Origin of the sequence: Bermanella marisrubri, from assembly GCF_012295615.1 — a bacterium.
Lineage (GTDB): Bacteria > Pseudomonadota > Gammaproteobacteria > Pseudomonadales > Oceanobacteraceae > Bermanella > Bermanella marisrubri.
Genome location: NZ_CP051183.1, coordinates 2416101 through 2531443, shown reverse-complemented (window position 1 = coordinate 2531443; position 115343 = coordinate 2416101). Strand labels below are relative to the sequence as shown.

101 protein-coding genes, 1 tRNA gene and 1 other RNA gene (2 of these 103 cut by a window edge) are annotated in these 115343 nt (G+C 43.6%); 55 read left to right on the top strand and 48 right to left on the bottom strand.

What is annotated here, in order from left to right; all coding sequences use genetic code 11:
* The 5 genes from HF888_RS11715 to HF888_RS11695 all read right to left on the bottom strand — a co-directional run.
* A protein-coding gene (locus tag HF888_RS11715; RefSeq protein WP_007016201.1) for a response regulator crosses the window boundary here: on the bottom strand, window positions 1-2519 show its 5' portion. 172 nt of this gene lie to the left of the window's left edge; 2519 of the gene's 2691 nt are visible here — the first part of the coding sequence; the start codon lies at window positions 2517-2519; its stop codon lies beyond the left edge, outside the window.
* Window positions 2520-2665: 146 nt separating this feature from the next.
* Window positions 2666-3049 carry a glycine cleavage system protein GcvH gene (gene gcvH, locus HF888_RS11710; RefSeq protein WP_007016202.1) on the bottom strand — a complete coding sequence of 128 codons (384 nt, stop codon included), beginning with the start codon at window positions 3047-3049 and terminating at the stop codon, window positions 2666-2668.
* 89 nt (window positions 3050-3138) lie between these two features.
* Window positions 3139-4236, bottom strand: a complete 1098-nt coding sequence (gene gcvT / locus HF888_RS11705) for a glycine cleavage system aminomethyltransferase GcvT (RefSeq protein WP_007016203.1) — start codon at window positions 4234-4236, stop codon at window positions 3139-3141.
* Window positions 4237-4364: 128 nt separating this feature from the next.
* Window positions 4365-5174 carry a hypothetical protein gene (locus tag HF888_RS11700; RefSeq protein WP_007016204.1) on the bottom strand — a complete coding sequence of 270 codons (810 nt, stop codon included), beginning with the start codon at window positions 5172-5174 and terminating at the stop codon, window positions 4365-4367.
* A gap of 240 nt (window positions 5175-5414) precedes the next feature.
* A complete protein-coding gene (locus HF888_RS11695) occupies window positions 5415-6476 on the bottom strand; it encodes a DUF3080 family protein (RefSeq protein WP_007016205.1) in 1062 nt (353 codons plus the stop codon).
* Between HF888_RS11695 and HF888_RS11690 the strand changes: the two genes are divergently transcribed.
* Window positions 6475-7074, top strand: coding sequence for a 2-hydroxychromene-2-carboxylate isomerase (locus HF888_RS11690; RefSeq protein WP_007016206.1), 600 nt, complete (start codon window positions 6475-6477; stop codon window positions 7072-7074). The two genes, HF888_RS11695 and HF888_RS11690, sit on opposite strands and share 2 nt — an antisense overlap.
* Window positions 7075-7116: 42 nt before the next feature.
* Entirely contained in the window at window positions 7117-7752 is a 636-nt protein-coding gene (locus HF888_RS11685; RefSeq protein ID WP_243469348.1) for a class I SAM-dependent methyltransferase, read from the top strand.
* 23 nt (window positions 7753-7775) lie between these two features.
* On the opposite strand, the gene HF888_RS11680 is transcribed toward HF888_RS11685, so the two are convergent.
* Window positions 7776-8141, bottom strand: coding sequence for an Hpt domain-containing protein (locus HF888_RS11680; RefSeq protein WP_007016208.1), 366 nt, complete (start codon window positions 8139-8141; stop codon window positions 7776-7778).
* A 114-nt stretch (window positions 8142-8255) separates the two neighbouring features.
* Between HF888_RS11680 and recC the strand changes: the two genes are divergently transcribed.
* From recC to HF888_RS16775, 6 genes are all read left to right on the top strand, one after another.
* Complete coding sequence (recC, locus tag HF888_RS11675; RefSeq protein WP_007016209.1) at window positions 8256-11561, top strand: exodeoxyribonuclease V subunit gamma; 3306 nt, start codon at window positions 8256-8258, stop codon at window positions 11559-11561.
* Complete coding sequence (gene recB, locus HF888_RS11670; RefSeq protein ID WP_007016210.1) at window positions 11558-15112, top strand: exodeoxyribonuclease V subunit beta; 3555 nt, start codon at window positions 11558-11560, stop codon at window positions 15110-15112. Before recC ends, recB begins: the two co-directional genes overlap by 4 nt.
* Window positions 15105-16967, top strand: coding sequence for an exodeoxyribonuclease V subunit alpha (recD, locus tag HF888_RS11665; RefSeq protein ID WP_007016211.1), 1863 nt, complete (start codon window positions 15105-15107; stop codon window positions 16965-16967). The genes recB and recD overlap by 8 nt, the downstream gene beginning before the upstream one ends.
* A 10-nt stretch (window positions 16968-16977) precedes the next feature.
* Entirely contained in the window at window positions 16978-17598 is a 621-nt protein-coding gene (gene msrA / locus HF888_RS11660; protein WP_007016212.1) for a peptide-methionine (S)-S-oxide reductase MsrA, read from the top strand.
* Between the two features lie 39 nt (window positions 17599-17637).
* Window positions 17638-17859: a DUF2986 domain-containing protein gene (locus tag HF888_RS11655; RefSeq protein WP_007016213.1), complete on the top strand. Its 222-nt coding sequence runs from the start codon at window positions 17638-17640 to the stop codon at window positions 17857-17859.
* A 117-nt stretch (window positions 17860-17976) separates the two neighbouring features.
* Complete coding sequence (locus tag HF888_RS16775; protein ID WP_007016214.1) at window positions 17977-18741, top strand: YehS family protein; 765 nt, start codon at window positions 17977-17979, stop codon at window positions 18739-18741.
* A gap of 45 nt (window positions 18742-18786) precedes the next feature.
* On the opposite strand, the gene HF888_RS11645 is transcribed toward HF888_RS16775, so the two are convergent.
* From HF888_RS11645 to HF888_RS11635, 3 genes are all read right to left on the bottom strand, one after another.
* Window positions 18787-19542 carry a glucosaminidase domain-containing protein gene (locus tag HF888_RS11645; protein WP_007016215.1) on the bottom strand — a complete coding sequence of 252 codons (756 nt, stop codon included), beginning with the start codon at window positions 19540-19542 and terminating at the stop codon, window positions 18787-18789.
* A 10-nt stretch (window positions 19543-19552) separates the two neighbouring features.
* The gene (locus tag HF888_RS11640; protein ID WP_007016216.1) at window positions 19553-20275 is read right to left on the bottom strand and encodes a tRNA1(Val) (adenine(37)-N6)-methyltransferase; all 723 of its coding nucleotides are present in this window, start codon (window positions 20273-20275) and stop codon (window positions 19553-19555) included.
* An 86-nt stretch (window positions 20276-20361) separates the two neighbouring features.
* Window positions 20362-20730, bottom strand: a complete 369-nt coding sequence (locus HF888_RS11635; RefSeq protein ID WP_007016217.1) for a hypothetical protein — start codon at window positions 20728-20730, stop codon at window positions 20362-20364.
* Window positions 20731-20986: 256 nt separating this feature from the next.
* On the opposite strand from HF888_RS11635, the gene HF888_RS11630 reads away from it, so the two are divergent.
* The 5 genes from HF888_RS11630 to HF888_RS11610 all read left to right on the top strand — a co-directional run bounded on the left by HF888_RS11630 (window position 20987) and on the right by HF888_RS11610 (window position 25693).
* Window positions 20987-21766, top strand: a complete 780-nt coding sequence (locus HF888_RS11630; protein WP_007016218.1) for a TatD family hydrolase — start codon at window positions 20987-20989, stop codon at window positions 21764-21766.
* 208 nt (window positions 21767-21974) lie between these two features.
* Window positions 21975-23324, top strand: coding sequence for a DUF1329 domain-containing protein (locus HF888_RS11625; RefSeq protein WP_040297328.1), 1350 nt, complete (start codon window positions 21975-21977; stop codon window positions 23322-23324).
* A gap of 96 nt (window positions 23325-23420) precedes the next feature.
* Window positions 23421-24488, top strand: coding sequence for a murein transglycosylase domain-containing protein (locus HF888_RS11620; RefSeq protein ID WP_040297329.1), 1068 nt, complete (start codon window positions 23421-23423; stop codon window positions 24486-24488).
* Window positions 24488-25132 carry a class I SAM-dependent methyltransferase gene (locus HF888_RS11615; RefSeq protein WP_007016221.1) on the top strand — a complete coding sequence of 215 codons (645 nt, stop codon included), beginning with the start codon at window positions 24488-24490 and terminating at the stop codon, window positions 25130-25132. The genes HF888_RS11620 and HF888_RS11615 overlap by 1 nt, the downstream gene beginning before the upstream one ends.
* 105 nt (window positions 25133-25237) lie before the next feature.
* A complete protein-coding gene (locus tag HF888_RS11610; protein ID WP_007016222.1) occupies window positions 25238-25693 on the top strand; it encodes a hypothetical protein in 456 nt (151 codons plus the stop codon).
* 30 nt (window positions 25694-25723) lie between these two features.
* On the opposite strand, the gene HF888_RS11605 is transcribed toward HF888_RS11610, so the two are convergent.
* The 4 genes from HF888_RS11605 to HF888_RS11590 all read right to left on the bottom strand — a co-directional run bounded on the left by HF888_RS11605 (window position 25724) and on the right by HF888_RS11590 (window position 31028).
* Window positions 25724-26704, bottom strand: a complete 981-nt coding sequence (locus tag HF888_RS11605) for a LysR family transcriptional regulator (protein WP_007016223.1) — start codon at window positions 26702-26704, stop codon at window positions 25724-25726.
* Window positions 26705-26865: 161 nt separating this feature from the next.
* Window positions 26866-28149, bottom strand: coding sequence for an SO2930 family diheme c-type cytochrome (locus HF888_RS11600; protein WP_007016224.1), 1284 nt, complete (start codon window positions 28147-28149; stop codon window positions 26866-26868).
* Window positions 28150-28224: 75 nt separating this feature from the next.
* Complete coding sequence (locus HF888_RS11595) at window positions 28225-29859, bottom strand: parallel beta-helix domain-containing protein (RefSeq protein ID WP_007016225.1); 1635 nt, start codon at window positions 29857-29859, stop codon at window positions 28225-28227.
* Between the two features lie 122 nt (window positions 29860-29981).
* Window positions 29982-31028 (bottom strand): AraC family transcriptional regulator, encoded by a 1047-nt coding sequence (locus tag HF888_RS11590; protein WP_007016226.1) that lies wholly within the window; start codon window positions 31026-31028, stop codon window positions 29982-29984.
* 228 nt (window positions 31029-31256) lie between these two features.
* On the opposite strand from HF888_RS11590, the gene tcdA reads away from it, so the two are divergent.
* Together tcdA and HF888_RS11580 are read left to right on the top strand one after the other, a co-directional pair.
* Complete coding sequence (gene tcdA, locus HF888_RS11585; RefSeq protein WP_007016227.1) at window positions 31257-32036, top strand: tRNA cyclic N6-threonylcarbamoyladenosine(37) synthase TcdA; 780 nt, start codon at window positions 31257-31259, stop codon at window positions 32034-32036.
* A 4-nt stretch (window positions 32037-32040) separates the two neighbouring features.
* Window positions 32041-32748, top strand: a complete 708-nt coding sequence (locus HF888_RS11580; protein WP_168367065.1) for a spermine/spermidine synthase domain-containing protein — start codon at window positions 32041-32043, stop codon at window positions 32746-32748.
* A 52-nt stretch (window positions 32749-32800) separates the two neighbouring features.
* On the opposite strand, the gene HF888_RS11575 is transcribed toward HF888_RS11580, so the two are convergent.
* Window positions 32801-34792, bottom strand: a complete 1992-nt coding sequence (locus HF888_RS11575) for a ribonuclease R family protein (protein WP_168367064.1) — start codon at window positions 34790-34792, stop codon at window positions 32801-32803.
* 32 nt (window positions 34793-34824) lie between these two features.
* Window positions 34825-36591: a hypothetical protein gene (locus HF888_RS11570; RefSeq protein ID WP_007017479.1), complete on the bottom strand. Its 1767-nt coding sequence runs from the start codon at window positions 36589-36591 to the stop codon at window positions 34825-34827.
* Between the two features lie 107 nt (window positions 36592-36698).
* Between HF888_RS11570 and HF888_RS11565 the strand changes: the two genes are divergently transcribed.
* The 3 genes from HF888_RS11565 to HF888_RS11555 all read left to right on the top strand — a co-directional run bounded on the left by HF888_RS11565 (window position 36699) and on the right by HF888_RS11555 (window position 38940).
* On the top strand, window positions 36699-37445 hold the full coding sequence (locus HF888_RS11565) for a HesA/MoeB/ThiF family protein (protein ID WP_007017478.1): 747 nt from the start codon (window positions 36699-36701) through the stop codon (window positions 37443-37445).
* A 78-nt stretch (window positions 37446-37523) separates the two neighbouring features.
* Window positions 37524-38174: a carbonate dehydratase gene (gene can, locus HF888_RS11560; RefSeq protein ID WP_007017477.1), complete on the top strand. Its 651-nt coding sequence runs from the start codon at window positions 37524-37526 to the stop codon at window positions 38172-38174.
* A 118-nt stretch (window positions 38175-38292) separates the two neighbouring features.
* Window positions 38293-38940, top strand: coding sequence for a DsbA family oxidoreductase (locus HF888_RS11555; protein ID WP_040297568.1), 648 nt, complete (start codon window positions 38293-38295; stop codon window positions 38938-38940).
* Window positions 38941-39054: 114 nt separating this feature from the next.
* On the opposite strand, the gene trhA is transcribed toward HF888_RS11555, so the two are convergent.
* Window positions 39055-39699 (bottom strand): PAQR family membrane homeostasis protein TrhA, encoded by a 645-nt coding sequence (gene trhA, locus HF888_RS11550; RefSeq protein ID WP_007017475.1) that lies wholly within the window; start codon window positions 39697-39699, stop codon window positions 39055-39057.
* 101 nt (window positions 39700-39800) lie between these two features.
* On the opposite strand from trhA, the gene mobA reads away from it, so the two are divergent.
* Window positions 39801-40394: a molybdenum cofactor guanylyltransferase MobA gene (mobA, locus tag HF888_RS11545; RefSeq protein WP_007017474.1), complete on the top strand. Its 594-nt coding sequence runs from the start codon at window positions 39801-39803 to the stop codon at window positions 40392-40394.
* Between the two features lie 15 nt (window positions 40395-40409).
* Here the strand turns inward: mobA and HF888_RS11540 are convergent, their stop codons facing one another.
* From HF888_RS11540 to HF888_RS11510, 7 genes are all read right to left on the bottom strand, one after another.
* Window positions 40410-46502, bottom strand: coding sequence for an OmpA family protein (locus HF888_RS11540; protein WP_133308439.1), 6093 nt, complete (start codon window positions 46500-46502; stop codon window positions 40410-40412).
* An 8-nt stretch (window positions 46503-46510) separates the two neighbouring features.
* Entirely contained in the window at window positions 46511-47533 is a 1023-nt protein-coding gene (locus tag HF888_RS11535; protein WP_007017472.1) for a hypothetical protein, read from the bottom strand.
* A gap of 51 nt (window positions 47534-47584) precedes the next feature.
* Window positions 47585-48046 (bottom strand): DUF11 domain-containing protein, encoded by a 462-nt coding sequence (locus HF888_RS11530; RefSeq protein WP_007017471.1) that lies wholly within the window; start codon window positions 48044-48046, stop codon window positions 47585-47587.
* Between the two features lie 11 nt (window positions 48047-48057).
* Window positions 48058-49074 carry a DUF11 domain-containing protein gene (locus tag HF888_RS11525; RefSeq protein WP_007017470.1) on the bottom strand — a complete coding sequence of 339 codons (1017 nt, stop codon included), beginning with the start codon at window positions 49072-49074 and terminating at the stop codon, window positions 48058-48060.
* A gap of 52 nt (window positions 49075-49126) precedes the next feature.
* On the bottom strand, window positions 49127-52354 hold the full coding sequence (locus tag HF888_RS11520) for a hypothetical protein (protein WP_007017469.1): 3228 nt from the start codon (window positions 52352-52354) through the stop codon (window positions 49127-49129).
* A 756-nt stretch (window positions 52355-53110) separates the two neighbouring features.
* Window positions 53111-53187: transfer RNA gene (locus HF888_RS11515), tRNA-Met, on the bottom strand.
* 70 nt (window positions 53188-53257) lie between these two features.
* Complete coding sequence (locus tag HF888_RS11510) at window positions 53258-56008, bottom strand: DUF349 domain-containing protein (protein WP_007017468.1); 2751 nt, start codon at window positions 56006-56008, stop codon at window positions 53258-53260.
* A 187-nt stretch (window positions 56009-56195) separates the two neighbouring features.
* On the opposite strand from HF888_RS11510, the gene HF888_RS11505 reads away from it, so the two are divergent.
* Both HF888_RS11505 and sbcB read left to right on the top strand, forming a co-directional pair.
* Entirely contained in the window at window positions 56196-57221 is a 1026-nt protein-coding gene (locus HF888_RS11505) for an alpha/beta fold hydrolase (RefSeq protein ID WP_083771894.1), read from the top strand.
* A 162-nt stretch (window positions 57222-57383) separates the two neighbouring features.
* Window positions 57384-58820 carry an exodeoxyribonuclease I gene (sbcB, locus tag HF888_RS11500; RefSeq protein ID WP_007017466.1) on the top strand — a complete coding sequence of 479 codons (1437 nt, stop codon included), beginning with the start codon at window positions 57384-57386 and terminating at the stop codon, window positions 58818-58820.
* A gap of 299 nt (window positions 58821-59119) precedes the next feature.
* Here sbcB and HF888_RS11495 read toward each other — a convergent pair whose 3' ends face one another.
* Complete coding sequence (locus HF888_RS11495) at window positions 59120-59737, bottom strand: arylesterase (protein ID WP_040297567.1); 618 nt, start codon at window positions 59735-59737, stop codon at window positions 59120-59122.
* Window positions 59738-59853: 116 nt separating this feature from the next.
* On the opposite strand from HF888_RS11495, the gene HF888_RS11490 reads away from it, so the two are divergent.
* From HF888_RS11490 to HF888_RS11465, 6 genes are all read left to right on the top strand, one after another.
* Window positions 59854-60033, top strand: coding sequence for a hypothetical protein (locus HF888_RS11490; RefSeq protein WP_133308438.1), 180 nt, complete (start codon window positions 59854-59856; stop codon window positions 60031-60033).
* Window positions 60034-60281: 248 nt separating this feature from the next.
* Window positions 60282-60833: a hypothetical protein gene (locus HF888_RS11485; RefSeq protein WP_007017464.1), complete on the top strand. Its 552-nt coding sequence runs from the start codon at window positions 60282-60284 to the stop codon at window positions 60831-60833.
* A 113-nt stretch (window positions 60834-60946) separates the two neighbouring features.
* Window positions 60947-62329, top strand: coding sequence for a DUF6160 family protein (locus HF888_RS11480; protein WP_007017463.1), 1383 nt, complete (start codon window positions 60947-60949; stop codon window positions 62327-62329).
* A gap of 174 nt (window positions 62330-62503) precedes the next feature.
* A complete protein-coding gene (locus tag HF888_RS11475) occupies window positions 62504-63037 on the top strand; it encodes a hypothetical protein (RefSeq protein WP_007017462.1) in 534 nt (177 codons plus the stop codon).
* Window positions 63038-63211: 174 nt separating this feature from the next.
* Window positions 63212-64360, top strand: coding sequence for a hypothetical protein (locus tag HF888_RS11470; RefSeq protein WP_040297566.1), 1149 nt, complete (start codon window positions 63212-63214; stop codon window positions 64358-64360).
* 73 nt (window positions 64361-64433) lie between these two features.
* Window positions 64434-66647, top strand: a complete 2214-nt coding sequence (locus HF888_RS11465) for a YgiQ family radical SAM protein (protein WP_007017460.1) — start codon at window positions 64434-64436, stop codon at window positions 66645-66647.
* Between the two features lie 128 nt (window positions 66648-66775).
* Here HF888_RS11465 and HF888_RS11460 read toward each other — a convergent pair whose 3' ends face one another.
* Complete coding sequence (locus HF888_RS11460; protein ID WP_279383248.1) at window positions 66776-67168, bottom strand: CBS domain-containing protein; 393 nt, start codon at window positions 67166-67168, stop codon at window positions 66776-66778.
* Between the two features lie 107 nt (window positions 67169-67275).
* Between HF888_RS11460 and HF888_RS11455 the strand changes: the two genes are divergently transcribed.
* From HF888_RS11455 to ahpF, 4 genes are all read left to right on the top strand, one after another.
* Window positions 67276-68064, top strand: coding sequence for a MipA/OmpV family protein (locus HF888_RS11455; protein WP_007017458.1), 789 nt, complete (start codon window positions 67276-67278; stop codon window positions 68062-68064).
* 103 nt (window positions 68065-68167) lie between these two features.
* Window positions 68168-69367, top strand: coding sequence for a DesA family fatty acid desaturase (locus HF888_RS11450; RefSeq protein WP_007017457.1), 1200 nt, complete (start codon window positions 68168-68170; stop codon window positions 69365-69367).
* Window positions 69368-69646: 279 nt separating this feature from the next.
* Complete coding sequence (gene ahpC, locus HF888_RS11445; RefSeq protein WP_007017456.1) at window positions 69647-70213, top strand: alkyl hydroperoxide reductase subunit C; 567 nt, start codon at window positions 69647-69649, stop codon at window positions 70211-70213.
* Window positions 70214-70532: 319 nt separating this feature from the next.
* Entirely contained in the window at window positions 70533-72143 is a 1611-nt protein-coding gene (gene ahpF / locus HF888_RS11440) for an alkyl hydroperoxide reductase subunit F (protein WP_007017455.1), read from the top strand.
* Between the two features lie 120 nt (window positions 72144-72263).
* Here ahpF and HF888_RS11435 read toward each other — a convergent pair whose 3' ends face one another.
* Window positions 72264-72836 (bottom strand): GIY-YIG nuclease family protein, encoded by a 573-nt coding sequence (locus tag HF888_RS11435; RefSeq protein ID WP_040297565.1) that lies wholly within the window; start codon window positions 72834-72836, stop codon window positions 72264-72266.
* A 225-nt stretch (window positions 72837-73061) separates the two neighbouring features.
* Here HF888_RS11435 and HF888_RS11430 point away from each other — a divergent pair, with 225 nt between their 5' ends.
* Window positions 73062-73910: a hypothetical protein gene (locus HF888_RS11430; protein WP_007017453.1), complete on the top strand. Its 849-nt coding sequence runs from the start codon at window positions 73062-73064 to the stop codon at window positions 73908-73910.
* Window positions 73861-74214, top strand: a complete 354-nt coding sequence (locus tag HF888_RS11425) for a hypothetical protein (protein WP_165837023.1) — start codon at window positions 73861-73863, stop codon at window positions 74212-74214. The genes HF888_RS11430 and HF888_RS11425 overlap by 50 nt, the downstream gene beginning before the upstream one ends.
* A 29-nt stretch (window positions 74215-74243) precedes the next feature.
* Here HF888_RS11425 and HF888_RS11420 read toward each other — a convergent pair whose 3' ends face one another.
* The gene (locus HF888_RS11420) at window positions 74244-76256 is read right to left on the bottom strand and encodes an acetoacetate--CoA ligase (protein WP_007017452.1); all 2013 of its coding nucleotides are present in this window, start codon (window positions 76254-76256) and stop codon (window positions 74244-74246) included.
* Window positions 76257-76428: 172 nt separating this feature from the next.
* Between HF888_RS11420 and HF888_RS11415 the strand changes: the two genes are divergently transcribed.
* The 3 genes from HF888_RS11415 to HF888_RS11405 all read left to right on the top strand — a co-directional run bounded on the left by HF888_RS11415 (window position 76429) and on the right by HF888_RS11405 (window position 78363).
* A complete protein-coding gene (locus HF888_RS11415) occupies window positions 76429-77286 on the top strand; it encodes a beta-keto acid cleavage family enzyme (RefSeq protein ID WP_007017451.1) in 858 nt (285 codons plus the stop codon).
* A 77-nt stretch (window positions 77287-77363) separates the two neighbouring features.
* On the top strand, window positions 77364-77660 hold the full coding sequence (locus HF888_RS11410; protein WP_007017450.1) for a DUF6482 family protein: 297 nt from the start codon (window positions 77364-77366) through the stop codon (window positions 77658-77660).
* 133 nt (window positions 77661-77793) lie between these two features.
* Entirely contained in the window at window positions 77794-78363 is a 570-nt protein-coding gene (locus tag HF888_RS11405) for an NnrU family protein (RefSeq protein WP_083771893.1), read from the top strand.
* A gap of 104 nt (window positions 78364-78467) precedes the next feature.
* Here HF888_RS11405 and HF888_RS11400 read toward each other — a convergent pair whose 3' ends face one another.
* The gene (locus tag HF888_RS11400; protein WP_007017448.1) at window positions 78468-80234 is read right to left on the bottom strand and encodes an alkaline phosphatase D family protein; all 1767 of its coding nucleotides are present in this window, start codon (window positions 80232-80234) and stop codon (window positions 78468-78470) included.
* A gap of 541 nt (window positions 80235-80775) precedes the next feature.
* On the opposite strand from HF888_RS11400, the gene HF888_RS11395 reads away from it, so the two are divergent.
* From HF888_RS11395 to HF888_RS11385, 3 genes are all read left to right on the top strand, one after another.
* Window positions 80776-81366, top strand: a complete 591-nt coding sequence (locus HF888_RS11395; protein ID WP_007017447.1) for a hypothetical protein — start codon at window positions 80776-80778, stop codon at window positions 81364-81366.
* 43 nt (window positions 81367-81409) lie between these two features.
* Window positions 81410-82099, top strand: a complete 690-nt coding sequence (locus HF888_RS11390) for a hypothetical protein (RefSeq protein ID WP_133308436.1) — start codon at window positions 81410-81412, stop codon at window positions 82097-82099.
* Between the two features lie 140 nt (window positions 82100-82239).
* Complete coding sequence (locus HF888_RS11385; RefSeq protein ID WP_007017445.1) at window positions 82240-82593, top strand: DUF1428 domain-containing protein; 354 nt, start codon at window positions 82240-82242, stop codon at window positions 82591-82593.
* Between the two features lie 90 nt (window positions 82594-82683).
* On the opposite strand, the gene HF888_RS11380 is transcribed toward HF888_RS11385, so the two are convergent.
* The 6 genes from HF888_RS11380 to HF888_RS11355 form a co-directional block, all read right to left on the bottom strand.
* A complete protein-coding gene (locus tag HF888_RS11380) occupies window positions 82684-83160 on the bottom strand; it encodes a protein disulfide oxidoreductase (protein WP_165837022.1) in 477 nt (158 codons plus the stop codon).
* A 51-nt stretch (window positions 83161-83211) separates the two neighbouring features.
* Entirely contained in the window at window positions 83212-83520 is a 309-nt protein-coding gene (locus HF888_RS11375; protein WP_007017443.1) for a rhodanese-like domain-containing protein, read from the bottom strand.
* A 127-nt stretch (window positions 83521-83647) separates the two neighbouring features.
* Window positions 83648-86410 carry an insulinase family protein gene (locus HF888_RS11370; protein WP_007017442.1) on the bottom strand — a complete coding sequence of 921 codons (2763 nt, stop codon included), beginning with the start codon at window positions 86408-86410 and terminating at the stop codon, window positions 83648-83650.
* A 26-nt stretch (window positions 86411-86436) separates the two neighbouring features.
* The gene (locus HF888_RS11365) at window positions 86437-86709 is read right to left on the bottom strand and encodes a hypothetical protein (protein ID WP_007017441.1); all 273 of its coding nucleotides are present in this window, start codon (window positions 86707-86709) and stop codon (window positions 86437-86439) included.
* 79 nt (window positions 86710-86788) lie between these two features.
* A complete protein-coding gene (locus tag HF888_RS11360; RefSeq protein ID WP_007017440.1) occupies window positions 86789-87673 on the bottom strand; it encodes a diguanylate cyclase in 885 nt (294 codons plus the stop codon).
* A 126-nt stretch (window positions 87674-87799) separates the two neighbouring features.
* Window positions 87800-88174 (bottom strand): hypothetical protein, encoded by a 375-nt coding sequence (locus HF888_RS11355; RefSeq protein WP_007017439.1) that lies wholly within the window; start codon window positions 88172-88174, stop codon window positions 87800-87802.
* A gap of 97 nt (window positions 88175-88271) precedes the next feature.
* Between HF888_RS11355 and HF888_RS11350 the strand changes: the two genes are divergently transcribed.
* From HF888_RS11350 to HF888_RS11340, 3 genes are read left to right on the top strand one after another with little or no spacing between them, the layout of a single operon-like run.
* Window positions 88272-88751, top strand: a complete 480-nt coding sequence (locus HF888_RS11350) for an SEL1-like repeat protein (RefSeq protein WP_133308435.1) — start codon at window positions 88272-88274, stop codon at window positions 88749-88751.
* Between the two features lie 5 nt (window positions 88752-88756).
* Window positions 88757-89872, top strand: a complete 1116-nt coding sequence (locus HF888_RS11345) for a 1-acyl-sn-glycerol-3-phosphate acyltransferase (protein WP_040297563.1) — start codon at window positions 88757-88759, stop codon at window positions 89870-89872.
* 1 nt (window position 89873) lies between these two features.
* Window positions 89874-90119: a hypothetical protein gene (locus HF888_RS11340; protein ID WP_007017436.1), complete on the top strand. Its 246-nt coding sequence runs from the start codon at window positions 89874-89876 to the stop codon at window positions 90117-90119.
* Here HF888_RS11340 and HF888_RS11335 read toward each other — a convergent pair.
* Entirely contained in the window at window positions 90116-90907 is a 792-nt protein-coding gene (locus HF888_RS11335; RefSeq protein WP_007017435.1) for a response regulator transcription factor, read from the bottom strand. The genes HF888_RS11340 and HF888_RS11335 overlap by 4 nt on opposite strands.
* Window positions 90908-91021: 114 nt before the next feature.
* On the opposite strand from HF888_RS11335, the gene HF888_RS11330 reads away from it, so the two are divergent.
* Together HF888_RS11330 and HF888_RS11325 are read left to right on the top strand one after the other, a co-directional pair.
* Complete coding sequence (locus HF888_RS11330; protein WP_007017434.1) at window positions 91022-91885, top strand: cation diffusion facilitator family transporter; 864 nt, start codon at window positions 91022-91024, stop codon at window positions 91883-91885.
* 9 nt (window positions 91886-91894) lie between these two features.
* Window positions 91895-92947: a hypothetical protein gene (locus tag HF888_RS11325; RefSeq protein WP_007017433.1), complete on the top strand. Its 1053-nt coding sequence runs from the start codon at window positions 91895-91897 to the stop codon at window positions 92945-92947.
* On the opposite strand, the gene HF888_RS11320 is transcribed toward HF888_RS11325, so the two are convergent.
* The 5 genes from HF888_RS11320 to HF888_RS11300 all read right to left on the bottom strand — a co-directional run bounded on the left by HF888_RS11320 (window position 92925) and on the right by HF888_RS11300 (window position 98052).
* Window positions 92925-93827: an acyltransferase gene (locus tag HF888_RS11320; RefSeq protein WP_007017432.1), complete on the bottom strand. Its 903-nt coding sequence runs from the start codon at window positions 93825-93827 to the stop codon at window positions 92925-92927. The genes HF888_RS11325 and HF888_RS11320 overlap by 23 nt on opposite strands.
* A gap of 94 nt (window positions 93828-93921) precedes the next feature.
* Window positions 93922-96054, bottom strand: a complete 2133-nt coding sequence (pta, locus tag HF888_RS11315) for a phosphate acetyltransferase (protein ID WP_007017431.1) — start codon at window positions 96052-96054, stop codon at window positions 93922-93924.
* 3 nt (window positions 96055-96057) lie between these two features.
* Window positions 96058-97266, bottom strand: coding sequence for an acetate/propionate family kinase (locus tag HF888_RS11310; protein WP_007017430.1), 1209 nt, complete (start codon window positions 97264-97266; stop codon window positions 96058-96060).
* Window positions 97267-97292: 26 nt separating this feature from the next.
* Window positions 97293-97649 (bottom strand): hypothetical protein, encoded by a 357-nt coding sequence (locus tag HF888_RS11305; RefSeq protein WP_007017429.1) that lies wholly within the window; start codon window positions 97647-97649, stop codon window positions 97293-97295.
* Window positions 97650-97713: 64 nt separating this feature from the next.
* A complete protein-coding gene (locus HF888_RS11300) occupies window positions 97714-98052 on the bottom strand; it encodes a translation initiation factor (RefSeq protein ID WP_007017428.1) in 339 nt (112 codons plus the stop codon).
* 312 nt (window positions 98053-98364) lie between these two features.
* On the opposite strand from HF888_RS11300, the gene HF888_RS11295 reads away from it, so the two are divergent.
* The gene (locus HF888_RS11295; RefSeq protein ID WP_007017427.1) at window positions 98365-99237 is read left to right on the top strand and encodes a GGDEF domain-containing protein; all 873 of its coding nucleotides are present in this window, start codon (window positions 98365-98367) and stop codon (window positions 99235-99237) included.
* Here HF888_RS11295 and HF888_RS11290 read toward each other — a convergent pair.
* From HF888_RS11290 to HF888_RS11275, 4 genes are all read right to left on the bottom strand, one after another.
* A complete protein-coding gene (locus tag HF888_RS11290) occupies window positions 99234-99554 on the bottom strand; it encodes a hypothetical protein (RefSeq protein WP_007017426.1) in 321 nt (106 codons plus the stop codon). The genes HF888_RS11295 and HF888_RS11290 overlap by 4 nt on opposite strands.
* A 110-nt stretch (window positions 99555-99664) precedes the next feature.
* On the bottom strand, window positions 99665-100150 hold the full coding sequence (locus HF888_RS11285; protein WP_007017425.1) for a DUF4442 domain-containing protein: 486 nt from the start codon (window positions 100148-100150) through the stop codon (window positions 99665-99667).
* A gap of 29 nt (window positions 100151-100179) precedes the next feature.
* Window positions 100180-101013: a lysophospholipid acyltransferase family protein gene (locus HF888_RS11280; protein WP_007017424.1), complete on the bottom strand. Its 834-nt coding sequence runs from the start codon at window positions 101011-101013 to the stop codon at window positions 100180-100182.
* Window positions 101014-101028: 15 nt separating this feature from the next.
* Window positions 101029-101763 (bottom strand): GNAT family N-acetyltransferase, encoded by a 735-nt coding sequence (locus HF888_RS11275; protein WP_007017423.1) that lies wholly within the window; start codon window positions 101761-101763, stop codon window positions 101029-101031.
* Between the two features lie 142 nt (window positions 101764-101905).
* On the opposite strand from HF888_RS11275, the gene HF888_RS11270 reads away from it, so the two are divergent.
* On the top strand, window positions 101906-102535 hold the full coding sequence (locus HF888_RS11270) for a hypothetical protein (protein WP_007017422.1): 630 nt from the start codon (window positions 101906-101908) through the stop codon (window positions 102533-102535).
* Between the two features lie 27 nt (window positions 102536-102562).
* Here HF888_RS11270 and HF888_RS11265 read toward each other — a convergent pair whose 3' ends face one another.
* Both HF888_RS11265 and HF888_RS11260 read right to left on the bottom strand, forming a co-directional pair.
* The gene (locus HF888_RS11265) at window positions 102563-103879 is read right to left on the bottom strand and encodes a 3-oxoacyl-ACP reductase (RefSeq protein ID WP_007017421.1); all 1317 of its coding nucleotides are present in this window, start codon (window positions 103877-103879) and stop codon (window positions 102563-102565) included.
* 56 nt (window positions 103880-103935) lie between these two features.
* Entirely contained in the window at window positions 103936-104340 is a 405-nt protein-coding gene (locus HF888_RS11260; RefSeq protein ID WP_007017420.1) for an MAPEG family protein, read from the bottom strand.
* A 170-nt stretch (window positions 104341-104510) separates the two neighbouring features.
* Here HF888_RS11260 and HF888_RS11255 point away from each other — a divergent pair, with 170 nt between their 5' ends.
* Entirely contained in the window at window positions 104511-107252 is a 2742-nt protein-coding gene (locus tag HF888_RS11255; protein ID WP_007017419.1) for a GGDEF and EAL domain-containing protein, read from the top strand.
* Window positions 107253-107318: 66 nt separating this feature from the next.
* On the opposite strand, the gene HF888_RS11250 is transcribed toward HF888_RS11255, so the two are convergent.
* Together HF888_RS11250 and gloB are read right to left on the bottom strand one after the other, a co-directional pair.
* Window positions 107319-108287 (bottom strand): class 1 fructose-bisphosphatase, encoded by a 969-nt coding sequence (locus tag HF888_RS11250; protein ID WP_007017418.1) that lies wholly within the window; start codon window positions 108285-108287, stop codon window positions 107319-107321.
* A 377-nt stretch (window positions 108288-108664) separates the two neighbouring features.
* Window positions 108665-109459 carry a hydroxyacylglutathione hydrolase gene (gloB, locus tag HF888_RS11245; RefSeq protein ID WP_007017417.1) on the bottom strand — a complete coding sequence of 265 codons (795 nt, stop codon included), beginning with the start codon at window positions 109457-109459 and terminating at the stop codon, window positions 108665-108667.
* Window positions 109460-109641: 182 nt separating this feature from the next.
* Between gloB and ffs the strand changes: the two genes are divergently transcribed.
* The 8 genes from ffs to HF888_RS11205 form a co-directional block, all read left to right on the top strand.
* An RNA gene (ffs, locus tag HF888_RS11240) (signal recognition particle sRNA small type) lies at window positions 109642-109738 on the top strand.
* Between the two features lie 90 nt (window positions 109739-109828).
* Window positions 109829-111805, top strand: coding sequence for a DNA polymerase III subunit gamma/tau (gene dnaX, locus HF888_RS11235; protein WP_007017416.1), 1977 nt, complete (start codon window positions 109829-109831; stop codon window positions 111803-111805).
* Window positions 111806-111833: 28 nt separating this feature from the next.
* On the top strand, window positions 111834-112160 hold the full coding sequence (locus tag HF888_RS11230; RefSeq protein ID WP_007017415.1) for a YbaB/EbfC family nucleoid-associated protein: 327 nt from the start codon (window positions 111834-111836) through the stop codon (window positions 112158-112160).
* Between the two features lie 9 nt (window positions 112161-112169).
* Window positions 112170-112769, top strand: a complete 600-nt coding sequence (gene recR, locus HF888_RS11225; RefSeq protein WP_007017414.1) for a recombination mediator RecR — start codon at window positions 112170-112172, stop codon at window positions 112767-112769.
* 51 nt (window positions 112770-112820) lie between these two features.
* Complete coding sequence (gene rnd / locus HF888_RS11220) at window positions 112821-113969, top strand: ribonuclease D (RefSeq protein ID WP_007017413.1); 1149 nt, start codon at window positions 112821-112823, stop codon at window positions 113967-113969.
* Window positions 113970-113979: 10 nt separating this feature from the next.
* On the top strand, window positions 113980-114279 hold the full coding sequence (locus HF888_RS11215; RefSeq protein WP_007017412.1) for a YcgL domain-containing protein: 300 nt from the start codon (window positions 113980-113982) through the stop codon (window positions 114277-114279).
* Between the two features lie 448 nt (window positions 114280-114727).
* Complete coding sequence (locus HF888_RS11210; RefSeq protein WP_007017410.1) at window positions 114728-115174, top strand: YcgN family cysteine cluster protein; 447 nt, start codon at window positions 114728-114730, stop codon at window positions 115172-115174.
* A protein-coding gene (locus tag HF888_RS11205; protein ID WP_007017409.1) for a hypothetical protein crosses the window boundary here: on the top strand, window positions 115175-115343 show its start. 194 nt of this gene lie beyond the right edge of the window; the window shows 169 of its 363 coding nt (coding positions 1-169); its start codon is at window positions 115175-115177; the stop codon falls past the right edge of the window. It begins immediately after the preceding gene.

The window sequence follows — 115343 nt, the reverse complement described above, 5'->3', positions numbered from 1 at the left end:
TTACGGATGGCTCGGCTAGCCTCATAGCCATCCATTACAGGCATTTGGCAATCCATAAATATCAATGAATAGCCTTTACTTCTGTGTTCCTGTAAGCGTGAAATAGCTTCTTGCCCATTTTGGGCAATATCCACAATCAACCCCAACTCCTCTAGGGTATCTTGTGCAACCAACTGATTAATGGGGTTATCTTCTACCAAGAGTACATGTTTATGTTTAGCAGAGGCTAAGCCAAGTCGTACCTCGGCGTCACTGGTGGCAGGCTCTTTTTGTAAACTGCTTAGGTAATCATGGGTGAGCAAGGGGCTGGCTTGCTGTAGCGCTTCACCGTCATCACCAATTACGTTCAAGATCATAAAAAGATCGTCGGTCGTAACGGGTTTAGAGAAATAGCCACAGAAGCCCATTTTGGCAATGGCTTTATGATCACTATTCAGCAGCATGGATGTCATCAGGACAAGCCTAACTCCTTTGTAGCGCGGATCGGCCTGAATCTTTTGTCCTAATTCTGTGCCGGATGTATGGGGCATTTGCATATCTAGTAGCGCTACATCAAAGGCTTGCTTTTTTTCAGTGAAGTGACTATCCATCACCTTCCAAGCCATCTCAGCTGAGTCGGCTTGTACCACCGACGCTCCCCAAGTGGTTAGTTGTTGGCTCAGTACCTCTCTATTTATTTTGTTATCGTCGACCACTAATATGGACAGCTGGCTGATGTCATAATTAGGAGCGATGATACGAGAACGTTCTGATTTTTTTACGAATAGATGGCCATAAAATTCACTGCCTATATTCATTTTACTTTTTACTCGAATTTGACCATCCATGGCTTCGCAAAGCTTTTTAACGATAGCCAAGCCTAATCCTGTTCCGCCGTATTCTCTTGTTGTCGATGAATCGGCCTGAGAAAAAGCATCAAATAATTTTTTTTGTTGGCCTTGGGTGATACCAATTCCAGAATCCTTTACGCTGAAATTTACCTGCCATTGATCTAGTGAATATTCTTGTAGTGAAACTCTGATTAATACTTCACCCTGATGAGTGAATTTTATAGCGTTACTGATTAGGTTGGTGATGATTTGTCTTATGCGACTTGGGTCACCTTTGACCATATCCTGATGTACTTCAACGGTATCCAGTACAAGCTCAATATTCTTACTTTCTGCTAGTTGAGATAGTGCTTCTGTTAGTTCACCTAATAAACTTCTAAGATTAAAATCGATTTCTTCCAAGATGAGTCTATCTGCTTCTATTTTTGAAAAGTCGAGAATGTCATTAATCAAAACAAGTAATGATTTTGAACTCGATAAAGCGATGTTAACTCTTTGTGCTTGTAGGGTTGTTAGTTCAGTATTTTTTAAGAGTTCCAGCATACCCATGATACCGTTCATAGGCGTGCGGATTTCGTGACTCATACTGGCGAGGAAGTCTCCTTTTACGCGTGCTGCATGTTCCGCCGCCATTCGTGCATCTATCAATGCTTGTTCTTGCTGTTGCTGTGCTGATATATCCTGATTTGTACCGACAATGGCAGTGGCGTTGCCGTCTACGTCGTATTCTATGATGGCATCAGCTTTGATGGTTTTAATTTCACTATCATCGGTTTGAATACGAAACTGTGTGTGGAACGGTGTTTGTTGATTGACGGCTTGATAAAACAAATCCATAACTCGCGATTTGTCTAAGGGATGCAAGCGTGCTTTGAACGTTGCCAATGCTTCGTCCGCGTTTGCTGGTTTTCCGGCGTTAAAAATACGCCACATGGTTTTATCCCATGTTAATTTCCCGTTGCTAAGTTGATATTCCCATATGCCCAATTTTGCACTATCGGCTGCTAATTGGATTCTATGTTGCTTTTGTTTTTCTTGTAGAAGACTATTTTTAATTAATTGCAATGACGGTTTTAAAATAAACATCCCAATAAGCACTAGGGCCGCCAACATTAAAAACCAGAGTGACAATTGTAAATTTTTCAGTACAGTTACCTTTTGCTCTGCATTATATTCGTATGCTGTGACTACACCGTCTAAACGCTCCAATAGCTGATCGCTATGGTCAGTTGATAATATGGATAAATTCTCAGATATTGGAAATTGGTCTCTACTGAGCCCAGAGAGATATTTTGCTTCATCGGTAAAGCGAATCACGAGCTCGTTTAGGCTCGGTTTTTCGCCACCAAAGTACATGGACTTTATGTTTTCGTTTTGTGTAAGTTTGATAAGTGCTTGATGGTTTTCAAGCATTAGATGGGCGCTAACGCGAAGGACTTCCGCGTTTGCCTTCACAGCTGCTTCTGAATTTGTTAGCGTGAAATGTTTTTGTGCGTATAGGGCGATGCGTTGCGATAACATCCGTTGGCGCCCAGCCATATTGATAAGTTGACTGTCAGCTTCTTGCTCTTGTATTGCAGATTGAGTTGTCCAATAGGAAAGTGTGCTAATAAAGGCGATGAGCACAATCGCGGAAATATAGCTCCACAGGGTGCGGCGAATGATGTGTTGGAGCTGGTTCAATGACATAGTGAAATGGCGAAATTATTGACACTTTTCACTAAGTCTAGCAGGGAAAATCGAATGTACCTTAATTAGCTATATACACAAAAAAGGCCCATTTACCGAAGGTAATGGACCTTTTCTAAAGCGGTTACGAGTGAGCCATTAAGCTATTACTGGCACTCAGCTTCGTACTGTTCAGCACTTAGTAGAGCATCCATTTCACTCGGTTCACTGAGTTTTACTTTGAAGAACCAAGCTCCGTCGTAAGGTTCTTCGTTCACTTTTTCAGGTTCGTCCGCTAGACCTTCGTTTACTGCGATGACTTCACCTGATACTGGAGCATAGATATCGCTGGCGGCTTTTACAGATTCTACAACGGCAATCGCGTCTTCTTTATTGATCTCTACACCTTCTTCAGGAAGCTCAACGAATACTACATCGCCTAGTTGCTCTTGGGCAAAATCAGTAACGCCAACAGTAACCACGCCATCGCCCTCATCGCGGATCCACTCGTGCGAAGAAACGTATTTTAGATTCGCAGGTACTTGTGCCATGTTTAAATCCTTAATAATCAATCGTTGTGTTTAGTGCTAGTTTAACGCGAATTAGAATGAAGCGCTAAACCTCAGTTGCAAAATACTGCTTAAACGGGTTTGTAAACTTTTTCGCCATTGCGCACAAATGGTACGCTAACCATGCGTACAGGCACCGCTTTGCCTCGCATATCAACCGCGCACTCTGTGCCTGTATCGCGCGGAACTCGAGCTAACGCAATAGACTGCTGCAGTGTCGGGCTGAACGTGCCAGAGGTGATTTCGCCAGTCTTGTCGCTACCTGTGAAAATAACTTTTTGATGGCTACGCATTACGCCACGGGTTTCCAGTACTAAACCAACAAGCTTGTACTCGATACCGGCTTCTTTTTCGGCCAGCAATGCCTTTTTACCGATAAATTCGCGGTCGTCTTTTAAGGCTAGAGTCCAACCCATAGCGGCTTGCCAAGGCGAAACAGTTTCGTCCATGTCATTACCATATAGATTCATGCCTGCTTCTAAGCGCAAGGTATCGCGGGCGCCCAAGCCTGCAGGCTTCACGTCTGCTTCTAAAAGCGCATTCCAGAACGCTACTGCTTCGTCGGCAGGAACCATGATTTCAAGACCATCTTCACCGGTGTAACCCGTGCGGCCGATGAACCAATCACCACAAGGCAGGCCTTGGAATACTGCCAACTGTTCAATTACAGCGGCGACTTTTTCTGAAGCTGCCTGCTTTGCTTTCTCGATCGCATTGGGACCTTGTACAGCGATCATGGCTAATTCTGGTTGCTCTGATAGGGCAACATTGAATTTATGGCTGTGTTTTTCCATCCAAGCCAAATCTTTTTCACGTGTAGCGCAGTTCACTACCAAGCGGTAACCACCAAGATGCTCAGCCTTATAGACGATGAGGTCATCAATGACACCGCCTTGCTCATTGAGCATTCCTGTATATAGCGCCTTACCTTCGGTTTTGAGTTTGGCTACATCGTTCGCCAGTAGATATTGCAAATAAGCAGTCGCATCACTGCCTGTGATGTCAACCACTGTCATGTGACTCACGTCGAACATGCCTGCATCTTCGCGAACAGCGTTATGCTCTTGGATCTGTGAACCATAGTGGATTGGCATATCCCAGCCACCAAAGTCGACGATTTTGCCTTGAGCATCGATGTGCGCTTGATATAACGGCGTTTTGTGGCCCATGAATTGGCTCCAATTGCTTGTCGTTGTTTATAGGTTGTGTCAAAAAAGGGGAGGTATTATACCTAGGCCAGCGAAAAGCGAAAATGCGGAGTTTTCAAGCCTAGGTGAGAAATTTGCGAGAAGGTTGATTATTCATGCCAGCGACCTACACCGCGGTCTATAAATTCAGTGGTATAACCGGGGGTACCGCTTGGAGAAAAGGTATTGTCAGTGGGCAAATTCATGAAGAAACCTTGTGTGGCAGATTGATCGCTACCACCTGCTAGGCGCCAGTTCTTGCTTGCAAGTGTTTGGAATGACATGAAGAAGTCATTGGCAGCCGTGCCACTGCCGTCAGGATTGGCTATGGATAAACTTTGCAAGCTGGCCAAGCTCATGCAATCGAGTCCGCTATTACAGTCGGTGCTATTGGTGCCTAAGTGCGTGCCGCGATTACTCACCGAGGTGCCGGTTCCGAAACCATTGTGTAGATAGGTTTGCGTCCCACGCATGTTGATGTTGCCGCTAAAACGACTGAGGTCCATCTGAATAATGCCCTGGGCTTCTTCAAAGCCCATGCGGAAGCCGACAATATTATTGTTGGTATCGGTAGCCCATTCGATATAAGGGTTGGTGCCCACGAATGGAACGATTTCTTGGTTGGTGATGTCGACATACCCCAGTGAAAAATCGCTGGCGCCAATATCTGCAGAGCCAACGCCATTGATGCCGCCATTACCCAAAGTAAGCTCATCTGCGTTTGCTTGTATTTTCACCGTCTGCCCGAAGGTGATGCGGCTAATTTGGTGGCCATCTGTATCATCGAAACTGTTCATTTCGATATAGGCTTGGCCCACCATTTCATCAAGAGCGTCGTCCGTCATCGGCTCAAGACTGGCGTGCGAAAGGCTTACAGAGCCCATTAGCAGTGCTGTTAGGAGATTATATTTATCCATCATAGTGGGAGCTTTTTATTATTGTTTCCCTGTATTTTTCGACTTATCTTGCATGCGCTCTTTGTGTCGCTTGCTTGGCCGATCGACTATGCGATCCAGTGCCTTGGCCAAAATAAGTCAGAGGCGCCAGATTAGCGAAATGTAACAGTTTGTCAAAGGCTATATTTGGCAAAAGCCGGATTTAATTAGGCTTCTAGTACGTTTGTTAGTTTGTTTTTATTCGTGTGTGATACTCACGTACCATTATGTGCTTTGGATATCTTGTGAAGACTTAGGCATCGCGCGACACTGACCTAAATGGTCTTGCCATGCTTGTACATGCTGCTGCCATTGGTAATTGAACTCAGTCCATGGGCTATTTTTTGCAGTGAAAACTCGCTCGTAAAAATGAGTCATCGGCGGGTGGTTGTTACTCACAAGGACTAATTGTGATTGATATGACTCACCAAATCGCTTCAGCTGACTGATCCAGGGCTGTATTTGCTGTGCGAAGTATTTGCGAAAAACATTCATCATTATGCGACTTTTCGGAGTCGACTTACCTGCGGGGCAAAGTGTCTTCGCATTGTTCATAGCGTCACTAAGGTTTCTCAACCAGGCATTAGCAAGTGTTAGCTGTGCCAACCAGTTACCGGGTATGCGGCCTTCGGCCAATCGTTTGAGCTGCTCTTCAAGTTTTGAGACATCAGTATTGCTTTGATCATTCGACAAGCTGGCAAAGTAATCTAGCGTTTGAATGCCACTTGCGGGGAAGCCCTGAGTAATTGGCCAGCTTGAAAGAGCATGGTGGCTTTTACGCCATTCGTCATGAAATAGGGCATTCTGTCTGTAGTTTGGCTCGTGGGTTTGATAATAGGCCATGGCTTGCTTCAAAGCGGCTTGTGTTTCTTCATCCATATCTGCTTGTGCCAGGCAGGCCTTGGCCTGAGGTATGAAACGACGAGTGTAGATATACACCTGACTAGGTGGCATAACTTTTCCTAAAGGGCCATTGCGCTTTGCGACCAAGGTGTTGATTTCACAGTCATAGAGCTTGATGAGTTGCCACAAGCTTATGTCAGGAGGTGTTAGTGTTTGCTGCAATTGGCGTTTAGGGGGGAGTTTAGGCCAAGTTAGCGTGCCCAGATTTACCGCTTCAATGTCTTGGGAGAATACATTCGATAAGCGCATTTGGTAGTCTTGCCAAAGGTCCTGAGCCGTTGGCTGGCCGCAGCCATTTAGAAGGATTGGCAAGAGTAGACTTGCGATTATGTGCAATCCGTAGTTAGCTATGGCTTTCAATTTAAATGGTACATGTTTCATCATGGCGCAACTTGGCTTTTATTTCGACTTTGTCAGCCCCTATAGCTATTTAGCACAAACGCAAATACGCAAGCTAAATATCGACGCTGATTATACAATTGATTATCAGCCTGTCTTGTTGGGGGTCTTGCACGAATCGCAAGGCATCAAATCCCCTGCGTTTGTTCCAGCTAAAGCTCAATGGATCTTCCGTGACTGTCACTTATGGGCAAATCATTATGGGGTTCCGTTACAGTGGAATTCTCAATTTCCGTTTAACACGTTATTTCTTTTGCGCGTTGTGCTTTGGATGAAAGAAAATCATGCCGATAAAGTAGCTGACTTCATTCATGGCACCTTTGACGCGCTTTGGCAGCAGGGGCTGAACCCTAAAGACGAAAATGCTATTCGCTCCCACATTGAATCATACGGTGTAGATGTGGATGCGGTTCAAGCGGGCACTCAAGAACCTCACATTAAACAAGCGTTGAAGGATCAATTAAATGTAGCCAAAAAATTGGGCATGTTCGGTTTACCTGCTTTCACGGTAGGTGAAGAGGTGTTCTTTGGGCAAGACCGTCTTATGTTTGTTGAGAATGCACTCGAGAAGCAAGCTTCGTAATTCATGCCGCACTGCCCACTTTGCTCATCTGCGGACGTCAGTTTGTTTCATGAAGATGCGAACAAACGCATTCAGCGTCCGTATTATCAATGCCTGCAATGCCAATTGGTTTTTGTGCCAGAGTCATTTTTTTTGAGCCAGTCAGCCGAAAAAGCCGAATATGATTTGCATCGAAATCACGATAATGACTCGGGTTATCGACAATTTCTCAAGCGTTTCTCTGATCCTTATGAAGAACGCCTTCGACAAAGCTTTAAGCATGATTCTGCTGAGCCATTATCGTTATTAGAGTTTGGTTGTGGTCCTGGCCCTGTGCTCGCACACATGTTAGAAGCCTCAGGTCATCATGTTACACTTTATGATGCGTTCTATTATCCTAATCTGAGTGTTCTGGCAGATACTGACTATCATGGTATTAGTGCCACTGAAGTTATTGAACATCTACATGCACCAAAGGATGTATTCGAATTGTGGTTAGGCTGCTTAAAACCGAGGGGGATATTGGGTGTGATGACCAAACTGGTGAAAGATCGAGCAGCTTTTGCGCAATGGCACTATAAAAACGACCCCACACACGTTTGTTTTTTTAGCGAAGCTACATTTGCGTATTTAGCTGATCAGTATGGTTTGCACTACGAGCAGGTTGATCGGGATGTGGCCATTTTTTGTAAGTTTTAGCATCGATTGTTGAGCTTTATTCATTATTCTGCGGGCAAGTTTTTTACAGTCTCTACGGATTCTAACAGCTGTGCCATGGCACCGGGCATTTGATCCAATTCCTCAGCGACGTCATGATTTTCTTGTTTCAACTTGGCATCCAAAGCAACGCAAAGCTGATATAGGTCCGTTGCAGCAATGTTGCCAGTCACGCCTTTTAAAGCATGATTTATTTCGTAGACGCTGGTCCAATCTTGGTTATTGGCAGCGGCACGAATGTGTTCTGCATCTTGCGCGTGGCCGTCCATGAACATACCCATGAGTCGTAGGTATAGGTTTTTTTTACCACCGAGTTGCGTTAGGGCTTGATTGATATCGAGACCTGGAAGTTGTGATGGCCAATCAGACATACTTGGGGTCCTAGTTAATACGATCCTATGAATAATAAGTTTGGTTCACATTGGGATGAAGTCAAAGACTAATTCAGGTTAAATAGTGCTACTCGCTCAATATCTTGTGTTTTTATGCTAAATGTTTACCAATCAAACCGTATGGAGGGTTTGCTCGGCCAATTGATCAAATTGGTTTTGCAATCTGACTCATCACCTTTGCAGCCCAAGACCATAGTGGTGGAAAACCCAGGATTGGCTCATTGGTTGAAAATGCAGTTAGCCCAAACCTTGGGGATTGCCGCTAATATCCAGTTCCCTATGCCGTCTCGCTTTTTTTGGCAGCTGCAACGTGATCTTGTGTCTGATAGTCAGGAGGCATGGCAGACTGAATCCATTTTCAACAAAGACCCTTTGACGTGGTTTGTTTTCGACGTATTGAGTGAATCGCAAATACTGCAACGCCCTGGGTTTGAATTGCTGGCGGATTACGTTAAGGATTCAGACGACGAATCTTTGCGTCTATATCAGTTGTCTACTCGTATTGCCGATATATACGATCAATATCTAGTATATCGTCCCGATTGGATCAAAAGTTGGGAGCAGCAGACGTTTGCAATTGACGGGCAACCATTGGAGGAAGCTCGATGGCAGGCAGAGTTATGGCAAATTTTGAGACAAGAAGCGATATCCAGAGGCTTCCCTTTACATCATAGAGCCAGCTTAACTGAAGATTTTTTACATTTGCTGCAAACCGCAGAATCTATCGAGTCTCTACCCAAGGATGTCATCTTCTTTGGCTTCTCGACGCTCCCAAAAAATCAAATTGAAAGTCTCGCATTGTTATCGTCGCATTGCGATGTGCACTTGCTAACGCCAAACCCTAGTCAAACGTATTGGGGTGATATTTTGGATGAGCGCTTACAGGCACGCTTGCGATTGCGTGGAAAGTCAGTGCCTATGGCCGACTCAGGCAATGCACTACTAGCGTCGCTAGGGCGAATGGGTCAAGAATATCAACGTCTGTTATTAGATCTTGATGTTTATGAAGAGCATGATTTGTTTGTAGACGCGGACGATCAAAGTTTGCTTGGACGCATTCAGAATCAGATTCTGCATTTGCAGCAATCGTCATCTCAACCTGAACATATAGAGCCAAATGATGACAGCATTAAAATAGTAGGCTGTCATAGTGCCATGCGAGAAGTGGAAGTATTGCATGATCACCTACTCGATCTTTTGCAGCAGTCGGATGTAGACCCGCAAGATATAGTCGTGATGATTCCTGATGTTGCTCGGTACGCTCCCTATATTGATGCGGTATTTCAGGGCGGTGTAGACAACCGTCAGGGAGATCGAGTACGCATTCCTTATTCCATTTCGGATCGGCCGATTCAGGAAGAGCATCCACTGATTAATGGTTTTATTCAGCTATTGAATATGCCAAAAAGTCGCATGTCTTATAGTGAAGTGATTGCGCTTCTGGAAATTCCAGCGGTATACCGAAAGTTTGATTTAGATGAAAAGCAACTTCATCAAGTGAAACAGTGGCTAGAACTAGCAGCTATTCGTTGGGGATATGATGAAACGCATCGAAGTAAGCAAGGATTACCTAAGTGGCAGCAAAATACTTGGCTACATGGTTTTCAGCGGTTGCTGATGGGATATGCATTTAGCGAGCGCTTGGCACCAAACGACGAACTTCCTTTTGATATTTCTCCCGTGGAAAATGTAGAAGGGTTAGAGGCGGCCAGCCTTGGTCCGGTTATGAACTTTGTTAATGAACTGTATGAGTTCGTATTGGCTACGGAAAATTTACATTCTTGTACTGAATGGCGGTATTTTCTACAAGATAGTTTGCAAAGGTTTTTTGATGTAACTACAGAAGAGCAGCCCGTACTTGAGCAAATTCATCAAGTTTTAGAAAACTGGTTGCAAACCAGTCAATACGTTAATTTTTCTCATGACATACCATTCTCTGTTGTTTATCAGGGGGTACAGCAAGGACTGCAAAAAAATAATGGCTCGCAACACTTCATGATCGGGCGGGTTAACTTTTGTACCCTTTTGCCTATGCGTAGCATTCCATTTAAATACGTTGCCGTTTTAGGATTGAATGACCAAGAATATCCTCGCACTGTACCAGGCAATAGTTTGGATCTAATGCGCTTTAATCGGCGTGTCGGTGATCGAAATCGCCGAGATGAAGACCGCTATTTATTTTTGGAAGCAATCTTATCTGCAAGACAAGGGCTTTGGCTTAGTTATCGTAGCTTAGACCAAAAGCAAAACACGCCAATGACACCTTCTGTCGTATTGGCCGAATTTATGGATTATCTTGATATCAATTTTTTCTCAGGTGAGAGTGCAGCCAGTCAAATATTATTTACTCAGCATCCATTGCAGGCATTTAATCGTCAATATTTCATAGCAGGTAGCAAACTACATTCATATCAAACCAATTGGTTTAAATCGATTTATCAATTGCAAAGCGATGCGAATCAAACGTTTCAAGAGGAAAAAGGGAAATCCTCAGTTCCTGTTTTATCGCAACCTAACGGCATTAACATGTTAGAGGTTGGGTTGAGTACATTGGTTCGGTTTTTCCAATTGCCAGCTAGGGCGTTCTTGAATCAGCAGTTGAATATTCAATTTCATAATCTTGCAGATATGCATGAGGATGAAGAGCCATTTGAGCTTTCAGGGTTAGATAGATACGCGGCAAAAGATTACATATTGCAGCAAACGATTCAAGGTAGATCGATCGACCCACGACGCTTGCAGCCATGGTTACCGTTTGGAAAAATTGGTGAGCGTCATTGGCAACGGACAAGACAGTCGGTTGAAGACGTATTAGCTGAAGCTACCTCTATGGGCTTGGAAAATAAAGAGGGACCACTAGAAATTAACTTGGCATGTGAGTATCAAAATGGTCAAAATACTTCATTAGTCGGCTGGATAAACGAAGTGTATCAAGGGCGACTAGTATTGTTGAAGGTGGCAAAATTTCAAGCGAAGCACCTTATTGAACTATTAATCGAAAGTGCAGCATTAAATGCGCAGGGTTATAACTATAGCGGATGCCTTGTTACTCAGGATATCCGTATCAATGTAAAGCCCATGTCAGCAAGTGAAGCAAAGTCATATCTAAATAAACTCTTATCTTATTATTTCTCTCATCAAAATCAGCCTTTAAACTTTATGCCAGAGACCGCTTGGGCACTTTATAATCCAACTACGAAGCAAGATTTACGATCACAAAAAGCATTGCAGCGTTTTGTTGAGGTCAATGATTACAGTTATTATGATCCCGAGCGCTTAGATCCTCATTATCACCGCTGCTTCGGTAATGTGAGTATATTACCAGAGCAACTGATTGAGGTAGCACATGATTTATTTGAGCCCTTTGTAGGTGGCGATAAATTGGAGGTATCGCAATGAGTCCACAAAAGCTCAGTTTACTAGATGCGCCTCTCAAAGGTATTTCCTTAATTGAAGCCAGTGCAGGTACGGGTAAAACCTTTACCATTGCCGCATTGTATCTTCGCTTAGTGTTAGGTCATGGATGTAACCCAATAAGTCCAGAGAATATTTTAGTTGTTACCTTTACGAAAGCTGCAACGGAAGAGTTAAGAGGACGTATTCGGAATCGATTGCGTCAAGCTTATAATGCAATTCAAACTCAAGACGAGTCCTTGGATCCTTTTGTCTTTTCTCTACTTAAAGAGCTTGATCACACTAGTGCGCTTGAGCGATTAAAGGATGCAGTACAAATTATGGATATCGCTGCTATCTATACCATTCATGGTTTTGCTCAAAAGGTGTTGTCTCAGTATAGCGTGGAGAGTCACGTAGACGATGAGTTTGAATTGATCCTTGATCAGCAAGAAATTGAGATGACAGCCGTTAATGATGTCTGGCGAAAGTTTGTATATCCATTGTCAGAAGCTGAGTTAGATATCGTACTCGACGCATGGGGCAGTCCGAGTGTGCTATTAAGGGATGTAAGTACACTTGTACGGCGCGATGTAGAGTTTAAAGATAGCAATATAAAAAACTTACAGGATATCGATGTCGCACATAAGCGTTTCAAAGATGCTTTCGATAAATTTTGTCAGGATTGGCAAGATCAAGGCCAAGCATTCTTTAATGCTATTTATGATAATGAATATGCGAGTAAGTCTTTCACAAATCACTTGAGTCGCAGAAAGCAGCACTTGGATGACTTCACCTCTGGAGCGTATGTAAAAGACATTGAAAAATACATTGGCTACTTTACTGAATCGGGTATCAAGAAGTCCGTAACTAAGAAAGGTGAGCCCACCGATCATGAGATGATATTGTCTTTCACTAAAATGCACGCTGCACTTCTTCAATGGCAAGAGCAAAAACAGCAAGCCACTTTACTATGGAAGATACGATTCACTGAAGCTATTCGTACTCGATTAGATGAACTGAAACAAGCGCAGTCGGTTTTATGCGCAGACGATTTGCTGAAACAGGTTTTACGCTCTTTGGGCAGCAGTGAAAGCTTGTGTACGTTGTTGTGTCAACAGTTTCCGATGGCTATGGTCGATGAGTTTCAAGATACAGATAGCACCCAATATCGAGTTTTTTCAAAGTTATATTCAGAGACACCTGAGGAAACGGGATTTTTTATGATCGGCGATCCCAAACAAGCCATCTATAAATTCCGAGGTGCTGACGTTTTTACTTATATACAGGCAAAAACTGAGGTAGAGCGGGAATTCAGCTTACAGGATAATTATCGATCTTCTCCAAGTCTCGTGTCCGCCGTGAATGCACTTTTTCAATGTCATGATCGACCATTCATATTTGACGATAGTATCCCGTTCTATCCTGTTGGAGCGGCTTCAAAGTCCCAGCTAATTCAATCAAGAGATATTGATAACAGTGCATGTGTCTTTCAAACCTTTGATATCGACTCTGACTCTGGAATCGAAGATATCCGTACTGAAGTGGCGCATGGTGTGGCGGAACAAGTAAGTGTGCTATTGAGTTCTGGTTTAGAGCAATCGACAAAAGTTTTCGATTCTGATCTCGATGATTACCGAGATATTAGTAGTCGCGATATTGCAATCCTAGTGCGTAGTGCCCATCAAGCAAGGTTGGTGAAACAGGCATTGGATGAGCGCGGTGTGGCAGCCGTATTTAAAGGTCAAGAGAGTCTTTATAACAGTGCTGAAGCGTTAGCAGTATATGAATTATTGAATAGTTTGCATTCTTTGAGTGAGCAGTCTTACCGCAATGCATTGGCCAATCCTGTGTGGATGCTAAGCCTAGATCAGTTGGCCACGCATCTTCAGCATGAAGTCTGTTGGGAAGAAGAGCTTGAATTAATGTACGAATGCAAGCGGATTTGGATAAAGCAGGGCATCATGCCCATGTTAATGCATTGGTTACATAGTCGAGGGTTGCCGCAACAATGGTTTGCATTGACAGACGGTGAGCGAAGAATTACCAATTATTTGCACATGGCTGAATTGCTGCAAGAACAAGCTTCTCGTTTACAAGGTATGCAGGGATTGCTGACTTGGTTTGAGCATAAATTGCAAAACACTTATCAAAGCGAAGAAGCGCAACTACGTTTAGAAAGTGATGAAAATCTAGTGAGCATAGTGACGGTTCACAGCTCAAAGGGGCTGGAGTATCCGGTGGTATTCTTGCCCTATGCATGGTCCATGAGCAAGCAAGTTGACGTGATATATTTTGATGAGATAACTCAATCCCTATGCTGCGACCTTGAGGATGTGCATAAGGATGTACGCTTAAAAGAACAGTTGGCTGAAGAAGTACGTTTATTATACGTAGGTGTAACTCGTGCCTCTAGTCAGCTGTATGTAACTGTACCGACACACTGTGATAACAAAAAAATAAATAGTACCTTATTAGCGAGTCCCTTGTTCCATGTGTTATGCGGCAGTAATGAAAATAAAGTAGAAGCCGCGCCTGCAGATCAGTTAGCAAACGCAATTAGCACGTTAGAAAAAAAATCAGAACAGGGGGTTTTTGCCCAACAGGTGCTTCCCTATGAATTGACAAGTTTTAAAGCACCGGATCCTGAAGGTGATTGGCAAACCACTCAGTTTGAAGGAAAAATCAAACAGCCATGGTTTATGTCGAGCTTCTCATCTTTAGTTCGTGGTTTACATGTACCTCATCACCAGAGATTTAATTTTGATGAAATCGATGATGATTTAATCATTCCTGAAGTGCCTCTGGATAAAGATATATTAAATCCGTTTACTTTTCCTAAAGGTGCTCATGCCGGTAACTTTTTACATAACCTATTTGAAGATATCGATTTTACACGACCTATGATCGATCAGGTTTCTACGGTGCAAGAACTGTTAATGCGCTATGGCTTTGAAGAAAAGTGGTTAGAAACGGTACTTGAGTGGAGCCAAAAAATTCTGCATGCACCTTTGCAGGACCAAACCTTAGATAAACCGATTTCTTTGTCCGATCTTCAACCTGATCAAAAAAGTGTAGAAATGGAATTCTATTTCCCAGTAAATGGTTTGTCTTGTTCTAAGTTTAATGCATTGCTGCGGAAGTACCCTGTGTTGGGCACGGTGCAACAAGTACAGGATTTGGATTTTGATTTTCTTCAGGGCATGCTAAAAGGCTTTATTGACCTCACTTTTGAGTGCCAAGGCCGCTACTATGTATTGGATTACAAGTCTAATTTTTTGGGGGATGAATTAACTCACTACCATCGAAATGCTATGACACAAGCAATGGCAGAACATCGATATGATGTACAGCTCGTTTTATACACCTTGGCGCTTCATCGATTATTAAAGCTAACCCTGCCAAATTATAATTATGATGAGCACATGGGTGGTGGGTTTTATTTATTTTTAAGAGGGATATCTGGTGAGTCTCAGTATGGTCAATTTTATCATAAGCCTAATAGACTCCTAATAGAGGCTTTAGATGCAATGATTTCAGGAGATAATCATGACTGAATATCAACTGAATCGATTTTTAGAACAACATGGTCAGGCGTTTCGCGAGATAGATAAGCAATTTGCAAAGTTCTGCCTAGATTTAAGCAAAGATGATCACCTCGCTATTATTGCGCTGCTAGTCAGTGATCAACTAGGGCAGGGTAATGTGTGTTTTGATATCTCGCAGCCCCATTCAATTTTAAGTGAGTCAGAGCTGAGCGAATTATGCCACTTGGCAAAGCAAGCTAATAGCAATGACCAAAATTTCCCCCTTGTATTTGAAGGCTCGCGTATATACTTGCAGCGCTATCATCAATACGAGTGTTTCGTAGAGCAGGCCATTCGGTCTCGCTGCCAGCAATATGAGAATGATCTTGAAGTCGACAGCCTCCTCAACATGATAAATAACTTGTTTCCGCCAAATTATTCAAAACAAGAAATTGATTGGCAAAAAGTTGCTGTAAGTGTCGCAGTGCAAAGTGCTTTTACGGTAATCAGCGGTGGACCAGGTACTGGTAAAACCACCACAGTAATCAAATTATTAGCTTTGTTAATTGAGCAATACAAAGTGAAGGGTCGTCAACCAATCATAAGACTGGCCGCCCCCACAGGAAAAGCAGCCATGCGTTTGACTGAATCTATTGGGCAAGCAAAACATCGATTGCAAGTGGATGAGCATGTTAAAGACGCCATTCCTGAAGAAGCGTCCACCTTACATCGTTTGCTAAAGCGCAACCGAGAGGGAGACTTTTATTTTAATCAAATGAATCCTCTACATTTAGATATCTTGGTTGTGGATGAGGCTTCCATGATCGATCTACCGATGATGGCAAAATTATTAGCGGCGTTGCCAAAACATGGTCAACTGGTTTTGTTGGGCGACAAGGATCAGTTGTCGTCGGTAGAGGCGGGCAGTGTATTGGCTGATATTTGTGATAGCGGCACGCGGCATGGCTTCAGTGAATCACAACTAAAATTAATCAATCAATTGACGGATATTCCTTTAGATCAACTTAAGCAAAATGTTGCGGAGTTGCATGGCGCTGAGATTCGTAACCATGTATGCCATTTGCGCAAGAGCCACCGATTCTCTGATCACAGTGGTATTGCAGCATTGGCCCGTGCCGCTAATAACGGTGATGTGAATCGATGGCAGCAGATTTTCGAAGGCGATTTTTCTGATCTTAACTTTTTCGATTTAACAGAAAGCAATAGACAAACGCTGATTCTACAAAGTGCTAAACTATATTCAGAATATCAGAACCTTATTGCGAGTGACGATAACTCTGATGCAGTAGCAAGGAGAGTTCACGAGGTCTTTAATCGATATCGTATATTGTGTGCCGTGAAAGAGGGAGAGCTGGGAGTTGCTGGAATCAATCAGTCGTTAGAGCAGGCTTTGGGATATCAGGAGACTTGGTATGCTGGGCGTCCCATTATGATCCAACAAAACGACTATGGTTTGAATTTGTATAACGGTGATGTGGGTATTGTTTTACCCCGTTTGATTGACGGTAAAACACAACTAAGGGCTGCGTTCCTGAACGCAGATAGTGAGATTCGTTGGTTGCAGCCTGCTCGACTACCTCAGCATGAAACGGTTTACGCGATGACCGTACATAAAAGCCAAGGCAGCGAGTTTGAGCATTGTGCCCTGGTCTTACCAGAATATCCGGCCCCCGTGTTAACTAAAGAGTTACTCTATACCGGAATCACACGTGCCAAGGCTCGTTTAACCCTACTTGCTCGTGATAAACTGATCGCTTATACCTTACGTAATCAAGTACAAAGAGCCAGTGGCTTGCGAGATCGTCTGTGGACGGTAGAAAAAGCCGAGTTTTCACCCGAAACGGGACAGTTTTCGTTGTTTTAAGAGGTGCCCAATGGGTAAGCAAGATATGATCAGTCGTGAGCAGGCGTTGCCTGGTCGCGAAGAGAAGATGCCAGTTGTTAATAAGCATCAAGTATTCGGTCGTAGTATGGTAGGCCCTTGGCCTACACATGCAAAAAAAGCCTATTTTGCAATGGGCTGTTTTTGGGGGGCTGAGCGTCTATTTTGGCAACAAGAAGGGGTTTACTGTACAGCTGTCGGCTATATGGGAGGTTATACTCCTAACCCGACCTACCAAGAGGTATGCAGCGGGGACACGGGTCATACTGAAACTGTAATGGTGGTTTACAACCAAGAGGTTACGGATTATTGGACTCTGCTTGAGTCGTTTTGGGAAAATCATGATCCGACTCAGGGTATGCGCCAAGGCAATGATACAGGAACACAATATCGATCTGCTATTTTTTGGGAGGATGATATGCAGAAGGTATTGGCAGAGCGAAGCCGAAATCTGTATCAAGATGAACTGAAGAAAGCGGGTATTGGTGAGATTACTACTGAAATTAATAAGGCTCGTGAGTTTTATTTTGCCGAGGATGAACACCAACAATATTTGCATAAAGTACCCAATGGTTATTGTGGACTGAAGGGTACAGGCGTCACCTGCGTTTAAGTAACTCTGCAAATAAGCCGCCTTTTGCCGCTTATTTGCATGGCTTTTTTGCAATGGCATCTTGTTAATGATGTCTTGTTGTTTGAGATTGCAATGAATCGAAGAAAGAAAATCTACAGCAAATTGTCTGCTAAAGCGAAAAAGGCAAATTTGAGGGCTAATCCCAAGAATAAGCCTAAATACATATCTAAAGCAGAGCGAGCAAAGCTTGAATCTTTGGATGACGAGGACGAACAACGACCAGATATAGCAATTCAGTAGATGGCTGCCATACAGTAAAGCCGTCTTTGGAATCTCTTTTTAGATCGATTCATTTTTAAAGCCCTTTCACACTTCTGAAGTCCTGTAGAATCAGACTTTTTTCGAATTGAGAACTCCGTGACCAATAACTACATTCTGCGTCGTTTACGCTATACATTTAATTATTCAGATCAAAACTTAGTCGACATTTGTGCAAGTGTGAAGTTTGCTGTTACTAAGGATCTTGTAAAAACTTGGCTAAAAAAGGATGACGATCCTGATTATGTACGTTGCTCCGACCATGAAATGGCTCAATTTTTAAATGGACTCATCATCACGCGTCGTGGAACTCAAGACGGTAAAATACCGAGAGCCGAGTACCAGTTAAACAATAACATCATCTTAAGAAAGCTAAAAATTGCTTTGAATTACAGAGATGATGATATTTTATCAATGCTCTCGCTAGCGCGATTTCCGGTGGGTAGAGCAGAATTAAGTGCTTTGTTCCGTAAACCAGAGCACAGACATTATCGACAGTGCCAAGATCAATTGTTACGTAATTTTTTGCAAGGTCTGCAATTACATTGTGGAAAGCAATCTACCGCCGAGCCTCAATCAAAATATCAAGCTTTAAAGGCCACTGCTGAGAATCGTAGAGAAAATGATTCAAGCAATGATAAGAAGAGCAAACCATTTTCGAAGAAAAAGAGCAGTGTCAAAAAAGTGGTTTATCAGAATCCCAAAAAAACCGCTCGCAGTGATAGGAATAACGAAAGTCAAAAGAGAAAAACTATTTCATTGAGTAAGTCGCAATCAGGTGATGAGAAAGTAGAGGAAAGAAGGCTTTCTGGTAGCGCTACTAACGAATCTATTTGGGGTAAGAAAACGGCGGTTAATGGTTGATTTAGCCATACTCAATAAGAGTATGGCCCGTCAGTGTAGTCGAGATTAATCATATTGACCAAGTCGATTCTGTTTAATCATGGCGCGAATCTCTTTGATGTATTCCTCGCGACGTGTGCTGTACTTAATGAGCCCAGCTGCGAGTTTGTATCCACTGATTTTTTCGTTGTTTTTGCGCATGTTTGAGCGCTGTATGCGAAGATCTTTGTAGGAAAATTGCGAGTTTAAATTGCGCATGTAGCTCTCGATTGACTCTTGTACGTCGTCAAATTTTGCAACTTCGTGACGGCCATTATCATTGCGGTTTTTGGGAATTAAACCGCAACCCTCTACATAACACCATTGGCCGAACAAGTTGTTACCTTTGCGTGCAAAACGGGATGTTCCCCAAGCAGACTCATTTGCTGCCTGTGCTAAAACCATTGACGGAGGTAGCACGTCAATGCGGCGTTTCAGAACGGTAAATAATTGCTCTGAGTTCTCATAATCATCAACTTCATATTTTTCAGCTAGCTCATTTAATCGCTGCTCTTGGTCATCACTAAGGTTTGAAAGATCTAATTCAAGTAGCCAGCGCCGTTCTTCAAGAATATTTTCATTGGCAACTTTTACTCGTGGTAGTAAGAAGTTAAAGAAATCCTGCTTTTTCTTTTGCACATTTTCATATTGACGAAAGTCAGGCATGGTTTCGACTTCGAATTTATATTTTTTCTCGGTATTTGTCGGGAATAAATACCCCGCAGTGAATGAAGAGATCAAAATGATCGTAAGCAGTGCGATTGAAGTATTTGAATTGGTCATTAAAATATCCTTATAGTTTCAAATAGTACGGCTTTAGCAATTCGATGAATTTTTCATCATACCCACTATTGTTATGAATACAAATGTGATCCTCTTTTACGTCCTGATCGTCATTGTTAGATCGCTTTTTCTCAAAAGTAAGACAAACAAATACGCGATGGGGAGGCTTTGTGGTTTTGCTACGAACATAGACGACTGTGTGAACCGTAAGATCTGTTTTTTCTAGGCATGCTTCCAGCGCATGTAGTTCACTTCGAGGTAGCAAAAGCCACGCTTCGCCATTTGGATGCAAATGACGTTGAATTGAACCAACTAGCTCTGAAAAAGGCAGGTGATTATTATGGCGTGCCATGGCCTTTTGTTTATTCGGGTTCGCTAAATGAGCCGTAAAAAAAGGCGGATTACTGACGATTAAATCAGAACGACGAGTGTCGCGCCACTGGCGAATATCGGCTTGAAGGACACGGACTCGGTTAGAAAATGGGCTGGCTTCAATGTTCGTATGTGCGTCTCTACATGCATCGCTGTCCAGTTCGATTCCTGTGATGTGTGCGTCAAATGCTTGCGCAAGCATTAACCCCAAAACACCAGTGCCCATACCCAGGTCTAAAACATATTCAGGAGCGGAAGACTCTCTTGCTATATAAGCAGCGAACAAACAGGCGTCTAAGGTGACTTTCATTGCGCTGTTGGTTTGTACGATAGAGAACTGTTTAAAATGGAATTGAGACATGATTAACTCTAAATAGAACGTTGTGGATTAAAGCACATTCTGCAAAGAGTCGTAAGCCAATCCGTGGCTTGCGGTTGATCCATGTGTTATGCAACGTGATGGTTAAGTTCTTCAGGGTGTAATATATACAATACCCAAGCTATTGCAGTGGCATAGCATAAATTGGTAGCAAGTTCGCTATGAGGATCTTCTAAGAAAGCCCGTTGAGAGGCTAAACCCCTTACGCGACTAGCCAGATCTGGGTGGAAGGCTAAGTACTTGTCCCAAACTAATTGATGGGTGGCGATATCAATTTGATATGGACCCAATCCTTTGCCTGAACCTTGCTCAATACGTTTTTGCTTTTGTCGCACGATCGCTACGAGGATGTTTTCTGCGGCGACACCGGATTTGTCCAAGTAGTCTAATGTTGGATGGATGATTTGCTCACGCAATTCTTGATTACTTAAATCCACGGTTTACCTCCCGGCTCCAATGGATGCACTGCTGTGTCAAAAAGTGGCAGTTTCATGGCTTTATATACTATGAAGCAAAATGCTTGCCCAAACTGACAAAACCTCGCTCAATCACCACTTTTTATACGTAGGTAATCAAGTATTGGTCTATGGTTTATATCGGCTAAATAACGCTGAGCTTGAGATAGTCTTTTTCAAACATTTGCTTATGTCTGATTTATGTTAGTGTGGCCTTACTATTACCTGAGGTGCAGTTATGGCGTGGATAGACAGCCATTGTCACATTGATTTCCCTGAGTTATCTCCCGTGGAGACGCTGTTACAAGATTTAAAGCAAGCGCATTGTGATGCTGTTTTGCTACCGTCTGTGGCAAATAGTAATCTCAATAGGGTTGTCGATATTGCCCGCAAGGCTCAGGCAGATGGCAATTCCGCCAAAGTGTACTTCGCATTAGGTCTGCATCCTTATTTTCATGAGCAACATTCAGATCAACATTTAGAGCGACTCACGTCTGCTATAGATGAACATAAGCCTCAAGCGGTCGGTGAAGTTGGTATTGATTATTTGTTACCCGAGGAAACAAGGGAACGTCAGTGGCAACTACTGAACGCTCAGCTTGATATAGCTATTGATAAGGGTTTGCCGGTGGTTATACATTGCCGCAAAGCCCATGATCTGCTGAGTAAGCTGTTGAAGCAAAAGCACTTCACCAATGGCGGAATCATTCATGCTTTCAGTGGTAGTGTTGTGCAGGCCCAACGCTATTTGGATTTGGGGTTTGTCTTGGGTTTAGGTGGTGCTTTGACATACCCGAGGGCAAAAGCCATGCAAAAAATGGTGAGAAGCCTGCCAGATCATGCTTATGTGTTAGAAACGGACAGCCCTGACATGCCGCCCGCCTTCGCACCCAGTCAAATTAATACGCCTCTCAATGTTCCTAAAATCGCGGAACACATCGCAGACCTGCGTTTACAGCCGGTGCAGCGAGTCTATGCTGATAGTAGCGCGAATTTTTACCGTGCTTTAAAGCTCTAAAACGTGCGCCATATTGAACAGTGTGTTCCATAATATGTGCAATACGTCTAATCCTTATGGACGATTTGTGCTACACTGCGCGCCGTTTAAACAGCTGATTGTAGAACAAATGTTCTGATTTTGCTCAATCACAATCGTGCATCGAACCTAAAAGAATAATAGTTCGTGCTGCTTTAAAGTAGCAGTTAACAGATCATAGGAGTGCTAAGTGAAATACTTGCTCAATACTGTCCTGATAATCGCCACCATGACGTCGGGCTTGGCGATGGCAAAGGTGAGTCCGCAAGAGGCGGCTCGACTGGGAAAAGATTTAACGCCAATGGGGGCAGAAAAAGCAGGTAATGCTAGCGGTAGCATTCCAGCGTGGACGGGTGGCATTACTCAACCAGTTAAAGGTTATGAAGAAGGTGAATTTCATCCTGATCCATATGCCACTGATCGTGTTAGACACGAAATCACGTTAGCTAATTACAAGCAATTTGAGCAGTACCTGACTCCTGGTCAAATCGCCTTACTGAAGAAATACCCCACTTACAGTATCCGCGTATATCCGAGCCGCCGCAGTGCCGCCTATCCGAAATTTGTGTACGATGCAGTGAAAAAGAATGCAGTGACCGCAGAGCTTCAGCCTTATGGTACTGGTGTTCGCAATACGATTATGGCGAGCCCATTTCCTATTCCCTCAGATGGTGCTGAAGTTCTTTGGAACCATACTTTGCGTTATCGCGGTTTAAGCTGGGAATATACATCGTCTACGTTAAATACAACGTCTGGCGGTGATAAGTCGATCACGACTCGCGAATATCAGTATTATTTTGCTTACAGTGAGCCTGGCATTACTCTGCCAGAAATCGACAACAAGATTTTCTATCTAAAACGAAAAACCTTATCTCCTGCGCGCATGTCAGGACAGATGACACTGGTTCATGAAACCTTGGATCAGATTCGCAGTCCTCGTAAATCTTGGATCTATATGCCAGGTCAACGTCGCGTGCGTCGTACTCCAGACCTCGCTTATGATACGGCAGATATCGACAGTAACGGTGTGCGTACTATCGACCAAGTTGATATGTTCAACGGCGCGCCAAACCTTTACGACTGGAAGCTAATTGGTAAACAGGAAAAATATATTCCTTACAATGCTTACCAAGTTCACCAAGGTGACTTAGAGATCGATGATATTGCAGGCACAAAACACATTAACCCACAATTGCTGCGATACGAACCTCACCGTGTTTGGGTTGTTGAAGCAACATTGCGCCTGGGCATGAGCCATTTGTATGCCAAGCGTCGCTATTATTTTGACGAAGATACATGGCAAATCGTATTAGCAGAAGAATATGGTGAAGACGGTAAACTATTACAAGTAACCGAAGCCCATACCATCAACTATTATCAAGTACCTATGGTCTACAGTACTCTAGAAGTGACCTATGATCTTGTGCAAGATCGCTATTTCGCTGAAGGCCTAGATAACGAGCGTGATCCGATTGATATGAACGTTGAGTTTAATCGTCGTGAATTTACTTCGTCTGCGTTACGTCGTGAAGCACGCTAAATAGTTCCCCTTTAGGGTTGCTGACTTGATTGGCAACCCTAGTTTTCTTGCTTAGCCTTAGGCAAAATAACCCTATCGTTCTTTAGGGTTGCATCATTGAAATATCTTACGCTTTTAGTAGTCGCGCTTGTTTTCATAATGTCGGTGCGTGCCAGTGTTTTGCCTGATAACTTTGCCCATCTGCCAGATGATGTTCAGGCAGTGCTGTTGGAATATGCGTTCTTTAGTGAACAAGTTAGCCAGCAGTGGGGTGAACAAGCCAGTTTTTCCTCGCAAAAAGCCTATGTTAAGTACTTAGATGATTACCTTAGTCGAAGTCGAGTAGACTTCGAATCCGGTATTGTACGTGTTGAAACACTCGCCAATAGTGAACCGTTAAAGCAACTTAAAAGTGCTATCGTTACGACATTGCTCACGCCAAATGACCCCAACGGTGTCGATATTTATTCGGCTAGTAAAGTGAAAGGCGACGGCAAACCTTTTCTACTGGGGCAGGTTTTAGACCATCAAGGACAGGCCATTGCTTATGAGTGGCGAGCCAAACAATATGCGGATCACTTAATCGCTACTCGACTGCAAACAACTGAAACTCAACAAGGAAAGAAATTTTGGGTTCAAATGGAATTGGTAGATGATCATAATCAAGTAGCAGCGAACACAGTCAAGCATTGGGTGCAAACCTACAGCGATCGGTTTAATCTGCCAGAGAGTTTGATCTTAGGCATCATTGAAACTGAAAGCTCGTTTAATCCTTTTGCTGTGAGTCATGCTAACGCCTATGGTTTGATGCAAATTATTCCGTCCACCGCTGGTCGTGATGTATTTGAAAAGGTGTTGAACAAAACGGGACAACCAAGTCGTCAGTTTTTGTTTAATAGTCAAAACAATATATTAGTGGGCAGTGCTTATTTAAAAATACTACGCGATCGTTATTTGTCTAAAATTGAGCACCCAACGAGTCAGCTTTATTGCATCATCAGTGCGTACAACAGCGGCGCTGGTAATGTTTTTAAAACCTTTGCGGATTCGCCAAGACGAGCTATTTACGAGATTAATCAATTAAGCCCCGAAGCGGTTCTATGGAAACTACGCAAGCATCAGCCTAGTCTTGAAGCCAGACGCTATATTGAAAAAGTTTTAGCTCATCAGAAAAAGTATTCTTAATGTCTTTCAAATCACTTAATCAACAAGTTTCCACTTTATTTAATAGTCACCTTGAACAGACTCTGCTTGATGAGTTGGCGCTATCTTTATATTTGTTAGACTCAAAAACAGAATTGGCGAGTTTTGATAGTCATAAAATTGAAGAAATTTGGTCAAACATGCCTTATTGGGCATTCGTCTGGTCTAGCGGTTACGCTCTTGCTTCTTACGTTCTTCAAAACCCTGCATTGGTGAAAGGGAAATGTATTGCGGATTTTGGAGCGGGGAGTGGACTTGTTGCGTTAGCGGCTCTTAAAGCTGGGGCTTCACGTGCAATAGCCATTGATCTAGACCAACAGTCATTAAGAGCTTGCCAGCTAAATGCTGGGTTAAACGGACTTGAAATCACTGTAGCGGATGGCATAGATAAAGCCAATGAGGCTGAGTTACTGCTTGTGGGGGATGTTTTATACGATCCTAGGAATCATGATTTGGCTCATGACTTATTTCAGCAGGAAAGAGCGCTTATTTGGGCTGAGAGCAGAGCGCAAACCCGACTAGCTAAATATACGCCGCAAGCGCGACTAGAAGGGCGCACTGTACCAAATTTAGGCGGCTTTGATGAACACAAAGATATTTTTATCTATCATCACCAAGTCACTTAACGGCTTAACTTTGTTGATGATCTATTGATTCAGCGTATTGATGCTGTAGGGTCTATACTTAGTTTTATTTCGCGCACAAGCTCTAGATTAAGCTGGGAGTCACGAATGCACTACAAGACCGTAAAAGATGTGATTGATTATAGTCGTAAGCTTCACCATCAGATGAGCGAATTCTATCACAACCTAGGCCTGAAGCAGGAGCAAATCCGCGTGGGGATGCTCTTGGAGTATCTTAAGCGTCATGAGCTGCATTTGGAGCACGTTCTAGATCAATTTGAGAGAGATAAATCGCAGAAGGTGCTGGACAGCTGGTTTTCATATGCACCTGAGCAAAATCTTACAGAGGCGCTCGCTGACATTGAGATTCATCAAAATATGAGTGCCGATGAGGTAGTCATCATGGCGCTGCAATTAGATGATTATTTCATATCGCTATACGAGGGTATGGTAGAAAGTGCTAACTCACCGACTGTGAAATCGGTTTTTCAAAATTTGTTGGAAATGGAGCAGCAGGAAAAAATACGAACCGCCCGAACCGCTTTAGAATTAAGAGATATGTGACCCTTTCTATTATTGAACACACAAGAGGCTCTACAGAGCCTCTTGTTCTAAGTATTCCCGTAATTGCTTAGCTTGCTGCTCTTGGCTTAAATGAGCACATTTTTCCATCAGTGCATGCATCTTGTTTGTTTTTTCCATGAAGAAGTCAATGAATGCACGCACTTTTTTTGCCTGATGGCGACCGCTAGGGAATACTAGTTGTAGCGGTTCTTGCTTAATTTTCCAATTGGCCAATAAAATCTGTAGTTCGCCACGTAACAGTTGTTCATATGCAAAGAAGGCTGCTGTAACGGATAAGCCTTGGCTTGCTGTCAGGTGATGTATTGCTACTTCTTGATGGTTAACCATAACAGAGCAATCGGGTTCAATTTCTACCGTTTCTCCGGTTTCAGGATGAGTAAATTCGGTATTGTGTCGATGACCATGACGACTGCCAATAATTACCCAGGGCACCTCTCGTAGTTGTTCTGGATGATTGAAAGGACCATAACGCTTTACAAAATCAGGACTTGCGCATAACACAGGAGACGTTTCGTCGAACTTTCTAGCGATTAAGCTAGAGTCCTCAAGTTCTCCAATGGCAAAGCCGATATCAAAACCATCGCGCACAAGATGAACATCACCATCGCTGAATACTAATTCTACTTCCACTTCTGGGTAATGTGATTTAAATTCTGCCATCCAACGTCCCATAGCACTAAATGCAAAGCTCACAGGCGCACAAATGCGTAGGTGGCCAGAGGGCTTTTGACTACGATCGCTGATGCGTGAATGTATATCACTAATTTCTTCGAATAGTGGTTTGTATTCTTGGTAGTATTCTAAACCAATATCGGTTGGTCTCACTTCTCGGGTAGTGCGTTCTAACAGGCGGGCATTAAGCTTGTCCTCAAGGTCGGTAATCATGCGACTGACTCGAGATTTAGGAATACCTAATTGTCGAGCGGCGCCAGTGAAGCTACCTTCTTTGACCACTGCAATAAAGACGGACATTTGGTTTAAATCAAGCATACCTAACCAATACTTTTCCTTGTGTCGAGCAGATTATGATGGGATAAATTGTGCAAAAAGGCCAGTAGCAAATGTCACAAACATAGGCTTATTAAGATCAGGTGTTTTGATGTAAGGTGGAACCCGATCAAGGCGATGATCGGGTAGAATAAGACTGAGGGCTACAGGTCCAGTCCGCATTCGTTTTTGGTCATGTCGTTTATCCAAGCTTTTACTAACTCGACACCTTCGCTATGAATGGTATCTCTTCCGAGTTCAGGCATCATATTTCCACCTAGGATATTCATTCGATAGGGTAGGAAAGACCTGTCGGCGTAACCAGGGATCACGTCAAGAGGGTACCCTTCTGCGCCTGAGGCTACAGCCTTTTTACAAACACCAAAGGAGGTTGGATCAGTATCAAAGTTGCGGTTAAATTCAACGCGCAAGCCACTATCTCCAGCAGGACCCGAGTAGTTCGTTTCTAAGGTAAGACCCGTTCGGTGACAATGCGCGCAATTAATATCGAGATAACTGCGAGCCGCTAGGTCTAACTCTTCAGATGTTAAGCTACTAATCTGAGTGTTGTCGTCAAAAGTGGCTGCTTTTTCTATTGTACTGGTATCATTAGGAACGCCCGTTAAGATACCGGCCTCTTGCCATTTGGTCAGCTGATTCTTTATCTCGCCACTACCATAGTTGTAGTCCCAATTTAAAAAACGAGCTTTCGGACCAATAGGTTTAAAAATAGACTCCCGATTATCGCTTGAATCTTGGCGAACTGGGCTAATGACATGACAATTAGTGCATTCATTTTTCGTTGGTACACCATAGTTAAAGCTCAGTGTTTGCCCGTTATGTGTTGTCGTAGCGGGAATAGTAGCGCCATAACTTAAGTATTGTGCATTACTTTCACTTGACCAATAGTAAGGGATTGCCTCCCAGCCATTTGCGCGATGAATGAGTAGTCGTGTTTCAATAACATGCTCGTTACCAAGTCGATCATTGGTATTCTCTGGTACAGCAAAGGTTTTCACTAATACAGTGCCAACAGGGAATTCCATGACCTCATGTTCAGTATATTGGGCTGCTTCACCTTCAGGAACAAAGACGAAACGGTATTTGCTGGAATAATCGGTAAAAAGTTGTGTATTTAGTGAGTAAGGAATCCCTGGTTCTTGTGGATCTTGAGTCGGATCATTTGGATTGATAAAAAGATTGTAGTCGGAGAGCTTATGGCAATTTGCTTCTAACAGCGCGTCCCAGTTAACGTCATTGGTTTGAGACGTGCATATAGCAGGGTTGTCACCAGTGACAACAACGTCTTGATAGCCGATACGCCAACTAGCATCAGGTTGATCTGCCGAATTATCTTTATCAGCACCACCGCCGCAAGCACTTAACAGAGAACTAACAACGATAACTGATAACAAAGCTTTAAGCTTGGTGTGATGCAATTGCTTCATGTGATAAACCTTGTCGAGAATAATCTAATTGTTGAAGTAAAGGGTGCCCGATTAGGCACCCTAGGAACAATGAAACTACAGGTTACAACTATCTGAATTTTCATCGTCACCACCTGCACCACAACCATAGGTAACGCCATTAATGGTTGCTATAGACGGATTTAAACGAGTGGGTGAAGTAGAGCACTTCAATAGAGTGTTGCTATCCGAGCCCAATTCGCCTACACGAAGGGTTGGAACAGGTTTATCATTTTCATCAAAGTTCACTGGATTATTTTCGGCATCTAACTCTGTAGGATTGAGCCCGTATACAGAACCAATATTAAGGGTTGAGCCATTGTCGTTTTGATCCACACTGTGTTCGACACACATAGTATCTGTGAAGGTGCCAGGGTTAAGCCCCATATCAGTCAACGCGCCAGCTTCAGTTAGAAGTTGACCAATACCATCGTAAATAATGGCTGGATGAGTTACTGCTTTTCCTGCTGAATTTTGACCAGCGAGATAACCAAGAGATACTTCAGCCAGCAATGACGTTTCAGGATCTAAATCAGGGTCACTCGCATTATTTTTATAGTTATTTTCATGGATATATATATTGTTGGTGATTGGCGTCCAGCCGTTCATGATTGTAGCGCCATAATTTGCACCATAGCTTTCAATATCTTCGTCAATTAAAAAGAAGCTTGTTAGAGCAATGGCTTGAGTATCGTTATCATCAAATTGATTACTATAAAACTCCACTCCATCTGATGCTAGAACCAATGCCCCAGTTCCCTTAGGGATGTAGCCTACGAAACCGGAACCATAATTGGGTAAATTGTTATCGTAGCTGTGATTGTTAAAGATACGTACGTTGCTACCGAATGCTTTATCTAGTCCTGGCAGATCAAAAATTAAAATGCCTCCTGTATTGTCAAAGGTTACGTTCTCATAGACGTCGGCGTTTGAGGAGTTTTCAATTTCGATACCAGCAATATTGTGTTCGGCGACGTTATTACGCACAACGATATTGTCCGATTGACCCACATAGATACCTGCGTCCACAGAGCCTTTAGAGTAGCTGTTTTCAACTAATACATTCTGCGAGCCTACGGGGTACAATCCGTAGATGCCATTGGCACCACTTTCTTCAGACTCAGCGTTTAATGGTGTTTCCCAAATAGCAGAAACGTAGTTGAAATGAATACCATTTACTTGGTCCACTTTGATACCATTTTTGGCTGCTTCATAAACGGAAAAGTCACGCAATACGAAGTTGGTGCCACCGGTAATCTTTATGCCGTCATCCGCAGAGGAGTCAGAGAAATCTAGTTTGGTTTGGTCGATACCGTAACCCACTAGAGTTAATCCTGATTGCGAAGAGCTAATTGCAAGTGACTTGTTTACTTTAAAAGTACCTTTAGGGAGAACGATTACCGAATTTTGGCTTGCGTCATTAACCGCAGCTGATAGTTTGTTGGTAATATCCTCACCACTTGTTGCGTCAATTACAATGGCATCGTTCGGGAACGTATAACCTGAAGCACTACATTCGTTGGCTTCAAAACAAGTTGAATCTGTTATTTTTGTTAGTGCTACTACTGATGCATTTGAGTTTGCAGCCATAGACATAGTAACAGGTGAATTTTTACTATCACTTCCGCATGCAGCAAGTGTTAAGCCCGCTGCAACGGCAGTGGCAAGTTTTATTGTTTTTATCGTCTTCATGTTGACCCTCTGATTCTACGATTACTCGTGATCAATAGAATAGAGTGGGTCAGGAAAGGAGAGTGAGGTGATATTTGGCCGTTTTGTCGTTTATGACCGAATATCACCTGCCTTATTCAAAGCTATATGTAATGTTTTCGATAGTAGCTGGGTGTTTGTCCAACCCACTTTTTAAAGGCGTGACGGAAATTGGTTACATCGCTAAAACCAATCAAATTGCTGATATCTTCTATAGCAATATCGGTTTTACTAAGATACTCGATGGACAAGTGGCAGCGCACTTTATTTAATATTTTTTGGTAACTTGTACCCACGTTTGCAAGCTGACGTCGCAGTGTACGGGAGCTTACATTAAATGCGCTGGCCAACATCTCAATATCGGGGTAATCCCCCGCGCAACTAATCAAAATCTGTTGAATTTCATTTACTAAAGAGTCTTTTTGTTTGAGATCTTCCATGAGTTCATTGCAATACGGGAGATAATTTTTCATATCTTCATTATGGCTAACTAGCTTAGTCCGTTTTAAATCGTTTTTATCTATGCTCCATCCATTATGGTCAGCATTAAACTCTATTGGGCAGCCGTAAATAGTTTCATAGACTGCGCGGTTATCCTCGTCACTAAACGTGAAAAATACTTCTTGGTAGTGCAAATCATCGCCGAAAATTTTGCGGCCTAGATGCAGTTTTGCACTGTTTGATAAGGCGATAAAAAAACTAAGAGTATCAGCATCAAGATTTTGGATATTGAGAAGTTTACATTTTAGATAATCTGAATGACTGAGCGTCACGCGCTTCAGTAAATTGCCTAGTAATGAATGGTATTGGTCGGTCAGTGCCAAGGCATGTCCTAGGTTCTGACTGGATGCAATCGCATACCCAAATACACCGAGGTCTTCAACCGAATAGCTTTGACCGATACGAGCAGCAAGTACGGGGCCATAATGCTTAGCACAGTAGTGGAATCCATCTAGCACTTTGTAAGCGGGAATAAAATCTTGCTTGAGTTCATCCTCAGATATTTGGATTTGGTCAAGTAGCTTTGCTCCTGCTTGCCAATCTGTGTCATCTAAAAAGCGTACAATATTGCGTAGTTCATAAGCGGGGTAAGGCTGATCCCCTAGAATGGATAACTTAACATCATTGCCTGATGGCATTTGTTTGATCATGTTCACGGTGCATACCCACCACAGATGGTTTGTGGATTATGTTTTTGTTGTTGGGCCGAAATGCACATATTAAAGAATGAACCACGGTTCGCAATTAATTTTGGTGCATTTGTACCCATCATGTCGATATTGGCCATTATCCACATTATTTCAGTGAATTCTGTTTACATATTCAGGTAATTTGTAAACAAATGTTATACTCGTAAGCTCAACGCAATAGGTGAATTTGTGAGTTATCAGGATCGTTTTTCAGGCATTGCGCGCCTATATGGCGTGAACGCAGTCAGTGTATTCAAGCAATCGCGTATCGCCGTTATTGGCATTGGCGGTGTGGGATCGTGGGTGGCTGAGGCACTTGCACGTTCGGGTTTTGAGCATATTAAATTAATCGATCTTGACGACATCTGCGTGACCAATACCAATCGCCAGATACACACGTTGACGTCCACTGTGGGACAATTGAAGGTGGATGCGATGGCAGAACGTTTGCGAGGCATTAATCCCGATATACACGTAGAAGCGGTCATGAGTTTTTTGACACAAAACAACCATAACGAACTGCTGTCTGGTGTTGACTTTGTTGTAGATGCCATTGATTCAGTTAAGGTAAAAGCGTCTTTAATCGCATATTGTAAGCGTAACAAGATGCCTATCGTGACCACAGGAGCAGCGGGTGGTCAGCTTGACCCGACCCAGATTTCGGTAGCCGACATCAACAAGACCTATAATGATCCTCTAGCCAAAAAAGTACGCAGCTTATTACGTCGAGAATATGGTTTTTCTCGTAATCAAAAACGCACTTACGGCATTCCGTGTGTATATTCGACTGAGCAACTTAAATATCCGCAACCTGATGGAAGTGTTTGCCAGCAAAAGAGCTTCGACGACGGTGCTGTGAGGCTTGATTGTTCCGGTGGTTTTGGTGCTTCTACTATGGTTACAGCTACTTTTGGCTTTGTTGCGGCAGCGGAAGTGGCAAAGCGTTTAGCGAAAAAAGCAGAAGCATAAGCCTGTGGCGGTTATTTATCAGAAGCATACTGCGGATTGTCATTATGAAGTGCGTACTGCAGGCTCTAGTATTCGTTTGTATTCCAACTCGGTTTTGCATACCCAATATAATCCCAATCAGGTGATCTCTGGTGCTATTTGGGATTTGCTGGTGTTGCCTGCATTTTTCAAAGCATCCTCACCACGTAAAGTATTATTGCTGGGCCTAGGGGGGGGAGCGCTGGTGAAAATGATTCAGTATTTTTTCCCAAAGGCCCAGATCGACTGTGTTGAATTAGATCCCCAGCATATCTACATTGCGAAACGGTTTTTCAAGATTAGTGGTGTGACTATTCATCAAGGTGATGCTTATGAATTTTTGAAAAAGAACCGCAAGAAATTTGATTGGGTGATAGATGATGTGTTCGGACATCTTGATGGGAATCCATTAAGACAAACATCATTAAACGATACACTTTATACACGCGCTTTAACGTATGATGGTTTGCTCAGTATTAATATTATTGATGACGTAGAAGGCCATTCATCACTTAAGAAACAATTCAAACAAGGATATCGTTTGCGTCATCCACTATATGAAAATGAAGTGTGCGTGTATTCAGATGAATTACTAAGCAGAGAAGCTTTTGATGTGAATTTACAGCAGCACAAGCTACTGGATCAGCGTTATAAGACGTGTCGACTACAATTTGATCTTGCTAAATTGAAATAGCAGCCATGCATTTTCATTATGTACAGCTGCCATTTCTAATTATAAGACTAGGTTAAACGATGGCTAGTTCTAGTTTACGATCAACTAAATCTGCTTTTTTAACCTCGACTTTTACTTTTTGATCTAACGTAAAGGTCTGCTTCTCACCCTCAAACATGAGATAAGTACGATTAAAACTCAGAGCTTTGTTTTTGCGCAAATCAATGAAACCATCTAGGCCAAGTTCAGTAATCGTGACGGTTAAGCCACCAGGGTTGATTTGTGAAATAACACCATCGAATTGGTTTTCTTTTAGCTTGTCCAAATATTGAAGTTTCAACCAATGTTCTGCCAAGTTAACAGCACGACGGCCAGTGACCAATGCATCTTGCAACAAGGCAATGGTTTCATCATTTATCTCTAGCTGCTTTTGCTCTGACAAGTGGGCTTTAATAATACGGTGGATTAATAAATCACTGTATTTACGGATGGGTGAGGTGAATGTTGTATAGCATTCGAAGCCCATTCCCATATGGGGTTTGGCTTCCAGGCTGTATTCACTGCGGGAGAGAAAACGACTTAATAAAGTTTTAATCGGTTCATCAAATTCTTTAGCATCAACAGCACGAATAAGTGATTTATAACCTTCCAGTTCAGCAAAGTTGCCCTCAAATCCTATCTCTTTATCTTGCACAATTTGTTTGATGTCGCCGATACGCTCAGTGCGAAAACCGGGATGATCGACAAAAATACCTATGCCTATTTCTTTAAGAAATTGAGCGCAGCTTTTGTTGGCTGCTAGCATGGCTTCTTCTACCAGTTTTTGTGCAGTATTGCGTTCAGTACGAACGATGCTTTGTAGTTTGCCATTGTCACCGACGGTTAAATAATAGTCGTCACGATCTTCCATAATTAGATTGTTGCGAATACGACCTTGATGAAGCGCTTGCGTGGTCTCATGGAGTATTAGCAAACTATCTTGTAGCTCGGCTTTGACAGCGTCTTTCTCACCTTCTAAAAATTCAGTTACTTGGTTATAACTCAATTTTGCATGGGATGTTACTGTGGCTTCTTTGAATTCGTAATGGTTAAGCTCACCATCTGTGCCAATGCTTAAGACACACACTAGAGCTAGGCGTTTTTCGCCCTCCAAAAGTGAGCATAGGCCATTGGACAACTCTTGCGGTAACATCGCTAGGCTGCGACCCGGAAAATAAAGAGAATTGCCACGACTGCGTGCTTCGCGATCGAGACTGGTGTTCGGTCCAAACCAAGCACTTGGATCAGCGATGGCTACATGAAGTCGATAGCCATCTTCGGTTTTCTCTGCGTAAAGCGCATCGTCCATATCCCGAGTATGTTCGCTATCGATCGTCACAAAAGCATGATCACTTAGGTCGACTCGGCCCTCGCTTAATGCTGGGATACGATCTTCACCAAGGATAGCTAACTCGGACGAAATGATATCTGGCCATTCGTGGGATAGATTGAATTTGGTAATGGCGTATTGGCGTTCAAATCCGGGCTCTGAAAGTTGCCCTAGGTTTTTCAATATTTTAGCCTGAGGTTTACCCTTGGGATATGGGTGACGCGTTACTTCGCATTGCAGCCAGTCGTTTTCGTTCACGTCTTTGCAGGCTTCTGGTGGGATATAAATCCAGTTGTTCAGTTGATGTATATCTGGTACCACAAACTGAGCTTTACCGCGTTTGACGAAATAGCCGCAGAAGGATTTGAAGTAGGATTTGATTAATTTTTCGACAATGGCTTGTGTCTTGCCTTTGTCATCTTCTTTGGTGGAGAAACGTATCTCGTCCCCGGGGAACACTTTTGCCATCTCATCGGGTGGTAAAAAGAAGGATTCTCCCTGCTCATTACTCACAAAACCAAATCTTCCGGCACTGCCTCGTACAGTCCCTTCTTGCAAATTGGCTTCTTGATCGGTTTTTATCTGTGTTTTTAGGCTTTTCAGTTGCGCTAGGCTATCGGAATTCAGCATTGGGCTATGATCAATAAAAAATAAGAGCGATAGTAACACTTTGCCGCGATGCAAACGAGGGCGCATTTGGGCAAATTCCATAGCAATTGGTCGGGGGTTTAGGGCTCAGGAGGGCTAATTTCGATCTGCTGTAGTACTTGCAAACCCTGTAAGTCGTCGGTGATCAAGGTTTCGTTTCCAGCAGTGTCTAGGATTACGGTTCTTAGTTGTGTGTTGGTTCGAGAGCTACCTGTGAAAGTAACACTGTCACCAGCTAGCATATGTATGGTATCGAAATTGGGGAGCCAATCGGCAAAGTCAAAACTCAGCGTTTCATAGCTGACAGGGTTGGTATTGGGGGAAAGTCGCTTAATGGTAAGCTCACTGGCCTCATTGTAGCCAATGCAGTATAGGTCGCCGTCCAGAAACTGACTTTTTCGTAGACCTCGAGTATCACCACTGGGTAAGCCGGGTATAAACGGAAGAGGAGTTTGTACGTTTAAGTATCCGCTGTTTTCAAAGGCCTCAATCGTCTGGCAGCGCGTATTGACGATATATGGCGTTGCATAGTCGTAAGGCGCGATGGACCGGCTATTTAGAGGTAGGTTGAGCCCTTCCATAGTGGTGTCGAAAGCGGCGTAGGCCTTGCGCAAGACGTTTCCATTGCAGGAGAAAAAAAGTTCGCTGATGGCATTGCCGCTTACCTCGAATACCGCTTCTTCACCCTGTCGGTTTTCTGCTACCATCAAAGTGGTTTTAGGCGCAATTAGCACAGTGCTGACACGTCCCGTAATCGTAGGGCAGTCAGGCTGCACCACGCGGTAACTGTTGTCACCACCATCCGCGTTGCGATAGATAAGCGTACCATCACTGAGAGCAACAAATTGACCTAGATCGGGACGATCATCGTCCAGATTCACTTTTATCAGCTCATACGTACTGGTTTCCTCCAGCGCCATTCGATAAAGAGCCGTGGGTGTCCTTCCCTCATTTTGTCTATCTTCTTCAGCGCTGTCCTCTTCGCTAGAGGTTTCTTGTTCGCGCTCTGGAAGAGGGACAACATCGACACAAGTCTGGTTGTCAGTTTCACTGGCGGAATCGAGCGCTTCGGTTGTTTCTTCTTCAGTTGTTGTGTCTTCGGCGGCCTCGTCACCAGTGGTTTCGTCGCTGTTTTCTTCATTAGATATGGTGCCAGGACAGGGAACGCCATTGTGGTGATCAATCAACTCGTATTTTGGGTTGTAGTCGGTATCCATCATGCCAAGTGCATCGTAATCGACACTAATGACATACAGATCACTGGTAAAATTCCAACGGTTGTCTGGTGGAAAAAAATCACGACCGGGGTCCGATAAAAAGCTGCGCCCACTATTGCCCGACGTATTCAGCCCAACAGGTGCAGCAACGACGCTGCCATTGTCGAGGCTGATGAGTAAATTGTGGTAGTCATTCTCTTCATTGCCGTCGAAATCTCGGGAAAATAAGCTTAGCAAAATGTATTGCTCATTCATCACCATCACATCGAGAGGAATAACATGTTCTTCGGTCACGAAGCTAAGGTTACCCGTTAGATCAATGGCAGCATTGTCAGCATCCCTAAGAACGACTTCGCTGATCTCATTATTTTCATCTATTTGATAAAGACGTTGACTGAACTGTTCACTTGCTGCCGAACCCGGATCGGTGCTGATGGGCTTTTTAGCAATGATGAATCCAGTGTAATTATCCGAAACATCTAATGAGCTCACTGGTGGTGTAGGCAGATCTGGTAAATTGAGTTGTGGCGCAGGGCTTTCGGTTCCGCCGCCTCCGCCACCACCGCAGCCTATCAGAATGCCACTAAATAACATGAGATAAAAAAAGGTGATGCAATTTTTTGCCATCATAAATATACGCAATAGACCCCAATACTAAGGTTATCGACCAAATACGAAATAAATAAAGTATAGTAGGTGTTTGCCAATACATTAGAGTCAATGAACACGAGCACGTAATGCAAGATCAGCAATTAGAGCGCTATAGCCGTCATATACTGCTACCCGAAATGGATTATGATGGGCAGCAAAAACTACTCAATGCCAGTGTGGTTGTATTGGGTCTAGGGGGGTTAGGCAGTAGTGCTGCGTATTATTTAGCTGCTAGTGGAATTGGACACATTACGCTTGTTGATGATGACAGCGTTGAGATCAGTAATCTTCAGCGACAAATTGTTCACAACGAACATAATCTTGGCATGAACAAAGCTGAGTCGGCTGCAAAAACACTGTCGACTCTCAATTCTACAATCAAAATTGACATAGTGAGTAGTCGCTTACCCGAGACTGATTTAGCGGATTTATTTAATCGCAATGACGTAGTGTTGGACTGCTGTGATAATAGCGCCAGTCGAATGCGGCACAATCGCCTTTGCATCATGCAAGGCACGCCACTGGCCTCCGGTGCAGCGGTCGGCTTAAATGGCCAGTTTATGTTCGTGGATCCGAAGCAAGATGATAGCCCGTGTTATGCTTGCATATATCCAGAGATAGACGATAGTCGTTTTAATTGCAGTGAATCAGGGATTCTGGCACCAGTGGTCGGAATGGTAGGAATGATGCAAGCTCTTGAAACAATTAAGTATCTATCCGAGATTGGTAAACCCAATTATGGAAAGTTATGGACCTTAAATGGCTTCGACAGTAGTTGGCGAACATTTCAAGTTCGAAAAAACCCACAATGTAATGTGTGCGGCAGCGCCTAAGCACCATTGGCTGAAAACAAGGTTTATATCGTGTACAAAGAGTTATAAGACTCTATCAATATGAGAAAGTGATGTTTTATGGATAATGAAAGCCGTTCTCTTCAGGACTTAATTGAAAATAATCGCGCTTGGTCGGATAAAATCTCTGAGCAAGATCCGGAGTTTTTTCCGACACTGGCTAAACAGCAAGCGCCTGACTATTTATGGATCGGCTGTAGTGATAGTCGTGTGCCCGCTAATGAAATAGTAGGCTTACTTCCAGGTGAATTGTTCGTCCATCGTAATGTAGCAAATATGGTAGTACATACCGATATGAACTTATTGTCTGTATTACAGTTTGCGGTAGAGGTCTTAAAAGTTAAGCATGTGATCGTAGTGGGCCATTATGGGTGTGGTGGTGTAAAGGCGGCTATGGAAAATAAGAAGCTTGGCTTAATCGATAATTGGTTATTAGAAATTCGAGATTTATACCATCAGAAGCAAGCTATGTTTAAGGGACTGGAAAGTGAAGAAGAGCGTGTGAATTTGCTGTGTGAACTCAATGTAGTGCGTCAAGTATATAATCTATGTCATACCAATATTGTGCAGGAAGCTTGGGCACGGGGGCAAAAGCTGGCGGTACACGGATGGGTATATGGTTTGGACGACGGTAAGATCAACAACTTGAATGTGACTGTTAACGACAATAGCCAGATCAATGATGTCTATCGTTTGGATATTAAAGAGTAATTGTTATCGACCATTTAATCCGAATAAGTCATATACAAACAGTGTTCCATAAGTTTCACTAGTCAGCACGCGGTAAATGTTTTTCAATGAGCCTACATATTCCTATGTGGGCTTTTTTATGTCTAAGATTCAAATCGATATTGTCAGTGATGTGGTCTGTCCTTGGTGTGCAATTGGTTATGGTAATTTACAGCAAGCAATCGATGAACTGACAGATCTGGATGTAGCCGTTGAGTGGCACCCATTCCAGTTAAATCCCCAAATGGCCTCAGAGGGGGAGGATATCAATGAGCACCTTGCTAGCAAATACGGCTTGACTGAGCAACAATTGGCTGAGAATAAAAGTCGTATTCAAGAAATGGGACAACTTGCTGGCATTGAAATAAACTTCGATGCGCGCTCTCGTATTTATAACACCTTTCAGTGCCATATGTTATTGGATTGGGCAAAAGAGCAAGGCAAACAGACAGCATTGAAACTGGCGTTATTTGATGCGTATTTCACGCAGGGCTTAGATGTTGCCAGTGTTGATACGTTAAAGCAGGTTTGCGAATCAATTGGTCTAGATGTCGATGAGGTGGACGCTGTGCTGGCGGATAGTGAACGCAAAACTAAAGTGGAAAGTGAGGAAGAGCATTTCAAATCTCTCGGGATTCAATCAGTACCTGCCTTCATCGTAAATCAAAAATATTTGATTAGCGGAGGTCAGCCCAAGCAACAATTTGTTGAGGCATTGACAGAAATTGCAAAAAAAGAGGCGTCATAAGAACGCACATATACCATTGATTTAAAAAGATTGCTGTATCAATCAAAAATTGTCATCCCCGACGCGCGAAGCGCTTTGATCGGGGATCCATTTCTCAATTGTGTAGACTTCTGGTTATAGAAAAACACCCACACTGACAAAGTGACAAGCGGCTCCGCCTAAAACGAAAACATGCCATAAATCGTGAAAATCAAAATGACGACTGAAGTTAGGCCATTTCGTTGCATAAATCACAGCACCAACTGAATAGCTAATGCCACCAGCAATCAACCAATTGATGGCACCATCGCTTAAATGTTCTTTCAGTGGTGCGTAGATAAATAAGCAAATCCAACCCATGGCTAAATACAACACGGTGCTTAACCAGCGGGGGGCGTGTAACCAAAATATCTTTTTCAGAATACCGGCCAACGCAATACCCCAAACGATGCCAAACATCCACCAAGCTTGCGCGCCATCCAAACCAATTAATAGATAGGGGGTATAAGAGCCCGCGATCATCACATAAATAGCCATGTGATCAATGCGTTTCAATGCTCGGATGGTATCTTCTTTAACATCTAATAAGTGATAAATCGCACTGGAAGCAAACATAAAAAACATGCTGATACCAAAAACGAGATAGCCCGCCAAATACAACGCAAAGTTCTCATCCGGTAAGTTTGCCAGCATGTAGGGCAGGCCTACAGCAATGGCGAGAATCGCTCCCACAAGATGGCTCAAGCCGGAGAATGGTTCCCTCATATGACGATGTAACATTTTAGTAAACACTTGTTAGCTGAATTTAGGTCACAATAACGCTTTATTGAAGTCAGTGTCAACCGAAGGCAAAATGAAATTTTTAGTGGCGGAATAGAAATATGCTGAAAGTCACAGCAGTCATTCTAGCGGGCGGGCAAAGCAGTCGAATGGGGCACGATAAAGGCCTAATGGAATTACAGGGAAAGCCTTTGATTAACCATGTCGCTCAGGCACTGCAGAAAACAGATGAGTTATTGGTCAATTCAGAAAATCTAGAATACGCAGCGTTAGGATTCACTCTGATAGAGGACTTGAATACTCCAGATGTACCAGCGCAATCGGGACCACTACTTGGCGTGTTTAGCGGCTTAAAGCAAGCAGAAAACGATTGGGTATTATTTTCACCGTGCGATACGCCACTTATCCCGAATGATTATGCGACGCGTATGTCCCAGTTTGCCAGTGATCGATTGACTAAGGCTTGTGTGGCGTATGATGGTGATCGACAGCAGAATTTGCACGTCTTATTGCACAAAAGCCTTGCCGATAGTTTGCAAATGTATTTGTTAAGTGGTCGTCGTAAAACCTATGAGTGGCTTGCAAGTGTGGCGGTAGATCGAGTGGATTTTAGCGCAGAGGCTAAACTGTTTCGTAATATTAATACGCCAATGGATTTACAACTACTTAGTAACGAGTTGTCGACTAAACAGTAAAGTTCAGCAAAGGCGTTATTCGAAGTAGGCTTTCAACGCACGCATACTGTCTTGATCGGCTTTGATGCGCAATTTCAGGTAAATACCCTGTGCACTGTAGTCGGCACCACTGAAATCAGAATCGGTAAATCCAGAAAGATTATAACCAAGGCTCACCCAAGTGTTCACTCGCGGAATGAATCCAATGCTCAAGCCTGTTCGATATTGTACATCATCTAGCTCGTAATCATTCAGGCGTTGTCCATGCAAACCCCAATCCCAACGCGGAGTTATATGATGGCGTAACTCCAATCCGATTAAATCGATAAAGCCACTATAGTTATTACCCAATAAAGTTTCTTCAACATATTTGAATCCATATTGGCTACTGATTTGGGTTTTATTCCAACGCATATTGAGGTGGGTGTTATTAACAATACGTTCGCTAATTAATTCATCGTTATTGCCTGTAATCGATTCTTCGATCAGACGACTTTGGTTTAGCCATGCCAGCCCAAAGCCCATTGGACGCAGACCAATGTTGAACTCAATTTGCTTGAATTCGGTTTCAGTACTTTCGCCTTCATCTAAACGATACTCGCCGTTGATGCCCATGGATAAACCCATGGCCACAGGACGATATAAACCAGTCAAAATATTCCACTTATCGCTGTCAGTGGCTTCGCGATATTCGAAGCGGTTGGTCCACTGCCAAGTTGGACTGCGGTAACCCCAGCCTAATGAGATGGCGTAAAAATCTTCGCTATTGCTGATGATCGAACTTTGCTGTGAGCCACTACCTAACACATTATTGTTCAATAGACTGCTTTGCTCTACAACGCTGTTTTCTAAATCGCGACTTTGATCAAAGCCGAAGCTTATTTGCCAGTGTTCGTCTAAATTAATATCTTGATTCAAACCATGCACTGCAAATAGACGGCTGCCATCTTTACTGTATTGGCGCTCTACACTATTACTGACTTGCATACCTTGCCATGGCGTTGCTCGCAAACCAGCAACACTTCGTTTAGGAGCATCGCTCTCGAAACCTGTCTCATGAGTGGCAAATAGTGTTACGTATTCGTTGATTCGATAGTCTGAACCCAAACGAATAAGATCATAAACATCGTCATTGCGTTTCACATTGATTTCGGCATCTGTATTCAATAACCAATCGCCATTCGCAAGAGAAAAACTATGACCTGCCAACAACTGTTGAGTAGATTGACTTTCAGCATTGGCTTGGTTTTCGTTAACGCGAGCCCCAAAATGATATCGACCCAAGTCGTATTCACGATTGAGTTTTACCTCTGCCAGTGTTTGGCGTAGATCATTCCCTAGTGATTTCTGATCAGATACGAGCACATCTATATAATGCTGAGAAGTTAAATAGTAAGTGCCTTCGATACCTAGTTTTTCTGTTCCGCTTTCACTTTCATTTAACTGGCCAAGGCCATAACCGGCTTCTTCTCGGCGAACATAAGCTTTGCTTTGTAATTGATCACCGCGGTAATCAAGTTCCAAATAGTGTGCTTTAGCATCTGATGCTTCTGCACTATCAGACTCTTGTCTAGTATTGGCTGTCTCCGCTTTTATTTCTAGCTGGTCATTAATTTGAAGACGCATATCCAATGCCGATAGCGTTTTCTTCTCGGTACCCAGTTCTTCTTGAATAAGGCTAGCGCCCACTTCTACGCGCTTATCCAGAACATGTACGGCTGCTCGACCACCAAAAGTAATATCATCACTGCTACTATTCTCTGTCTCATAGCGCGCAATAATGTAGCGCGGATTAAAGCTTTCATCCGTACTTTGGATAGGGTTTTTAAAGAATATCGTTCCATCGATATAATCAATACTATAATCCGCATCCTTAACCAATTCTATTTCGCTTAAGATGACCTCACTTCGGAATCGGTCACGGACTTGAATACTTATGGTTTCGCTGTTGGTTATGATGTCGCTATTGCTTAGCTGATACAGACCACTCGTGCCGTCGCCTTGGATTTCATCTCGCACAAAGCGCTGAGCGGATTCCGTAGCAAATGCATTTAAACTAACTAGGTCGCCTTGATAAACTGTTTGAATACCATGGAACTTACGTAAATATTGCGCTAGCTCAGTTTCATTTAAGTCAGTGTTAAAATCACCAAATACGGTATAGAAACGACGCTTCTCCACACGTAGATACAACTTGCCTTCCATAGATGCATCTAGCTTCTGTTCGCTATTATCTCCATAAAGGGTGTAGTATTTGTTTGGATCTAACAAACGCTCAAACGGTGTGGTTTTTCCTTTAGCGCTATCGTAAGCCGCAGTGATTAACCAATCGCCGGCAACTTGACCTTTGGCAAATAAAGCCAAGCGACCGTCGGTATAGAACTCGTCTTCAACATCTTGATTCTTGGCGTTTTGAATATGGCCGCTGATGTCGTTATAACCAATCGTACCCTCACCAAGAGCAATCAACATCCAATCTCGATTTTGTGGACTCAACCAAACTCGAACTTCTTCTACTCGACCATTGGCAAGAGGGAAGGTGATTAAAGCTTCTCCTGCTTGTGTTGTAGGCTCTAAAGTAATGTAGGCAATGCCGTCATCACTGATTTCATAATTGGGTTTGAAGTCTTGACGATTGATTTGGGTTTGCTTTCTATTTGGATCTAACGCTTGGTAGGGTGCAGCTACATTGAATTCCCCTTGTAAACCATCTCGCACTGGATAACCATCTTTGTCAAATAGTTTCACTGCAACTACAGGAGCAACAACACCGTCTGCTACAGCTTTGGTTTTTTCTTCGACAAGTTCAACACGGGTTGGGCTACCAGCATAATGCAATTGGTACTTTTTACGTTCTAAAATATTTCCTTGATCATCAACTAACGAGGCAATAAAGACGTTATTACCTTCTTTTAAATCTACGCCGCTCCATAAACTAATAGCGCTTTGATTTGGTTTGTATGTCTCTTTTTTCACAAAATTTAATTGGCTAACAGGCTCGCCGTTTAGGCGCAATTGAATTTTATGCTTAAGCGGGTGTTTGATGGCAACTTTAGTAGAAGGTATGTTCGGTAAATAACCTTTACCGGGCCACAACCACTCAAACTCATTGTTCGACTGTGCCAAATAGGCTTTATCAAACTCAGGCATTTGTACTTCGGTTTTAACAGGGCCAGAGGCCGTTGCTTCAAGAGGGAAGTCAAAGCCACCTGGGGCGATGCCCAGGGTTGCAACCATTTGATCGCCGCTATCGGCCTTGGCTAGCTTTAGACCATCACGGGCTGCAAGAATATTTACTTCGACACGGCGGTTTAAGGCTCTACTCTGTTCGTTGCCATTGTTTGTCACAGGGCGTTGTGAGCCATAGCCCGAAATAGTTACTTGTTCAGGGCCTAATTCCAGTTCGCGCATTAGGTAATCTGCAGCACTTCGGGCGCGAGCCAATGACAGCTCATAGTTGTTATTGAATATATGACGACTACGTTTAGCGATTGGTACATTGTCGGTATGTCCCGCGACCTCAATTCTTAAGTCTTCTAATCCACGCAGTTGCTCAAGTACCGACTTCATAGCGTTTATATCAGCCTGAGATAGGTCACGACTAAACGAACTAAATTTTGGAGCTTCTTCTGGCTTGTGCACTTCTTTGTTTTCGGGCACCAATGAAAGAAGGGCAGAAGTAATCGCAACGGGTGTACGTTGATTTGCCTCGCTAGGGCTGTCAAACATAGCGACACTTCGCGTACTTAATTCGCCCGCTTTTGCTTGTTCAGTAATCCACGCTTCAAACTCTAATAAATGCCCCCAATCTTCACCTGGATCATTCAAGCTAAACAATAGGGTTTGCTCATCGTACTTTTTAGGAGCTTGTATCGTGTTCCCATCCAAAGTAGCACTACCTGTTTTGTAGCTTACACCCGGTGGCAACATGATGAGTGAGCGTAAGTCTTTTAATTTTACCCCCGTACCAGTCAAGTCTACTCGATAAACAATTTTCTGATTTAGCGCCAACGCGATATCTTTTGCGTTTGACTTATCTCGCTCCGTGACGGGTTCAATACGGCTACTTAATCGTTGAGTGACTTGACCTTTACTAGGTGGCTTGAGTTTAACGACAAAGTCAGTACGCCAAAAACTACCTGGCTGTAAATCTACAAATTGGCTGTATTCCCGGCCCGCATGCTGCCCATAGTTTTCACAGGCCATCAAGTCTAAGTATTTTGGTAGTGTATCCGTGTCCAGTTGCACAACATGAGTGCCAGGCTTTTGATCTTCGATGTGCCAAAAGCCATCTTCATCGGTCACAACGTAAGTGCCGTTTTCCAAATAGATACGAACGTCGCTTAGGCCTTCGTCTGCTACTTGTTGTTCACCATTACAGCTACCAATGTAAACTCGGCCAAATAGGCGAGTGGAGTTGGCAAATAAGTCTTCTTGGATTTCTATGGCGGCTTTTGTCGTATTGCTTTCCAACACGCCTTCGTTTGCGATGTCCTCTTGGTCAATCAGCCATGCAGAGTTTATGGCAGTGCCCACAGGAGTATTCACACTTATACGCGTCAAATATTGTAGTGTTAGGCTTTCTTCAACTGCTAGGTCACCGATATTGAATGATAGTAATTGACCGTCTGCACTAATGGTTGGATCTACTAATTGATTCCCATTGAGTTGTGCACTTCCTGCCACATAGCGGAACCCCTGTGGTAATCGATCCTCAATTTTAATGTTAGTACCTGGAATTTCCGTGTTTTCAATTTGAATTCGATAGGCAACTAACTCACCAATGCCAGCGCTATTTTTATTGGCCGTTTTCGTTAACAAAACGGTGTTATCTTTAGGATCAAGTGGAACATCCATACGGAACGTTATGCCAGAGTTAAAAGCGAGAGCTCGACTACCTTGTTCATCAAAATTGAATGGACCATTGGTTAGCGCGTTAATGTCCGCAAGAGACTTTTGTGTTGAGATAGGGTAGTCGTAGTAGGGGCTTTCACCGATTTGAATACGGTAATCGCCCGCATCAACGACTGGGAAAGCAAAACCACCGTAAGGGAATTGGTAAACATTGCCTTTGCTATCCGTCACACTGCCACCTGTGGTAACCGTACTAGGGAATATGCCGCCTTCATCACTTAATATGTTGGCTGGTAAATTGGTATCAGCATCAATTAAAGTCACTTCAATGCCATTTACATATTCACCTGTATCAGCATTCACCACATAGCTGTTCGGGTCAAATAAGGCTCCAGCACGAACCAAGTCTTGCTCATCGAATTGATCTTGGTAGCTTGCTTGTAAACTGCTCTCACTTTTAACACTTAACTGACAATCAAAATGTGTAGGTGCTACATCTGCAATATCAACGCTCTGAACATAACCTGTAAACAAACCAGTGTTGTTACCCGTTTCGGTCAATTCAATAGTTTCTTTATCTAAACCGTTTTCCGACAATAGTGTAACCACGATGTTTTCTATCGCATTGGGATCAAGGTTTTGGTCTTGGTCATTTAAGTGGGTGAAAATGGTATCACCCACTTTAAAGTATTCGTCGCTGCGCAAGTTAATCGCGCCTGGCAATGTAAGTGTGTTCCCCTGATAACTTTGAGGGGCCGCTTGAGCCACCAAAGAGTTCGTAGTTTCGTCTGTTGCGCATCGCCCTGTGGAAACAGGGAAGGTACCGCTCAACGCCTGACCGTTTGAACTCGCAATGGTGCGACTTTGTACTGAAGACGGTGAGCTAGTTGTTAAACTATTGCCTGATGCATTTTGTGCTGTTTGAAACTGAGCATCAAAATCCAAACTATTATGCATCAAAGTGATAACAGCTGGAGATCTGGCCGGTGTTTGCGTACTGGTCGTGTAGAAACGATCAGTGGCACTAACTTGCATAGCTTGAGAATTGAAGCTGTAGTTTGCGTAAGCGGTATTTTCAATCAGGGTATTGGCTGGCGTATTTGCTTGAGTATTCAAACTTAACAAAGACGCACACAAAGCAATGGCAAAAACACCGCTCTTTTTCAAAAAAGATGCAGTGCTTTTGGCTTTGCTTTGAATATGAAAAACAGGCGCACACGCACCTGTGCGGGCTAGGCCCGCAAAGGTTTGTGTGTGCTGTTTAATGAAATGCAAAGTTTTCACTACTGAATAGTCACTTCGAAGGATACTGTAACTTGTTCACCGGAAGTAATATCAGGTAATGAAATATTCACAATACCATCGGTAGTACCATCATTTACGACGGTATAATCGGTATTTACAGTTAGTGCAGTATCAGAATTGTCTAGAACAGTAATATTGGCGATCGAACTCTGATCGAATTCCGTTTTAGCGCTCAGATCATCGATGAAACTCACACCTTGAGCATCCTCGCTACCAGTGTTTTCAATTACAACTTTATATTCAACTGTCGCGCCAGGTATCGCGTAGTTTGTTGTAAAGGTTTCGTTATTTGAGTCTGTGATCGTGCTGTTTAAGACGGTTACCGTTTTTGTGCCTGTCAGTTCAGGAGCGCTCACAGTAACATCAGATTGTCTAGCGAAGCCACCATCACGATCGGTACCGCCAGCCAAAGTAAGGCCGTTATCAGCGACACTCTCTGCATAAACGATAAAGATTTGGCCAGTTAGGTTGGCATTTTTATCCCCTGTTGGGATTGACAGAGCAGTTCCTGCCGCGTCTGCAACAGCCTTTGCGGCTACCTCAAAAGACGCTGTAGAGCCGTCTGCCGCGTTATCAGGTATTGCAACGTCAATGTAAAAACTTACAGCTGGATCATCTTTTAGAATAGATAATACATTGTCAGTTATTGGGCTGTTATCACTAGTTAAATAAAACTGAGGTGAGGTAGCAGTGCTTTGCAGTTGGAAAAAGGTATCCGCGTTTCCTTGGTTGCTTAAAGAGAAAGTTAAGCGCTGCGTAGAGCCTGCTGCAGCTGATAGAGATGCACCAGAATTGTCAGTTAAGGTTAAATCAATTTTTCTATCTACTTCAAATTCAGCAACGTCACTTGAGTTATTAACCGTTGACGAATTCACCGTATAGGAAAGCGTAGCGGTATTAGAAATTGGAGTACCTGCTTCTGTACCAACTGCCATTACCTGACCACTTAAGCCAAAAGCGGCTCCTGCGATCAAGGTAGTTAGAGTTTTGTTTAATTTCATGGGTGTTTCTCCTTAGAAATTGTTCGTTTGAGTTGTTTTGCAAAAATCGGTTTATTTCACCTGTACAACGTATTGCACAGAGCCTGATTCCCCAGAGGGTAATGCGGTAGTCAAAGTCCAGCGAACGTTTGTGTAGTCTTTCGCTTGGGCTTGGATTTGTTGTCCATTTTTCTCAATAAATAGTTGCTCGGGTTTTGCGAAACTATCGCCACCATTTACTGAGAAAACAATATTGGTATTGGCACCGCGAGCACTGCCGTCAACATAAACTGTGTTGTCCGGAACAGGGTTGTTAAGTACGATGTTATCGGCTGCCTCGCTGCCTGTATTTTCAAAGCGAATGCGGTAGCCTACTTTGTCACCAGGAACGATATTATCAGGTGCAATCCATTCCACTTTACTGATGCCATTATCCTGCTGTACTTCAACCACTTCGAACATTTCTGTTTCTAGCTCAACTTGAGCAATGGCTATACTTGGTAATAGTGCTACGAGTGCTAAAACTCTCTTCATTCTGAAAACTCCTACTGAATGATGGATGTAAAAGTAATGACAGTGTCCGGGTCACCAGCATCAATATCACCGACATTGACGGTGATCTCGTTGGTAGTGACGTTATATTCCACACCATCAGAATTACTTGCTGAGCCTGTGGTAGGATTGCCATTAACCATAATGATGCCGCCAGAAGGGTCGGTGTAATCTTTCAATCGCAATTGGCTCGGCAACGGGTCAACTATTTCAACGCCATACGCAGTCCCTGAGCCTGTGACCGATACTGTAATGGTGTAGTCAACTTCCGCACCAGGGATAGGTTGAGTACCTGTGCCACTCCCCAGACCATCATTGATACTTGATGTCTTGGTAATTTGTACATTCAGGTCGCTAACAATGAACTTATTGCTAATCTGCTCGAGGTTCTCACCACTGATTGCTTCAGTACCGCTATCTCCACCGGATACTACCGCACCGATCGTTGGATTATTCTGATTAGCATCAGCAAAAGTTTTGGAAAGGGCAGACAATAAAATAGCTGCTTCGTCACCATCGGCTAAACCACCGGGAATATTGCCAGTGACCCAAAATACAATGTCATCGTCAGGTGCAATAACAGGCGGGTTATTCGCATCATACACACTATCTAAAGACGTATTGAGCACACCATCGCCATCATCGATGTAGATATTGGTCAAGGTTGCGTCAAAATCATCACCAGAAGTAGGCTGAGAGGTATTTAGAATAAACGCTTCGTTACCGTTACCATTATTGGTTAAACGGAACTTCATTTCTGCTTCTGTTTCTGGAGTAGTGACCGCCACATCACCAGAGTCTAAGCTTGTCAATGTTGACAAGATAAGCTCCTGTACGATTATTTCATTTGAGGTTGCGGTGACAGATCGAGTAGAACCTCCACTTGTTGTAGAGTAGGTTACCGTTGCCGTGTTTTGAATCGGCGTGCCCGCGCTCGTACCGCCAGCTAGCGCGAGTCCTGAATTTAGAACTATGCCTAAACCCGCGACCATGGTTAGCAACTTATTCATTGTGCTGCTCCTGTTTTAACATAATTATTATCCTTCAAAATTTGTACCTAACCTACTGCAACCTAATTTGGTACTTAAAATTGAAACTTGGCTCAGTGGAACCATTTTTATTAGCGTTTCGTAATTCGCCACTGGGTGAAATTCGAATAAAGCGAATGTTGCTATCGTATCCATCACCTTCGTCGGATGGCTCGTAACTAAAATCTGACCCGTCTACTGAAAACGCAATATCATCAGAAAGGTTTGTAATACTATTGAAATCATAAGTCAGACCACTTTCATTTGGTGTTGCACCATCTTCAAAGCAGATTGGCCCAAGACCTGAACCAGGCCCTCGATTACTGCAACTTAACTGGCCTATAAAAAGGTCGGCATTCTGCGGAATTTCGTCTTGTAACACAATCGAATTTGCATCGCTTTTACCTCGACCGGTGTTAATGGCGGAAATGGTGTATTGAATCTCTGCTCCGGGTATTGCTTTCGGTTTATTTCCAGCTGAGAGAGGGCCATTAATCGGGTCATTGATGACTTCAATAGTTTTGCTTAAATTTACATTTGGTTGGAATGGTAAAACCATAAAGTTGCTGCTACGAGCATGGCTAACATCGCCTTCAATGCCCTCATTGGCAATTACCGAAATATTCCAGTTTCCTAATGTTTCGTCTTCCTCAGCAAGTGTAATAATGGTTTCAAAAGTCTTTGTTGCAGTAGTGTTGTCTGCAATTTTATCGTCGATTTCTACCATGGCTTGGTTAGAAATACTCGCGTTGTTAACGGTAATGAATACTGACGAAATATCGAACGCTCCGAATGGGTCAGAAACGGTAGCACGTACACTGAGTTGGGTATCGGGTTGAGAGCTTGTGGTGAGTTGAGCTCCGCTATCGTCAATACCGTCATTATCGTTATCTTGAAAAGGTTCAGACCAGACTTCAATGCTATCAACGTTAATTACGGTTTGAGCATTTAAAATGAGGGCGCTATAGCCATCGGCCAAAGCTGTACTACTGATTGCTTCTCGAACTTTTATTGAAATTGCTCCTGGGTCGTAGCTGTAAAAAAAATTACGAAAAGTATTAGAATTATTTGTAATGGTTAGCAACAGATTCTGACCACTGGATAGTTGAGCAGACTGAGAGCCTAAACTATTTTCGAGTAAAGAGCTTTGAAGTGTAAAGTTGGTATTGTTTGGGGAAACTGTTAGGGCTCTTTGTGCTAATACATTTCCGTTTGAATCGGACAAGGTTAAAAGTAAGTTGTATTCAGCCTGATAGCTTGTTTGAGTTCCAGAAAAGTTTCCTGTTCTTATCCCATTACCTTTTAAATTTACTTCTAGCAATGCATCATCAAGAGAAAACGTTAAGTCATCTTGCAGAGCAGGGGTTAATTCCCATGTTTGACTCAAGCCTCTCGCTATATCAACCGTTCCATTGAGATTACTAGGCCGTTCACGGGACATGGTTGAATTATTATTAAGATACAGCTGTTTATTGCCACTGGCCGGCAGGGTACCGTCACTGACAATTAATTCATTGGAGGTAATTGTCCATGATTGATTGTTATCATTGACAATAGCGGTTAATGAGTAAACATTGTCAGGCTCAATTGCCGGGTCGGTATTCAGTGTAAGCGTAATATTGGGATTCTCATTGGCAGAAAAATTAATATTCGAAATGATGATTTGGCCGGTACCGTTTGCACCGCCATCAGGAATGGTCGTTACGTTAGAACCTGTTGGAGTGTTATCGACTGAAAAGCTCTCAATATCGCTTGGTATATCGATAATGATTGAAGCATCGCTAGTGTCGAGCAACCTGCCATTGCTCAAAGTTATTTCTGTACTGATTGAGTCACTAGCCAAAAATAAACCAGCGTTGTCGTCTGTTAATAAAATTGCACTGTTGTTGTAGTCAAGCGCGCCTATAGTTTTTGATAGGCTACCACTGTTATTTGACTGTCGATTATCAAATAGTTCTGGAGAATTGGCCAAGTCATGGTCAATCGACGCGGAGAAACTTGCGTTTACTACCCCGCCAGATGTGTCTACATTTGATGCGTCTAAATTAATGGATAGGTCGATTGAAGAATTGGCTGCAAAAGTAGTTGTTTTTTCACATGTAACTAAATTTGAAGTGGCTGCGCAATTAAAGCCAGAAGGAGCTGGGCCTGCATAGGATGTATTTGGTGGTAATTGCAATTCAAAGCGAGTATCTAGTGCATTGATGTTTGATGGACCATTGTTTGTCAACCGGAATGAAAGAGTTTGCGGTATGTTTTTATCCCAAACAGTATTATCGGTAAATAGAGCTTCCAGTTGCAAATCAGCAACCGGTATGTTGCTGACAGAAATTATTTCAGAAGATAAAATCACAAGATCTTGTCCGGAAGAATAACGTGTGATGACTTGCTCATCTCCAGGTGTTAAGTACGCACCGATGTCATACGCATCAACGTCCAAGCCATACGTATTGCTGCCACCTTGAACATTTGAATAAGAGTTAAATTGATTGCCAGACGGGTTGTTTGAATCAAACAGCAATGCTCCCTCAAATTCCAGATTCTCTCCACCTGCATTCAGGTTGTCATCACCCTCCCAAGTGATATGAGCATGTTTTCCTGTAGGTTTTTCAGGTAGCTTAAAGTTACTTGGTATTAACGTAAGTGGTGGCGTCGACCCCGAGAACGCTTGAAAGCCTTCGTATACGTTTACGACACGAAACTCTTCCGCCGGTGTTTCATAAATAATCGCAATGGCCCATGCCCCTAGAACGGTTTCAGTGTCGCAGTAGTTATCGTCATCTTCGATAGATAGATTTCGTAGCGTATAGGATCGGTTTGGATTATTGATGTTTGAAGTTATGTCAGCACTTCCACCAAAGAATCGACGATTGGAATCAAGCTCATACGTGTGGCGACTAGAAAAGTCTGCAGAAACAGTTTGGCCATTTAATGTGACCTGATAGTCCGGCGCTCCAGATCCTGCCCAAAATAGGTATGCCGCAATGACATTTGCTCCACTTGGGACATCACCGATGGAAGCGCTTGCAGAGGAATTGGTAAAACATGCGCCATTACCAGTGTTGTTGGAACGTGGCCGAAACGATGCTCCTGTAACAGTGAAGGAAAGGTTGCCCGCGAAGCTTTGTTTAAGAGAAATAGGTGTCTCAGCAAGCGCTTGCTTGGTAAAAATTGCAAGAACGACAAAACACAGACAATACCAAGCAAATTGTTGGCTCTGTGTGGCACCCTTATTCCCAATTGTTACTACACGACTTTCCAAAGATAGACCGCACGTAAGTTTATGTTTTAGTTATGTAACCGCATGTTATTTGCGGTCGACGGGTTAGTCAATAATGTGACTTAGTTCACGCTTGCTGACTGTTATTGCAGGATAAGTGCCTGTTTTTGTTGAGTAATTAGTCAATTACAAGTGATTAGCGCTTAGTGGCACAAAACGCCCTATATTGTTCCATTTAGTTAGTCCTTTTGTATTGGATTGCGCTATATGTAAGGTTGAGGAGACAATGGGGCTGATCCCCTAGATTTGCTGGATTATGATTTTTCATCGGTCGCAATTTAGCTCTTCTTTATGGAACAGACTGTTTCCTTATGAGCTATAAAAAAACGACTAAATTTTGGCTTTTTGTATCTAAATGAGCGTTAGGAGTTGAATGCTATTGGGTTGTTGTCGTTTTATTATACCGTTATCTAAACGTCACTCCTAAATAAGTAAAAGTTATAAAAACAACGTTATTCGTGAAGGGTTCTGAAGCTCCTGCTTTTGGGTAAGAATAGGTAAGGTTGAGGAAGTGAGAGTTTTATAGGTTTTTATGTTTGGTTGCGGGGGACAATGATTCTTGAGAGCGAACCGTACGACATAGTCGTCAGAAACAAAAAAGGCCTAGTTAAAAACTAAGCCTTTGAATTCTTACGTCTGGTTGCGGGGGCCCAAGATTCTTGATAGTGAACCGTACAACCTAGTCGTCGGAAACAAAAAAGGCCCAGTTTTCACTGAGCCTTTATAAATTCTTACGTCTGGTTGCGGGGGCCGGATTTGAACCGACGACCTTCGGGTTATGAGCCCGACGAGCTACCAGGCTGCTCCACCCCGCGTCGACGTGCTGCGCATATTACGGATTTAGACATTACGTGTCAAACCTTTATTTGAAAAAACTCAATAAATTCAATCAACAAGCGCTGTCGTGGCGTTTTTTGTCTTTGGTTTAACCGCATCAATCAGAGTATTCCAGAAACGTTCTCGATATTGGCTATCCTGTTCGGGAACAGCACTGAGCCATTGAGTAGCGAGATCAATAATCTGATCGTTGCGGCTATTGGCTCCTTGGCCGATGCTCTCTTGTAAGCGTTTCACTTGTGCTGCCATGCGCAACGCTTGCTCTTCGCTTGGACTTTCTTTGCCTAGCGTGATGTCTAACTCAATGCAAAGAGCTTGCTGTGTTTCTTCTGAGAGCGTCTCATTTGATTCAATGGCTTGAACTGCTACGCGCTTAATCGGCTGCAGAGACTTATCCAAATTCAATTTGCTAACGGCTTCAGAATGCTCGTTCGCAGTAGTCATGTGTTCAGCTAAATCAGCGATGCTTTGCCATTGGCTAAACAATGCCTGCTGCTTTTGTAGCTGGTGTTGTTGTTTCACCGAGTCTGCAAGTTTGTCGAGTTTACCTTCGATTCCTGCTCGCACTTTATTGGGGATGTTTAGGTTGCGAATATCTTGGCGAATTTGCTGGATACCATTGAGATTTCCACGGCCTTCATGTACTTCCTGCGCCACGCCGTCGACTAAGGCGTTGGCTTCGGATATTTCTGCCTGAATGGCCTGCTTGTGCTGCTCGTTGGCTTGCTTGCGACGATCAAAAAGTTTATCGCATTCCGCTCTAAAGGCTTTCCATAGAGTATTTTCTTTGCGTCCTGCATTACCTATGTGCTTCCACTGCTCTTGAATTTCTTTGCATTGCTCAATGGCGTCGTTTAAATCGTCATGGGAGAGCAATTCAGATACTTGTTTAATGAGTGTCTGTTTTTCATCAGCAATATTTTGATAGTGCTCATCAACTTTCTTTTCAATTGCCTTCACTGCATTGTAAAAGCGGTTCTGTAGTGGTTTGTGATCGCTCTGTTCAACAGGAGCAAATCGCTTGTATTCTTGCTTTGCTTTGCCGATTAATTCAACGATGGCTTTAAAGTCAGAATGAATCCAATCGTTTTGCTCAAAGAATTGCTCAAGCTGTAGGCATATCTCTTGGCGCGCTTGCTTATTGGCTTGTTTATGTTCTGCTTGCTGAGCAAAGTACTCATTACATACTACAAAAGCTGTTTCTTTAGCTTGTTTGAATTTCGGCCAGTGTTGTTTTTGCTGCGCTTGAGTACTCGCTTTAGCAACTGCTTTCCATTCTTCTTGCAATAGTTGAATTTGTTCTAGTTGTGTTTTGCCATCTAGAGGATTGTCTGCAAGCTGTTGCATGGTTTCACACAAAGCCTCTAGTTTGGGCGCTGAAGCAAAGCCTTTCCAGTCGTTCAGGTCAAAAAGCGTTTGCTGTAGTGCTTTGAATTGCCCATAGAGGTTTTTATGTTGTTGCACATCAACTTGAGAGAAAAGGCTTTTTAAATGCTTTTGATGCTGCTCAGCTTGTTTGGCTTGACCATCGTCCAATGCGGTTTCGAATGATGCAAGTTCTTTGCGGATCTGCTTTAGCGTATTGGCTTCTTTATCTTTACGGGCTTGAAGTTCTTCTTTCAGTTTAGCTTCTCGATCAAGTCTTTTTTGAACGCTGTTTGGCGATGGAAACTCAGAAGGCCAATTGATTTTCTTAATCTGATTTTGAGTCTCTTTTAGATCTTTTTTCAAATCGCCAACCGTAAGCTCACTGCCACCACTAGAGGGAGCCGTGTGATCAAGTTTTTGTTGCACGGTAAGGCTTTGCTCTAGGTTCAGTAATGGCTTATAAAAATCGGTTAGATCTGCTTTTAGCCCGGTTAGTTTATTTTTGTTCGATAATACAATGGCTTCATTGATGTCTTTCGTAAGTTGTTGCAGAGCATCAAGACTTGGAACTCGACCTGCTTTGGCTTCCGCATAAGTAGAGTGCGCGACTTCTAATGTGCGCTGTACTTGATTTTGTGCCTGCTTTAATTGAGCGGCTTTCTCATCCAGCTTGGCTTGCTCTTCTTCGTTTTGATGCAGAATTGCTTCACATTGCTGTAATGCATCTGCATATTCTTTGGCATATCGTTGCTTGTCTTCAGGGAGAGCTTCCCACTCTTGCTTAATTAGATTTAGTTTGCCTGTGAATAAAGGATCAAATGCTTGTTGAGCAAGTTGATTGGCTTGCTGTAATAGATGTTGAATGTCGTTTTGAATTTGCGCTCTGTATTTGTCTTGGTCTTGCTGAGCTTGGATTTTATCTTTCGCTAATCGAACCAGGGTTTTGTCTTTACCTTTAAAGTCTCTTTCAATGGATTTTAGCAAGCTTAAGGCGTGGATATTTTCGATCGCTAAGTGACGCGCTTTTGCACTTGGACTATTTTGGATTAATTGAAAAAGCTGTTGCTCGTCACCAATGCTTTTAATCGCTGCTTGGGCGAGATTGCCATCAAAGCTTTGACCAGCGATTAATGTAAGCAATTCTGGTTTCAGAATTGATAGCTCGGTCTCGTTTGGTAGGTGTTTTGAGATGCGCTCAAAGATGATTTGGGCGGTTTCTTTCTCGGCAGCAAATTGATTGTAAAGGGTCGACAATGTATCCAATGACTCAATATAGGAGATGGCAGTCTTACGCACTCGAATATCAGTGTCTTCAGAAGCGATGGATTGTAGCGTTTCTTGATCTAGGGATTGATCGATCGCACCCAAACGAACTTCCGGATCTTTATGTTGCCACTTCGCGGAGAATAACTGCTTAAAAAAACCGGCCATGGTGTCAATGCCTATTATAATTCTGTGGATATTGAGTGGGGGCCTATTCTACTCGCCATCATCGTTAGAGCAAGCCAAAATGTATGCAGCACAGGCGTACAAATATTAAACAAAATTGATCGTAACCCTAGCAATTTCCTGAGTGTTATAAGACAATCCAACACAAAATTAAAACAATAATAATGCTATGACACTGAATTCTCTCCGACTCATTTCTATTGCCTCGCTGATACTGTGGCTTTCCGGTTGTACCGCCATGGGAACCGCCACTCTGCCTTACGATCAGTTGGCGAAAAAATATACGAATTCCGAAAGCCAGTACATCGAGGTTAATGGCCTCACTATTCATTATCGAGACGAGGGAAGTGGCCCTCCTTTGTTGCTGCTTCATGGTGTGGCGAGTTCACTCCACACTTGGGATGCATGGACTAATCAGCTTAAAAACAAATATCGAGTGATTCGTATTGATATGCCTGGCTTTGGTTTAACGGGCCCGGACTCGGTGTCCGATGCACAAACCCCTGAGTATATGAACCGAGTGATCAATGGTTTGGTTGACCAGTTAGGTATTCAGAGATTCTTCCTTGTGGGGAGTTCTTTGGGTGGCTATTTTGCCTGGAATTACGCCGCTGCTTATCCGGAACGTCTATACAAAATGGCTTTGTTGAGCCCTGTTGGTTACCCACAAGATATGCCGTTTTGGCTGGGTTTTGCTTCTTTTCCCGGTCTGCACTGGATAACTCCGACTATGATGCCGCGTTTCCTAGTGCATTGGACAGCTGAAAGCGCTTATGCGGATGAAGACAAGCTTGATGAGTCAGTAAAGCAGCGCTATTTTGATTTTACTCAACGTCGTGGCAATAGGGAGTCCTACGTTCAGCACTTTTTGCAGTTTCGTGAGCTAGCCCATGGTGAGGATAAGCCCCAAAAAGTGAAGGATGTTTTAACGCCTACTTTATTAATGTGGGGCGCACAAGATGACTGGATTCCATTGGATGTCATGCGCGAATTTTATCGAGATCTTTCTTACAGTGATTACATTGTTTATGAAGGAGTGGGGCATTTGCCTATGGAAGAACTACCTTTACAAACTGCGCGGGACGTGGATCACTTCTTTATGGATGAGCTGCGCAAAGTGGACAATCATCCGCAAGAAACGGCCATCAAATATTACGATAAAGATCTTATATCCACTCAAGCATCATCGAATTAAGGTTTGTCCCTCTCGTTGTTTTACGTCGATCAGGGTTGCTTTATTTTGTGAATTGCTCGCAATTTATACTGTGAGCAATCCGCTTAGCTATCTCTTCTGTGATAATATATCGCCAAATTTTCTATGAAGCGCATATGTCGCTAGTTCATTAGGTGTTTTTGCATGTCTGCAACCGAGTCAATCTATTGGTACGATTTTGAAACCTTTGGGGCTAGTCCTATTTGGGATCGACCAGCCCAGTTTGCTGGTGTTCGTACAGATTTGGATCTTAATATTATTGCAGAGCCCGACATGTTTTATTGTCGTCAAGCAGATGATTATTTGCCTCATCCTATCGCCTGCATGATTACAGGGATCAGTCCGCAAACATGCCAAGATAAGGGTTTGCCTGAAGCCGAATTTATAAAGCGCATTCATGATTTATTTATGCAACCGCAAACCTGTGTGGCAGGTTATAACAGTATTCGTTTTGACGACGAGGTAACTCGCAATACGCTGTATCGCAACTTTTTTGATCCTTATCAGCGAGAATGGCAAAACGGCAATAGTCGATGGGATATTCTCGATATGATGCGCTGTGCTTATTCGCTGCGCCCAGATGGTATCGAGTGGCCGAAAGGTGAAGACGGCAAAGTCAGTTTTAAGCTTGAGAATTTAAGTGCCGCCAATGGCATTATTCATGAAAACGCTCACGATGCATTGAGTGATGTTTACGCCACGATTGGTCTAGCCAAGTTAGTAAAAGAAAAACAGCCCAAGCTCTACCAGTATTTATTCGAATTGCGTCGAAAAGAGGCGGTTGCTCCTTTATTGGACGTGGTGAATAAGCGTCCAGTGCTGCACATTTCGGGGATGTTCCCTGTAGAAAAAGGCTGTGCGGCGGTAATGGTGCCGTTGGCGATGGAGCCTAAAAATAAAAATGCCATCATTTGCTTTGACCTAATGTCTGATCCTACTCCTCTGTTCGAATTAACGGCAGAGCAAATTCAAGCACGTTTATATACCCCAAAGGCTGAATTAGAAGCACAAGGTATAGAGCGATTGCCGCTGAAAAGTATTCATATCAATAAATGCCCCGTGGTATTGCCCGCAAAAATGGTTCAGCCTGAAATTGCGAAAAAGTGGGGGCTTAGTGGTGATCAGATTCGTTCAAATTTGGCGAAAATAAAAAACGGTCCAGACCTGACAGAAAAGTTGCAAAACGTCATGTCTCGTGATTTTGAGGCTCACAGTGATCCTGATGCCATGATTTATAGTGGAGGGTTCTTTGGTCCAACTGATAAGCAAGCCATGGAAACCATTCGCCAATCACACCCAGAAGCCCTGGATGACTTGAATATCAGTTTCCAGGATCGTCGCTTAGAGGAAATGCTATTTCGTTATCGAGCTCGTAATTACCCTGAGACCCTGACTGGGGATGAATTTGAGCAATGGGAAACCTTCCGCAAACAACGCTTATTAGGACCAACAAACGGATCGTATTTGAACTACGAGCTATTCGCTAAAGCACTGCAAGAGGCGGCGCAAACCGCACCTGAGAGTCAATATCCATTATTGCAAGACCTGCAGATGTATGCGGAAAGCATATATCCTTATTAGTTGTGAGTTGTGAGTTGTGAGTTGTGAGTTGTGAGTTGTGAGTTGTGAGTTGTGAGTTGTGAGTTGTGAGTTGTGAGTTGTGAGTTGTGAGTTGTGAGTGCTCAATGATGTGTCTTGAACTTTGGAAGTCAAGCAAAATCGTCATTCTCTGGCGTCGCGAAGCGACAGACCGGAGAACCCATCACTCATAACTCAACATTCATCATTTACAACTAAAGAGGCGTCAAGTCGGGCATGACGGTTTTATAGGTCGTCATTCTCAACTTGATGGAGAATCCATCCAATAAATAGCGAAAGCCTTAAAGTAACGCCTCAATTTCAGGCCACAAATAATCAAGAATAACCGGCTGAGCAATCGCATTCGGATGCAATCCATCATCCTGTACATATTTATCTTTGTTGTTCATTAATGGTTTGAGCATAAATGGAATAAACGCGACGCCTTGCTGTTCGGCTACATCAGCAAAGGCTTGCTTAAACATTTGCCCATATCGAGGGCCGTAATTGGTAGGCACTTGAATGCCAAGCAGTAGTACTTTAGCGCCGGCTAGCTGACTTTTATCGATCATTGAATTCAAGTTACTTTTCATCGCACTAATGGAAAGACCGCGCAAACCATCATTGGCACCCAGCTCTAATATCACCAATTTAGGTGAGGTGAGTGATAGTAGCTCATCGATCTGGCGAAGGCCCTCGCTGGTGGTTTGTCCGCTAATGCTGGCGTTGTGGACTTTGTAGTTTTGATCCTCTGTTTCTAGCTTACTATCAAGCAACTTGGGCCAACTTTCTTGAACCTTGATTCCATAGCCTGCACTCAAGCTATCCCCAAGTACAAGAATCTTATCGCTAGCGGACCAAACCGTGGCGCTAGCGAGAAAAAACAGCGTCATCAATAGTGTCGATCTAAATATTTTCATATTTGTTGAGAATGCCTTTATTACAATGAGTCTGATTCATAGGATTGATCTTATCATAGCAACAAACCCTAACATGTTGCTTTGAACAACTTTTCAGTACCTTTTGATGTGACTGTTTGATCAAAGTTGCAAATGAAGAGAGTTCGGTAGTAGAAATTTTTACTGTTGATGGCGCATTGGTAACAGGTGTTACCGCCAGTGTTCCTATATCACACACATTGCCGGATAAAATTCAGTTTGCATGTAAAAACAATACTTATGTACCAATAAGAAATGAATCGGATTTCACTCTTTAATTTCTTTTGACTATATATTTTTTAGTTTTTAACTCTTAAAGATATATAAGGTTGTACGATTGTACTTATTTTATCGTGATTGCAGTTCATTAGGGCAGTAAAAGAACAAATGATGTCATCCTTAGGAATGAAATTGTTATCAAATGTAAATTCTATGGAACTCACCAGTGGGCAGACCTAAATGGGTGGTTTACGATGCTTTCCACGTTTTACATTAATAATAAAAAAAGAAACGAGCAGTCCTTTATATGAAATTACTTAGTCTTTCTCTAGCAGTGTTAATCAGTTTGTCGGCTTCATTTGTTGTTGCTGAGGAAAAGAAGGATGTTGACCTAAAAGCGAAGATTGATGGTGTACAACAGCAGCTAGATGAATTGATTGATCAAGGCGGTAAGTATGCATATATCCAGATCGCTAGAAAGAATGGCTTATCCCCATTTGCAATAGCGGTTGATAAGGTAGGCAGCACCGTACTTTTAGAAGTACCCCAGTCTGAAAAGGATGCCACAATCAAAGATAAAGTTCTTGAATTGAGACGATTATTAAAAATGACAGCCGATTCAGGAACTATGAAAGCAGGCGCTTTATTTGTTCAAGGACAAGTTCCTCATAAGGGTAAGACCGTTAATGGGGTCGCTATAGAGCTAGAACATGAGCTGGGTATGTCTGTTTTGCGCTTTTCTCCATATGAGATAGATAGGGAAAACAAAAAAATTCAGTTCAAGCAGCCTGTCGATAAAATTAAGCCTGTGGTCTTTTTTAAAGACGTTCAGGAAAAGCAGAAGAATAAAAACTCGTAGTAAAACCCAGAATTGATGTTGACTGCCATGGATGTAGTCGCTCAATAGAGGACGCGCATTCCCGTTTTCGGATAAATGTGAAGACTCAAAATAACAATAAATAGGAGACAACTATGAAAGGCCTTAAGAAACTTGCTCTAGCTACTGCAGTAGCGGCAGCTCCTTTCGCCCAAGCTGAAATGACGGCTTTGGACGATTCAGCTCTTGGTCAAATGACTGGTCAAGCGGGTATTACCATTGATGTTGATCTACAGATGACAATCGATGCAATTAAATACGTAGACAACGACGGTAACGTTAAACTGCGTGAAGCCCAAGGTGGGGCAGGCACTGGTAGCTATGATGCAGCTGGTAACAATGTAGGTGCTGGTAACGGTGACTATGACATTTATGGTACTCAAGGTGCGATTACCATGAAGGGTCTAACGATGAACAACGATGGTGGCACTGCGACTATTCGTGGTGTGACTATTGATGCTGACGGTCAAGACGGCCTAGTAATCGGTCTAAACCAAATCGGTGATACTGCTGGTAATGGTATCGACATTACCGTAGATGCAATAATGATTAACGCAGGTAATGCAAATCTAGCGATGCAGCAAGCCGGTATTACACAAGCTCCGGTTGTTGCAGCTACTGGCGCTTTTGCTTCTAATACAACTGTTCAAGGTGATTTGGCTACTTTCTTCGGTGATCCAGCTAAAGGCAATTGGACAGAGCTTACTGACGCAGAAAAAGCAGCGTTTGCTCAAGCTGTTTCTGATAACCCAGCCTCTGTAGATGCACAAACTGCTACTCTTCTAGCTGATTTACAAACTGCACGTGCTAACTATGCTGGTCAGGCGATCGCAGTTGGTGCAGGCGACGGAAACGTGGGTGGATTCGTAATCGAAGACTTCCGTAACTACATTCAAGATGACCTAGTTAACAAATACAACGGCGTATTTGATATGGCTCTACAAGACAGCACCGGTGCAATCACTGGTGATGTAGCAGCAGGCGGTAGCGCAGGTCGTTTCGTTCGCGGTGAAATTGTAATCAATGGTACTGGTAATTCAGTTCTAGGTACCGGTGGTCTAAATATTTCTGGTGAATTCGGTGGCGCGATGGACAAAATCGCATGGGTTGATGGCTACGGAGCCAATGTAGATGGTTCTTCGGATGGTCTAAACGACGCTGGTGAGTTCGGTGTTAAAGACTTCGGTATGTTCCATGGTATCGACACTACTGGCGATGGTATCTCTGATACAATCGAGGGGATGCACTTCACTGTAAACATCGACGTTGTGGACCATGAGTCTTGGAACAATGCGACTCCTGGCTCTAGCGATGTTGCAGCACTACGTATCGCTGACATGTCTTTCGAAGGTACAATCATGATGGGTGATATCTACCTAGGTTCTTCTACAGCTACTACAGCTGATCAGTCTCTAGGTTCTGTACTGGTTAAAGACATCGACATGACTGGTACTTCTGTATACGTTTACGGTCACTAATCCTGACGTAAAGTTATACTTGTAAAAGAAAGACCCAGCTTCGGCTACCCAGCCTAGCTGGGTTTTTTTGTGCTCAGATCATTTGTGAGTGAACTGTACATATTGAGTAATGAGCATTCGTTGATTATTGTTAAACAACGGATTTTGATTGATAAAGCGCAAGGGACATAAAATATGCTGAACAGTAAACGACTATTTTCGCTATTTGTTTTACTGGCTTGTGTTGGTTTAAATTCACAGGCTGAGCTGGCCGAACTACAAGATGCTGAAATGGCCTTCCATGTTGCTCGTATGTCTCATCCTGAAATGACAGCTGAAACCAATACCCCCTTGTACACTTCAAATAACTTGGCTCGGAATAACCAAACCAGTGCAGCATTATCAGGGGCACCAGCATTAGGGCCGCTTAGTAACACATCACAACCTAGTTCATCTGGTATTACCATGGATATTGATTTGCAGTTGCATATTGATGAAATCCGCTGGGTTGATGTAGACGGTGCTGGCATTAATGGTACGCAAGGCGGCATTACATTAAAGGGCATATCTGTCGGTCACTTAGATGACATGAACAACCCGCAACCCGCTCCGATTCGTGGTATCACTATTGATGTTGATGGTAATCAAGGCTTGCGCATGGGAATCAATCAGATCGGTGATACTCAGGGCAATGGCATTGACGTCAACATTGACAGCATTCAGTTTTAACACTCAACTGTCAAACTCTAGTTCCTAATTACCATCCGCTATATCTAAAACTTGTTAAGAGCGAATCGCTCTTTCGCTTTCGAATTACTTTCTGAAATTCCATCTAGGCTTGAAATAAGAAAGCGCATTCTTGGATGAGTGCGCTGATGTTTCTAGCCAGTTGTAGGTGGTTGTATGATCAGGAAGTTCATCACCTTGGTTTTACCAAGTTTCCTTACGTTATTCTCTTTTTCACCGTCCTATGCGGGATTAACTCCAATCTCAGACCTTGAGCTCGCGCAAATGCATGGACAGTTTTCTCCGTCTCCAGTCACTCGAAATACTGATGCTGCCAATCCACAAAGTGAATCCGTTGGCTTTGGCTTGGACCCAAACAGTTTGAATTTAACCGAGGGCATTGAACTCAATTTAGAAATCCAAGTGAGTCTGGATATGACGTATGTCGACCCAGATGGTCTATCTGGTAATGAAGCGGATTCAGGTATCTTAGAATTGAATGGTATCCAAATCGGAAGTAAAGAATCACCCATTGATGTCAACAATGTACGAAATGAAAACCTTTTTGAGCCGAATGAATTGGCCCTGGTGCAGAATCTGTTTATTGATGTGGATCCAGTACAAGGCATGTTCATTACCATTGAAGAAATTGGTGATGATCAGGGCAATGGCATTGATATTGGTATCCAAGATATTTTTCTTGGAACGCGTGAAAAAAGTGCCGGCGGTTTGCTGATTGAGGATATATCCAACTTTGTTCGTGATGACAAATTAGCACAGCACAACCAGTTGTTTTCTATGGGCTTGCAAACATTAGATGATGGTAAGAATACAGAGCTGGGGAATTGGATCGAATTTCGCTCCCAGGTTTTAACAGAAGAAGTGGGGAATACCACCTCCGTCAGTGTGCCGGACTTGGGATCGCTGAATGAAAACTTACCCGGATTTGGTGCTAATACCACTATTGATGCGAGTTTTGCGTTGTATATCGACAAATTTGCATGGATCGATAGTGACGAGCAGGGTGTGAACCGAGAGTTTGGTTTGGCGGCCATAATGATTTATGACGGCTTAGATACCAATGGCGATGGGATCGATGATACCGTTGGTCCAGCGAAGCTTTCAGAGATGAAAATAGAAACTGTTGACCATGTGAGTTACGACGGTCGCAATGTGCAAGCGCTGTATATTGAAAACTTGGACTTTAAGGCAGATATTTCCATTGCCAGTATTTATGTGGGTGATCCAGTGACAGGGAGTTTGGGTGCCTTACAGATTCAAGGCATTGATACCGCAGGCACTTCTGTATGGATTTATGAGCACTAGTAATTAGACTTTTGCCAATCTCTATCCTTAAACGTACAATTGGCGCCATCTTAACCAGTAGTATCCAAAATCTATGACGTCAGCTGCCTCAGCCGCACGCCCATCCGGCAAATTTGTTCAAAACATTACTCGCTATGAGCCTTATCGCAAAGATCTCAAGCCTGCGCCATTTTTGCCCATGTCTCGTAAAGAAATGGACGAGTTGGGCTGGGATAGCTGTGATGTGATTGTGGTATGTGGCGATGCCTATGTGGATCATCCAAGTTTCGGTATGGCGGTCATTGGTCGCACGTTAGAGGCCCAAGGATTTCGAGTAGGGCTGATCTGCCAGCCAGATTGGACCGATATTGAAAGCTTTAAGGTCTTGGGCAAGCCTAACCTGTTTTTTGGCGTCAGCGCTGGCAATATGGATAGCATGATTAATCGCTATACCGCTGACAAGCGAGTACGCCACGATGATGCCTATACGCCAGGTAATGTGGGGGGGAAACGCCCAGATCGAGCGGTAACGGTTTACACGCAAAAGCTGCGCGAAGCCTATAAAAAAGAAGTGCCTATCGTTATTGGTGGCATTGAAGCCAGCTTGCGTCGCTTAAGTCATTACGACTATTGGCAAGATCGAATTCGCGGCAGTGTATTACTGGATAGCACAGCTGACATGCTTTTCTTCGGTAATGCTGAGCGAGCCTTAATTGAAGTAGCGCATCGTCTAGCAGATGGCGAAAACATCCATGAGATCACTGATGTTCGCGGTACCGGGTTTTTACGCAAGCAGATGCCTGAGGATTGGACAGAAATTGATAGTACCCATTTAGATCAACCGGGTCCGGTTAAAAAACATAAAAATCCATATGAAGTGATCGATGAAGACGCTAAAGCACAAGAGCAGGCGTTGAAGGCAGAGGGCGCACAAGTGGTTAACATTGTGCCCCATACGCAAATGCGTCAGACCGATCCTAACTCATCCTACATTCGCTTACCGAATTTAAAAGAAATCAAAGGCGACCCTGCACTATACGCCCATATGGATCGAGTATTTCACAAAGAGACCAATCCAGGTAATGCACGAGCCTTGGTACAGGCGCACGGTCGAGACCAAGTATGGATGAATCCGCCGCCAATTCCACTAGAAACCGACGAACTGGATTGGGCTTTTGAACATAATTATAAGCGTGTTCCACATCCTGTTTATGGCGATGCCAAAATTCCAGCTTATGACATGATTCGTTTTAGTGTGAATATCATGCGCGGCTGTTTTGGTGGTTGTACGTTCTGCAGTATTACTGAGCATGAAGGGCGTATTATTCAAAGTCGTTCGGAAGAATCCATTCTTAAAGAAATTGAAAACATTCGAGATTTAACTCCGGGCTTCACTGGTACGATTAGTGATTTGGGTGGCCCCACAGCGAACATGTATCAACTTACTTGTAAGTCCAAAGCGATTGAAGAAAATTGCCGTCGCCCTAGTTGTGTTTATCCCACAATTTGCAGCAACTTAAATACGGACCATAGTCCGACTACGCAACTCTATCGAAAAGCCCGCGATATTAAAGGAGTTAAACGTGTAGCAGTGGCTTCTGGCTTGCGCTATGACTTGGCGGTAGAAGATCCAGAATACGTGAAAGAACTTGTGACGCATCATGTTGGCGGTTATTTGAAAATTGCGCCTGAGCATAGTGAGGAAGGCCCGCTTACTAAGATGATGAAGCCAGGAATGGGGACTTACTATCGTTTTAAAGAAATGTTCGAGCGCTTCTCAAAAGAAGCAGGTAAAAAACAGTATTTGATTCCTTATTTTATCAGTGCGCATCCTGGCAGTACCGATAAAGACATGATGAACTTAGCCCTCTGGTTAAAAGAAAACAATTTTAAAGTGGATCAAGTCCAGAACTTTTATCCAAGTCCTATGGCGACCGCTACAACCATGTATGCCACAGAACGTAACCCTCTTAAACCTGTCAAAGAAAAAAATACGGACTTTGTTTTTACCGCCAAGAATAAAGAGCAGCGCGCTCTGCACAAAGCATTGTTACGTTATCACGATCCTGATGGCTGGCCTTTAATTCGCAAAGCGCTAAAGAAAATGGGCAAGGCGCACTTAATTGGTCGTGGCCCTAAACACTTGGTGCCGCCTGAGTCAGGTCGCGAAAAAGATGCCCGTCGTCAGGGTAAGAAATACGTACCCGAAAAAACCTTTGCGGCGGGTAAAAAGTTTCATGCGAAAACTCAACACAATGGTTTGCCGAAAAACCCGCGTAATAAACCTAAATCGAAAAAACGCTCTTAACGATTGTGTGATGGGAAAGTTATTCGCTTATTGACGATTAACCCGTTAAAAATATAAAGATAATGTCTATTCTCGCGAGTGAAATATTACCTATCCCAATTAAGCGTTAGAATCGGTGTTATTAAACTTTACCCCTGAAGCGCCTCAATGGTTTTCATAATATCCCGCCAACTAATAATGCCTGCTATGGTCATATCTTCATTGACGATGGGGATACAAGAAATACTACGCTGATTGAAAAGTTTTACCGCATCCAAAACCGTATTGTCTGGTGATAGTGTATGAAGCTTAGTACTCATGATGGTTTTGACTCGGGTATTCAAGCTATCGGTATCAGCTTTACTTTGCGTGGCCGATCCCAAGTTAGGGCTAACTGCTTTTAAGTAATCTCGATCACTTAGAACACCGACCAGAATGTTATTTTCGGTCACGAGCAAGTGGTGGAAGCGGGTGTTATCAAACACCATTTTTACTTCCCAAAGCGAGGCCTCATGGTCAACTGTGACCACTCTATCCTGCATTATGCTATTGATTTTCATAGTGAGACAATTTCGCAATATTAAACGTATAGGCTTAGTATAGAAGACATCTGATTTTAGGCATGCAACCCAGTCCATTAAGGTAATTCATGAGAATTTTATTCGTTACATCGTTATTTTTTATTTTCATGGGCATTGCTCGTGCTGAATTAGAGGTGGGAGTCGGTCTTAGCGCTGTGCACGTGCCGCACTATATCGGTAGCGATGAGTCAGAAGAATACTTTGTGCCGTTTCCTTACCTTAGATATCGCAGTGAAAAACTGACCATTGACCGAAACCTGATTCAAGGGAATATGTGGCGTTCTGGCAACTGGAGCCTTGAATTGAGCTTTGGCGGTGCCGTAAAGGTGGACAGTGACGATAGCCAAGCGCGTCAGGGCATGGAGGATTTGGACTTTATCATCGAAGCTGGCCCTGCATTGCATTATTACTTCTTGGGTGACCGAACAAAGAACAACGCCTTGTTTCTCGAACTACCTGTGCGTCTGGCTACCAGTACGGACTTTACGCAAGCCCAGTATCGCGGTTTCACCTTCAATCCGCGAGTTATGTGGCGTCGCGCCTATTTCATGAATGGCTACGAGGTGCGTCCACAGTTGTCCGTTGGCTTGCGCTCTGGGGATGATCAATACCACGAGTACATTTATGGCGTGAAACGCGAGTTCGAGACCACTGAGCGCCCAGAGTACCAAGCGCGAAACGGCTTTGGCGGGTATCAGATTGGCTACAGTACCGCTGTCTTGTCGCGAGGTTGGCTAGTGGCGGGCTTTTTCCGCTATGTGAATATTTCAGGCGCCAGCTACGAAGACAGTCCGCTGGTCTCCACAAAACACAACTTCACGGGTGGATTCGCCGTTGCTTACCTTTTTCAAGACTGATCTTACAAATAGAATATAAATTAGTCGGTGAGAAGCTGGGTATTTATCGCCATAATGTGTACACTCGTTCACTGTAATACATACCTTAGCTAGAGAAGATTGAATGACCCTTCTAGATTTTTTCGCCAACGGCTTGTCACAAGCCTCTGGCTGGCAAATACTCGGTTACACACTACTAACCACGCATATTTCTATCGTGGCGGTAACCGTTTACTTACACCGTGCAATGGCTCATAGAGCTATGGATATGCACCCCGCGTTAGCGCATTTCTTCCGATTCTGGGCTTGGCTGACCACTGCCACAATCACTAAAGAGTGGGTCAGTGTACACCGTAAGCATCACGCCAAATGTGAAACCGAAGATGATCCTCACTCTCCAGTAGTTAAGGGCTTGAAAACGGTATTGTTAACGGGCGCCGAATTGTACAAGAAAGAAGCCTCTAACGAAGAAACCACAAATCGCTATGGCAAAGGCTGTCCAGATGATTGGTTGGAAAATAACCTATATCAAAAATATAAGTTTCTTGGCATATTTACGTTATTGGCCATTAATATCGCGCTATTCGGTGCTATCGGTATCACTGTCTGGGCGATTCAAATGCTGTGGATGCCTTTCCACGCTGCAGGCGTGATCAATGGCTTAGGTCACTGGTTTGGCTACCGCAATTTTGAATGTTCTGATGCGGCGACGAATATCAGCCCTATTGGTATTTGGATTGGTGGTGAGGAGTTACACAATAACCACCATACTTATCCAAATTCGGCCAAATTGTCCGTTAAACCTTGGGAATTCGATATTGGTTGGGGCTATATTCGAGTGTTTGAAAAGCTAGGTCTTGTAAAGAATGTGCGCCGTGGACCGGTTGTACACGTGGACAAGAGCAAGCTTATGCTCGATAAAGACTCGGTATTGGCCGCTGCTAATAACCGCTTCCAGATCATGGCTAAATACCGCAAGCGTGTAATTAAGCCCGTGGTTGCCGAGCAACGTCAAGCAGCCTGTGAAACCACACAGCCACTTATGAAGCGCGCAAAGAAACTACTCACTCGTGAGCAATCATTACTTTCAGCCAAGCATCAGCAGCAATTGCAGACCTTGCTTGAGCACAATGAAATGATGGAAAAACTCTACGAAATGAAAGAGCAGCTCCAGCAAGTATGGAAAAAGCGTACTTCTAATAGTGAAGAACTGATTAAAGCCATGGAAGACTGGTGCAAGCGCGCTGAAGAGTCTGGTATTCAAGCGCTACAGGACTTCGCAGATAGCCTCAAGTACTACAGCACAGGCAAAGCGGCACGTTAATATCTCAATATATCCCCGATCTTCAAGTCATTCCCGACTTGATCGGGGATCCATCTAATTTCAAGCAAAACCGATAAATGGATCCTCAATCGAGTTGAGGATGACGAAAATGGGCTTTTTGCCGGAAACCCAAGTCAATAGCTAAAACCTATCACCTAGATAAACACTATCAATTTCTATTATTTATCACTGATCTCTATTATGAATCCATGAATTCGAGGCAAGAATTCAAAAACGATTTTTAAACCCTAAATTCATTTAAATTAGTTAGGAGATAGGATGACTACTCTAGTTAACACTGAGATCAAACCTTTTAACGCAACTGCATTTAAACAAGGCGAGTTCGTCGAAATTTCTGATGCGGACGTAAAAGGCAAATGGGCGGTATTTTTCTTCTACCCAGCAGACTTCACTTTCGTATGCCCAACCGAGCTAGGCGACGTTGCAGACAAATATGAAGAGCTACAAAAGCTAGGCGTAGAAGTGTTCTCAGTATCAACTGATACTCACTTCACTCACAAAGCATGGCACGACAGCTCTGAAACCATCGGTAAGATCAATTACTACATGGTAGGCGACCAAACTGGCACCATCACTAACAACTTCGGTGTAATGCGTGAAGGTCAAGGTCTAGCAGATCGTGCAACTTTCCTAGTGGATCCAGATGGTGTTATCCAAGCAATGGAAATCACCGCTGAAGGTATTGGCCGTGATGCTGACGACCTACTACGTAAAGTGAAAGCAGCTCAGTACGTTCGCAACAACCCAGGCGAAGTATGTCCTGCGAAGTGGAAAGAAGGTGATGAGACGTTGGCTCCTTCTCTAGATCTTGTAGGTAAGATCTAATTTAGAGCTAGCCTACTTGATCTGGCGTTGTTAAATCTTGGCTCAAAATGTTCATGTATGACTTATACACTGCGCTTTTTCGCCAAGATTTGCCTAGCCAGATCATCGACGCAAACGCTCTAAAGTGTCCAAGAAAATTCGCTGGCGCTCTTTTACGTCAAAAAAGCGTTAGTTCGAGAGAGTGGAGCTAGGTCCACTCTCTTCCAAAAATTAAAGCATTAACCCCTAATTTATTTAGCAATTAGTAAATTGATTCGAAGTAGTAATTTTTTATTTAACAGAACGAACAAATTTTAGGCATTAAACATAAGGTATCACCATGTTAGATGATTCAATGAAGCAGCAGTTAAAAGCGTACTTAGAAAACTTGAAAACCGAAGTACAGCTGGTTCTTAGCCTTGATGAGAGTGATACCGCAAGTAAATTGAAAGCATTGGCTAACGATATTGCGGCTCTCAGCGACAAGGTTTCGGTACAAGAAGACGATAACGCATCCAACCGCAAGCCAATGATGCAAGTCGTTAACCCTGAAAAACAAAGCAAGCTAGGTTTTGCTGGTGTGCCAATGGGACATGAGTTTACGTCTCTGGTTTTGGCATTGTTGCATAGCGGCGGACACCCAATGAAGCTTGAGCAAGAGGTGATTGATCAGGTAGCCGCGATTGATAAAAAACTGGACTTCGAAGTCTTCATTTCGTTGTCTTGTCAAAACTGTCCTGACGTCGTGCAAGCATTGAACATGATGTCGGTGATAAACCCAAATATTACAGCCACGATGATCGACGGTTCTGCTTTCCAAGAAGAAGTAGAAGCGAAAAACATCATGGCGGTGCCAAGTGTCTTCTTAAATGGTGAGTTATTTTCATCCGGCCGTATGTCTTTAAATGACATTCTGAAGAAGGTAGACACAGGTGCGTCACAGCGTGAAGCGAAAGCCATCAGCGAGAAAGCCCCGTATGACGTACTTGTCATTGGTGGCGGTCCTGCTGGCGCGTCCGCGGCCATTTACGCAGCACGTAAAGGTATTCGCACTGGTCTAGTCGCCGAACGTTTTGGCGGCCAAGTGATGGACACCATGGCCATTGAAAACTTCATTTCTGTGAAAGCAACCGAAGGCCCAAAATTGGTACACGGTCTAGAAGAGCACGTTAAAGATTACGACGTGGATATCATGGCCGAACAAAAAGTGGATGCGGTGGTACCTGCTGATGAAACAGAAGATGGATATATCCATGTGATTTTGGAAAACGGTGCGCGTTTGAAAGCACGCAGTACCATAGTGACCACGGGCGCACGCTGGAGAGAGATGAATGTGCCAGGTGAGCAAGAGTACCGCAACAAAGGCGTCGCTTACTGCCCACACTGTGATGGTCCATTATTTAAAGGCAAGAAAACAGCTGTAATCGGTGGTGGTAACTCTGGTATTGAAGCGGCTATCGATTTAGCGGGTATCGTTGAGCATGTTACTGTGTTGGAATTCGCCGATACCTTGCGTGCAGACCAAGTTTTGATTGATAAAGCCAATAGCTTGCCTAACGTTGAGATCATTAAGATGGCTCAAACCACTGAGGTGGAAGGCGATGGTACGCGAGTTACCGGTCTTAACTATAAAGACCGTGAAAGCGGTGAAATCAAGCATGTAGAAGTAGCGGGTATCTTCGTTCAGATTGGTCTGGTGCCAAACAGCGAGTTCTTGAAAACCAGTGGTATTGAACTGAGCGACCGTGGCGAAATTGTCATCGGTGACCGCGGTGAAACATCGAAACCCGGTATTTTCGCCGCAGGTGATGTGACCACAGTGCCTTATAAGCAAATCATTATTGCTATGGGTGAAGGTTCAAGAGCCAGCTTAGGTGCATTCGATTACTTGATCCGTAATCCTGCACCAAGCAAAGCAAGTTCTGAAACCGAGCTGAAGGAATCAGCTTAACTTGCCTCGTATTCAGCACCCTTGGGGCTGAAAGCCCTTGGCTCACTGACATCCCTACAGTGAGCCTGCTGACCTTAGGACCATGGATGGTTTTTTTTACTTCTTTAATTGAACGTCAGACTAGCGCTTACGCAAGGACGAACCGCGAGAATCAAGGCGTGCCAAAATAGCCGCCATTTCGTCAGCTTGTTCCATAATTTGTTTTGATTTTTTTGACTCACGCTCTGCTTTTTCTTGAGCAATCTTTTCTTTAATCAATTTTTCTTTTTTAGCATTGGTGCGACCAGTTGGTAATTTCTCTTTTTTAATGGCTGGTGCCGCGACCTTGCTGGTATTTAATTGCGTACGCTTTTCGCTCTCCGCTTTCGCTTTTTTGATGGTGCTGCGCAGAGGGGCGGCTGTAGCGATACTGGTTTTACCCAGAGTGGTTTTCACGCCAACTAAGCTTTTGCCATTGTAGGTTTCCATGGCTTCATCAAATAGATCACGCAACATTTCTCTATCGTCGGCAACATCAAAGTCTTCAACGGTAAAGTTTTGAACACCAAAGTCATCTAAGTCTTTGTAGAATTGATGTTTAATGCCAAGGGCCATGGCTTCTTGATATTGTTGAAAGCGTTCATCACTGCTGTCCTTACAGGTACCTACCCACACTTCTTCGGTAACATTATTGGTGATTGTAAAAACCAGCATATTTTCCTCTATACAACGTTTAAAAGAGATTGATTTTTGATCAATTAATTGAGTTGGAGCTGAGTTGGTAAACTCGAAAAAGGGGCGCATTGTAATGATGAAAAAGAAAAATAATAGGCTTGATTTTTACTTTATTTTTCTAGACATAAATCGCCAATAAAATCTTAAAAGTGAACTATGCTAATAATAGAATTACAGCGGGTTTTCTGATAGAGGAAGTGAATAGTGGCATTCCGAAAATGGCTTTTTATTGTGCTGGTTTTCACCGTAACGGCGTGCTCCAGTCTAGATCCAAAGTATGGACAGGTTCGCTACGACTATGCCATTGCAAGTGAATATGAGCTGTCCCCACAGCATCGATTTGTTGCCATGATGTTGGAGTACCCGAATGGCAATCAGCAGTGGTGGCCAAAGCAGAAGCTAGAGTCGTTGGCATTAAAATGGACGCAATCTCCTAAGCAAGCCGATGTTGTTCTTTATGTAAGATTGTCTAGTCCACACTTGGTAGAGCGACCAGCAGGCTGGCGCAAAACCGTCACCTATAACGATGCAGGGGTTGGAGAGGTCAATCGAGAGTCCGTTCAACGGGGCTACATTCGTACTCACTATGTTGTCGAGCTAGTGGACAAACGGTTAGATACACTGATTCAAAGCTACCGCTTAGCTCATAATTTCGCTATCGAAGCGCCATTTGATTCAGATAAACAACAGCGTACACAGCTTTTGAGACAGGCTTTTAATACGAATAAGCCTGAGGCATTGAAAGACTTTATGAACAACTTAAATGCGCATTTGGAAAGTCGCTACTTAAAACCCGTGTGCTACACCTTTGCTCATAAGGATTATCGACTGGTACAAACCCTCGAACAGGAGGCCTCGTTCAGCCAGGCATTTGAAGTACTCAAGGGGAATTCTAAAGCAGCGGCTAAGCAAGCCTTAGATATTTACAACCGAGCCATTAAGCCGTACCAAGAGCAAGAAGGAGAGGATGCGAAGAGAATTCGAGTTTGGCTAGATGATGGTATTGGCGCAGCTACGGATATTATGGATACGCCCCACAAGGATCGCTATTAGAAATGTCATTCCCGATTTAATCTGGAATCCATCTAATGAAAGCAAAACCGATACATGGATCCTCAATCAAGTTGAGGATGACGAAAACAATGTCATTCCCGATTTAATCTGGAATCCACTTAATTTAAGCAAAACCGATGCATGGATCCTCAATCAAGTTGAGGATGACGAAAACAATGTCATTCCCGACTTGATCGGGAATCCATCTAATGTAAGCAAAACCGATACATGGATCCTCAATCAAGTTGAGGATGACAGAAATACAATGTATTTCCGAACAAAAACCTCGTCATTCCCGACTTGATCGGGAATCCATCCAATTCAAGTAAATGATCAGTCAGCTAATTCTGGTAGATCCTTAAACAACTCTAACGCTTCCGGGTTTTTCAACGCATCCGTATTTTTAACGTCGCGGCCATGAATCACCTCGCGTACGGCCACTTCAACAATTTTACCACTGAGTGTGCGCGGAATATCTTCCACTTGTGCAATCACTGAGGGAACATGGCGCGGAGTGGTGTTTTCACGGATAGTTTTACGAATAAGCGCTTGTAGCTCGTCATCCAGTGTTAAGCCGTCTCGCAAAACCACAAATAAAACGACGCGCACATCATCGGACCCCGCAGGCCATTCCTGACCCACCGCAATACTTTCTACCACGTCATCAATCTTTTCTACTTGCCGATAGATTTCAGCGGTACCGATGCGAACTCCACCAGGGTTTAGCACGGCATCGCTGCGGCCATGAATGATCAAGCTGCGATAAGATTTGCCGGTGTCCTCGTGCTCAAGCAGTTCGGCAAAATCGCCATGTGCCCAAGTATTATCAAAGCGCTCAAAATAACTACTAAGGTATTTTTTATTATCGGTGTCGCCATAAAAGCCAATGGGCATAGAGGGGAACGGCTTTTCACACACCAGTTCACCACGTTCACTGGAGTTACTCTCTAGCGGCTTTCCTGCTTCGTCGTACACATTCACAGCCATGCCTAAACCAAGGCATTGTAGCTCACCCTCATAAACCGGAAGAATCGGACATCCGAGCGTAAAACACGATACGATATCGGTACCACCTGCGATGCTACTTAAACACAAGTCTGATTTAATATGTTCATAAACAAACTGAAAGCCTTCATTGGCCAATGGCGAGCCGGTACTTAACAGAGCTTTCAAGTTGGATAAATCGTGATGCTCTTGCGGATGATAATGAGCTTTTTCTAACGCACTAATGTATTTAGCACTGGTGCCAAAAACGCTTAGGTTCTCCGTCTCTGCCATGTTCCACAAACCTTCTGGTCCTGGATAGAATGGCGAACCATCATAGATAACAAGTTTGGCGCCGGTAGTGAGCGTGCTGACCATCCAGTTCCACATCATCCAGCCGCAGGTGGTGTAATAAAAGACACTATCTTCATCGCTGATATCCGTATGCAAAACCAATTCTTTGTAGTGCTGCAATAGCGTACCTCCCGCGCCATGAACGATACACTTGGGCACACCTGTGGTACCGGAGCTATAGAGAATATAAAGTGGATGATCAAAAGGCAGCTGTGCAAACTCAATGGTTTCCGATCTATTGCTCAAGCAATCAGACCAAAGGTCTACACTAGAAAAAGCGGTTAAGTCGTTATTGATATTAGGCGTGGTAGAAGTATAAGGAATCACCACGAGTTTTTTGATGCTGGGTAAGTGCGGCAAAATACCATTTAGTTTTTGCAAACTATTTAAGGTCCTGCCGCCGTAAAAATACCCGTCAGTGGTAATCAAAATGGTTGGTTCTATTTGGCCAAAGCGATCAAGCACCCCTTGTAAACCAAAATCCGGGCTGCAGCTGGACCAAGTGGCGCCAAGGCTGGTTGCGGCCAGCATAGCAATGATGGTCTCAGGTACATTGGGCATAAATCCCGCAATGCGATCGCCTGGTTTAACACCTTGCTGCTTCAAATAATGCGCAAACTTAGCAACCTGCAAATAAAGCTCACGGTAGCTGAGTTCTTGTTGTTTGCCGCGTTCGTCATAAGCGATGATGGCAGGACGATCGTCGCGATATTTTAAAAGGTTTTGCGCGAAGTTAAGTTTGGCGCCCTGAAACCAAATGGCTCCGGGCATTTGCTCGCCATTTTTAAGAATCTGCTTGGGTTCTGCGCTGGCCGTGAAGCTGCCGAAATCCCATAAATACTTCCAAAACAGATGCGGCAAGCGCACAGAGAAATCGTAAAGTTCTGGGTAGGAATTAAGCTGATGCCCATCCTGGTTCATGAAATCCATGAAACCCATGATTTGGCTTTGCTGGATTCTTTGCTCAGAGGGAGCCCACATTGTCTTCGCTGTTGCTTGCTTAGCCATATCGCCCTTGTGATTATTATTCTCGAAGTGAATCTATTAGCTGAAAGCCGTTTTATAGCATGCAGCTGAATTGACAGATAGTGTACAAAAGGACGAAACACAAACCAAGCGCTTGCTTGGTTTTATTTTGTCAGGTATGGTGTTGAAAAAATAACGCCAAATTGGAGGATTTATGTCCGACAAAGTAGTGATTACCTGTGCTCTTACAGGAGTTTTGACTAATCCACAGCAGCATCCGGTCCCTGTGACGGCCAAGCAAATGGCACAGTCGGCTAAAGAGGCCTATGACGCAGGTGCGTCCTGTATGCACATCCATTTCCGTCAACAACAAGAGGGCAAGGGGCATCTACCTAGTTGGGATCCGGATGTGGCTTTGGAAATCAGTGATGCTATTCGCGAAGCCTGCCCCGGCGTCATTATCAACTATACAACGGGCACCATCGGTCGCGATCAAAAAGGCCCTATTGAATGCATTCGCAAGGGCAAACCTGAGATCGCAGCTTGTAATGCGGGTTCTCTGAATTATCTAAAAGCGCGTTCAAATGGCACATGGGCATGGCCACCTATGTTGTTTGAAAATACAGTAGATAAAATCAAAGAAATGCTCGAGGTGTGCAAAGAGACCGGCGCTCGTCCAGAGTTCGAATGTTTCGATATGGGGATTGTTCGCAGTGTGGGCATGTACCAAGAAGTAGGTATGTGGGATAAAAAACTGGATTACAATCTCGTCATGGGGGTGAACTCGGGCATGCCTGCTGATCCTGATCTATTACCAATTCTTCTTAAATACTTGAAACCGGGTAGTCATTGGCAAGCAACGGTGATTGGGCGCGAAGAAGTCTGGCAAGTACATAAAAAAGTGGCTGAGCTGGGTGGTAATTTGCGTACCGGTCTTGAAGATACCTTCTATTTGCCCGGTGGTGAAAAGGCCACAAGCAATGGCCAGCTCATAGAGGCCATGGCAAAAGTTGCGAAAGACGCCGGTCGCCAAGTGGCTACACCTCAGGAAGCTCGCGAAATATTTTTATAAATATAAATTTTTATTTTATGTAATCTATTCAGGTTGCACCTCCGTAGATAATTCAAAGACTGCGTGAGGTAGCAACCATGAAAATGACCCTCCATGAAATCCAAGCCTTGGATTACCCCGTAGATAAGCTCATGTTAGTGAGTATTTGTGGTACGGCTTATCAAGTTTTTGCTGAAGACCAAGGTGTTCACTTTGCTATATATGACGACAATGGCGACGTTTTGAAAAGCAAAAATCTAGAGTCGGCGAAAGACCTTATTAAAGATTTGAAATGTAAGCGAAGCGTGCTTTATCAGCAGCTTCCTTATGACGAAGCCTGCGTATCCAATGGCGAAATGAGCCCAGCTATGGAGATTCCCTTGGGTTTGCATTAAATGTGTTGCTTGCAACACGCCAATAGTTTGATCCTTTCATAGTATCACTTCCCTTAACCCGCATAGATCCCTTCCTATGCGGGTCTTTTTTGTTAGACTCAAGCCTTACCATAAACAAAAATAATAGAGGTAGATGATGGAGTTACTTGTAGCAGGTTTAATATTATTCTTTGGTACGCATTTGATCCCCAGTATTCCGGGCATGAAATCTGCCTTAACGAACATAGTTGGAGTGAAAGGGTATCGACCTGTATTCGCATTGCTTTCTTTGGCAGGTTTAGTACTGATTGTATTGGGGTATCAAGAACGTCCGACACAAATTTTACATAAATGGTATGCGCCTCATTGGGCTCGCCATTTGATGATGTTGGCCATGCTGGTGGCTTTCATTTTATTGCCTGCGGCTCATATGAAAACCAATATTAAGCGCTATACCCGTCACCCAATGCTTTGGGGGATCGCTATTTGGTCGGGTATGCATTTATGGTTGAACGGTGATCATGCATCGATCTTATTATTTGGTAGTTTTTTAGCCTACAGTTTGTTTGCTATGTTCATTGGCAATGTACGTGGCGCTAAAAAGCAAACCAAGAAAGTGCCGTTTAAGAATGACATAATTGTCGTGGTCGCCGGTGGCGTTGCTTATATCGCAGTTGCGTTCTCGCATCAGTGGATTGCAGGTGTGTCCATCATGGGTGGCTAACCTCACGACTCAAGTGCCGTTGTCCCATTTAGTTGATCCTCTGGACCATTCGCTTAGCGAATGCCAGAGGATAACCTTTTACAAACAGTCTATATGGAATAGTGTTACTGATCTTCCAACCAAGCCCAGCCAGTTTCTTTGCGCTGCTGCTTCACAATACGGCGGTCAGGATTCTCACGGTTTACATTTTTATCCACGCTATAGGCCGTCCACTCACAATAGTCGCGATTAAATTCCACCGTGCTATAACCGTTTTGAGAAGAGTTAAAATATTTAATATGCGGGTTATTCAAGCGAATAGCACCTTCACTCAATATACGTAGAATTTCTTCCCCGTGTTCTGTTTTCTGAGCTTGCTTGCCAATCATCTCAAATAAGTTTGCGGAGCTAATAGAAGGCGTCATAAATTCTACACCAGCAATGTTTGGCCACCAGAAGTTGGTTAAATGACCATAGTCGTATTTGATGTAAGAGCTGATATAGGTGTGCAGGTCACCGGTTAAGACAACAAAGTTATCCAGGTTAGCTTCTTTCACCGCTTCCATTAAGCGATCACGTTCTTTGATATAGCCATCCCAAGCGTCAACATTAATGTAAGCCAGTGGTTGGCCTAGTAAAGATGCGGTCAAGCGACCTAAATACGTTTGGTTGCCAATGACCGTCCACTTAGTAGAGCTATCTTTTAAACCTTGCTTTAACCAATTAAACTGGGTTTCACCCATCATGGTTTGGCCTTCGTCATTCATGCCATTACAGCCAATGGGAATGTAGCGTGAGAAAATATCATTTTCGCCACATGGATGCGGTGAACGATAAGTACGAGTATCTAGCATAAAGAGTTCGAACAAATCACCAAACTTAAAGTTACGGTAAATGCGAGTGTAGTCGTGAGGGTGCGTTGCGTTTTCATTAATAGCAACTCGGGTCGGTGTGTATTCTACCCAGGCTTTTTGACTATCTAATTTTAATTGCTTCAGTGCCTGCGCGTCATTACCTAATTCAGTAGTAAGTGGGTGATCGGGCGCACCTAGGGTATCGCGCTCATAATCCCAATAAGCGTCATTTGCTGTTTCATGATCGTCTGTTGTAATGATCCAAGTATGTACTTCCATTGCAAGTTGCAAATTCAAATCGCTACGATATGTTTTGTATAAATGGCGATAATCGTTGGTATCAAAAGCAACGATGCCACCGCTTGGTAAAATAATTTCACGATCTGCAAACGGTAAACTCTGGAAGCGTGGATCACCAGCGGTTTCATAAATGAAGTCACCTAAGTGCACAACAAAATCAACGGCATCATCCTGCGCAACATAATTTAACGCACCATAATAACCATTGGTGTAGTCCTGACACGTTAGCACTGCAATTTTTAATTTTTCTAAATAGCTATCTTCCAATGGCAAGGTCTTGCAGCGACCAATGCGAGAACTAATACCCTTATAATAAAAGCGATAGTAGTAGCGTTGGTTTGCATCAAGTTGACCGTCTAAATCGATTTTTACTGTAAAGTCATTATGTGCGCCGATGTTTTCCGCACCAACGGTGCCTTGAAGAATAATTACTTGAGCTTGAGGGTCTTTACATACTTGGAAAATTAAATCTTCAGAAGCATCAAAATATTGTGGGTTAATATGCGTCCATAGCATGACGCCTGAAGCAGTAGGGTCCCCCGAAGTTACAGACATATCAAATATCATACGTGCGCTAGCTTCATCAATCGCGCTGTTGTCTGGTAGCGCAGTGCCAGCTGTACCGGGATCAAAGTCAAAACTGCCCGCTTGGGCTTTCTGACTGGTAATCACGTATGGGGTTGCGAGAGTTGCAGCGGTTACCCCTAAGAACTTACGACGGTCCATTTTCATGCTCATTGTGAGTGCCTTTTTAATTATGTGTGAGAATGGTTTAAGCGTTTATGGCAGCGCCATTGAAACCGCTTAATATTTCAACAATGAGAAAAAAATGTGACAACGATGATATGAAGCCAATTTGGCGCAGCTTGATAAAGCTTTGGCTTAAAATGTGAGGAGTGGCCAAATGTGACACTTGGAGTAACATTGGTAAGTGACGTCTGTCAGTCAATCAATCACTCAGTAACACCGGTCGTACTGGCTAGTTGGCGACAGATAGAAATAAGGCGCACAGAAAATAGGTATATACTGGCGATCCGCAAAAAATCCATGCACACTCAAGGTCGTATCAACTTAAGCGCTGTGTATAACGTATATCGTTGTACTGGAGTAAACGAGCATGGATATTATTGTCGATAGGCTAGAAATGGAATTTTCTGTAAAAGCTATTCCTCTAGAATAGTTAGCCACGATTGTGCCAAATCTTTATGGTATTAAATATGCGTATCGTAATTTGTAACATATTATTTTTGTGAATCACTAATAGGAAAACTGTCTGGCTATGACTGAAATAGATTGGGTAATAACCAAAGATGTAATTTCAATTATTGGAACAATCTCAGCTATTGTTATTGGTGTTGTAGGCTTAACGACATGGAGAAGGCAGCTGCGTGGGACTAATGAATATGAACTAGCAAAAAAGGCGGTCATGGGGGCCTATGAAGTTCAACAGGCGATCCAGTCAGTTAGAGACCCATTACTATATCTAAGTACAGAGGAAGTTGAGGCTGGTAGGAAATTGGAAGAGGAACAAAGGATTTATGATAAAAGGATGAAACTACTCTTTTCGAAATGGGCTGAATTGCAAGCCATTAGATTAGAGTGCAAAGTAATATGGTCGAGCGATGGTCACGATTGTTTTGATAATGTCAGAAAATGTATTGGTGAGTTAAAAGGTGCCATTTGGCTTCATTTTTGGATGAAAGGGGCGTATGCAGGACCTGGTGTAGAAGTCGACAATAGCCCGGATAGACGAAAGAAAAATGACAAAATTGTATACTTTGTATCTGATGATGATGATTTTAGTAAAAAGCTTTACGAGGCTATAAAAGAAGTTGAAGATTTCTTTACACCCAAAGTAAGAAGCAAATAAAAATGACAAAGTCATGTAAACAATGCCAAGCGGTAAAAGTAGTATGAAAATTTACAAAATTCTTTTTACACTTCTATTCTTGATAGTCACTTTCAGTGTGAAAGCGGAAGAGGCTCGCTATTCTCAAGAGCAGTTGATTAATGCTTGTAATTACCTTGGTGGATTCTGTGAAATAGCAAAGAACAAGTGTCGAAGTGAAAAATCACGAAATCTAGAAAAATGTCTAGTAGATTTCGCTATAGAAGTAATGAACCGCCAAAGAATCCCTCAAGATCCTGCAGATTTACGCAATCAAAAATATGCACAGATAGCATGTGAGAAATTAGGGGATGAATGTGATTTTATTAAATTAGAATGCCTCGCTGGAGGTGGCTTATTTAATGCCTGTATTGCTATGTCTTATTTTTCAATAGAGGTTTCTAAAGAGCTGTGCGGAGTGATGGGCTACAAAGCGTGCCTTGATCGTGATCGAGATTTCGGTGTTAAAGTAATTCATGAGCTAACAATACCCAATATAGGTAAGCCGATTAGACAAACGATGTTGAATGAATGTAATGATGCCGGTAATTACAAGGTGAAATCCATGGAACTTAAAAAATTTTACTATGGTTACATGAAGAACCTTCAATATCTAAAAGAGCCAATTCGTCTTAGTGACGAAGATGATTACGAGCACAAGATTCAAGAAGAGTATTACAATTGTATGAAAGCAGTGCTTGAAAAAGCTTCTTAAAAGAAACAATCAAGTTCGCTAGTTAGCTGCTAGGAAAAATTAATTTGCCATGCATTTAAAGTAGATCTAGATTTGGTTAGAAGAGCTGGCTTAGCATAAAATTTCGCAGTACATAAAAACCACTAATCGAGGGAATGAGCATGTCATACGTAGATTGTTTTGTAGCAGCCGTACCAAGTGAAAATAAGGAAAAGTATATTGAGCACGCTAAAATTGCTTCTGAGCTTTTCAAAGAATATGGTGCGTTAGAAGTCGTCGAGAATTGGGGCGATGATGTTCCTGAGGGTGAAGTGACGTCACTTCCCTTAGCGGTAAAAGCCCAAGAAAACGAAGTGGTTGTCTTTTCGTGGGTAGTTTGGCCGTCAAAGGAAATTCGAGATGCGGGGTGGGGGGCAATGATGGAAGATCCAAGAATGTCACCAGATAATAACCCAATGCCCTTTGATGGTAAGCGACTAATTTATGGTGGTTTTAATACGGTATTAAAAGTCTAGGGGTTTTAGGTTTTTTGCTTGTCCACCTGCATAACCTCTACGAGTCAATACGGACACTGGTTGGATCCCTTCAATCAATGTCCGAGCTATTCACAAACTTGCCCACCAAAGCTTCAACGCCATTCCCCAATAGGTACTGAGCCCCGAGCTTAACGTTGATATTTCTCCACCGGGTTTGATATAAGCCATGCTCGGTGTGACATGCACACCCCATTGCTGACTAATCACACCATTTGGATCATTAATAGTGGTGAAAGTGTAGCCTTCGGTTTGTAAATAACCCAGAACACGTTCGGCTGTGCCTGACTTTAAGGCGATAGTGATGACTTCATATTTTTCGGGATCGAAGCGTTCATGAATTTTTTGTATGGCAGGTGAGGTGATATCACAAATTCCGCACCATTCGCCCCAAAAATAGAGTAAAACGGTTTTATCTTTTACTCTATTTTGTAGGTCGATATGTTGTCCATTAATGGCATGACTCTGCAATGGGAGTATAGACTGTGACGGCATATCTCGTTGTTGATAAAAAGATATGCTACCAGCGACGACAATAAACGCTAGCAAAGTGAATCCGTGGGATCGCCAATTTTGTTTTTTAAGCCATGCGAGCATGTATTAGCGTTTGACCCATTCTTTGGCGTCTTCGAGCCCACCAATATTTTCTACATTGTTATAGCCCAGGGCATTTAGGGTTTTTACTGCTTTGCCCGCTCGGTTGCCGCTGCGGCAGTAGACTTTAATTTCTTGGTCTTTGTCTTTAGGTAGCTTGGCTTGTTGGCTTTCGATCTGATCATGAGGAATTAATACAGCGCTGTAGGCATGGCCCTGTTCAAACTCTTGCGGAGTACGCACATCCAATAAAAACGTATCGGCGAATAGTGCTGAAGAGAATAGAAGGGTCGCGATGATTAATAGGATCTTCATGATATGACTCCAATATTAGGTTATTCTAATATAATAATCAGGGAGTTTAGAAATACAAGCTGTTATTAATAAAAAAGCGCCCAATTGAGCGCTTTTTTATTATAACTTCTAATTGGTGTGATGAGGGCTACTTTGGATCATAGGTGAGCAGCAATGAGCGCTGGGCTTCACCGATCATATGACTATTATAGTATTCCTCGATGTCCGACTTATCTAAGTCTTCAATGTAGTCCGCTAACGCCTGTTTGGTGTTGAATTCTAAATTACCCTCGTCCAAATCAGACCATAGCTCAGACGCTTTGTCCTTTAGGTTGGTCGGTTTCTTCAGCAGGTTGTTAATTAGCCCTTGCTTGTGAGATTCAAAGTCTTCTTCAGTCATGTTGGCTATTTCGGCTTGCTGGCGCTCTAAGAAGCCTAGCGTCTCCTGATATAGCAAGCTAGATGAAGCCCCTGGACTTTGCACTAGGAATAACAGACCGCCTTGCTGTAGCAAAGGATATGGCGTGGCAAAAACGATGTAGCCGTATTTTTTCTGGGTGCGCATGTATGTGTAGTAAGGCGCTTTTAGTATTTGTCCAACCAAACCGATTTTTGCGCGCTCTTTCAGTGAGTCGCTTTCTGCTTGAATGTAGAGATTCATGGCAGTGTCAGTATGTTGAGCATCTATGATTTCTTTCTCCGTGCCGCCATTGAGCTGTCGTATGCTTTTGTGGGCAACTTGCAACGATTCTGCATTGTCCAACAGGGCATCTTGCACTAGCTCAACACTGTCCTGTAATTGGCTTTGCGTGATATTGCCGTAACCCAAAACGCTTACTTGCATTTGTTGCAAGTATTGTTCTGTTAAGTTCAGCAGATCCTCATAGCTTGCTTGTTCAATTGCTTTTGCTAATGCGCGTTCATCATAGCTGGGTATTAGTAAGCTAGTATTGAGCTGCGCGATGGCGCGTTTATAAGGCTTTGCTTTAAGCGTATTTTGATAATCGCGAATCAGTCTTTCTTGTACGTCCTTCCACTGCGTTTCTTCTGGCTGATAGGTTTGTAGGGCTTCGAGAACCTTGCTTAATACTTTGTCTTGTTTGTCGCGGTAGCCATATAGACGAATACTTAATCCGCGCATGTGAGTGTATAGTTGGTATTCCTGTCCGGCTAAGAGTGCAGGATAGCTAAAGCTATTTAAGTGGCGGTTGAGCAGTTCGACCCAAGCTTCAACCAGTACTTGGTTTTTGGCGCTTTGCTTAGGTAAGTTTGAGCGTAAAGCAATATAAAGTGCGCTTTGTGGGTTGTTAAATTGTGTATCTGCTAGGTGCCAAGCATCTATTTTTTCTTGCTCGATGATGGCGCTGGGTTTGGTTTTATTTGCCGCTTCGATTAAACCCAAATCCTCAGGAATGAATGGATTAGGCTCTGGAATTGCAAGACTCTCAACTGGCTCGCTTGTTTGCCATTTGTCTAAATCAGATTTAGCTATTTCGGCAACACTATACGGTGTTTGATACCAGGGATCTTTTCGCTCGCCAGTAATTTCTGGTGTGATCAGCGTTCGGATAGTATTACTAGGTATCATTTTGCTTAATGCTTTTTTGATAAGCTCGGCGTTAAAAGCGCGCCAAACATATGGCCCCTGTAGTATGTCTTCGACCGGGTACTCATGCATGTTCATACTTAAAGTTTGCACAAGGCTAGATGGGGAACGGCCCTCTGCGAACGTGAAATGAATATCACCAAGTTGCTGGTTTTCTTCAAAGATCCATTTTTGAATGCCTTCATTCTCAACAAGGCGAATATAAGCAAATAACTGCTCAGTAATGAAATCAAGTTCGGTTAAACCTTTTGGTGTGAGGCTAATGCTGACTTGGAAAACGCTGTTGTTTTTAATTCGTGCTTGCAAGCCAGCGCTGAGGCCATCTGCTAGTCCTTTGGCCTTAAGCATAGCAAGCAAGCTGCCTTCACCTTCATGTCCTAAGAGATGGCCAATGTAGGATGTTGGTTTGCTTTGATATTGATTAAAACCATCACCTAGTTCGAAACTAAAGTTCAACTCATACAGTGTTTTGTGTGCCTGAATACGTAGGTCTAGCGCTGTCTCTTCGAATATTGTTTGCGGGTAATCAGGAACACTTGCTTTGTTGTTTTCTATAGGCGAAAAGAACTTTTTGCTCCATTCATCGAGCGTATTTAATGGCTGAGGCCCATACACAACAAGTGTCATTAAGTTCGCGCTGTAATAGCGTTCATAAAAATCAAGTAATTGATCACGGATTTTATTGTCATGGCCTTTGTCACTTAGTGTTTCCAATGATCCCACTGCAAATGCACTGGCTGGGTGTTCTGGATTGGTGATTTGTTTGTAAACGCTATAAACACGGCGACCATCGTCTAAAATCTTAGCCTTGTATTCGCTGTGTACGGCCTCTTTTTCACGTTGTACATATTCCTCGGTGAATAACGGCTCGTAGAAAAAGCGACTAAAGCGATCGAGAGCGCCTTCTAAATGACCTGCGTTGATTTGGAAGAAGTAGTTGGTGTGTTCACTAGCAGTGAACGCATTGTGAGTACCGCCATGTTGACTAAGGAAAGCTTGGTACTCGCCTGCATCTGGGTATTTCTTTGTACCAAGAAATAGCATGTGTTCTAAGAAGTGAGCTAGCCCTTGTCTATCTTTCGGGTTCTGTAAACTTCCCACGTTGACGTCTAAGCTGGCTGCACCATGGTCTGCATTTGCATCGCTAATAAGTAAAACGGGTAAACCATTTTCTAGTGTTGTATAGCGATATTGTTTTTCGTCCATTGGGCTGGAAACCGGTTGCGTATCAAATGCGCCACGGAAAAAACTGAATCCGATGGCAAGCACGATCGCTAAGAAAAACGTACGGTTGCGGGTCAACATGCTTACTCCTTAGTAATTGTCATTATTTAATGCTTCTTTGAATCGGCTTGTAAGCTCGACTTGGCAATATCTTGCATGTCTTCAATAGAAAGTTCGCCACTATTGGAAAGTTGTTCCAACACCTCTCTAAAGCGTTGGTTTTGTTCCACCAGTTGTGCGTATTCCGTCTGAAATGCTTGATCAATGGCCTGATAAACCAGATCAGTGGTCATGCTATTGACCTGTCCGCTTTCTGCTTGTTCCCGAAGTGCTTTAATCGTTGCTTTGGCAATGCGATTGTATATTTGTTGCTTATTCACAGTGAACGACCTAATGCCTGTAATGGTGTTGGCTTAGTGTAGCGGATTTTTGCTCAGCGCTATAGTCAGGAAGGGAGGTTTAGTCGAGGCTTTCTGTGCGATTACGGCCATTTTGTTTAGCTTGATACAACGCATCATCAGCACGCTTTAGCATGTCTTCCAACGTCGTATTTTCGTTGGCGCTCGATACGCCCAAACTAATAGTGACGTGTAGCGGACCTTTCTCGGTATTAAACGATAATTCTTCGACCTTTTTACGTGTACGTTCTGCAACCAATAGGGCACCTTCGGTATCCGTATCCGGCAAGCAAATCACAAATTCTTCTCCGCCAAATCGACAACACAGATCGACTTTGCGGAAGGTTTCTTTAAATAGTTTGGCTAAACCCTCGAGCACATCATCACCGACTAAATGACCGTATTCGTCATTCACCTTTTTGAAATGATCGATATCAAGAATGATGAAGCTGGCATCGGTCTCATTGCGCTGTACACGCTCAAGTTCTCGTTGAGCTTGTTCAAAAAAGAAACGACGGTTGTACAAGCCAGTAAGAGGGTCCGTGGTAGCCCATTTTTCCATCAAGTCGAGACGCTCTTTTTCTCTTAGCGCACTGCGTACACGTGCGAGCAAAACGGAGAGGGAATAGGGCTTAATGACGTAATCAACGGCGCCTAAGTCTAGCCCATCGACGACGTTTTGATCATCACCGTTTGCGGTAACCAATATGACTGGAAGGTCTTTAATTTGCTCATCTTGTTTGATTTTTCTGAGCACCTCAAGGCCACTCATTTTCGGCATTTCTACATCTAATAAAACAAGATCTATGTCATCGTGGGATTGCAATAGATCAAGGGCTTGGGGGCCATTGGTCGCTTCAATGACACTATAGTCTTGGTCTTCTAAGTGGGAACCAAGTAAAACCAAATTGGATGCGACATCATCGACGATGAGAATGTGCGTCATTAAACGACCTAATAATCCTTAAAAGCCTTTAATAACTATAGTTGAGAGTTTACAGAGTTGTAGCCAAGCTGCTGAGAGTTGGCTCAATAGAGCCAACCAGCGGGAGAATAAGGTGAAAAGTGCGGGTTAAAGCAAAGGGCCAAAAGGTAGATATTTATTTTCGCTGTGCTCTTTTACCCACTTAACCAGCTCACGATTGATGCCGCAGGTCTTCTTGTAGTGTTTAAACAGCGGAATAACCGGAGAGCCTTCTCCTAGGTCCCAATTTTGCTCTTTTTCTAAAAGCGTGAACCAGCGAATCAGTGCAATTAGCTCAGCTTCCCCTAGGTTTTCTGCTGCCTTAGACCAGATTTCTTTTTTGCCTTGGATAAATGGCTGAATCCAATCTAATTCTGAGGTAAGGTTGGTCTTCTCCTCGTGGGCGAAATCCGTCATTTTCTTTAGGTCAGAGGCCGTTATGTCGGTTGCGGGTTGGATCGGTTGCCAAGAATCAACGCTCACGTTGGGCTCCTGTTAGTCATGGGTATTTAGCGATATTGTCCCACACGCTTGAATGGGAATGAAGTATCGTAAAACCAGAATTTTTGTGGGTATATACGTGAAAAAGCTAGGCGATTTATTACTGGCTCGATGTTTTTATTTTATTGGCCGCCTGTTATTCAAGACCGGTCTTGCCGGCTGGTCAGAGAAGATCCATCATTTTAGTATGCGACAACTGCAGCGCAGTGCTGATTTGGGGTTCCAGCCAGCACTGCTCTTGTTTGGACAAATATTAAGTTATCGTGGCGTAACCCCTATGAATAAACGTCGTGGCATAGAGTATTTAGCGACGTTAGCCGAGCAATCAGTTCAAGCGCAGTTTATGTTGGCCGAACAATTAGTACACAACAAGGAGGTGATTATTCCTAACCACAACCCCCTTAGTTTGTACCAAGCAGCTGCGGAGCAAGGACATGCCATGGCGGCACTGCGTTTAAGTCAAGCTTATAAAGATGGAAAATGGGGAGCGCAGCAAGATTTACAGTTGGCGCAGACTTGGTCTGAGCGGTTTCATCAGCATAGCCGGTTACAAGATTAAGGATTATGACGTTCATGTTTGATGACATTCGAGCATATAGTGACCATGAAGTCAGTGATGTTCTTAAATCGCTGATCAATGACGTTGAGTTTATCGATTTTATTGCAAAGCAGCGTTATCCAAAGCTTTCACGATATTTACCACGTTGGACACAAAAGCGGATTCATACTGGCTTATCCAGTAAATTTCAAAAAATTCACAGTATTGATGATTGGCAGCAGCAATTAGCACCACACGTTAAAAGCTTGCTGGAAACTACGATTAGTGAATTGCGTATTACCGGGCTTGAATCTTTGGATAAAGCGCAAACCTATTTGTTTATGAGTAATCATCGTGATATCGCCATGGATCCATTATTGGTTAACTACGCGCTACTACAAAGTGGCCATGCGACAAGCAAAGTAGCGATTGGCGATAATTTGCTTGGCCGCGAATTTGTGGCTCACATCATGAGACTCAATAAGAGTTTTATTGTTAAGCGGTCTTTGAATGGCGTTCGAGAAAAATTAAAAGCGGCGCAAAATTTATCTGCCTATATCCATGATTGTATTAAACAAAATCAGCATGTTTGGATTGCTCAGAGAGAGGGTCGAGCTAAAGATAATTTTGATCAGACCGAAAGTGCTGTTCTAAAAATGTTACATTTGGCTGGGAAAAAGCTCGGTTGGAGTTTCAATCAGAGTATGCATTATTTAAACATTGTACCGGTCTCCATCAGTTATGAATGGGATCCATGTGATGTTGATAAGGCCAAGCAATTACATGCAGAGTCAACTTCAGGGCACTATGAGAAGCATGCGGATGAAGATTTCATGTCTATTTTAAAAGGCCTGAAAGGTTACAAAGGCAAAGTTCGGATTCATTTTTCTGAACCAGTGAAATTGGAAAGTGATCACGCGAAGGACTGGTGTCACGCTGTTGATCAAGCGATTTACTCTAAATATGAGTTATTTGATGTAAACTATGCCGCTCATGATGCTTGTCAGTCCCAAAGCTCAATTGCATCGCTGACATGGCGCAAACGTTTCAAATCCCAACCCAGTTCCGTGTTATCGATTTTGCAAAAGAATTATGCAAAGCCGGTTGAGCTAGCGCAAAGCGTTGAAGAACATAAGAATTGATATGACTATAAAAAAGAAGTGGCCATTCGGTATTGTTACCTTTAGTTTATTGATTGTAGCGTTTGCTATTCAATATTGGCCTAAGTCTCCTTGTGAGAGACTTGAGCAGTCTATATCGTCTGGGTATTTCATGCAGTGGCGACAGCCGTTGCTGTTCATAGTCCTTGCTGATCGTTCTCAGCATCAGTTTTCGGGTGCGTCTAAACAAGAAGCTTGTTTGATGGCGCTAGAACAACTTGATCGTTAATTGTTGAGAGACCGACTCAAGGTTTCACGGAAACTCTTTGGATCGGTCGCCTTGTCTAACATGGCACAGACACCGGCTTGTCGTAGCGCACTAAGGCGTGGTGAATCGCTCTCACTGCTGACCATGAGTATCGGAAGATAGGAAAAATCCGAGCTTTGAATGTACTGCACCAATGCCTCGCCATCCATCTCAGGCATATTGTAATCGGTAATCACGAAGTCTACTTTCTCATTGTGCAATACATCTATGGCCGCTTGACCATTATCTGCGAACAATATGCTTTCAATCCCGCAATTGTTTAAAAGCTTGGCAATATGTTTTCGTGCTGTACTTGAATCATCAACGATTAATGCAACAAGCTCATCTACATCATAATTTTCTAATGGAATGTCGTTTACTTCCAAGGTGTCCCGAGCTGCACTCAGTGCATTGTGGAAGTCTCGCTGATCGAAGGGCTTTGGTAAAATAGCAATCACGCCTGCTTGTTTGATCGGGTCGATCATTGAGAAACTTGTTTCACTTGAGACCAGCATAAAATTAAGGTCTTGATTGCTATCTGCTTTGCGTATCCGTTGCAGTAGTTCGATAGCCGTCATATCATCAAAATACATGGCACTGATTACCAAGTCTGGACTGTATTTTTGAATGTACTCTAGAGCCTCTGTACCTGTGCAGCACGTTTCTTGGTTGGTGATACCCTCAGCGTCAAGAACGCCTTGTAATATCTTGCTTTGAGTATGTGATGGCTCAATGAGCAATACCGATAGATCGGGGACTGTTACTGACATTGGTCAAACCTTAACAACGCTATACTGAGAGTATAGGTGATAAATTTTACTCTGCAGCGAATGTAGATTAAGCCGTGATAGTATTGTGAATTACGAAGAGTGTTTGGATTATTTATGGAAGATGCACACAAATTGAGTCGACGCGCTACACAGGCTTCAGTATTGGTCGCGGCTATTTTGATTGCGTTAAAAACCTGGGCTTATATGGTTACTGATAGCGTCAGTATGTTGGGGTCTTTGCTGGACTCTATGCTCGATGGCGCCACTGCTTTCATAAATTTCCTAGCACTGCGCTACGCACTCACTCCCGCCGATGAGGAGCACCGCTTTGGGCATGGCAAGATGGAGTCCATTGCCGCACTTGCGCAATCCACGTTTATGATGGGTTCAGCCCTAGTATTGGTGCTTAATAGCTTCGATATCATGTTAGACCAACGACAAGTCACTAATAGCACCATTGGTATTTCAGTGAGTGCAATCGCAATTATATTGACGCTAGCGTTGGTCAGTTATCAAAAATACACATTGCGTCGCAATAAGTCCTTGGTCGTGGAAGCCGATTCGTTGCACTATCAGGGTGATGTTTTAATGAATATTGCGGTGATGGTGGCGTTTTTATTTGTTGACTTTGGGCTGATTTGGTTTGATGCGGTTATGGCCATTGCCATCGCGGTATTCATCAGTTACAACGCATTTAGTGTGGGCAAGAGAGCCTATGAAGATTTGATGGATAAGCAGCTGCCAGAAGTAGAAAAGCAGGTCGAGGCTATTGTCGCGAAAGCCCATGGAACGGAGGGTTGTCATGATGTGCGTGTCCGCCAGGCAGGACAAGATATTTTTATTCAACTTCATCTCGAATTGGATGAAGAATTGACACTCTGGTCAGCCCATGAAATTGGTGATCGTATTGATCATCAAATCCGAGAAGCATTCCCCAATGCGGACGTTTTGATACATCATGACCCGGTAAAAACCTAAGGTAGTGGAATGGGCAGACGCCAAGGATTTTTACTGTGTTTAACAACCATACCTCTTTTTAGTCATGGGCAGCTGGAGCCTCCAGTGCTTGATGTCATGCCTACGTTTGCTGAAGAGCCTGAGCGAAGCAGTGATAAAAAACTAAGTCAAAGCGATGAAACGGCAACATCGAGTAACACTAATGGTAAAAACCCTTATGATACTCTGAAATTTCTTGATTGGTCTCGCTCACTGGTATCCGGTTACGTTGAATCGCTAAACGATGGTGTTGATTCTTTCTTTATGAGCGCCTTTTTTGATGATGAAGTCATAGCCGATCAATCATCAGGAAGTAATGGCCGTCTATATTTTATTAGCCGACGAGAGGAAGCTGATAATCCAGATTATCAGGTGGGAGTTAATTTGCGATTAACTCTTCCCCATAGTCGGGATCGTTTCAAGTTACTTATCGAAACCGACGAAAATCAAGATGATCAAATTGAAAATGATATTCTCAATACCACTGATAATGTAACCTACTCAACAGCTTTGCGCGTTGATTTAGAACCACGAGATAATTGGCGTACGAGTTTCGATAATGGAGTGCGATGGTCGGGAGAACCTGTCTATTTTAGCCGTGTTCGTGTACGTCGCGTGGACTACCACAATTATTGGAGAACCCGGCTGTACCAGCAAATTGGTTGGCGGACAGATGAAGGGTGGGGAGCATTTACGTCGGTCAGTGGTTTAATGCCATTAGGTTTTCATCGTTACTTAAATATCAGCTTAAGTGGCGACTATTTACTGGACAATGATTATGTCGATTTAGAAGCCAGTTCAGCCATATTTGATGAGCTAAGCGAGCGAGCCGCCATGCTCTATCAATTCAAGATACTCGGTAACACACTCGAATACGGAAAGGTAAGCGATGTCATCTTTTCGGTAAGCTACCGTCGCAAGATATATGATGATTTTATCTTTGCTGAAATCATTCCGGAGTTAGCATGGCCCCGAGATCGAGACTATGAATTTACTCCGGCAATCACTTTTCAATTAGATTTTATTTTTGGCCAGGATGATTAAGCGTATCTAATAGCTTGTCTTTCTCTTGCCACAAATCACCAACCCAGCTTTGCACTTGCTGACGGAATTCCGGATCTTCGTTGTAATCACCGCTCACGAATGCTTGGGGGACTGGCAGCTCTTCAATATGCACACTGACTTGGTGAACCTTTCCGCATAGGAAATCCCAAAAACTTGGGATACCTTCTGGGTAGGCAATGGTGACATTCAAGATGCTTTGGAACTTATCGCCCATGGCATTAAGAGCAAACGCTAGACCGCCGGCTCGAGGTTTTAGTAAGTTTTTGTATGGACTCTGCTGTTTATCATGTTTAGCAGGTGTAAAGCGCGTGCCTTCTAAAAAGTTCATAACACTCGTAGGTACTTGAGCAAACTTTTCACAGGATTTACGAGTTGTTTCCAAATCCTTGCCTCGCATTTCTGGGTGTTTTTCCAAGTATTCTTTGCTATAGCGTTTCATGAATGGGAAGTCTAATGCCCACCAGCATAGGCCCATGACTGGTACTTTGATGAGTTCTTGTTTCAAGAAAAATTTCAGTAGCGGAATTTTTCCATTAAACACATGCTGTAAAACCAAGATGTCCACCCAGCTTTGGTGGTTGGCGTTGACTAAATACCAGCCACGATAATTGAGCTGTCCTAGACCTTTTACATCCCAGTCAGTTTTTTGTGTTAATGACATCCAAAAGCTGTTGCCAGCGATCCAAACTTCGGCGATTTTTATCAGCAAAAGATCGAAGTATTTACGTAAAAAAGGGATTGGCAATAGTAATTTGATCACTGCCATGAAGAGCAGTAAAGATGCCCAAATCAGGGTGTTTGAGACCAATAAAATACTAGCGAGGATGCCAACGATAGGCGCAGGTAAAAAATTAAACATGTGTTTACTCAAAAAAATAAAAGGCACTTTATCCAAAAAAGTGCCTTTGCGTCAAAACAAAATCTTACGAAAGCATTGTTTTTAATTGTTGTTTTTATTTTGCTTTGGCTTGATTCGCCGCTTGGATAGCTGTCAGTGCAATGGTGTAGATAATATCTTCTACTAAAGCACCACGGGACAAATCATTTACCGGTTTTGCCAAACCTTGCAACATTGGGCCAATACTTACGACATTTGCACTGCGCTGCACCGCTTTATAGGTCGTATTACCTGTATTTAGGTCAGGGAAAATAACGACGCTTGCCTGGCCGGCAACCTTACTATCGGGTGCTTTAGATGCGGCTACGCTTGCGGTGGTGGCCGCATCATATTGCAGTGGCCCATCGATCAGCAGATCGGGCCGGTTTTTTTGTGCAATGCTGGTGGCTTCACGTACTTTTTCCACATCGCTGCCACTGCCGGATGAGCCAGTGCTGTAGCTGATCATGGCAACTTTGGGGGCGATACCAAAGGCTTCTGCACTTTGTGCGCTTTGCAGTGCGATATCCGCTAGCTCAGAAGCATTGGGGTCTGGGTTGACTGCACAGTCGCCATATACCATTACCTGTTCTGGTAACAGCATAAAAAATACCGAGGACACCAGCTTAGCGTCTGGAGCGGTTTTTACTATCTGCAGTGCAGGACGAATAGTATTCGCTGTAGTGTGTACGGCACCACTGACTAAACCATCCACTTCGTCTAGGGCAAGCATCATTGTTCCCAATACGACATTGTCTTCCAGCTGTGCCTCTGCCATTGGAGCCGTTAGGTTTTTGTGTTTACGTAGCTCGACCATTGGATCGATATAGCGCTCACGGATGGCTTCTGGATCGAGTATTTCAAGGTCTTCCGGTAATGTTACACCTAAACTTGCTGCCACTTGTTGAATTCGCTCTGGGTTACCTAGCAGAACACAGCGTGCAATACCTCGTTGCTGGCACATGGCGGCTGCCTGAATGGTTCGGGGCTCATCACCCTCTGGCAATACGATGCGCTTATTGGCTTGGCTGGCAAGCTGCACAAGTTGGTAACGGAAGGCTGCAGGACTGAGTCGCACGTGATGGTCTACTTCTAAACGCGCTGCTAGATATTCACTGTCCAAGTGCTCTGCCATGTGCGTCATGATCGCGTTCATACGCTGTGGGTCGCTGGCTTTAACACCATCGTCCATACTGGCTAGCTGTGTTGCTGTTGTGAAGGTGTCTGTGCTTACTTTCAGCACTGGCATATGGGCTAGAGCGGGCGCGATGAGCCCCATGACACGTTCGTCTGGATCAAGATCGCTGGTAAATAAAAGGCCCGCCAAGGGCATGCCGTTTTGTGCAGCCATAGCAGCGGCTAGCAATATGTCTTCGCGGTCACCTGGTGTCACAATGAGGGCGCCAGGTTGTAAAGCTGTAATCATGTTAGGAACAGTACGTGCGCAAAGACTGATGCGTTTAACACGGGCGTCCTCCATATTGGCCGCACTGATGACATCAGCTTGTAAGTAATTGGCAATATCTTTGGTTCGCGGTGCAACCAAATCAGAATCCCATGGAATAAGGCCAAGCAATTTAAAATGATCGGTTTCCAAAGATTTATAGGACGCTTTGAGTTCGTCCAAACTGAGTGGCGTAGGTTCTGGTCCCTCCTGCGTTTTAATTGGAATACTGCGGTTTGCAGGGGCATTAATTTTATTCAGGATAATACCCAATAGCTTTTGGTTTTTGTCACCACCGTAAAGGTTCTTCGCCATATCCACATGGCTTGCCAAGGCTTTTTGATCACGATCATTAGGTGCAGCCACGAGAATGACTTCTGCGTCCAATGTTTTTGCCATTTCTACATTCAGACGCAACGCGTAGGGTTCATTTCTATCAGGTTCGACACCCTCGACAATCACCACATCGACGTCTTTGGCGATCTTATGGTGCATGGCAACCACTTCTTCCATGAGGCGATCATGTTTTTTATCGCTCATCATTTTTTGTGCTTCTGGCAAGCTAATGGGAGTGGGTGGTTGCTTGCCACTGGCGGCGGCGATTAATTCTATCGAACGGTGAGTATTGTCGTATTGTTCGCGAGAAATAGGTTTGCATGCGGCGACTTTTACGCCCAGTTGATCTAGTGCGCGCATGAGTCCCAATGTAATGGACGTGAGTCCGGTTTTCATTTCCGTCGGCGCAATGAAAAACGTATGCTGCATGGATTACGCTCCTTCGTCCTGTAACTGTGCGATGATGCTTTGCGTGTCTTGCGCGATCATCATTTCTTCATTCGTGGCAACGACCATTGCTAGAGTACTGTCATCACTTGTAATACGACCGCTTTCATCGCCATTTTGTTGATTTCGCTCACCATCCAGCTTAAAACCGAATATTGTCATCTGTTCAAGAATTAAACTTCGAGTTAATGCATCGTTTTCACCAATACCCCCGGTAAAAACGAGCGCATCAATGCGTTCAAGATTGGTCGCTAGAGCACCCAAGTAACGCGCGATTTTATAAGCAAATAATTCAATGGCGAGATTGGCACGTCTATCGCCTTTTTCTGCATGTTGCTGAATAGTACGCATATCATTGCTAATACCTGATACCCCGAGTAGACCACTCTGTTTGTTGTATAGGGTCATGATGTCATCTTGGGTCATGTCTAATTGTTGATTTAGGTACTCACTTAGACCAGGATCCAGATCACCACTGCGTGTACCCATAGGTAAACCTTCAAGTGGTGTTAGGCCCATACTGGTATCTACACTTTCGCCGTTTTTCACTGCACAGGCACTACAACCGTTGCCTAAATGCGCGATTAAGAACTGGCTATCAGATTGACTGATGCCTAGTTGTTGCGCTGCTTTTTGGCTCACATAACGATAACTGGTGCCATGGAAACCATAGCGACGAATAGCATGTTGTTCGTATAGTTCGTAAGGCAGTGCATACAAATAAGCTTTGTCTTCCATGGTTTGATGAAATGCAGTATCAAAGACAGCAACCTGATGAATTTGTGGCAATAGTTCGCTGATGCTATGAATACCTTCCATGTTAACGGGGTTATGCAAAGGGGCTAAATGATTCAACTGATCCAGTTTTTCAATGTTTTCTTGGGTAATCAGCATGGATTCGCTAAAGGTCTCACCACCATGAACAACACGATGTCCAACACCAGCTAGTGTTGTGAGTAAGTTGTTTTGCTCTAAAGTGGAAATCAACGTACTTATGGCATCTTTATGTACGGCGCCATTAGCGAGCTCTATATCATGTTTTTGATCGTCGAATTTGTATTCAAACCGCGCGTCATTGCCAAGTCTTTCTGCTAAACCACTCAAGGCAACGTGTCCGCTTTGTGGTTGAATGACAGCAAATTTAAGTGAGGAACTTCCTAGGTTTAAAACCAAAATGTTTTGTTGAGCAGTCATTAGAATCCTTGATATCTATTGACGGGTTATGCGTGACTAAGCTCCTGCATATGCAGAGGAGCTCTGATTGAAGGTGGAACGGCATTTTCGATTGCTTTAAGGACTGATATCGCTTCCCTATATGGTTGCTTATCAGGTCTTTCAAGAACGAACTTTACTTGAGTTTGGAAGTGTGGACCTGCTTTTTCGCAGTTTTCGACTCGAGCATTGACCTCACGCAAACTATGGGTGCCTGCGGATAAATTGATGAACACAAGTTGACCGGGTTTTAAGCGAACGCGGCTTTGGAAAATCAGTGAATAGCGATTAAATTTAATCGCTTTAGCTGATACTGGCTTTTTGGGGCGGCCTAACCAACTTATTGTGTGAATGCTTAATTCCATGTGATCTCCGCGGCGAACGCTTATTTCCTCGCCTAAGTATATGCGATATGGGCCATTCTAGCGATTAGCCGCCGCTTTTTTTGACGGTATGTCCCAGTTTTTGTAAATAATCAACGCTTTGGTCGGCTAAATCACCTTGAAGTTCAATTACCCAATTTTTTACCGCGCCGCCGCAGCCGAAGCGCTTCTTCATTTGTTTGAGAAGCAGGCTGTATGCTTTTTTATCACCGTCATATCCCTGAATTAAGGTAACAGTCTTACCTCCGCGGCCTTTTTTTTCTCGCTGTACTCGTAAAATCCCGTCGCTTTCGGGAGCAGAGCCTTGTTTGCAGGTGCATTCATCTTTGGGTTGTTCGCAGCTTGGGCATAATTGTCCAGTTTCGGTGGAATAAACCAGAGCCATGTGCATCCTCATTTTCATTCTGTTTGAGTGACGCATTGTAATCGTCAAATGTCGTGGCGTTAAGGTACTTATCCCAAATGGGTAAGGATAGGACAGGATGATTGTGTACCTGAAAGGTGTGTCGTGTCACAAGCGCGCCGAAAACCCTTAGAACTATTGTTTATTAGAGGGTGATTTCAATGTTAGCCACATGGTTTATGGGGTAAAGTATGCGCCCATTATTAGCAATAAAAAAGCAATAAAAACCGTTACTTAGCGTTGCTTTAAGGAAAGTGGGGGCGGCATTGAAAGCCAATATTGAAAGGGGTGTTCATGAAGGATAATTTCCTTGTCGACATCCAAATAGCACACAGTGAGTTGAGCATGCGTCTTAAGCAATGGCTTAAAGACTGCGTTCAGTTAGAGTTAGGACACTCACAAGATGCGCATTTACACATTTGGGATATGGCAACTTTTCGCTATCAGCGTCAGCTTGGTCAGCCCGTGCCGTTGTCGACCGTGGTGTTAGATGAGACATATGAGGCCGATCATGAACGAGAGGTTCTGATGAGCGGTGCCTTGGATTATGCCCATCAGCAGTTACCCGCAACCAATCTTATCCTTCGACTATCTCTCCATGTGCAGCGTTTAGAGCATGTGCAAAAGCTAGAAAGCCTGAGTATCACTGACAACCTCACTGGTGTATTCAATCGTCGGAAATACGATGAAGACTTAGATCGTTGCTGGCGTCAAAGTATTCGTCAGCAAACGCCATGCACGCTTTTGTTACTGGATGTTGATCATTTTAAGGTATTTAACGATACCTACGGTCACTTGGCAGGGGATCAGTGTTTGCGTGAAATAGCCAAAGTTTTTCAAGAAGAAGCCGTACGTCCTCACGACACGGTGGCGCGCATTGGTGGCGAGGAATTTGCGATTATTTTGCCCGACACGCCAAAAATCGGGGCTGTTCACGTCGCAAACCGAATCTTAAAGCGCGTCAGCAGCCTAGGTATTTTGAATGAAGAAACACCTTTTGGCGTGGTCACATTGAGTGCGGGAATCGCATGTGTTACGCCAACGGCAAAAGATCGATTAGTGAATTTCCAGAGTCATGCCGATGATGCGCTTTATGAGGCTAAGGCGAAAGGTCGCAACTGCGTGGTATCAGAGGTCAGCAGTAGTCCGCATATTTTTGCGGATTAAAAATAGTCGTTTCTGTTTTCCAACAACGGCATGACTTGTACCCGAGTTTGAGTGCGCAGCACCATATTTTTTAGGTGGGATTGTAAGGCTTCTACCGCTTCTATCACTGTGGTTGGCGGATAAGCAATGATCTCATAATCATAGTGGTGATCTTGCACGGATACCTTGTTGAGCTCAGTGAGTTCGCTCTGTAAAAGCCGAATTAAATTAAAGCACACGTCTTTGCTGGGAATATCGTTGGCTTCCCAATAGATATTCTCTATACAGCTCAATAACTCGTCTAAATAAACCGATGCCTTAGCAATACTGACTGCCATACATTACCTCAAAAACAATACTCACTGGAATTCAGTTTAGACAAGGCTGGCAGGTTTGCGTAAGAGGATGGATAAAAAGTTGTTACCATCCTTGGGTACTGTAATGAACGCTAAGACTTGGCCTTTTGCGGTTTTTTACGCACATAAAGGGTTTTAATGGCTTTGGCAACCAAGGTGCCGTCTTCAGCCCGGACCTCTACTTCAAATTCAGGTAGATATTTCTGTCCATCCTCGGTTTTTGCTTTAATATCGTCCAAGTGTTCTGGGCTGACTTCAAAATGCGCAATCACAGTGCCACGACCAGGGCTAATGAATTCGATTTTGGCCTCTTTGTCCCAAACGATGTATTCAGGGCCCAATTGATTCATAACCAATAGCATATGGAATGGGTCGACCATTGAGTAAAGGCTGCCCCCAAAGTGAGTGCCAACATAGTTGCGATTGTACCAGCGCAATGGCATTTCAACGGTGGCACTGGAGTAGTCATCGGCTAGGTGTTTTACCTTAACACCGGCACCACGATAGGGGCCGTACCAGTTTAAAACATGACGCAAGAAGCGTGGTTGGTTGAAAAACTGAACGAGATTTTTTTTCATAAAAACGAGTTAGATAGGACTTAAAGCGCCTATTCTAACTCATATTTTGAATTTGGGTTGCTTTCAGATTCAAAAGCCGACAAGTCATCGTAACTATAATAGGGATGTTGGCGTTTTAAAATGCGATCGATATTGGCCTGACTGGTTTGTGCAAGCTGTTTTCGGTCCATGGTTTCCCCATCTAAACTCGGTAAATAATATACCTCCACCAGAGTATGCTTTTGTCGAGCTAGTTCTAGAATATTCCCGACAATGCCATCATCGTCTACAAACGGTGCAGAGTCACAAGGTTTATCATCGGCATTCCAATAGCGCAGGGCGATAGGTTGTACGCGAGTTCGTTCACGCACTGCGATTTCAAACATCATAGGGTAGAAAAATTCGGTTTTTCGGCCACTACTGGTTGTACCTTCTGGAAATACAAATAAACGTTCTTGCTTACTAATAATCGACTGTGCCCGCGGTAAGGAGCGATAGACCTGAAACTTGTTGTGACGGCGAATGAACACGGTCCCCAATAAGCTCGTGACGAACCCCACAAGTGGCCAAGATCGAACCTCAGACTTGGCAATGAAGTGCATCTTTTTGAGCGAGGTGAACATCAGAATATCGAGCCAAGAGATGTGATTAGCAACCCAGAGTTTTGCTTGTGGATCAGCTTGTCCAATGCGTTGAATACGAATGTTCAATACGCTGAGCAAACGCTGACAAATAAAGGACTTACTGTTTTGCATCCATTCTTGACGGCGTTGACTATTGCCAACACAAAGATAAATGATAATGAGAGTGAGCAACAAGGTGATCAGTAGTACCAAGATGCTCAAGAGCTTAAGTGGAGCCAAAAGACAACGAATTATCCGCATAATGGGTCTCAGTAATTAGCGTAAAAAATGCTTCATATAGCGCATGTTGAGCTTGTTGCGATCCAGTAATAGGAAGACGTCCGCGCAGTTAAATGATTGATCCCAGAATGCTTCACCACAGACTTCACAACCCATGCGCAGATAAGCTTTCAGCAGGGGAGGTAAGTCCGATTTGTTGCAGCGCTCAAATTCTACTTGCGGCAGGGTTTTCTTTGGTTCAACGCGCATCTGTGCATCGCTTAAATGATGCTGTCGTACATAGTTCATAACGGCTAAGGCTTTAGCGATACCTGGACGCAGGTCAATACTGGCGCAACCCATAAGATAATCGATATCGTTGTCTAGCATGTATTGGCCGATTTGTCCCCACAGCATGGCGATGGCTGCGCCGTTTCGATAGTCGGGATGGATACAAGTACGACCTATTTCGATGTAGCGCTTGGTTTGATCAATAATAGAGTCGAGTTGAAACTCACCTGCACTATAAAACTCACGATTCGACTTTGGGAATTGATGAGCAATGACCCGGCTGTATGCAATCACTCTCTCGCTGGCGAGGTCTTTCACCACGATATGTAGGCAATTATTATCGAATTCATCTTGATCCAGACCGTCAATACTTTCAATTTCAGCACCAAACGCCTCAGTAAAGACCTGATAACGTAATGCAAACGCTTGCTCAAGGTCTGTAGTGTCCTGAGTAAAATATCCAGACAGCGGCACTGTAGCGGTTGATAATGCAGCTTGCATGGCACATCTCCTTGCGATGATTAACTTTATTTACGGTAGAAAATCAATATGACAGTGGGGTGACAGCTTAGTGAACAAGCTGTTAAACGCATGATGTTGAGCTAACCTTGAATGAAAGGTGAGAGATAGGGGTTTGGGAAATATGCAGCGAGTCATTTGGGCTATGATTCTATTTTTGATACAAGCATCGGTGCATGCGGATTTTTTCAGCCACAAAGCACCAAATAAGCCAAGCACAGCAGAAATCCAGTCTATTTTTGCACAAGAGTTTGAGCAACAGTTGCTGTTTTTTCTGCCATTTGATTTTCCTATTGAGATTGAGCGCACACACGCGACAATGGCGAAAGCACTACTGCCTTGGGTTGAATTGGGATTGATTAATAAAAAGAATACGCGTTTTCTTGCTGAAAAACAGATGTATGGTGAGCTTCGAGAAGTGAGTGTAGGAGGCTACCTGTATTCGCTTAATCAAGAGAATCCCTATGTTTCGGAACAGGGCTTTTTTTACGGTCGGCCTAAATTAAAATCGGTGCTAGATGTGCAACAGCCAACTCACATCAATGCCAACTATGTGACCGAGGTCTATCTCACTTGGTATGTTTTGGATATACCTGATTGGGTTCAGCAAGTGGATTTGCGGCATCGTAAAATGCGTCTGCTTCGGCGCGCTTTAGAAAGTGAATCAAAGCCTTTTGAAGAACGCCTATACTTTAAATATCAGGATGGTAAGTGGCAGTTGTGGGATGACGAGGGTCGTCAGACCCTCTTTTAAATTGTCTATCCAAGCGCAAAGAGTGTTTTATGCACCAAGCAACGACTGACCGCAAACACGCAAAAGTTGACCATTCAATGAACCACTGGCCGGTTGCGCGAAAAATGCTACGGCTTCTGCAACATCCTCTGGTTTACCGCCTTGAGATAAGGAATTCATTCTACGTCCCATCTCTCTTGTCATAAATGGAATCTGTTCTGTCATTTGGGTTTCAATAAAGCCAGGGGCGATGGCATTAACGGTACGATTACTATTTTGCCATTGTTTGGATTGTGCGCTGACGTACCCTGCTATGCCTGATTTTGAGGCACTGTAATTGGTTTGGCCAACATTGCCTGCAATGCCGCTGATCGAACTAATACAGATTACGCGAGCATCTTCTGCAAACATACCGGATTTCTCCAGAGCCTGATTGATGGACATGGGTGCCTTTAGATTGATGTTAATGGCCATATCCCAAAAGTGCTCTGGCATGCGAGCAATGGTTTTATCTCGGGTCACGCCGGCGTTGTGAACCAAAATATCCAATGGCTCACCCTTAAGTGCTTGCTGAATATCTTCGGCTGCTGTGTCAGATGTAATATCTAAGCACAAAGCCGTACCGTTTACTTCTGACATGGTGTTTTCAAGTGCTTGCTCGGCTTGTGGAATATCCAAGCCAATGATATGCGCACCGTCCCTATGGAGTGTTTTCGCAATAGCAGCACCAATACCTTGAGCAGCACCTGTAACTAACGCTGTTTTCCCCGCCAGAGGTTGTTGCCAGTTGGCTTCTTCAACAGAATGCTGATTAACTATTAGAGGCTGACCAGTTACGTACGCTGCGCGAGCGCTTAATAAAAAATTGATGCTACTAGCAGCAGTGTCTGTAATGTCTTGGTCAACGTATAACAGGTTTACATAAATAGCTTTACGACCGAGTTCTTTTGCTAGCGATCGAGTAAAGCCATTAAGAGCAGACATAACGCTAGCTTGTTCAGCACTGTCACAGCGTTCAGGGTTGCGACCGATAATCAAAACTTTTGCGGTAGGGTTTAGTGCGTTCGCGGCTTTGGAGAAATCGTCGTAAAGTGATTTTAAATCCGCACTGGTTTGCAGTTGGCAAGCGTCAAAGATGTGAGCATCGTATTTTTTATCTGCTTGTCGGACTTCATGGTTGATACCACATTGGTGAAGAACGCGTGCTAGGGACTCTTGAGCTGGTTCTGCCATTGCCACTGTGTTTTTTACCCAAGGGATTTCACCAGCAAAGCGAGGTAAATCAACAGGTGGTTTTACGCCCATTGCAGACAATAGGCCTTGGCCGACTTTGGAGTAAAAGAGACGTTCAATCATGGAGCTCATTATTATAAATCCTTAACAGGGTAAATCAGTTTTTGGCGAGTTTGGGGCAGGACCCTTTACACTAAGAAGAAAGGCCAGCTCAACCACAAGTTCAGGATGACAAGCGCAAGTATACTAATCCACGTAAACAAGGTGCCGTGAAAGCGAGCCATATGCACTTTCCCCAAGCTTTTCTTGAAACCATAAGCGTGGCCAAAACGTGCGGCGACGAAGGTGAAGCCAAGCACATGCAATATTAGGGTGGCGGCACCATTCACTTCTGCCAATGCAAGTAACAGCAAGGCGATAGGCATGTACTCTGCAGCATTAGCATGGTTTCGCCCTGCAACAAGTAGTTCTTTCGTATCGTGGCCTAATCCTTTTTTTTGCGATTGGCGAAAACGTACAACGTCATAGGCAAGGTAAAGCAGAATTAGGGCGCATATTGATGCATAGAGCGCGGTAATGGGTAGAAAGGGCATGGTCGAACCTTAGATATTGTCATTTTTTGTCTGAACATTAGGGGCAGAGCCCCGTCCTGTCAATGGCCAAGTAGGCAGGTAGAGACTATAAATATACTAGGGACACGTGTATTTTCCGTCCGTTGGCGTATTTGGAGTAATGGGGCTTTGTAGCCCGACCTTAATTGTTTATGGAACAGTATTTTTACCTAAGATTGTTCAGTCTAGTTTTGGCGCTTTTATTTTGTATAGCGCTGGCGGCTCGTCATCCACAGCACGTAAAGAAATGGCAGATGCCGATCCTCTTTGTCGGTGTTCTGTTGCTTTTATCATTGGTGTTCGTTTTAGGTTATATCGATACGCCCAATATTCCATTTTACCTATTTGATCTTGTAGTCTTAATGATTGTGATAGCAGCGTTAACAATCGCTTACGACAATATAAAGTCAAAAAAGTATCTAGAGGGCCTTCAGCATGATCAGGTTTGGCAGACTGCAATGTATAAACAAATGCCAGCCTCGATCTGTGTTGAACAGTACGGAAAAATCGTTTTTAAAAATCAAAGTTTTCAGATGTTGCAAGAGAGTCTTCAGCAAGCAAATCCATTTGCCGAGTGCAACTGGGGGCAGAATGAAATCTCATTGGAGGTGAAACAAGGTCTGCCGATTGACTTTCTAGTTCATAAATTCTTATTGAACGAGGGAAATGAGGTCGATGACAAAACAGCATATCTGGCTGTGTCTATTCAGACGCTTAGGGATCAACAAAGCTTCCTTCATCAATTATCAGAAAATCGTCACTATCAGCAAAAACCTGTCATTAATTTGGTTGTCGATGCCATTCATCAGGCTTTGCCAAAAGGGTTGATTTATCTTGGACGTTACGACCGCCAAAACCAGTCCTTTACCTACTTAGCTCATCAGTCCCAAGACAGTGAATTACAGATATTTGATGAATTATTATTGCCGGATGAATTGATCCAGAATGCTGAGGGATGGTTTAACCTAGATGATAACGCCAAAGCATTACTGCCATCCAGCCATGGCCTGACAGGATATAGTGCCGAGGATCGATGGGCTTATGTTATACGCAATAATGATCAGCAGATTTTAGGAATTGTATTTATTCTATTACCATACAAACAAACCTTCTCACAAGGTTTCATCGATTTCCTTTCGATACTGGTCTATCAAATTCAACTTGAATTAGCTCATTCGAAAGATCAATTAAAACTCGAACAAAATACGAAAAGATATCGATCATTTATCCAAAATAGTAATGATGCCATCCTAGATTTAAAAATCGATCCAGCCATGGATATTAACTTAGACAGTGATAAGCAATGGGATCTGATTTTAGAGAATGGCCAAGTCGCTCAAATTAATCAACGATTTTGTTCCTTATTTGAGGTTCCTAAAAATGCCGATACAACACTGATACTGAATACAAAGAGTATTAAGCATGTTATTCGGTACATACTACAAAGTAGTAATCCAAATAGTAATATTGAAACTCGCTTCATTAATTCGTCAGGCGAAGTCTTATGGCTGCAGTGCACAACTATGGCCGAAATCTATGATGATAAACTTTTTGGCATCTGGCTGATGACACGGGATATTACCGAGAATCGGACACACATCGAACGTCTTGAATATAAAACTCGTCACGATGATCTGACTGGGTTGCCGAACCGCAATGCATTATCAGAATTGTTAGATGAAAAAATAGAGTTAGCTAAGCAATTTGGTTTAAAAGTTGGTTTGTTATTTTTTGATTTAGATCGCTTTAAAGAAGTGAACGATGCCCTTGGTCACAATTATGGCGATGTTCTGCTGAAAAAAATACCGCAGCGGATAAATAATTACTTGCAACCTATTAATGCGAAGTTATGCCGGCTTGGTGGAGATGAATTTGCAATTGTGATTCCGACTATTGAAAACACGGCTCAGGTTCTCGAATTAGCCAAGGATATTCAAACGGCGCTTAGGCAGGCTTTCGATCTGGGTCAGCTTCATGTGGAAGTCAGTGCCAGTTTAGGGGTTAGTTGCTATCCAGAGAACGGAAGTGATGTTGGCACACTAATGCGTTGCGCAGATGTCGCCATGTACAAGGCAAAACATACTCCGGGAGGTATTCTTAGCTATAGTGCCAACCTAGATGAAGGTAGCCCTCGGCGTTTAGCCATAATGGCAGCGATTAATAGCGGATTAAAACAAGATCAGTTTTTTTTGCATTATCAACCAAAAATGGACTTAAAGACTGGGCACGTAACCGCAGCAGAAGCTCTAATTCGATGGCAGCACCCTGAAATGGGGTTGATCAGTCCAGGTGAATTTATTCCGTTGGCGGAAATGAGTGACATCATCATTGATTTGACCGAGTGGGTATTGGATCAAGCTATTTATCAGCTTAAAAAATTCCAACTAAGCCAAAAAGATGTTCGATTATCTGTGAACGTGTCTACCCGAAATTTATTGGATGATAATTTAGTTCCTTATATTCACGCTAAATTGGAAGAGTATGATGTGCGGCCGCAGCAGTTGGAGTTGGAGATTACAGAAAGTGCACTGATGGTGGATCCGGATCGCGCGTTAGAAACGTTAAATAAACTATCCGGTTTGGGCTTGAGCATCAGTGTAGATGATTTTGGTACCGGTTATTCATCGCTTGTTTATTTGCGGCGTTTACCCATTGATTCACTTAAAATTGATTTAATGTTTGTGCGCAACATGTGCCGTAATGATCAAGATGCCATCATCGTGAACTCGATTATTAATCTCGGCCACAACTTGTCACTCACAGTCGTTGCAGAAGGTGCTGAAGATAAAGCAACTGTGGAAGTGCTAAAAACCATGGGATGCGATTATGTGCAGGGTTATCAAATAAGCAAGCCGGTGCCGGAAGATGAGTTTTTACGATTGCTTGATGAGTAGAAATACCGAGAGGAATAAATTAGGTAAGCCAGATTAGACGACTGACTTACCTAGATATTATTGATTTTAGGCTTTGTGATAGCTCAAAGCTTTTTCCACTTCTTCTTTACTGCCCAAGAAAACAGGTACGCGCTGGTGAATTTTTTCTGGCTCTATATCCATTATATTGATCTCGCCATTCACCGATAAACCACCTGCCTGTTCTACCAACATAGACATTGGATTTCCTTCGTACATCAAACGCAATTTGCCAGGCTTGTTCGGTTCACGGTTATCCCACGGGTACATGAAAATACCACCGCGATTTAGAATACGATGAACTTCGGCCACCATAGCCGCGATCCAACGCATGTTGTAACGTTTTGCTAGTGGGCCTTCTTCACCAGCGAGTAAGTCACTTACATATGTTTGCACAGGCTCGGCCCAAAAACGCTGGTTTGACATGTTAATGGCAAACTCCTTTGTGCTTGGGGTGATTTGCACCTGCTCTTGTGTGAGTACAAATTCGTTTGAAGTTGGGTCTAGAGTAAAAATGTCTACACCTTTACCGGTACTCATCACGAGCATAGTGGCAGGGCCATAAAGCACATAACCCGCGGCCACTTGTTGGCGACCGTTTTGTAAGTAGGTGGCTTCTTTAGAAGGGTCTTCGCCGCGACTTGGTAGGATTGAAAAGATCGTGCCTACAGTGACATTAATATCGATATTACTGGAGCCATCCAAAGGATCATAAATCACTAAATATTGGCCATCTTCGTTGGCGGCTACGGGTAAATCTTCCTCTTCACTGGCAATACCTGCTACAACAGGGCATTCCGCTAGGCGCTCTTTTAGCAAATCATTGGAGATCACATCCAATTTCTTCTGAGTCTCACCTTGCACGTTTTCATTTTCAGCACTGCCCAGTACGCCGGCCATAGCCCCTTTTTGCAATAGAACGGAAATTTCTTTGCTGCAATCTAATACGCAATGAATGGCTTGTGCTAGAGAATCCGATACGCGGTGTTTTTCAAGAATGGTTTGAACGGTCTGCATGAATCAACCTAGGTAATTTTGATAATCGAGCCATTGTACACAAAGTGACTTTTTAAGGGCACCTCTAATCAGGCATTTTAAGCTCTGGCCTTGATCGTGTTTCAAGATCAAGGCGTGGTATTGAAGGTCTAACGGGTTAAATCGAAATATCACAACACAGAGATTGGAACACGAGCAAGGCCCCGAAGGGCAAGGCCTGTATCACCTTCCTTCGGTGTCAGACTTCTGGGAAAGGACTCGTTATTACGCGGCGAAGCCTTCCTTGAAGGAAAGCACTACAGGCGTCTTGCAGAGTCAAATTGACAGATTAGAGGTGCCCTTAAGGCTATTTCATGTCCGAAAAGGCCGCTTAAATTGAATTCCTTTTTCAGTCAATCCTAAAAGCGATCTTTCATATCTCTAATGACTGCAAAGACATCCTGAGGCTTGGCTAAAACCTGTCCACTGGCTTGTTCGGCAGCACGAACCACGTCTGGCTGATCACATCGCACAAACGGGTTACTTTTCAATTCCTCAACGACGGTTGTAGGTAAAGTAGGTTTACCCTTATCTCGTAGATCAGTACATACATCTTGGCGATGTAATATGTAGGTATTATTGGGTTCGACATGCAATGCAAACTGAATGTTCGCCAGAGTGTATTCATGGGTGCAGTAGATAATCGTATCCAATGGCAAATTAACAATGCTTTGCAATGATTCATAGTACTGATCAGCGGTGCCTTCGAACATGCGCCCGCAACCACAGGCGAATATGTTATCACCACTGAAAATATGGCCTTGGCTTTCTCCTTCTGGATTGGTCGTTTCTGTGTAAAAAACAATATGGTCCAAGGTATGACCCGGTGTATGCCAAGTTTTCCAACTAAGGCCCATGAGTTCCAGTGGCTCGCCGCCTAAAATAGGGTGATCTAATCCTGGAATATCAGCATGGCCAGTGCCATATACGACAGCATTAGGAAATGCATTCTTCATATCTAAAATGCCGTTTACGTGATCCCAGTGTTTGTGGGTGACTAGGATGTAGTCTAAATCTAGGTCTTGTTCGCGAAGATGATTGATAATGGGTTGGGCATCGCCCGGATCCACCACGGTGACTTTGCCCGCATGTTCAATAATCCAAGCGTAGTTTCCATTGTGCTCGATAATCGGTAGCGGAGTAACTTTGATCATTAAATAACCATTGCTAAAAAATTTACTACTTTATTCTGGGTTTGAGCCTCGTTGATTGCAAGGTGGCCATGGATTTAATAAGGCAGATCTCTCGATTGGAGTCACTAAGCTTAATATTCGATTTTAGTGAAAACGCAATAAACGGTTGAATTTACATAGGTTTTTTAAGACAATGGCGCAGCCTCTGGTCCCCCCGCAATAATAAACTGTGAACCCCGCCAGGCCCGGAAGGGAGCAACGGTAGCAGTGGACTTATGTGCCGGGGTGTGGCTGGAGGTCCTTCTCTGGCAACTTGCCTCATACTCCTATATGATTCTCTCTCGTTTTAGTCCGTATAATATTGATTCCTAAGGGCTTATTTAGATTTCCATGAGTTATCAAGTATTGGCGCGTAAATGGCGTCCACAATTCTTTAAAGATCTCGTCGGGCAAGAGCATGTCATGCGTGCTCTTATCAATGCGCTTGATAACCAACGCCTGCACCATGCGTATTTGTTCACGGGCACACGAGGCGTGGGTAAAACGACCATCGCACGTATTCTTGCTAAGTGTTTAAACTGCGAGCAGGGTATTAGCTCTGAGCCGTGCGGCACTTGCCAAAGTTGCCAAGAGATTAGCCAAGGTCGCTTCGTGGATTTGATTGAAGTGGATGCGGCCTCACGTACCAAAGTGGAAGACACCCGCGAGATTCTCGATAACGTGCAGTACGCGCCCACTCGTGGACGCTATAAAGTTTACCTAATAGACGAAGTGCACATGCTTTCCAACTCCAGTTTCAATGCCTTATTGAAAACACTGGAAGAACCGCCTCCACATGTAAAATTCTTGTTGGCAACCACAGACCCGCAAAAATTGCCCGCGACTATATTGAGTCGTTGCCTACAGTTCAGTTTAAAAAATATGACGCCAGAGCGCATTGTTGGCTACTTGCAGAATGTGTTGGCGCAAGAAAGTGTAGAATTTGAAGAGCCTGGTTTATGGTTATTAGGCCGCGCAGCGGAAGGCAGTATGCGTGATGCGCTAAGTTTGACCGATCAGGCTATTAGCTTTGGTCAGGGCGTGATCAAAGAGCAAGATGTTGCGGCCATGTTGGGCACCGTTGATCGTGGTCGAGTTTTTCAATTAGCCATCGCCCTTGCTGAAAATGATGCAGCACAAGCTCTGGCCCTTGTTGCGCAAATGGCTGAGCATGCGGTTGATTTCAATAATTTGCTTGCCGACCTAATTAATTTAATACATCGCATAGCGCTAGCGCAGGCAGTTCCTGAGGCCGTTGATAATAGCCAAGGGGATAAAGAGCAGGTGATGACACTAGCAGGTGCCATGAGCCCAGCGATGGTACAGCTCATGTATCAAATAGCACTGACCGGAAAGCGCGATCTACCACTGGCGCCTGAACCAAGGGCGGGTTTAGAAATGACGCTATTGCGCATGCTCAATTTCGCCCCGGTTGGTCAGCAGGCTGAAGCCCAAGCGGCTCAGTCGCAAGGTGCGGCTGGAGGGCCTGCCCCTGTAAAAAAGCCTGATCTGGCGCAGCTTAAGCGCCAGGTTCAGCAACCGAACCCGGCCACATCGATTTCTACGCCCCCAGAGAAAAGTCAGCCGCAAGTTGACGAAATTCAAGACATAGTAGAGACACCAGCCAACCAAGAAATTTCTGTCACGCCGTCACAGCAACCTGAAGCGTCTCAGGCCGAGATCAGCGCCGAACACGTTGTCGTAGATGACAACGCACCGCCTTGGGATGACGATGAGCCCGAGGCGCAGGCACACGCTAAGACAGCACCGGTGGCTGTTACTGAACCGACTGGTTCTGCGGCAGAACCAATAATCGACAGTGCGGAAACGGGGCAGCCAGAGCACCCCCAAGCGACTCAACCTGCTTCTGAGCCCGTGGCAAGAGTCACGACAGAACCTGAGCCTACACAGTCAGCCTCCGATGAATTTGCTGATTTACCGCTAACAGAGCAAACCTGGGCCATGGTATTTCATCGTTTGCCCTTGGAGGGCATGCTTAAGAACTTGGCCGCGAATACTTGTTTAATGACCGTTCAAGGGGATGACTTAGTATTTCATAGTGATGCGGCACACATGCGCTTATTTAATGACAATCATAAAAACGCCCTAAATCAGGCATTGAATCAAGTGTTTGCAGCCCAATATAGAGTGCAGGTCATCGAGGGCCCAATGCACCATGAGACGCCTGCGCAGCGCACTCAGCGCTTGCAAGCTGAGAAGTTGCAGGCGGCTAGGGACAGTATTGAAAATGATGAAAATGTGCAGGCATTGAGACAAGCCTTTAATGCACAGGTTATAATGGACAGCATTACGCCCTTGGCGGATTAACGTACACATTACAGATTAGGAGCACGTCATGATGAAAGGCGGCATGGGCAACATTATGAAGCAAGCCCAAAAAATGCAGGAAAAAATGCAAAAAGCCCAAGAAGAATTGGCTAATGCAGAAACCACTGGTGAGTCTGGTGGTGGTTTGGTAAAAGTTGTTATGACTGGCCGCCACGACGTGAAAAGCGTCAACCTTGACGATAGTTTGATGGAAGAAGATAAAGAGATCATCGAAGATCTTCTTGCAGCTGCTGTGAACGATGCTGTGCGTAAGATTGAAGAAACCAGCCAAGAGAAAATGAGTTCAATGACTCAAGGCATGGGCTTACCACCTGGTATGAAGCTTCCATTCTAAGCGAACTTTATGGCATCACTTAGTCCCCTCATTAACGAATTGGTTGAAGCATTGACCATTCTTCCTGGCGTTGGGCCCAAGTCAGCCCAGCGTCTAGCATTGCACCTGTTAGAAAAAGACCAGAGTGGTGCCCATCGTCTTGTGGGTATGTTAAGCAAGGCGCTGGATGAGGTGGGCCATTGTAAAAAATGTCGTAACCTAACCGAAAAAGAGTATTGTCCTATTTGCGATGATGCGAAACGTACCGATGAGCAACTGTGCGTAGTAGAAACACCGGCTGAGGTGCTTGCGATTGAGCAAACAGGCTTTAAGGGGCGTTACTTCGTATTATTCGGTCGTCTTTCACCGATTGATGGCATCGGTCCTGAAAAGCTCGGGCTTGATCAACTTAAGCAGCAAGTAGTAGAAAACGGCGTCAAAGAAGTTATTCTTGCTACGAATCCCACGGTTGAGGGTCAGGCTACTTCTCAATACATTCAGCAAATGCTGCAAGGCAGTAACGTACTCATCACTCGTATTGCTCATGGTGTCCCGCTAGGCGGAGAGCTTGAATATGTCGATGGCGGCACATTGGCCCACGCATTAGCGGGTCGCAAAGCCTTTGACTAGTGATACCTCTAAGAAAGCGTATTCGCCCCAACACCCAATAAAAAGTGTTTCATGAAATATATCGATACCCACATAGACTTAGCCAGCGCTTGTGAGCATTGGAATACCTGCAATCGCATAGCGTTAGATAGCGAGTTTATGCGTGTGGATACCTTTTATCCAAAGCTTGCGCTGATTCAAATTAACGATGGATCCGAGACCTATCTTGTGGATCCCGTGAGAATTAATCGCGCTCATCGAGGAGAGCCAAGAGAAGAGGTGTGGGGACCACTGATTGAGGTGCTTAGTAATCAAAATGTGGTTAAAGTCCTGCATAGCCCAAGTGAAGATTTTGACGCTTTCTATTCAAATTTAGGAGTTGTACCCAGCCCCATTATCGATACTCAATGGGCTGCCGCAATGGCCAGTATAGATGGCATTATGGGTTATCAAAAACTGGTAAAACAATTGCTCGATATTGATCTCGAAAAAGGCGCAACACGGAGCGACTGGCTACAAAGACCTCTAACGGATGAGCAAATTCATTATGCCGCAGATGATGTTGAGCATCTCTTGGAAATCACCAAACGATTAGAAACCCAGCTAGTAACGCAAGGCCGTTGGACTTGGTTGTTAGAAGACTGTGAAAGAATGGTCGAAGATTGGCTTATCGGACAAGAACAAGGCTATGGCATCGAGCGCATTAAAAAAGCGTGGATGCTCAAACCCAAGCAATTATTCACACTAGAGAAATTGCTGGCTTGGCGTGAACGCCGTTGTCGTACCGTTAATAAACCTCGTGGACATATCCTTAATGATTCATTGCTAGTGGATTTGGCCATGCGGTTGCCAACGTCAACAAAACAGCTATCTTCCATAAAGGGTATTCGCCAGCCAACAGTGCGCAAAGACGGTGAGCAAATAGTCGATATTATTCAGCGCTGCAAAGAATCCGAATCCAGTCAGTGGCCCGAACGTTTACCAAGGCCATTCAATCAGGTGGCCGGAGAGTGGTTCAAAGACATGCGCGATCTTGTGCAGAAAAAGGCAAAAGAATTGGATGTACCGCCAGAAATGGTAGCGCGCAAAAAGTCCTTAGAGGGAATGCTGCGTAAAGCCTATCCCAATGGACCCATAGAAATTCCCCGTTCACTGCAAGGATGGCGTGAAGAGGTGATCGCCACACCCTTAGTGGAAAAACTAAAAGCATTAGTGAACTAGAGAAATACCAATGACAAAATTATTGTGCACCGTATGGTCAAGCCCCAAGAAAGAAGAAATGTATCTCTATACAGAGCGTTTAAAAGGGCTAGAGCGTGTACCAGAAGAATTACTAAAGCTATTCGGTAAGCCAAAAGAAGTCATGGCCATTTTGCTAACCGAAGAAAAGAAGCTAGGTCGTGTAGACGTCAAAGATGTGATGGACGAGGTGCAAACAAAAGGGTATTACCTGCAAATGCCGCCCCATCGTGATGATTATATGTTGGATTTGTATAAAGATACGTCAGCTAAATATACAGACATCCTTTAGAGCCTAGTATCATTGTGATAGCTGTGTTGGAAATGCATTTTTTATCGGTCATTGGCTAAAGCCAACTCCCTCTAAAAGAATGCATTTCCGCCTTGCTCTCACTGCTTCACTAACGGCTCTATCGTATGACGTGGTAAAACTTGGACGCGGGCGTTATTTATAATGCATAAACGCCTTCCGCTTACCAAGTTTTTGCCTAGCCTTAGCGGCTTCGATGACGCTTCTAGCTGTTTAGTTGGTATTGTGATGGCTGTGTTGGAAATGCATTTTTTATCGGTCATTGGCTAAAGCCAACTCCCTCTAAAAGAATGCATTTCCGCCTTGCTCTCACTGCTTCACTGACGGCTCTATTGTATGAAGTGTTATTTCCTAGCCTTAGCGGCTTCGACGACGCTTCTAGTTTGAATTAGAAAGTATTAAATTGTTCATTGTCCTTGTTGTGAATGTTATGACGAAAAAAGAAAAACCTTTTTGGGAAACAAAAACCCTAAAAGAAATGAGCAAGGATGAATGGGAGAGTCTTTGCGATGGTTGCGCTAAGTGTTGTCTTCATAAATTAGAAGATGAAGATACCGGCGAAGTGTTTTATACCGAAATGGTGTGTCGCTATTTGGATCGTGAAAATTGTAACTGTACTGAATACAAGCGTCGTCAAGAGTTAGTCCCCCATTGTGTTTGGCTGACCCCTGATGATGTAGAAGAGTTTCATTGGTTGCCTTCTACCTGCGCTTATCGCTTAGTGCATGAAGGCAAACCATTGCCTAAATGGCATCATTTACGCAGTGGCAGTCGTCAAACCATTCACAAATATAATCACTCCATGCGCAAAAAAGGGATTCCTGATGATAAAATCCCTGAAGAAGAGTGGGAAGATCATATAATTTGGATTGAATAAATGGCCTATTACGAAACATATTTATATGCTTGGATTGTTTATCTGGCAGCATGTGTCGGGTTTTATTGGTGTGTTTTAAAAGTCAGCAAGTACTGGGAAAACACGGATGTCCGCGATTATTTGCGTATGTTTACAGCGGTTATTTTGTTTACGCCCGCAAGTCACGAGA

Excerpts from the sequence above, each read along its gene's own strand:
- gcvH (WP_007016202.1), bottom strand. The coding sequence starts at position 3,049 with ATGGCACAAGTACCTGCGAATCTAAAATACGTTTCTTCGCACGAGTGG.
- gcvT (WP_007016203.1), bottom strand. The coding sequence starts at position 4,236 with ATGGGCCACAAAACGCCGTTATATCAAGCGCACATCGATGCTCAAGGC.
- HF888_RS11700 (WP_007016204.1), bottom strand. The coding sequence starts at position 5,174 with ATGATGGATAAATATAATCTCCTAACAGCACTGCTAATGGGCTCTGTA.
- HF888_RS11690 (WP_007016206.1), top strand. The coding sequence starts at position 6,475 with ATGGCGCAACTTGGCTTTTATTTCGACTTTGTCAGCCCCTATAGCTAT.
- HF888_RS11695 (WP_007016205.1), bottom strand. The coding sequence starts at position 6,476 with ATGATGAAACATGTACCATTTAAATTGAAAGCCATAGCTAACTACGGA.
- HF888_RS11680 (WP_007016208.1), bottom strand. The coding sequence starts at position 8,141 with ATGTCTGATTGGCCATCACAACTTCCAGGTCTCGATATCAATCAAGCC.
- recC (WP_007016209.1), top strand. The coding sequence starts at position 8,256 with ATGCTAAATGTTTACCAATCAAACCGTATGGAGGGTTTGCTCGGCCAA.
- recB (WP_007016210.1), top strand. The coding sequence starts at position 11,558 with ATGAGTCCACAAAAGCTCAGTTTACTAGATGCGCCTCTCAAAGGTATT.
- recD (WP_007016211.1), top strand. The coding sequence starts at position 15,105 with ATGACTGAATATCAACTGAATCGATTTTTAGAACAACATGGTCAGGCG.
- msrA (WP_007016212.1), top strand. The coding sequence starts at position 16,978 with ATGGGTAAGCAAGATATGATCAGTCGTGAGCAGGCGTTGCCTGGTCGC.
- HF888_RS11655 (WP_007016213.1), top strand. The coding sequence starts at position 17,638 with ATGGCTTTTTTGCAATGGCATCTTGTTAATGATGTCTTGTTGTTTGAG.
- HF888_RS11645 (WP_007016215.1), bottom strand. The coding sequence starts at position 19,542 with ATGACCAATTCAAATACTTCAATCGCACTGCTTACGATCATTTTGATC.
- HF888_RS11640 (WP_007016216.1), bottom strand. The coding sequence starts at position 20,275 with ATGTCTCAATTCCATTTTAAACAGTTCTCTATCGTACAAACCAACAGC.
- HF888_RS11630 (WP_007016218.1), top strand. The coding sequence starts at position 20,987 with ATGGCGTGGATAGACAGCCATTGTCACATTGATTTCCCTGAGTTATCT.
- HF888_RS11615 (WP_007016221.1), top strand. The coding sequence starts at position 24,488 with ATGTCTTTCAAATCACTTAATCAACAAGTTTCCACTTTATTTAATAGT.
- HF888_RS11610 (WP_007016222.1), top strand. The coding sequence starts at position 25,238 with ATGCACTACAAGACCGTAAAAGATGTGATTGATTATAGTCGTAAGCTT.
- HF888_RS11605 (WP_007016223.1), bottom strand. The coding sequence starts at position 26,704 with ATGCTTGATTTAAACCAAATGTCCGTCTTTATTGCAGTGGTCAAAGAA.
- HF888_RS11600 (WP_007016224.1), bottom strand. The coding sequence starts at position 28,149 with ATGAAGCAATTGCATCACACCAAGCTTAAAGCTTTGTTATCAGTTATC.
- HF888_RS11595 (WP_007016225.1), bottom strand. The coding sequence starts at position 29,859 with ATGAAGACGATAAAAACAATAAAACTTGCCACTGCCGTTGCAGCGGGC.
- HF888_RS11590 (WP_007016226.1), bottom strand. The coding sequence starts at position 31,028 with ATGATCAAACAAATGCCATCAGGCAATGATGTTAAGTTATCCATTCTA.
- HF888_RS11575 (WP_168367064.1), bottom strand. The coding sequence starts at position 34,792 with ATGCGCCCTCGTTTGCATCGCGGCAAAGTGTTACTATCGCTCTTATTT.
- HF888_RS11570 (WP_007017479.1), bottom strand. The coding sequence starts at position 36,591 with ATGATGGCAAAAAATTGCATCACCTTTTTTTATCTCATGTTATTTAGT.
- HF888_RS11565 (WP_007017478.1), top strand. The coding sequence starts at position 36,699 with ATGCAAGATCAGCAATTAGAGCGCTATAGCCGTCATATACTGCTACCC.
- can (WP_007017477.1), top strand. The coding sequence starts at position 37,524 with ATGGATAATGAAAGCCGTTCTCTTCAGGACTTAATTGAAAATAATCGC.
- HF888_RS11555 (WP_040297568.1), top strand. The coding sequence starts at position 38,293 with ATGTCTAAGATTCAAATCGATATTGTCAGTGATGTGGTCTGTCCTTGG.
- trhA (WP_007017475.1), bottom strand. The coding sequence starts at position 39,699 with ATGTTACATCGTCATATGAGGGAACCATTCTCCGGCTTGAGCCATCTT.
- mobA (WP_007017474.1), top strand. The coding sequence starts at position 39,801 with ATGCTGAAAGTCACAGCAGTCATTCTAGCGGGCGGGCAAAGCAGTCGA.
- HF888_RS11535 (WP_007017472.1), bottom strand. The coding sequence starts at position 47,533 with ATGAAATTAAACAAAACTCTAACTACCTTGATCGCAGGAGCCGCTTTT.
- HF888_RS11530 (WP_007017471.1), bottom strand. The coding sequence starts at position 48,046 with ATGAAGAGAGTTTTAGCACTCGTAGCACTATTACCAAGTATAGCCATT.
- HF888_RS11525 (WP_007017470.1), bottom strand. The coding sequence starts at position 49,074 with ATGAATAAGTTGCTAACCATGGTCGCGGGTTTAGGCATAGTTCTAAAT.
- HF888_RS11510 (WP_007017468.1), bottom strand. The coding sequence starts at position 56,008 with ATGGCCGGTTTTTTTAAGCAGTTATTCTCCGCGAAGTGGCAACATAAA.
- HF888_RS11505 (WP_083771894.1), top strand. The coding sequence starts at position 56,196 with ATGACACTGAATTCTCTCCGACTCATTTCTATTGCCTCGCTGATACTG.
- sbcB (WP_007017466.1), top strand. The coding sequence starts at position 57,384 with ATGTCTGCAACCGAGTCAATCTATTGGTACGATTTTGAAACCTTTGGG.
- HF888_RS11495 (WP_040297567.1), bottom strand. The coding sequence starts at position 59,737 with ATGAAAATATTTAGATCGACACTATTGATGACGCTGTTTTTTCTCGCT.
- HF888_RS11485 (WP_007017464.1), top strand. The coding sequence starts at position 60,282 with ATGAAATTACTTAGTCTTTCTCTAGCAGTGTTAATCAGTTTGTCGGCT.
- HF888_RS11480 (WP_007017463.1), top strand. The coding sequence starts at position 60,947 with ATGAAAGGCCTTAAGAAACTTGCTCTAGCTACTGCAGTAGCGGCAGCT.
- HF888_RS11475 (WP_007017462.1), top strand. The coding sequence starts at position 62,504 with ATGCTGAACAGTAAACGACTATTTTCGCTATTTGTTTTACTGGCTTGT.
- HF888_RS11470 (WP_040297566.1), top strand. The coding sequence starts at position 63,212 with ATGATCAGGAAGTTCATCACCTTGGTTTTACCAAGTTTCCTTACGTTA.
- HF888_RS11465 (WP_007017460.1), top strand. The coding sequence starts at position 64,434 with ATGACGTCAGCTGCCTCAGCCGCACGCCCATCCGGCAAATTTGTTCAA.
- HF888_RS11460 (WP_279383248.1), bottom strand. The coding sequence starts at position 67,168 with ATGCAGGATAGAGTGGTCACAGTTGACCATGAGGCCTCGCTTTGGGAA.
- HF888_RS11455 (WP_007017458.1), top strand. The coding sequence starts at position 67,276 with ATGAGAATTTTATTCGTTACATCGTTATTTTTTATTTTCATGGGCATT.
- HF888_RS11450 (WP_007017457.1), top strand. The coding sequence starts at position 68,168 with ATGACCCTTCTAGATTTTTTCGCCAACGGCTTGTCACAAGCCTCTGGC.
- ahpC (WP_007017456.1), top strand. The coding sequence starts at position 69,647 with ATGACTACTCTAGTTAACACTGAGATCAAACCTTTTAACGCAACTGCA.
- ahpF (WP_007017455.1), top strand. The coding sequence starts at position 70,533 with ATGTTAGATGATTCAATGAAGCAGCAGTTAAAAGCGTACTTAGAAAAC.
- HF888_RS11435 (WP_040297565.1), bottom strand. The coding sequence starts at position 72,836 with ATGCTGGTTTTTACAATCACCAATAATGTTACCGAAGAAGTGTGGGTA.
- HF888_RS11420 (WP_007017452.1), bottom strand. The coding sequence starts at position 76,256 with ATGGCTAAGCAAGCAACAGCGAAGACAATGTGGGCTCCCTCTGAGCAA.
- HF888_RS11415 (WP_007017451.1), top strand. The coding sequence starts at position 76,429 with ATGTCCGACAAAGTAGTGATTACCTGTGCTCTTACAGGAGTTTTGACT.
- HF888_RS11410 (WP_007017450.1), top strand. The coding sequence starts at position 77,364 with ATGAAAATGACCCTCCATGAAATCCAAGCCTTGGATTACCCCGTAGAT.
- HF888_RS11405 (WP_083771893.1), top strand. The coding sequence starts at position 77,794 with ATGATGGAGTTACTTGTAGCAGGTTTAATATTATTCTTTGGTACGCAT.
- HF888_RS11400 (WP_007017448.1), bottom strand. The coding sequence starts at position 80,234 with ATGAGCATGAAAATGGACCGTCGTAAGTTCTTAGGGGTAACCGCTGCA.
- HF888_RS11395 (WP_007017447.1), top strand. The coding sequence starts at position 80,776 with ATGACTGAAATAGATTGGGTAATAACCAAAGATGTAATTTCAATTATT.
- HF888_RS11390 (WP_133308436.1), top strand. The coding sequence starts at position 81,410 with ATGAAAATTTACAAAATTCTTTTTACACTTCTATTCTTGATAGTCACT.
- HF888_RS11385 (WP_007017445.1), top strand. The coding sequence starts at position 82,240 with ATGTCATACGTAGATTGTTTTGTAGCAGCCGTACCAAGTGAAAATAAG.
- HF888_RS11375 (WP_007017443.1), bottom strand. The coding sequence starts at position 83,520 with ATGAAGATCCTATTAATCATCGCGACCCTTCTATTCTCTTCAGCACTA.
- HF888_RS11370 (WP_007017442.1), bottom strand. The coding sequence starts at position 86,410 with ATGTTGACCCGCAACCGTACGTTTTTCTTAGCGATCGTGCTTGCCATC.
- HF888_RS11360 (WP_007017440.1), bottom strand. The coding sequence starts at position 87,673 with ATGACGCACATTCTCATCGTCGATGATGTCGCATCCAATTTGGTTTTA.
- HF888_RS11345 (WP_040297563.1), top strand. The coding sequence starts at position 88,757 with ATGACGTTCATGTTTGATGACATTCGAGCATATAGTGACCATGAAGTC.
- HF888_RS11340 (WP_007017436.1), top strand. The coding sequence starts at position 89,874 with ATGACTATAAAAAAGAAGTGGCCATTCGGTATTGTTACCTTTAGTTTA.
- HF888_RS11335 (WP_007017435.1), bottom strand. The coding sequence starts at position 90,907 with ATGTCAGTAACAGTCCCCGATCTATCGGTATTGCTCATTGAGCCATCA.
- HF888_RS11330 (WP_007017434.1), top strand. The coding sequence starts at position 91,022 with ATGGAAGATGCACACAAATTGAGTCGACGCGCTACACAGGCTTCAGTA.
- HF888_RS11325 (WP_007017433.1), top strand. The coding sequence starts at position 91,895 with ATGGGCAGACGCCAAGGATTTTTACTGTGTTTAACAACCATACCTCTT.
- HF888_RS11320 (WP_007017432.1), bottom strand. The coding sequence starts at position 93,827 with ATGTTTAATTTTTTACCTGCGCCTATCGTTGGCATCCTCGCTAGTATT.
- pta (WP_007017431.1), bottom strand. The coding sequence starts at position 96,054 with ATGCAGCATACGTTTTTCATTGCGCCGACGGAAATGAAAACCGGACTC.
- HF888_RS11310 (WP_007017430.1), bottom strand. The coding sequence starts at position 97,266 with ATGACTGCTCAACAAAACATTTTGGTTTTAAACCTAGGAAGTTCCTCA.
- HF888_RS11305 (WP_007017429.1), bottom strand. The coding sequence starts at position 97,649 with ATGGAATTAAGCATTCACACAATAAGTTGGTTAGGCCGCCCCAAAAAG.
- HF888_RS11300 (WP_007017428.1), bottom strand. The coding sequence starts at position 98,052 with ATGGCTCTGGTTTATTCCACCGAAACTGGACAATTATGCCCAAGCTGC.
- HF888_RS11295 (WP_007017427.1), top strand. The coding sequence starts at position 98,365 with ATGAAGGATAATTTCCTTGTCGACATCCAAATAGCACACAGTGAGTTG.
- HF888_RS11290 (WP_007017426.1), bottom strand. The coding sequence starts at position 99,554 with ATGGCAGTCAGTATTGCTAAGGCATCGGTTTATTTAGACGAGTTATTG.
- HF888_RS11285 (WP_007017425.1), bottom strand. The coding sequence starts at position 100,150 with ATGAAAAAAAATCTCGTTCAGTTTTTCAACCAACCACGCTTCTTGCGT.
- HF888_RS11280 (WP_007017424.1), bottom strand. The coding sequence starts at position 101,013 with ATGCGGATAATTCGTTGTCTTTTGGCTCCACTTAAGCTCTTGAGCATC.
- HF888_RS11275 (WP_007017423.1), bottom strand. The coding sequence starts at position 101,763 with ATGCAAGCTGCATTATCAACCGCTACAGTGCCGCTGTCTGGATATTTT.
- HF888_RS11270 (WP_007017422.1), top strand. The coding sequence starts at position 101,906 with ATGCAGCGAGTCATTTGGGCTATGATTCTATTTTTGATACAAGCATCG.
- HF888_RS11265 (WP_007017421.1), bottom strand. The coding sequence starts at position 103,879 with ATGAGCTCCATGATTGAACGTCTCTTTTACTCCAAAGTCGGCCAAGGC.
- HF888_RS11260 (WP_007017420.1), bottom strand. The coding sequence starts at position 104,340 with ATGCCCTTTCTACCCATTACCGCGCTCTATGCATCAATATGCGCCCTA.
- HF888_RS11255 (WP_007017419.1), top strand. The coding sequence starts at position 104,511 with ATGGAACAGTATTTTTACCTAAGATTGTTCAGTCTAGTTTTGGCGCTT.
- HF888_RS11250 (WP_007017418.1), bottom strand. The coding sequence starts at position 108,287 with ATGCAGACCGTTCAAACCATTCTTGAAAAACACCGCGTATCGGATTCT.
- gloB (WP_007017417.1), bottom strand. The coding sequence starts at position 109,459 with ATGATCAAAGTTACTCCGCTACCGATTATCGAGCACAATGGAAACTAC.
- dnaX (WP_007017416.1), top strand. The coding sequence starts at position 109,829 with ATGAGTTATCAAGTATTGGCGCGTAAATGGCGTCCACAATTCTTTAAA.
- HF888_RS11230 (WP_007017415.1), top strand. The coding sequence starts at position 111,834 with ATGATGAAAGGCGGCATGGGCAACATTATGAAGCAAGCCCAAAAAATG.
- recR (WP_007017414.1), top strand. The coding sequence starts at position 112,170 with ATGGCATCACTTAGTCCCCTCATTAACGAATTGGTTGAAGCATTGACC.
- rnd (WP_007017413.1), top strand. The coding sequence starts at position 112,821 with ATGAAATATATCGATACCCACATAGACTTAGCCAGCGCTTGTGAGCAT.
- HF888_RS11215 (WP_007017412.1), top strand. The coding sequence starts at position 113,980 with ATGACAAAATTATTGTGCACCGTATGGTCAAGCCCCAAGAAAGAAGAA.
- HF888_RS11210 (WP_007017410.1), top strand. The coding sequence starts at position 114,728 with ATGACGAAAAAAGAAAAACCTTTTTGGGAAACAAAAACCCTAAAAGAA.